The organism is Haladaptatus sp. QDMS2 (assembly GCF_029338295.1).
Lineage (GTDB): Archaea > Halobacteriota > Halobacteria > Halobacteriales > Halococcaceae > QDMS2.
Window position 1 is genome coordinate 2,087,051 of sequence record NZ_CP119791.1, and the last position, 111,117, is coordinate 2,198,167.

Sequence of the window (111,117 nt, forward strand, 5' to 3'; positions counted from 1 at the left end):
TAGCTGAGATCGAATCGGACATGAACAAGAAACACGCCTGCCCCGAGTGCGGTGCCCACAAGGTCACCCGTCAGGGAACCGGCATCTGGCAGTGTGCCCGCTGTGACTACAAGTTCGCAGGCGGCACCTACCGACCGGCGACGCCCGGTGGCAAGTCTGTCAACCGCTCCATTCGCGCCGCCCTCTCGAGCGACGACGAATAATACCACTCTCATATGAGCTACAAGTGTTCGCGCTGCAAGCGGGACGTCGAACTCGACGAGTACGGCGGCGTTCGCTGTCCGTACTGCGGCCACCGTGTGCTCTTAAAAGAGCGCAGTCGCGTGGTCAAAGAAGTCGACGTCAAGTAATCGGCGACCTCGATGCCGGCGGGCGGTGGCCACACCGCCGCCGGAGCCGGCGCCTGAATCAGCAATGAATCATTCTTTCGAGGACGCAGAACCGTTGCACACCGCGATTCTCTCGTTCGAGTACGAAACCGACGCCTACGCCCGCATAGTGGCACGGAGCGTCCGCCAGGAACTCGACGAAATCGAGGGCGACCGCACCACCGCCACGCTCACCCGCGAGGGGGCGACGGTCACCGTCGAAGTCGGGGCGGCAGACCTCGTCGCCTTGCGCGCAGGGTGCAACACGTGGCTCACCCTCGTCAAAACAGCAGAATCGCTTGCGGACGTGGGTTTCGACGCGGAGCACTAAGAGACAGGGTTTTTCAGTGAGCACCGCTACGGTGGACACATGCAGGGTAATCTTCCACCGGAAGCACAGGAAAAGCTCGAAGAACTGCAGGGTCTCCAGCAGACCGCCCAGCAGGTCGCAACCCAGAAACAGACCGCAGAGTCCTCCCTTCAGGAAGCCAAAGCGGCGCTCGAAGAACTCGAGAACGTAGACGAGGACGCGACGATGTACCGCGAAGTCGGCGAACTGTTCATCCAGACCACCTACGAAGAAGCAAAAGAGAACCTCTCTGACAAGGTCGACACGCTCGAAATCCGCGTCGAGACGCTCACGAAGCAAGAAGACCGCGTCGAGAGCCAGTTCGAAGAACTCCAGGAGGAGCTCCAGCAGATGCTCGGCGGCGGTGCAATGGGCGGCGCAGGCGGCGCGCAGTAAGATGCCAACCGACGACGAAGTCGTTCAGACGGCCGCAGAGGCTGCTGAAGGACTCGTCTTCGCACGCTACAAGAACTCCGAGGTCAAAGACCTCGACATCACCGTCCACTTCGAGGATGGCGTCCTCGAAGTCGACGTGTATCTGAACGCACCCGGCGACGCCGAAGCGGTTGCCGACGAGGCCGCCCGCGCGGCACAGGACGCGGTCGACGACCTGTTCGAAGCGGAATCGGCCTGAGTCGGCACGCACTTCTCCGTTTATTTTCGTGGTGAGCGACGGCTACGCCAGCAAGAAGATGAGGATGCTCACGCCGAAGACGACGACGATGAACGCCGCGGCGAGCGCCCCGCCCATCGACATGAGCGCGTTCGCGTGACTCGCGAGGGTTTCCGTGCGGTCGTTGCCGAACACCGTCACTTCCGCGCGCGACGTGGCCATCCCGGCCTCGACGGGTTCTAAGTCGGCGCGGGCCGCCTCCGTGAGCGAGATGATGAGGTCGACGAGTTCGTCGTGGGGAATCGCGCCACCGACCTGATTTGCCGATTTCACCGTGTTCACCACGTGGGTGTCGGTGGTCATCACTTCGGCTTGGTCTACATCCGGAATCGCCTCGACGATGCGATCGCGCAAGCCCGGCTCCATGTTGTTGCCGTCCACGAGGACGTACGCGGTGAGCTGGTCGTCGACTTCGACGAGGGCGACGCGGACGCCGAGCGGGCCGATGCCCTGCGGAGGCGACCAGGGCGTCCGGTCCCACGCCACCCCGAGTTGCGCCGGGCCGCGAGGGGCGCGAGCGAGCGCCGCGGCGACGGCCCCAGATGCCTGAATCATGTCGTACGACCGCTTACTTCCCGGCACGACGTGCCCGAGGTCCGGTCCCGTAAGGCCGTTGTTCGAGTTGTGGGCGTCGACGAGCATCACGTCCTGGAGGCCGTGGACGCGTGCCTCCGCACCCGCGGTCATCCCGATGGAGAACTCCACGTCGTCTGCGAACTTCGGCGAGAACGTCGAAACGAGCAGCGCGTCGTCACCGAACGCCTGCCCGAGGAGTGAGGCGTCGCCGACCTTCTCGCGAACGCTCCGGGTGGCGTCCTGACTGTAGGTTATGTTATCGAACGCCTCGGTGGCGGCGTCGAGAATCGAATCCACCTCGTGTTCCGTGACGAGATTGAAGTCGTGACCCGCCGTCGCGTGGGGCGGAAAGGCCAGCCCGTCAGACCAGTCTGCGACCCGCTCGGGAAGGTTCCCCCCGCCGATTTCACCCATCGGCCCGGGATGAATCATCGGCAGGGTAAATCGTGCCTTCTCACGCCCACCGGGGGTTCGAAACGAGAGCACGGTGACGGGGACGATGGCCTCCTCGCCGATATCCTCGAAGAACGTCTCCAGTTCGCGAGACCCCTCGGCGATATGGCCGATGAATCCGCGGATGAAGTCGAGGACGGAGACGTTCATGCTGCGTCGCCACGGACGGTCGATGACGGCGAGGAACGCCCAGACGGCGGCGGCATAGAGGACGCAGATGACGCCGAGAATGAGGAAGTCCTGTGGGATGATGACGAGCAGTTCGGGCGGTGCTCGGTCCGGTCGCGAGAGATACGACTGGGCGAGCGGGCCGCCGATTTCGAAGTAGCGCATCGTGCCGGAGTAGACGAACAGAAGCGCCGCGGCGGCCACTGTCTGGATACTCGCGGGAATCGACGCGATGAGTAGCGATTTGCGCGAGACGGCCATCACGACGAGCAGTCGGAGGGCGTACACGCTCGCGAGGGCGGCGAGCAACGCGTCGAAGACGAACCCCTGTCCAAGGGGGGTGAACACGGCGATGACACCCGCGACGATGAGGAAGGCGATGACGACGAGTTCGCCAGCGAGCGCGAGCAACGACGCGCGATTGCGCGTGAGTTGGCCGCCGAGTTTGCCGTCGATCCACGGGGTCAGCACGCTCGCGATGATAGTCGGGACGCCGATGAAGAAGATGCCCTGCCAGGCGTCTTCGAGGACGAACCGGAAGTCGAAAGCCGCGACTCCGGCGACGGCGGCGATGAAGAGGGCAAATGCGAGGCTGGAATACCACCGCGGTGCGCGGAAGATATAGCGAGAAAGTGCCGCAAGGTCACCTTGCGTGGCAGTCATTACTCAATACTTCTAAGGAGAGGACAAAAATCCCGTTACTCGCAGATGGCGCGGAAGTTCTCGAACACTTCCTCGCCCTCGTCGGTGTGGGCGACTTCTGGGTGCCACTGGACGCCGTAGAGGTCACGGTCTACGTTGCTCATGGATTCGATGCCACAGACGTCGCTCGTGCCGGTGTGGGTGAAGCCCTCGGGGAGTTCTTTGACCTCGTCTGCGTGGCTGGCCCAGACGCGTGTTTCGGGTGCGAGCGACCCGAGGAGCGGGTCGTTTTCGTCGAGAATCTCGACCGTCACGTCGGCATAGCCGCCGTACTCGCCGCCGCCGACGCGCCCGCCGAGTTTTTCGGCCATAATCTGCATGCCGAGACAGATGCCGAGCACCGGCACGTCCATCTCGAGATACTCTTCACAGCGCCCGATGTCGTCCATGCTGGGGCCGCCCGAGAGGACGATGCCGTCCGCGTCGATGTCTTCGGGCGGCGTGTCGTTGTCGATAAGGTCCGTGTCGATGCCGAGGTCGCGCAGCGCCCGGTGTTCTAAGTGGGTGAACTGCCCGTGATTGTTAATCACGACGATGCGGGTCATTAGCGGTGAGTAGCGAGTATCGTCGTATAAACCTCCTGAAACGGGCCGATTTTCGCGTCAGAGTGCGAGCGGGTCGAACCGGCCGTTGTACCCGTCCCACGTCCGCTGGTCGTTCGCGGCGCGCGTGTCGAGGTACACTTCGAGGCCGTTGCCGTCCGGGTCGTCGAAGTAGAGCGCTTTACTGATGCCGTGATCGAGCGCCGCCACGTCCACCTCGCGGACGACGAGTTTCCGGTAGATGTCCTGCATCACTTCGACCGACTCGACTTCGAACGCGGCGTGGAACATCCCCACCCCGTCGCCCGGTCCCGCCGCGTGCGGCCCAATCTCCTGAAGAGCGACGTCGTGGTGGCGCTCGCCCCACGAGAGGAAGACGTAGTTCTGGTGGCGCTCGGTCTCCCCGAGGGCGAGCACCTCCGTGTAGAAATTGTGGGCACGCGAGAGGTCCCGCACCTTGAGGTGGACGTGGCCGACGAGGGTTGGGTGGTTCATTGAATCGTGTCGTGGCGAGTGGGACACAAGTCCGTTGTGGCTACCCATCAACAGACCAGATAGTCACAGATATTATATTTTTTACACAACACTATATCGCCTTCCATCGAATCGTCAGGGATGGACAGACGCGAGTACATGGAACTGCTTGCGGCGGGGGGTGCACTGGGAGTGGCGGGTTGTACGTCGGCCGAGCAGGGCCCGACGACTGAGCCTCCGTCGGACGACATTCCACCGCTCACGACGGCAGACAGAGCGTCGCAGGAAGACCCGACGACTGAAACACCAACGAGCGAGGCGACGACCAAGACCCAGACCACACAGGAGCCAACCGAAAGCGAACCAGGAACTACTGCTGAGCAGCCGACTGAAACGGAAGCCGAACCCACGACTCAGGAACCAGCCGAGACGACCCAACAGCCGACCACCGAGGAACCGACGCAAACCACAGAAACGGCGACACAAGAGCAGACGACGCAAGAACAGACGACCCAACAATCTACGACGACCGAGGAGCCTACGACCACGACTCAGGAGCCGACGACCACGGAAGAATCGACGACTACGACCGAGGAACCCACAGAGACGCCCACTGAGACAGCCCAGGAACCGACCACCGAGGAACCGACAGAAACGACGACCGAGGAGCCAACCGGACAGGCCACCTTCGAACTCGTCGCCTTCGACGCACCCGAAGAGGTGGATATGGGCACGGCGTTCACCTACTCGTTTACCGTCGAGAATACGGGGGACGCAACAGGTGAATTCGAGACGGAGGTCAACACGAAAGTCGATTACTGGTTCGATTGGCCGACGAAACCGTTCCAGTGGGCTGTGACCCTCGGACCCGGCGAGCAGGCGACTTTCCAGAGCGAGGAAATCAAGGGGTGGTGGGACGCACCGTACACGATTCGGATCGAGGCACTCGACGAGGAACGGCAGATACGGTTTACACGGCCGGTGCTCGCCTTTGGTGAGTCCTTCGAACTGTGGGACGGAAAGCGAATTACCATCGACATAGACGTGGGGGACCAGACGAGCTACTTCGTCCCCGTCTTCGACTACGATGCCATCGCGCTGGACAAGAAAGACTCGGCAAACACCTTCGTCCACGCCTGGATTTCCATGGAAGATATCAGTGGTGAAATCTGGCAGTTCGTCCTTGGGTCGAACGGAGACTGGTACTCGGCAAACTACGGACGCCATCCTGGATTCTACCCGTATCTCCCGGACGACCACGACACCCGCGAGGGATGGCTCACCTTCGAGGCGTCCAGCTCATTCGACCCTGATGACGTCACCGTGGGTTGGCAGGACGAAGACGCGATTGCGATGATTGGGGCGTATTGGACGAACAATCCGGCCGGCGTACCCTGATTACTCGTTTTTCCTGCGCTCGCTCGCTGTCTGAAAGCCCAGTTCGTCAAGCTCCTGACCTCGGCGTGTTTCGCCCTCGGCGATGGCTTCGGGATCGGGACTCGCGTCGTCGTCGATTCTCGCAAAGGAGTTGTGAATCTTCGCGTGACACCACCGACAGAGAAACACCGTGATTTCGTGGGTGCCGGCCTCCCGGTCGGCGTAGGAGAGGTGGTGTTCTTCGAGGAGTGGACGGACCGTGGTGGAGTGTTTGTTCAGTCGCTCTTCTAAGCCACAGCGGGCGCACTCGCGGTTGTGCTCAGTCGAGCGAAAGTGCGGACAGTCGCGCCACTCCCAGTTGCTCTCAGGGTCAACCACCGGACACTGAAAATCGTCTGCTTTCCGCGCCGCGGCGAACTCGGGGTCGTTGCCGGCGTAGTGGAAGGCGTAGCGACACCGCCCGTCGTCGGTGAGGTGGTCGCACCGCTCGACGTGGGCGTAGGGATCGTCCACCCCGACGGAGGTTCCCTGCGGCGTCTTCGCCATACCCCACGTTGCGCGTCCGTGGATTTGAAACTGACTCCCGAATCACTTTTCCGCCCGCCCGCCGACGACAGCGTGTGCGACTCGTTCACGATTCAGCCGAGGGCCGGCACGTGCTCGCCACGCAGGTGGAGACGGCCGACAACGTCCTCCAGCAGGGCGTTGGCCTCATGTTCCGCCGGTCGATTTCCGACGACTACGGACTCGCCTTCCGGTTTTCGAAGGCGCGACGGCGCGACATCCACATGCTGTTCGTGTTCTTCCCAATCGACGTCATCTGGGCGCGAGACAGCGAGGTGGTGAAGGTCGAAACCCTGCGCCCGTGGCTCGGCTACGGAGCGGCGACGGCCGACCTCATCGTCGAGTTGCCCGAGGGTGCGGCGAGCGACGTGGCTATCGGCGACCGTCTCGCCCTTGTCGATTGAACAGCAACATCTGCCACATCAGCCTGGTTTAAGTCCCCAGGGGCGTTTCGTGAGGATGGCTATCATGACCAGTGACCGTTTTATTCGGGTCCCTTCCCGAATCACATCTCACCTCTGACTCGGTTTCCGTACAGTTCGTAGATACAACGCTTCGCGACGGTGAGCAAGCCCCAGGTGTCTCGCTCACTCCAGACCAGAAGGCCCAGATTGCCCGCGAGTTAGACCGGGCGCGGGTCTCCGTCATCGAGGCGGGCAGCGCCTGCACCGGCGCGGGCGAGCGCGAGACTATCTCGCGAGTCGCCTCGCTCGGCCTCGACGCCCGGGTGACGAGTTTCGCCCGCGGCGTGCAGGGAGACATCGACCTCGCACTCGACTGCGGCGTCGACGGCGTCCACCTCGTCGTGCCGTCGAGCGACCGCCACATCGAAACGAAAGTCGGGACGACCCGCGACGACGTCGTCGCGAACACCGTCTCGCTCGTCGAATACGCCCGCGACCACGACCTCTGGGTCGAAGTCCTCGGCGAAGACGGGTCGCGCGCCGACTTAGACTACCTCGAACGATTGATGGGCGCGGCCTTAGACGCTGGTGCAGACCGCGTCTGCTACTGCGACACCGTCGGGCACGCGACGCCCGAACACACCTACGAGGCCGTCTCCCGACTGGCCCAATTAGGACCGACGGGCACGCACACCCACGACGACCTCGGCCTCGCCGTCTCGAACGTCCTCGCCAGCGTGCGGGCGGGCGCAGACCTCATTCACGCGACGGTAAACGGCATCGGCGAGCGCGCCGGCAACGTCGCCTTAGAAGAGGTCGCCATCGCCTTAGACCACGGCTACGGCATCGAGACGGTGGATACGACCCGGCTGTTCTCCCTCGCACAGACCGTGGCCACGGCGACGGGCATCCCGCTCGCGCCGAACAAGGCCGTCTGCGGCGAGAACGCCTTCAGCCACGAGAGCGGCATCCACACCGACGGCACGCTCAAAGACGACGCGATGTACGAACCCTACCCCCCAGAAAAGGTGGGTCGGGAGCGCCGCCTCGTCCTCGGCAAGCACGCCGGGCGTGCGGGTGTCGAGGCCGCACTCGAAGAACACGGCGTCAGCGTTAGTGACGACGAACTCGCGACGGTCGTCTCCCGCGTGAAGGAACTCGGCGACCGGGGCAAGCGCGTCACCGACGCCGACCTCCTCACGATTGCAGAAGAAGTCCAGCAACGAGAGCGCGACCGGCGCGTCGAATTGCTCGGCCTCACCGCCGCCTCGGGTGGCGGTACGCCAACCGCGAGCGTTCGCCTCCTCGTCGATGGCGAAGAGCGCGTCGCTTCCGGTACGGGAAGCGGCCCCGTCGACGCGGCCGTCTCGGCCGTTCGGTCGGCGCTCGGTCCGGCGGCGGACGCCCAGCTCGACAGCTACCACGTCGACGCCATCACGGGCGGCACGGACGCCGTCGTGACCGTCGAAGTCGAGATGTCCCGCGATGGCCGCCACGTCACGGTGTCCTCCAGTGAAGCGGACATCACCCGCGCGAGCGTCAACGCGATGGTCGACGCACTCGACCGACTACTCGCCACCGAATCGACGCGCGTGGTCGCCGACGACTGACCACTCGCAACACGCTTTTCGTGTGCGCCACCCGAGAAGAGCCATGGCTGAATTCTACGACGTGTTCGAAAACCGGGTGCGCTTCGCCGAGACAGACATGCAGGGCGTCGTCTTCTACGGAAACTACGTCACCTTCCAGGACGAGACGTTCAACGCCTTCCTCCGGGAGATTGACTACGGCTACGACACGTTCGCAGACAAAGGCTGGGACGTCCACGTCGTCCACGTGGATGTAGATTACCACGCCCCCGCGAAGTTCGACGACGTAGTCGTGAACGCGATGCGCGTCGCAGAACTCGGCACGAAGAGCATCACGTTCGCCTACCGCGCCCGAAAGAAGGCCGACGACACACTGTTCGCCTCGGGCCACGTCACCCACGTCGCCGTGAGCGCGCAGACGGGCGAGGCAATTGCGATTCCAGACGACTTCCGCGAGGCGCTGCTCGCGTTTCAGGAGACGCCGCCGGAGGTCCGGTAACAATCACGACCCGAAGCAATCAACTGTTCGCCCGCCTCGCCAAGGGTCGGGATGGAGTGTCTCTGAGTCATCACTCGCCCCGGTACTCTCTGCACGGATGACGACCGACTGGTCGACGTAGTACGTCACAAAAATACGGGGAGAGTCGCCGATAACAGCTCCATCTTCCGTCTCGACGGTTTCAGAATATCGATATTGAACTCGAACGAGAGCAGTCTGTTCAGGCGCGTCGTAGGTCCGTGTCTCGTCTATCCAAATCGAGACGTTGGTGAGGCGGTCCCCGTACTGGGCCAGCAACGAGTTCACTCTGTACGCTTTTTCGTATTCAGTGACGTACTCGACGATGCCACCTCCGTTTTCGATCGACTCGGGACGTGACGGGTACGCTTTCGGTTCGACCGCATTCTCAGCGCGTGGTGGATTTGGTTCTGGTCGGTAGGCTGCCCCACAATCGTAGCTGGGCGGTGTTCGTGACGGTTCGGGCGTTTCCGTGCTGGTGTTCACGTCGGAGGGGGCCGTATCGAGACACGCCGTGAGCGCACCAGACAGCCCGACTCCGGTTAGTGTGAGCAATTGGCGGCGGCGAAACCGAGGGGCAGTCATATCGAGAAAATCACACAATACCGGTAAATGTCTTCTCTACACGTTCGCCACTTGCGGTCCATCCCGTACTACCGTCAAACTCACCTTCGACAGCTGTATCAGCAACTAAGCTTGGCTCAGGCGGCCGTCTCGTCGGCTTCCATCAACCCGAACTGGTTGCCTTCAGTGTCCTCACAGTACGCGAGCCAGCCGACGCCATCGACGGCGTGTTTTTCGGTGATGACTTTCCCGCCGAAGCGTTCGACCAGGTCCACCGTCTCGTCCACCGAGTCGACGTCCACCGTACAGGCAAACCCATTAAACGGGTCGTGGCCCGTAGGTCTTGGCCCCTCTCGTTTGGTGATTGCGCCGTCAATGCCCGGTTCGTCCGCCTCGCCAGTGACGAGCAGCCAGTAGTCCATGTCGCCCCACTGCTCTGCGGTCCAGTCGAAGACGTTCTCGTAGAATTCGAGGGCGCGCTCTGGGTTCTGTGCGTGAATCTCGAAGTGAACAATGCGTCCCATCTGAATTTCCCAGATTTCGTAGGATGCCAGCAGATTAATAGATTCGCACGGAAACGGCCGCTTCTGCTTCCAGAACCCATCTAAACTAAAAACTCGTTCTGTGATATACTGTATCCCTGATACAGTTATCTCCTTTCGAGACTAACCTCAGGTGATGATTCTCGACCTCGTTACGAACCCGGACGCGTTCTTCCGGGCAGAGGCCGAGTCACCGCGGCTTTGGGGAGCCGCTGGGGTCGTTTTGCTCGCGGGGGTGGTCGGGGCGATAACGTCGTTCCTCCTGCTCTCGCGCATCCTCACCGCGCTTCCTGCCGACGTTGGCCCGGCCGTCGCACTACTGAGCTACACGTTCGGCGTCGGCGGGGCGCTTGTCACGCAGTTCGTCGTCTGGGTGCTGTTCGCCGTCGTTTTCCACGTCATCTCCATCGTCTTCGACGGTGAGGGTGACTTCAGAAAGACGCTCGCATTGACCGGGTGGGGGTTCGTCCCCGCCATCTTCGGCGGCCTGCTCGGCCTCGGCGCGATGTACCTCGCCCTGCAAGGAATTCCGTCGCCGACCACGCCCGAAGCTATCGAGCCGTTTACGCTCGCAGTCACTCGGTCGAGCGTCCTGCAAGTCGCCGGTCTCGTCGGTATCGCGTTCACCCTGTGGAGCGCGTTCCTCTGGGCGTTCGCCGTCAAATACGCCCGCCACGTCACGCTCGGCCAGGGAATACTCATCGTCGCGCTTCCGGTCGCGGTCAGCATCGCACTCACACTCGCAAGCCAACTGTTTGTTCTATGAAATCCACACTCCTCACCATTCTCGTCGTCTGCGCGTTGCTCGCACCGACGACCGCACTCGCCCAGGAAGACACCTTCATCTCGGTCACGGGCGCGACGGTCACCCCCGAGCAACCCGGCGTCGCAGACCTCGTCACCGTCACCGCGACCATCCGCAACTCAGCGGGCAGCCAACAGGCGTTCGAAGTGACCGCCGTCTCGCTCGAAGCCCGCGAGGGCTCGACCCGCTACGACCGCGTCGAAGACCTGGGGACGCTCTCACCGGGTGAGAGTCTCGCCGTGCCGCTCACCGTGACCTTCGAGGACGCGGGCGTGAAGAAACTCGAAGTCGAAGTCCGCGGCCGCTCGACCAACGGCTCTGGCGAGACGATTCGTTACCCGGTCACCATCGACGTCCGCGAATCGGTCATCGATGGGTCGGTCCCCCGCCTGCAAATCGTGACCGGGTCACCGGTGTCGAACACCGAGAGCACCTACGCCGTGCGCGTCTCGAACGGCGGCGAGGCGACGCTGCGCGACCTCGAACTCACGCTTTCGGGCAGCGCCATCGCCGTCGAGGACGCCGTTCGCGTCGTTCCCCGACTCGAACCCGGCCAATTGCTCACGTTCAACTTCACCGTCGAAAACGAGCGAGCAGGCCAGTTCACGACTGCGGCCGAACTCTCCTATACCGTCGGCGACGACCGACGCACCGTCTCCGCGACGCGCTCCGTGACGGTCGAACCGCTGGTCGAGAACGTCGTCGTGGAGGCGAGCGTGCAGGCGACCGAAGACACCGTCGTCTCCCCGCCCGTGACCGTCTCCGTGTTGAACCTCGGGAACGCACCCATCGAGAACGTCGTCGTGACGGCCGCGACACAGGACGGCCTCGCCGTCGCACGAACGTTGATTCCCGTTGTCGCCGCGGAGTCAGCGGGCAGCGCAACGCTCGACCTGACCGGCGTGACCGACCCGACCGACCTCATCATCCAGACCGCCTACGAGACCGGAACCGTCTCCGGAACGAGCGAAACCACGCTCCGCTACACCCCGCGCGTGGGCGTCGTCGCGCTCACCGGCATCAACACCGAGTTCGAGGACGGCACACTCCACATCACGGGCAGCGCGAGCAACGTCGGGCAAGGCCCCGCAGAGAGCGTCGTCGTCCGGGTCGTCCCCGCAGACGGCGTGACGCCCGCTCAGCCGTTCCGCGAGTACTTCGTCGGGACGGTTCCCGAGAGCGACTTCGTCGTCTTCGACCTCTACGCCGAGGTAGACGAGGGAGTTACGATGGTGCCCGTGAGCGTCACCTACCTCGCGGGCGGCGAGGAGCGAACCGAAACCGTCCAGGTTCGCGTCGAAGGTAATCGCACCGCGAACGACCAGCAGACCGGCGGCGGCCTCGACCTGCCGCTCATTCTCGGTGGCGTGTTCATCGTCCTGCTCGTGGCCGGGGTCGTCGGCTACGCCTGGCGCAACTCCCGCGATGGCGCTCGTTGAACTGCGCGGCGTGGTCAAGCGCTACGAACTCGGCGGCGAGACGCTCACCGTCCTCAAGGGCGTCGATTTCGCCATCGAACCGGGCGAGTTCGTTGCGGTCATGGGACCCAGTGGCTCCGGGAAATCGACCATGCTCAACATGATCGGCCTGCTCGACGAGCCGAGCGAGGGGACCGTCCTGCTCGACGGCGAGGACGTAACCACGCTCTCTGACCGAGACCGCACCAAGGCCCGACAGGGAGCCATCGGCTTCATCTTCCAGGACTTCTACCTCATTCCCTCGCTCACGGCGACCGAAAACGTCGAACTACCGACGCTTTTCGGCGGGGCCGCCGCCGCGGAGGGGCGAGTACGGGCAGAACAGTTGCTCACCGACCTCGGCCTCGGCGATAGACTGGACCACCTGCCCTCTGAACTCTCTGGCGGCCAGCAACAGCGCGTGGCTATCGCCCGGTCGCTCGTGAACGAACCGCGCGTGCTACTCGCGGACGAACCGACGGGCAACTTAGACCAGAAGACGGGCCGAGAAATCTTAGAGCGCCTTCGAGCCATCTGCGACGAGGGCGTCGGCATCGTCGCGGTCACCCACGACCCGAACGTCGCCGCGTTCGCCGACCGCCGGGTCAACATCGTCGATGGGGTTATCACCGGCGAGGAGGTCGTGACCGATGTTTGAACCAATTTACCGGCGCTTCCCCGCGGTGATGATGGCGCGGCGCAACCTCACGCGAAACAAGATTCGCTCGGCGCTCGCCATGCTCGGCATCGTCATTGGCGTCCTCGCCATCGCCTCGCTCGGCATCTTCGGGAACACCCTGCAGGTGAGTGTCACCGAATCGCTCGGCGACATCGGCAGCGAAATCATCGTCTCGCCGGCGTTCGAGGAGGGCGTGAGTTTCCTCTCAGACCGCGACGTCCAGAACGTCGAACGGGCGGCTCCCGGCGCGACGGTCACGCCGGTCGCCCAGAAACAGGGCGTCATCGAGTTCAGCGGCGAACAACAGGTGATACAGGTGTTTGGCGTCTCCCGACCCGGCGACCTCTACGAGGCGGAGGCCGGTTCGATTCCGCCGACGCTCAGAAGCGGCGCACTCGTCGGGACGACCCTCGCTGAAGACCTCGGCGTGCGCGTCGGCAACAGCATCGTCGTAGACGGAACGACCTACCGGGTGAGCGCGATTCTCGCCGAGAGTCAGGCGTTCTCGCCCACCTCCGCGAACAACGGCGTCGTGATTCCCGTCGAGGCGTTCCCCGCACGCGAGTACGGCCAAATCGTCGTCGATGCCGGGTCAGGCTTGGAGGCGAACGCGACGGCCGAAGCCATCCGCGGCCTAAACGACCGAGACCGCCGCTACGAAGTGTTCGAACTCGCCGACATCTCCGCGCAAATCGCAGAGGCGTTCAACGCCATCGGCACCTTCCTCATCGCCATCGGGGCCATCTCACTGGTCGTCGCGGGGGTGAGCATCCTGAACGTCATGCTCATGAGCACCATTGAGCGACGCACCGAAATTGGCGTCCTCCGGGCTGTGGGCGTCCAGAAAATCGAGATTCTCGGCATCATCCTCGTCGAAGCCCTACTGCTCGGCGTCATCGGCGGCGTCGTCGGCGTCTTCCTCTCCATCGGCGCGGGCATGGCCGTGAGCCAGTTCATCCTCGAAGACCCATTTGGCGTGTTTACCCTCGCGAACTTCGCCTTCATCGGGCAGGCCTACGCCTTCGGTCTCGGGGCAAGTCTCATCTCTGGCCTCTACCCGGCGTGGCGAGCGGCGAATCTGAACCCCGTGGACGCCCTCCGCGGGTGAAAATCAGTCTGAGTTCGACTCTGTCGTTCCGGTGGTGATGCTCCCCAGTTCGGGGGTTTCGTCCACGGTGAACCGCGTCTGGAGTTTGCCAGCGACGACGGCGAGCGCGTAGAGTGCGACGGCGACGAGGACGATGACGCCCCCAGCGGTTGCCTCGCCGTAGTACGCCGCGCCGATACCCAGCAGGACGGCGAGTTGCGCGAGAATGACGGAGACGAACAACGATTCGGTGAAACTTCGCGACACCTGCGTCGCCCCGGCGACGGGAACGACGAGCATCGCGGCGACGAGAATGACGCCCATTATCTGCATCGCGCCGACGACGACGAGCGCCGTCAGCATGACCATCACGCGGTTGTACCAGCTCACGGACAGTCCCGAGACGGCCGCGGCCGTCTCGTCGAAGGTGACGTAGAGCAGTTGGTTGCGGAACACGGCGACGGTCCCGACGATGATGGTGAACAACACGAGCAAGATGGCGGCGTTCTCCGCGGACACCGTGGCGAGGTTGCCGAACAGGAACTGGTTGATGCCGACGGCGAGGCCGCCCGCGTTCAGGCTGATGAGCACCGACCCGAGGGCGAATCCCGTCGAGAGGACGATGGCCATCGACACGTCGTTGTAGGCGTCGGTGGCCTCGGCGATGAGTTCGATGAGGAGCGCGGCGATGACGGCGACGACAACGGCTGTCAGATACGGCGACACCCCGAGACTGAACACGCCGTTCAGGAACAGGCCAATCGCCACGCCCGCGAAGGCGGTGTGGGCGAGGGCGTCTCCGATGAGCGCGAGTTGTCGATGGACGAGAAACGTCCCGATGAGCGGGGCCATCACGCCGATACAGAGGCCGACGAGGATGGCGCGGTGCATGAACTTGTACTCGGGGCTGATTAGCTCCAGGCCGGTCAGGTAGTACAGTTGGGTCATGACCCAGTACCAGCCTTCGAGGAGGACGTACAGCGGCGAGAGGACGGGGTCAAGCGGACTCGACTGCAGGAGGATGCCGAGTTCGAACATCAGGCATCACCCGAGATGGCCACTGCCGTCCCGAACGCCCGGTGGAGGGCGTCGCTTTCGACGAACTCCGTGGTCGGCCCGTCGAAGTAGATGCCGCGATTCAGGCAGACGACGCGGTGTGCGTGGTCGGCCACCGCCCCGAGGTCGTGTTCGATGAGCAGGATGGTGATGCCCTGGTCGTTGAGGGCTTCGAGCAGTTCGTAGAACGCCTCGACGGATTCTGCGTCCACGCCGACGGTCGGTTCGTCGAGGACGAGCAGGTCTGCCTCCCCGGCGAGCGCCCGGGCGATGAACGCTCGCTGGCGCTGCCCGCCCGAAAGCTGCGTCACCCGACGGTTGGCGAAGGCGGTCATCCCCACCGTTTCGAGTGACTGGTCTACGATGTCCCAGTCGGCAGCCGAGAGCCGACCGGTTCCGACGTGCGGAAAGCGCCCCATCTTCACGACTTCGCGGACGGTAATCGGCATCTCCTTCGAGGCGCTCGCGTGCTGGGCGACGTAGCCGATTCGCGCACCATCGTCGAACTCGTGAGACGGTTGCGAAAAGAGGCGTGCCTCGCCGCTGTCGGGGCGGAGCAAGCCGAGCATGAGTTTCATCAGCGTCGACTTCCCCGAACCGTTCGGCCCGACGACGGCGACGTACTCGCCCGACTCGATCTCGAGGGAGATGTCTTCGACGACGGGCGTCGCAGTGTAGCCAAAGGACACGTCAGAGAGACTGATGAGCGGGGCCTCCTCAGTCATTCGAAGTTCCTCCACTCACCGCTCCAGCCGTCCGGCCCGGCTTCGGCGGGCGACGTGTTGCCCAGGACGACTTCGAAGGTTGGCATGTTGATGTTGTATGCAATCTCTTCGTAACCCCAGTCGTTTGCGACCCAGTTCTCGCGGACGCCCGCGTACGGCGTGACCGGGTAGTACGCCTCGACGTCGGTCTCTGCGAGCAGTTGCTTCGCCGGCTTTCGCGTCTCGAAGACGCCTGCGCCGATGTAGCTGATGTCGAACTCCTCGATGGTTTCCTTCGCCTTCGTGATGTCGGAGGGTTTCACGTCGCCGCTCGCCGCGAGGTTCACCACGAGCGGGCGCATCTCCACGTCGTATCGCGTCCCGATGTACTGGAAGGCGTTGTGCGCGGCCAGCTGGACGACCCTTCGCTCTGCGGCGTCGAAGATAGCCTGGTAGTCGGCGTCGATGCGGTCGAGAACCTCGGACTTGTACGCCGTCGCGTTCGCCTCGAACGTGTCTGCGTGGTCGGGGAAGTACTCGACGAAGCCCGCGGTGATGTTGTCCACCGAGGTTTTCGCCCGCTGTGGGTCGAGCCAAAAGTGCGGGTCCTGCCCTCTACCCTCGCCGACGCCCTCCTCTTCGGGGTCGAGGCTCGCGGCGAGGTCGACCAGTTCGACGCCTTCGCGGACGTTGATGAGTTCGGTGTTCGCGCCGTCGTCTTCGAGCGTCTGAATCGCGCGGTCGGCCCACGGCTGGAAGTCCTCGCCGACGTGGATGAACACGTCCGCCTCGATGATGTCGCGGGTGACGCTCGAATTCGGCTCCCAGCCGTGCCCGTGCAGGCCCGTCGGGACCAGATTCTTCACTTCGACGGGCGTGTCTGCGGCGATTTTCCGCGCAAAATCGTAGAAACTGAAGAACGATGCGACAGCAACTGGCCCGTCAGTATCGTTGTTCTTTCCGCCTGCGACCGCCTCACCGCCGCCGAGACACCCGGCGAACCCTGCAGCAAGCAGTCCAGCGCCGGCAGCGAGCGCCTTCCGCCGAGTCAATCTGCCCGATTGAGAATGCGTGTCAGTCATTGATATCTGATTTAGACGGGTGAGTTCACTTAACAGTATTGGTCTAACTCAATGTTTAGACTTATCTAAATCGTTGGTGTGGGCAACAGGCTGTCAGGTTCTCCGAGCGGAAAATGCAGTAGTGAGCGTCCAGCACGAGTCAATCCAGGAAACGAGAACGAGGTTGCTCAGCGAGCAGTCACTTCGGTGGCCGGTGGTCGTGCCACGACGCCACCTGCTCGAACGCGCGGCACGCTGCGAGCACCACGTCGTCGCGGTGGCGACGGCCGACCACCTGCATTCCGACGGGGCGACCATCGACGACGCCCGCGGGGACCGATGCCGCCGGATGGCCGGTCAGGTTGAACGGGAGCGTTAAATACCAGCCCGTGTACGGGTCTATCTCCTCGCCGTCGATTTCCTCCGGCCCGTAGATACCACGCTTGAACGGCGGCGTGCCCATCGTCGGCGTCAGGATGAGGTCGTAGTTCGCGAAGACGCGCTCGACTGCGTCCACGACTTTCGTCCGAATGGCGTTCGCCTCCGAGAGCGCCATGACCGAGTGCTTCTTTCCGAGATGCGCCATCGCACCGAAGGCCGGACTCAGGTCCTCTGCGTGGTCCGCGAGGTTGACGCCGAACGCCTCCTCGGAGTGGGCGACGACCCACGCGACTCGCGCCTGAAACAGGATGCGCCCCGCCGTCTCCACGTCCTCCCAGATGTCGCCGAAGGCGGGGTCTGCACGTTCGACGGTCATGCCCGCTTCTTCGAACTTCTCGGCGGTCTCGTGGGCGATGTCTCGCACCTCGTCTGCGACGGTGAACGCCTCCATCGTGGGGGAGAACGCGACGGTCAGGTCATCGACTGGCTGGGAAAGCGCGTCGAGGTAGCTGCCCTCGCGGGCCGGGAGCGAGAAGGGGTCAGCCGGGTCGGGACCCGAAAGCGCGTCCATGGCGAGCGCGGCGTCCTCCACAGTCCGGGTGAGCGGCCCGGAGTGGACGAACGGCCACGCGTCGAGAAAGCCGTCCGGACGCTCGCGGTGGGCCACCCGCCCGAACGACGGTTTCAGCCCGAAGATGCCACAGCACGATGCCGGAATTCGAACGGAGCCACCTGCGTCCGTCCCGAGCGCGAGGGGAGCCATGCCATCTGCGACGGCCGCCGCGCTGCCCCCCGAGGAGCCACCCGCGGTGTACTCCGGAGCGTAGGGCGTGCCCGTCGAACCGAACAGTTCGTTGTCCGTAATCGCGACGTGCCCGAACTCCGCAGTGTTGGTCTTGCCGAGGACGATGCCCCCGGCGTCTTTGACCCGCGAAACCTCGATGGCGTCCGCGTCGGGGACAACGTCGGCGAGCGGTTTCGACCCGAACGTAGTCTGCATCCCCGCGGTCTGGAGCAGGTCCTTGACCGCGATGGGGAGGCCGTGCAGTGGCCCGACCGTCGCGCCACTGGAGACGGCCTGTTCTGCTTCCCGTGCGGCCTCACGCGCCTCAGCCTCGGCGAGGTGGACGTACGCGTTCGTGCGCTCGTTTCGCGTCTCGATGCGGTCGAGATGGGCGTTGAGCACTGCAACTGGCGACAGGTCGCCTGCCCGGATGCGTCGGGCGAGCGATGCGGCAGGTTCGAAACACAGGTCGGTCATTGTGTGCGGATTGTTCGCACGCCGACAAAAGTGTAGGTTCCGCGGCAGTCGCGGACGAGAGTCGTGTGGCCGTCTCACCCGGCGCATGTAGGCACAAAACGCATTATTTCGAATTGAGTAGTGGGAAATAATGTGGGGAGGGAACGGAGAGTCGTCGATTGGAGCGTCCGCGCTGACCAGACAGTTCTTGCTCTTCCTCGTGGCGCTCGCCGTCTGGGTCACGCCGCTCGCCATCCTTCGCGTCGTGTTTTCGGCGGGCGACATCTCCGTCTCGGCTGTCGGCCTCGTCGTCGGCGTACTCATCGCCTACGCGCTCAGGCCGGCGTTCGTGGAAACCCGACAGACCGACCGAAACGAGTGACGCGACAAGTCAATCCACGCACGAGGTTTATTGTAGCTTCCAGAACAGGTTCGGGTATGCGCCGAAACTTCGGTCCGGAGGACACCGAGGACCACTCGCTCAAGTACGCCCTCCTCTTCGCGGCAGTATTTCTGTGGCTGGTGCCGACGATTATCCTCCGAGTCGTGTTTCACGCGAGCGACGCGCAGTTGCTGGTGGCGATGTTCGTCATCGGGTCCATCAGCTACTACATTTTCAAACCGCTGTTTAAACGGGTTCACGTCACTCACGGCGTAGACGACTAAGTCATCTCGGGAATCGAGACTTCGTCTTCCGGTTCGATTCTGGAGAGTCGCATCGCGTTGCCCGTCACCACCGTCGTCATGCCCACGTCGCCTGCGAGCACGGCGACGACGACGGAGACGAAGCCGAGGGGAATCCCGACGGCGAGCAGCGCCTTCACCGCGAGACTGCCCCAGATGTTCTGTCGGATGACGCCGTTTGCCTGGTGGGCGAGGTCGTAGAGGTAGGGCAGTTTCGAGAGGTCGTCGCCCATGAGCGCGATGTCCGCGGTTTCGATGGCGGTCGCAGAGCCCGCCGCGCCCATGGCGATGCCGACGGTGGCGGTGGCGAGCGCGGGCGCGTCGTTGATGCCGTCGCCGACCATCGCGACCGATTCGTACTCTGCGAGGAGAGCTTCGATTGCGTCCACCTTCTCCTCGGGGAGCAGGCTCGCGCGGAACTCGTCTACGCCCACCTCGCGGGCGACGGCCTCGGCTGTGCCCTCGTTGTCACCGGTGAGCATCACCGTTCGGACGCCGCGGTCTTTGAGTGCGGCGACCACCGCTTTCGCCTCGGGACGCACGGTGTCCGCGACGGCGATGAGACCTTCCAGGTCGTCTGCGGTTCCGATGAGCACCACCGTCTTCCCCTGGTCTTGCAGCCGGGGAATGGTGTCAGAGACGAGGTCGAGACAGCCCTCGCGCTCGCACTGGGCCTGCGTCTCGTGTGGAAGGTCGCCCGCGCCCGTGGTGAAGTGGACGTGGTCTAAATCGAACCCGAGGTCCTCGAACAGCGCGGGTTTGCCGGCGTAGTGGGTCTCGCCCCCGAGTTGGGCGCGCACGCCTTTGCCGGTCAGGCTCTCGAAGTCGTCGATATCAGCCGTGTACTCGGCGTCGATGTGCTCGGTGATGGCGGCGGCGATGGGGTGTTCGCTGCGCGATTCGACGCCATAGGCGCATTCGAGCACGTCGTCCGCCGAGTTGCCGTTGAGCGGGATGACGTCCGTGACCGAGAGTTTGCCCGTCGTCAGCGTGCCCGTCTTGTCGAAGGCGACGGTTTCGACCTCGCCCATCGCCTCCAGGTAATTACCACCCTTGATGAGCACGCCGTTTCGGGCGGCGCTCGTGACCCCCGAGACCACCGTGACGGGCGTCGAGATGACGAACGCACACGGGCAGGCGATGACCAGCAGCGCGATGCCGCGGACGAACCACTCGACCCACGGCGCGGCGAACAACAGCGGCGGAATCGCGGCGGTGAGAATCGCGGCCACGACCACGACGGGCGTGTAGTAGCCCGCAAATCGCTCGACGAACTGCTCGCGTTTGGTCTGTTTCTCCTGGGCGCTCTCGACGAGGTCGATGATGCGTGCGAGCGTGTTCTCGTCTGCTCGCGCCGTCACCTCGACTTCGAGATAGCCGGCTTCGTTCAGGGTGCCTGCGTACACCTCGTCACCCGGTTCCTTGTCGATAGGCACGCTCTCGCCTGTGATGGGAGCTTGGTTAACCGCGCTCTCACCCTCTACGACCGTGCCGTCGGTCGGAATCTTCTCACCCGGCTGGACGACGACGATGTCGCCTACGTCGAGTTCCTCCACCGACCGCTCGTGGGTGTGCCCGTCATGTTTGACCGTCGCCGTCTCGGGAGCGAGCGAAAACAGTTCTGCGAGCGAGGTGCGGGCGCGTTCGATGGACCGCCGTTCGAGCAACTCGGCGACGTTGAACAACACGGCAATCGACCCTGCTTCGACGAACAGGTTTTCTGCCGGAATGGCGAGCGTGACACCCGTTGCGGCGAGAATCGCGACGCTCATCAGGAAGTCGATGTCGAGGTTCAGGTTGCGCGCCGAGTAGTAGCCGTTTCGGAGGATGACCTGCCCGCCGACGACGATGGCCGTGAGAAACAGCAGGTCGGAGACGGTGAACTGGCGGGTGAGAACCGACGCGATAGCCACGTCGAAGCCAGCGAGCAGGAACTCGAAGACGAGTGCAAAGAGCAGGAACACCCCGCTGACGGCCGTCTTCTTCGCCCGGGTAGAGCGCCACACTGAGGTCGACGGTTCGTCTCTGGTCGCACCCACTTCGTCCAGATTCGCTACTTCGTAGCCCGCCCGGTCGAACGCAGCGAGCACCGCCTCTCGCGTCGTCTCGTCGGGGTCGAACACGACCTCCGCTTTGCCGGTCGTTGGGCGAAGGTCGTACTCGACGACGCCGACAACGTCGTCGAGCGCGTTACTAATCTTTCCGGCGCAGGAGGCACAGTCCATCTCGGGGACCGAAAGCGAGAGCTGCTCGCGATGGCCGTGTCCGTGGCCGGCAGGTGCGGAAGATTCCGCTGTCATTACCTGATTTTCGCGGTCGTTGCTTATTAATCAAGCTACCATTTCCACCACCTATATTAATAAATTTGGCGTTGGTGGGGGGGTTGAGTTAATAACTCGGGCTGCACTGGCGGGCAAACGCGCGACTTTTGGGTTTCCACGCCCAACCCCGGATATGGACCGGACGACGTCGGCCGTACTCGCGGTCATCCCCTTCCTCTTTCTGGGCATCGCAGACATCGTCTTGTTACTCGTCTGGGGGCTCGACCCACTCTGGGGATTCATGATTCTCCCGCCAATCCTCTTCATGAGCGTTCTCGCATGGATTGGCTTCAAAAGCGGCTTCATCGGCAAGACTGCCGACGAATCGCAGCGACCAAACTAAGAATGCGTGCTCAGCTTCCCTGTTCTGGAATCACGCCGACCTGCTGCATCAACGAGAGCCCGTCGGGAATCGCCCACGACTCGACGATTTTTCCGTCTTTGAATCTGAACTCGACGATGTCGTTCACTTCGATGGCCTTGTTGGACGCCGGGATGCCGTTGAGTTCGCCCGAGTGCATCCCCTTTGACGTCCCGCGCGTGACGACACGGTCGCCCTCTGCGATGACCTCGTTTATCGTGTAGTCCGTTTCCGAGAGACCTGCGTGAATGGCTCTGAAGTACTCCTTTATTCCTTCGGGGCCGATGATGTCGCCCTCTACTGTCGTATCGTGCCCAACGAATTCTGCGGCACAGAGGTCGTCTATCGTGTCGTACTCACCCCGCCAGAGGGTTTCGAGTGCGCGGCGTGCAACGTCCTTGTTCTGCTCTATCGATTGGTCTGTTGCCATGTTTGTCACCACTACTACAGACGACGACAGAGCGGATAGCCGTTGACCAACATCACGAAGCCGAGGACTGTCTCGGCGTCAGGAATCTGTCTGCTGGCGAACCCGCGCGACCACCGTTCCCACGCCCGCTCGGAGGGCCTCGCGTTTGACCAGGGCGAATCCACAGAAAATGGCGAGGAAGCCGAGAACGCTCTGGGCACTCACGAGCGACCCGAGCAGCGCGAAACTGAGCACCGTCGCCCAGACCGGTTCCAAGTAGCCGATGAGGTTGATCTGAATCGGGCCGAGGCGGTCTAACAGTTCGAAGTAGATGAAGAAGGCAACGGCTCCCGACCCAACTGCGAGGTACGCGAGCGAGAGGATACCGGTCTGCGTCCAGGCGATTTGCGCCATCGACTCGCCACGAGCGAGGGCGACGAGATGGAGTAACGCCGCGCCGAGCAGCATTCCCCACGCCTGAAGCGACTGCACAGGGAAGTCGGTGCGAATCGGTCGGGTGAGCACCGCACCGAGGGCGAAACACACCGAGGCGACGAACACGAGCGCGATGCCAAGGACGTTCGCCGTGAGCAGGTTTTGTGGGTCGGGGTTCGCGATGATGACGACACCGAGGAGGCCGAGACCGAGGCCGACGAGGCCCGGCAGACGCAGGCGCTCGCTCGGGAGCAGCGCACTCGCGAACACCGTCGTCAACACCGGCCCGAGGCTGATGATGACCGCCGCAATCGCCCCGGAGACGAACTGCTGACCGAGATACAGAAAGGCGTGGTGCCCGCCAATGAGAAAGCCACCCGAAATGCCCGCGATGAGCCACTCGGCTCGCGAGCGGGGTAGCCAGCGCGCAGTCGAACTCACCGCGTAGCCAAGCATGATGGCCCCCGCAATGTAGTACCTGAGCGCGGCGAACAACACCGGCGGGAAGAAGTCGAGACCGATTTCGATGGCCACGAACGACGCCCCCCAGAGCAGGCCGAGCAGGGCGAACAGCAGGGCGGTTAGATTGCGGCGCACACCGGCTGTTCTGCAAGCGGGACGAAAAAGGTGACTTCTGTGGCAAGAACATCGGGATTTGTGACGTAGAGTTGAAGAAACATCCAACACGAGGCGGCGGCCCGTTCTTTATATATCATGGCGGCGGAATGCAGGAATATCGGACATCCCGCATGAACACCGCCGACTATCTCACCCGTCTTGGGCTCGAACCGACTGTGGGTGACCCGCCGACACGCGACGCACTCGCCCGCCTCCAGCGTGCGCACGTCCAATCAGTTCCGTTCGAGAATCTGTCCATCACCGGCGACCCGTTCGGCGACCGACCGGGAAACGGCGTCTCGCTCGACGAGGCACACCTCTACGAGAAAATCGTCGGGCGTAATCGAGGCGGCTTCTGTTTCGAACTCAACGGTCTGTTCTGCTGGCTCCTCGCTGAACTCGGCTACGACGTGGACCGCTACGCCGCCCGCATCGCCAACGACGACGGGACGTTCGGGCCGCCTGCGGACCACCTCACCCTCGGCGTGGCGCTCGACCATCCCTACATCGTGGACGTAGGTCTCGGCATCCCAAAACTCCGCCAGCCGCTCCCCGCAGACGGCACGACAATCGCGGACGCCGCCGGCTTCGAGTGGCGGCTGGTCGAGAGCGACCGCCCCGACGCAGACTTCCTCTCTCAGTACCGAAAGCCCGGCCAGGAGGCGTGGCAAGACCGGTTCATCTTCGAGACGATTCCCCGGACGATGGGCTACTTCGAAGCCACCTGCGAACACTTCCAGAAAGCCCCCGACTCGCTGTTCAACCAATCCCCGTTCGTCATGCTTGCGACCGAGAACGGCCACGCGCGGCTGACCCCCGACACCTCCTCCGTGTCCGTGAAAGACGACGTGACTGAACGCACCATCGACCCAACGGAGTGGGAGACGCTCCTCGAACGCGAGTTCGGCATCGACACCGACGGCGTGACCGCGTGGTGACTCGCGGCAAACTCGTCAATCGGGCAGAACGCTTAACCACTTCTTCGCAGAGTCTCCACATACGAGAAAAATGGAGACCACCATCTCCGTACGAATCGACCCCCACGTCCACTCGGAGGGCTCATACGATGGCCGCGAACCGGTCGAGCTCATCCTCGAACACGCGAGCGAAATCGGGTTGGACGGCGTGGTCGTCACCGACCACGACACCATCGAAGAGTCGCGGAGAGCGGCGGAACTCGCCCCCGAGTTCGACCTCATCGGCATCCCCGGCGTCGAAGTCTCGACGAAAGCTGGCCACCTCCTCGCCATTGGCGTCGAGGAGTGCCCGCCGAAAGGCCAGTCCTTCGCCGAGACCGTCTCGCACATCCGCGACCTCGGCGGCATCGCCATCACCCCCCATCCATTCCAGCGCACCCGCCACGGCGTCAAAAAACGCAATCTCTCTGACTGCGACGGCATCGAAGTGTACAACTCCATGCTGTTCACCGGCTACCGGAATCGGCGGGCCCACAAATTCGCAGAGCGACGCGACTACCCGAAAATCGGCGCGAGCGACGCCCACTACCTCCCGAACATCGGCCGCGCCGTCACCGAGATTCACGTCGACGAATCCGAGGTGTCGTTCACCGAGGAAACCGTAGACGGCGACCGCCTCATCGACGCCATCCGCGAGGGCAACACCACGATTCACGGCAAACGAACCCCGATTCACAAAAGCGCCCGCCAGTACGCCATCGGCGCGAGCAAAAAGTCACTGTATCTGCTGACTTCGCAGTTGCCATTCCTGCCGACGATTCCGAGTGCGTTTGATCAGTGAGCAAATCCTGCGGATTTGCGAGTCTCGATTCAGCCTTGCTGAATCGTTGGTGAGCAATCACGAAGTGAAGATTTGAACCTCGGTCGCTCGCTATGCTCGCTCCCTGGTTCAAATCTCAATTGGTTGCATACAACTGTCCCAGCGTGCGAGCGACACAGCGGTAGCTCGCGGGTGTTGAAAGTTGAAAGACGCCGAGAGTGAGATTTGAACTCACGAGTCCGAGGGACAGTTGCTTTCGAGGCAACCGCCTTGGCCGGGCTAGGCTATCTCGGCTCTACCAGAGAGTTCCGGCGTGTTGCGTTTATCCGTTTCGATTTTTGCCGAGCGAAAACCATGAAAAGCGATAGACATAAACGGCCGCCGGACCCCGATGTGTGCATGGATATCACGGATGCGAGCGCGGAGTGCAACGCCGTGCTAGACGGCGTGAGCACCGCCGTCATCGCAGAGCGCGACTTTCTCGAAAGCGTCCTCATGGGTATTGTCGGGCAGGGCCACGTCCTCATCGAAGACGTGCCCGGGACGGGCAAGACCCTCACTGCCCGGAGCTTCGCGAAGGCGCTCGGCCTGTCGTTCTCGCGCATCCAGTTCACCCCGGACCTCCTCCCCTCTGACGTGACCGGGACGCACGTCTTCAACGAAGGCGACCGAACCTTCGAGTTCACGGAAGGCCCCATCTTCGCGAACGTCGTCCTCGCAGACGAAATCAACCGCGCCCCGCCCAAAACGCAGGCCGCTCTCCTCGAAGCCATGGAGGAAAAACAGGTCACCGTCGATGGGGACACCCACCAGCTTCCAGACCCCTTCTTCGTCATGGCGACGCAGAATCCAGTCGAGCAGGAGGGGACCTTCGCGCTCCCGGAAGCGCAGGTCGATCGCTTCGCGGTGAAAACGTCAATTGGCTATCCCGACGAGGACGGCGAGTTCGAGCTGCTCAAACGCCGGGCGGCCCGCCGCGTCCAGAGTCCCTCCGTCGAGCGCGTTCTCACGACCGAGCGCGTGCGTGACCTCCAGCGCGCCCCCGAGAACGTCCACGTGGACGACGACCTGCTGCGCTACATGGTCGCCATCTCACGAGAGACCCGAGCGGACCCGCGGGTCCGGATTGGCGTCTCCCCTCGCGGAACCCAGCGCCTGTTCGAAGCGGCCCGCGCCCGCGCGGTCATCGTTGGCCGCGAGTACGTCACTCCCGACGACGTGAAGCGAATCGCGCGCCCGGTGCTCGCCCACCGCGTCGTCCTCACGCCGGATGCGAAAATCAGCGACATCACGAAGGCGGAGATCATCGAAGACGTCCTCGAATCGGTGGCCGTACCGACTATCGACTGAGCCGACTACTCTCGAAGTACCGAGGTCAACATCAGCGCCCCGATGAGCAGGAGCACCAGCGCGGTCAGTGAGTTCGTCCCTGTCGCCAGTTCGAACACGCCGACTGCGAGCGTCCCGACGAGGAGTGCCACGACGAGGCTCCCACCCGCGTGAACGAGTTGCGCCCTTTTGGTTGCAGTTTCCCGACCGAGTTGCTCGCCGAGACTCACTGCGTTCTCGCCGACGTCCCAGGCCAGAATTGCCGCGCCCGCACCGAGGAGCGTAAGCGGAGTGGAGAACCCAGAAACTCCTGCCAGCAGAAGGGCGACGAACAGCACGCCCGCGCCGACGGTCACGCCGAGGCGTCGACCGCGCAGGACGCCGATACCCATGCTCACGAGTCCGGCGAGCGCGAGCAGCAGCGTCGCTGGGCCGGCGTAGGCCGCCACCAACACGGCGACGAGCGCGACCCCCATCGTGAGCACCCGTCCGAAATCAGGCGGCGTGCGGTCGATGTCGCTCATTGAGCCAGCCTCCGGGCCGCCTTCTCTAAGGTCGCCGGCAGCGACTCGTCACCCGGCCAGTCGATGACGCGAATCCCCACGGCGCGGAGGTTCGACAGTCGCGTCTGGCGTTCGATACGGGCGAGTCGCTGACCGGGCGTCTTCGTCGCCGTCGGGTCCGGACTGAGCACAGTCACGAGGTGGCCGTAGGCGTCGAATCGTCGGGCAAGCGAGGCGATATAATCGTCACACATCGGCGAGATGAGGACGAGTTGCGCGTGACCAGGCAATCGTTTTCGCAGTTGATTCACCCTGACCGAGGGATAGAACGGCTCCGTCGGCGGCGTCGGGGCGAGCGATTCGTGCGTCGAGAGTGCCTCTCGCACCCGGGCGCGGTGCTCGTCGTCGGCACGCGGCCCGAGCCACAGCGGCGTCGGCGAGAGCGTCGCCACCCCTACCTGGTCACCCGTCGCGAGCAGCGAGACGAAGGTGTGACTTGCGGCGTCGATACTCCGCTGAACTGCGGTTTCTGCCTCCGCGTTGGGCGCGAGGTAGGCCTCTTTGCGGGCGTCGATGAGGAGCACGACCGTCGCGGCGCGTTCCTCGCGGAATTCGAGCGTCGAGAGGCGACCGGTGCGCGCCTTCCGATTCCAGTCGATTCGACTGAGCGGGTCGCCCGACCGGTACTCGCGGGTGGCGAAGAACTCGATGCCCGAACCTCCAGTATCGGTTTCGACCTGCCCGGTATATTGGGAAGTCTGCGCCCGAAGCGGGAACGTCCCCACCGGCGGAAGTGGACTCACACAGCGAACCATCCTCTCGCAGGGAATCTGCACCGCGCGTTCGACCGTCCCCGGAAGGTTCCGCGCAAGAGCCAGAAGTGGGCGAAACTCGTGGCCACCGCGGACCGCCTCGACGGTGTACGAGAGCGTGACCGATTCGCCGGGCCGCAACGCGGTGGCGACCCGGGGCGACCCCGCAGTCACGTCGAGGCCCGCCGGCACGCCGTCAGTGAGTCGAAGGTCGACGAGCGGTACGGTCCCCTCGTTTCGCACAATCGTCGTGATTTCCACCTCGTCGCCGGGTTCCGGCGCGTCGGTTTCGACGGTTCTGTTCACGCTGAGTGACACCTGCGGCGCGGTTCGAAGCTGTGCGTAGGCGGCGAAGCCGACGCCGAGGACGCCAGCGAGCAACACCGCGGGTCTGTTCGACAGGACGCCGAGGGCTCCGGCGAGGAAAGCGACGACGCTCACGCCCGTCCACCGGCCCGTTTTCCGGTCGAGTATCTCACCGAGGTCAGGCAGTTCGTCCGGGTCAGGTCGAAGCTGTCTGCGCATTCACCTAGCCTCCGTGATGAGCCGGCGATTCAGCGCGTCGATGACGTGACGCGCGCGGCGCTGGAACGTCGATTCGCTGGTAATCGAGGTACTGAAAAAGCCGCCGAGGAACCCGCCGTCGTCCACGTCGGTCGCGAAAAAGGCGGCGGCGTAAACGTCGTCAGTCCACGTCCCTGCCTTCATCTGGGCTCTCGCTTGCTCCTCGGTGAGACCGCCATACCGGGTGAGGACGGCGACGGTCGCGTGTTCGAGACGGTCTCGCACTTCGTCGCGCCGACGTGCTCCGCGCATTCGGCCCATGGCACCGAGGTCGCCAAAGCCCTCGTCGAACGCCGTGCCCGGAATCGGAACGGGGTCCCTCCGCTCTACGACACGGGTCGTGGCAGCCTCTTCGGTGGATTTGAGTCGGTCCGTCGCTGCGCTCACCGCCTGAACGAGCGCCACCACGCCGAGGACGGTCACGATGATGTACGTCGGATTCGAGAAATCGATGAGGCCGGGGACGAACGCCGCCAAAATACCGAGCGACGCGGTGACCGCCCCGAGCAGAATGAACAGCGAGCGACCGACGCTCATACCGCGCCCTCGCCGTAGGTTCGTTCGATGCGCCGGAGTGCGCTCACCGCGCGAGATTCGCGCTCGTCGGTCGGCGTGTGGCCGCCGTAGCGAACCTCCTCGAACAGGCGCGTGAGTTCGGCCACGTCCGCCGATTCCATGCCCGCCGCAACCGCCGCGTCTGCGAACTCCGTCGGCGTGCTCGTCGCCGGGTTCGGCAGGTTGAGATGGTCGGTCATGGCCTTCCACGCGCGGTACACCTCGTTGTCAGGTTCACCGCCGTTTCGCTCGATGCGCCGGGCCGCTCGTCCGGCTACGGCACCGATTTCGCTCACGTCGACCTGCGGTGCGCCGGGGACCGTCTCCTCGTCCTCGTCGTCGCCCCGCACCGACTGCGTGTAGGCGAAGATGAACAACACGAGCACGATGCCGAAGATGATGGCGAACGCCGTCGGAACTGCGGGCTGGGTGGCAATCTGCGTGGCGTCTACCTCGCCCATGCTCCCGCCACCAGGAAGCTGGATGCTCCCGCCGTCTCCGAAGCCGCCGGAGCCGGAGCGAAGGTCGAACCCGCCCCCTTGCAGGAGAAAGTAGAGCAACACGGCGAGGAAGATGCCGACACCGAACACAGAGAGGGGGCCTTTGATGCCGTAATCACGGTAGAGCACGACGATGCCGACGACTGCGCCGACGATGATGAAGACGCCGACGAGCTGTGAGAGAAGTCGGTAGAACGGCGAAACGCTCGACTCTTCCTGGGGCTGGGGCGCAGGGCCGCCGAACGAGAACTCATCGTCGGAGCCGATGCCGATTTCGCTGGACCCGACACCAACTCCCGGGGAGGACTCTGCGGTTGCGTCGAGGTTCGCGGCCGCGACGGAGAGGGCGAGCACAGAGAGGAGGGCGATGGCGGCGAGCGCGACGTGCTGCCGATTCACAAAGCAAGTAGGCCGTGGGCGGAATTTAGACTTTTCCTATCTTTCTTCAAGGAGAGAATCCCGCCGTTCACGGCGGGCGTGAATCCGACATGGCACTGAGCAACCATCGACGAGTGCCCGCTGAAACCCAAACAGTTAGTACATGCCATGACGTGGGTGTTAACAAGGGTTACGTCGGCTCTCGGCACTTGCGCGGGAGTACGAGACGCGCTGAAACCAGCGTCCCGAATATTTCGGGGCGTCGGTTCCCACGGGTCGGTTCTGCAACCGACTGCGGGGTTCGCGTCGTTCGCCAGCACGGGAACCCGGCCTACGGGTCGGGGAAGTGTGACCGAACCGACCGTGCCGTGAGGCATGACCGCTTGGGAGAGAGACGCCCTGAGAAACCGGGCGTCGATGACTCGCTTGCGGATGGGAGCGCCCGTGACAGCGCCACAGGACGCTCCCGAGCGAGGGACGAAACCCGTCCCACCGACCTCGGGAGAAACGGTCCTGAAACCTGCTCGGCAACAGGCCGGGTTTCCTCCTGTGTGGGGAAGCCCCGTCGTTTACGACGGGGAGGATGCCACCACGCTAACAAGTTCGTTTTTCAGATGACATACGAGGCGGAAGCCCACGACTTTAGTCGTGGGAGGAAGCCGACATGGGGCTGAACTGCCGATACACGATTGCTTGGCCGGGTTTCGGTATGTTTAGGTATCATGGTAGCGTGTGACGTGGTAGTGCTGGCTTGCCACAAGTGCCGGTCGGTACGGGCCACGAGTAGGCTGGCCCCGAACTCGGGGACTGTGACCGCGAACGGGTTCGACTCCCGTTCCCCACGCGGGGATAGAGCGTGAGAACACCGGGAATTAAATCGGCGGGACAATCCCGGCCTCGGTCGGAGTGGGAGGCGTATGAAATCGCGCCCACGCCGAGGCAAGGACGGTAAGAGGAAGCCGAGCCTTCGACGGCGGACGAAGCGTGGGCCGAAACCCCCTCGCGGGAGGAAGCCCACGACTGAAGTCGTGGGTAGCTTACGCTTTCTCGACCCAGACGTTCACGTCGTCGCGGATGTGGTCCGGCACGTCGACGTCGTCGAACTCCTCCAGATGAATCGTGTACACCTCACCACGGGCGGTGATGTAGCCCGGTCCGAGACTCTGGAAGTGGGTTTCGAGGCCGTCGTCCCACTGCTCTGAGACGATGTGGCTGAGCATCGCGAACATCGCATCTTCCTCGGAGATGCCGTAGCGACCCTGCGATTCGACGATTTTCACGCTACACGTTGGACACTGGTGAATCTCGTAGCCGTCGGTCGTGGCGAAAATCTCTTCTTCGAAGTCGATGGCTGCGAGGCGTTCGTCCATCCGACCGTGAGCCTCACAGACCGCCTTTTCCTCGGGCTGGTCGCCGATGTAGAGTGGCGTGTAGTCGCCTTGCATGTCCGAGGCTTCGCCCGGGCAAGTAACTGCGTTGTGGTCTTGAATCGAAATCTATCGACGCTCAGTGGCAAATCGAGTCGAGGAATGCGGAATCCAGGTGCTCCGTGACCAGCCTCGCTGCCTGGTCTGCGGGGTCGTTCTGCGCCCCAGTTCCCTCAGGTGGGGACTCCCCTGCCGACGAAAACACCGCTTCAACGAACCCACGCCGGAGCGACTCGTTTTCGAACAGGCCGTGCAGGTACGTCCCGAGCACGCGGTCGGTGGCCGCGCTCTCCGAGCCGAGGGGTTGGGAGACTGACCCCACTGCCGTCGTCCGGCCCATGTGGATTTCGTAACCGGTTGCCGAACCAGACGCCCCAGCGAGGAGGCCGTTTCCTTCGACCGAAACGGTCGCCCGCGTCACACGCTTTTCGGGGCGGAATTCGGTCGTCACCGGGAGCAGGCCAACGCCGGGGAGTTCGCCCCGCTCGCTCGTGCTCTCGATTTCGACGTTCGTGAGACGTTCGCCGAGCATCTGGAAGCCCCCGCAGATGCCGACCACCGGCCCGTCGAAAGCGCGGAGTCGCTCGTCGAATCTGGCCCCACGGAGCGCGAGCAAATCGTCCACCGTGTTCTTCGTCCCCGGGAGCACGACGGCGTCGGCCTTCGAGAGCGAGGAATCGAGCGGGAGGAACGCGATACGGACGCCCGGTTCGGCCGCGAGCGGTTCGAGGTCGGTGAAATTCGAGATGCGGGGGAGTCGCGGGACGGCAATCGTGATTGCATCCGACTCGGAAACGCCGTCGTCTGCGCCCCAGGTTGCCAACTCGCCTTCAACGGGGAGCGAGACGCTGTCCTCTTCCGGGAGGCCGGGGTCGTCGTAGGGCAGCACGCCGAGACAGGGGATGTCCGTTCTGGCTTCCAGTTCTTCGAGACCGGAATCGAGGAGACTCGGGTCGCCTCGGAATTTGGTGATGGCCGTTCCGACGACGCGCTCGCGGAGGTCCGCGGGCATGAGTTCGAGCGTCCCGTAGAGGCTGGCGAACACGCCGCCGCGTTCGATGTCGCCGAGCAAGAGGATGTCCGCGTCCGCGAACTGCGCCGTCTCGCGGTTGGCGAGGTCGCGCGCTGCGAGGTTGATTTCGGCGATGCTGCCCGCGCCCTCGGCGACGATGACGTCGCGTTCTGCGGCGAGGCGAGCGAAGGACTCCTCGGCCGCGGCGCGGGCGCGTTGCCACCCGGATTCGTAGTACGCACCCGCCTCGAAATTCCCCACTGGCTCGCCCTGAATCACGAGTTGCGACTGACCGTCACCCCGCGGTTTGAGCAGGACCGGGTTCATGTCCGTCGTCGGCGGGACGCGGGCGGCGCGAGCCTGAACGTACTGGGAGACGCCAATCTCGCCCCAGTCCCCATTCGGCGAAAGGGCCACACGGGCGTTGTTGCTCATATTCTGGGCCTTGAACGGGGCGACCGAGACGCCAGCGTCGGCGAGGGCGCGACACAGACCCGCCGCGACGGTGCTCTTGCCAACGTGACTCGCCGTTCCGGCCACCAGGATGGTTCGCGTCAATACTCCGTCCCACGCCGGGCGCGCTGGCTGGCGTCGAAGGGGTGTTTGTGCTTTTTCACCTCGGTCACGAGGTCCGCCGCGTCGAAGACGTACTCGGGCGGTTCGTGGCCCCCGGTGAGGACGAGTTCGAGGTTCGGCGGTTTGTTCTCCGCGAGCGCGACCACGGCGTCCGGGTCCACGAGCCCGCGATTTGCCGCGTACAGCACCTCGTCTAAGATGAGCATGTGGACGCCCGCTTCGGGGTCGTCGTCGAATGCGAGCGGCCCCTCGAGGTTGGCGTCCGCGGTCGCCCAGCACAGTTCTCGCGCCCGGTCGAGCCCGGCCCTGGCGCGGGCGGCGTGGTCGTCGTCGTCGCTGCCGTCGAGGAAGCCGTGCCAGCCGTAACTCCCGGACGTTTCGTAACTGAACCCGGGGAAGGCGTCGATGGCGTTGTACTCCCCGCGAACGTCCTCGACGCTCGACGCCCCGCCTTTCATGAACTGCAGAAAGTGGACGCGATAGCCGTGGCCGGCGGCGCGAAAGCCCATGCCGAGGGCGGCGGTGGTCTTTCCCTTCCCGTCGCCCCACCACACCTGCACCAGGCCGAACTCCTCGGGGGCGCTCGGTTCGATGGCACGGGCAGTTGGAGTACGGCCTTTGCCGGGTGTGTTTTCTAGCTGGTCGTCTCTCGTCGGTGGGTTCGAGTCTGAATCAGTCATCGTTCTGTGGGTCGAAGGTAGTCGCTCTATCCGCTGTCACGACGCCGTATTTCGCGTCGTCGACGCTCTCTGGCATCGGTTTCTCGGGGTCGTCCGCGTACCGGGCCGTGAGGGCTGCCTGCACGGCTTCTCGAACGCAGGCTCTCGCCGCGCGTCCGACGGCCGTCGCGCTCCCCGCGAAGGTGGCTTCCTCACCGGCGGGGTCGCTGCCGACGACGACGGCGTCTGTGGTCGTCCCCGTGAAGCCAGTCTCTGCGAGGAGAGTGGCGGTCTTCGCTTCAACCACCACGGCGAGCAGGGTGGCCAGCGCGTCGTCCGCGAGCGCCCGGTCGGTGCAGAGGACGACGTTCACCGTTCCCGCCTCGGGTTCAGCGGTCGGAGCGGACGGCGCTCCCGAGGGGTCCATCGGCAGGGTCGCCGGGTTCGAAACCCCGGCGGTCGCGTAGGCGACGACGCCGTCCAGTCGCGCACCCCGGAGGTGCGCCATATCGACGCCGGTTAGTAGTGTCGGGCCGGTCTCGTGGAACTCAGCGCGCTTCCGACGGGCTTTGGTGTATTCGTCGAGGTCGGTCCGTTCCCATCCCTCCGGAACGCTCACGTTGAACGCGGCGTCTGCCGTCTCGTAGCCGCCGTTCCAGCCCGTCGAGAGCCACCGCGCACCCGGCTGGCGAACGCGAAGCACGCCCTCCCGGACGGTCGGGTCAAACATCGAGCACCTCGAGCAGTTCGTCGTTTTCGTCGGGGAGGCGAACCGCCACCCGGACGTGCGAGTCGAGGCCGCGAAACGTCGTCGCGTCGCGGATGGCGATGCCGTGCGAGAGCGCGTGTTCGAGAAGGTCAGTCACGTCCCGGTCGCCCACGTCGAGGAGCAGGTACGGCGCGTCCGAGGGATGGACGGTGAACTTCTCGCCGAGTGCCGACGCCATGCGGTCGCGTTCGCTCGCCACGCGCACTCTCGTCTCCGCGACGAACGCAGTCTGGCGCATGCAGAACGCACCCACGTCGAGAGCTGGCGTACCCATGTTCCAGGACCGCCGGGCGGCGAGCAGCGAGTCAAGCAGGTCACCCTCGGCCACCGCGAATCCGGCGCGGATGCCGGGCAGGCCGAACAGTTTGGTGAGCGACCGGGCGACGACGACGCCCGGTTCACCCGCGAGCGACGGGTGGTCGGTGAACCCGAGAAACGCCTCGTCTACGAGCAGAGGCGTCCCGGCATCCCGACACCGCACCGCGAACTCTCGCAAACAGGCCGGGTCGACCGCCTCGCCCGTCGGATTGTTCGGGGTACAGCAGACAGCGAGAGCGTGGCCCATGGGGTCGGCGGCGAGCAGTTCGTCGTGAGGAACGTGCGAGACAGTCGCTCCCTGCAATCGCACCTCGCGGGCGTATTCGCCGAAACTCGGGTACGGCACGAGTACGGAGTCGCCCGGCGAGACGGTGCACTCGATGGCCAGTCGAATCGCCGCGAGACCGCCGGGCGTCGGGACGACCTGCGACGCGTCGCACCCGACGTACGCGGCGGCCGCCTCGCGGCACTCCGCGGGCGGTTCCTGCGGATACGTTCGGGCGCGTTCGAGGGCGGCAGCGTACACCTCGCGAACGCCCGACGGGACGAGCGGGTTCGTGTTCGCGCTGAAGTCCAGCACGTCGGGGTCGTCGCTGCTCCCGTGGGGCACCCGACCCGTCGCCCGGACGGCCTCAGGGTCCATCCTCACCCACCAGTCGGTCGTAGCACGCGACGATTCGGTCGCGGACGTCGGCCATCGAAACGCCCCGTTCTGCAGCCAGCGCGAGCGCCCCGCCCATGCCAGCACCCTCCTTCGCGACGCCCGCCCGGTAGTGGTCGAAGGCGACGTGGTCGCCCGCTGGGAATCCAGGGTCGGTGACGGTGCAGTCGAGGTCGAGCGCGGCCGCCGCCCCGACCACGTCTGCGGAGGAGTCTGCGGCCACGAACGAGGTGGTCGCGAGTTCGAGCGGCGCGTCGATACCGGCGTGTCGAACCAGCGCCGCCGCCGCAATCTGCTGGGTGCCGCCGGCGAGCGTGACCCGCGCCCCCGGTCGAGCGCGCCTACGGCGAGGCCGGCGACGGCAGCGAGCATCGGGTCGCCCATGCGTTCTACGGCCCGAATCGGGTCGCCCGCGCAGTCCCCGGGTTCGAGGTCGCTGGCGCGAAGGCCCGCTTCGACCACCCGCTCTTTCAGCGATTGCGGGTTTTCTGGAAGCGACGACGAAGTCGAATGCGGTTCGCCAAGCGCGGTGAGCACCCCGAGTGCCGTCGTCGTCCCGCCCGGAATGGACTCGCCGACGACGAGGTGGTCGTCAGTCAACGACCGGCCGAGTTCCACGCCACATTCGTAGACGGCGTGGGCGTTCGAGACGGGTTCGGGGTCCCGAATATCGCCACCCGGACGGTTGCCGAGGGAGACGGTCGGCGCGCCCGTCGGCGCGGCGAGGCCCGCATCGCAGACGAGCAGCGGGAAGTCGGTCCACTCGCGCACCGCTCTGGTCACGATGGCCGGAGTCGGACAGCCGTCGGGGCTGACCGGGACGACCGGGGCGAGCGCAGGCTGGCCGTAGGCGAGCAATTCTGCGTCCGCCGCGGGCGTGTGGGCCATCAGCGTCCGGGTTGCGCCCGCCGCGCTGATACCCTCGATGCGTGCCGTCTCGGTCGCGGCACAGACGAGAAGGAACCTCACAGCCACGCCTCCGCAATCTGGGCGTCCGTCGGTCGATTCACGTTCACTGCCAGTCGATGGTCGTTGGTGAGCATCATGCGTTCATCGTCGGTCGGGGCGACCACGTTCACGCCCGTCGGCGCGACCGGGCCCCCCTCGTGGTCGAAAGTCAGGTCGGCGCTCACGCCGAGACGCGCTTTGAGCGCGGCGGGGACGCAGACGGTGAGCGACTCGCCGGTGAATTGGTCAAGGACGGTGTCTACGGCAACTCCCGAAAGGAGCGGGAGGTCGGCCGCGACGGTGAGAACGGGTTTCGACACCCGCTCCAGCGCGTAGCCGAGGTCGGAAACGTAGCCCTCGCCGGGGGCACGAATCTGCGGCAAGTCGTCGAGATGGCGTGCGGTTTCGGGCGTGTGCGGCGAGACGACGGCGACGACGCGGTCGACGCGGCTTTCGTCGAGGGCGGCGACGACGCAGTCTACCATTCTCGTCCCACAGATTTTGTAGAGTGGTTTTTCGACGTCGGCGTTGAGGCGGGTACCCCGACCGCCGCACATCACCAGTGCGTCCACGCAATCACCCCCGCGTGAAGCGCGACGACGCGCACGAGTTCGTTCGTCGCGCCGAGCACGTCGCCACTGACACCGCCGAGCGTCCGGGTCGCCCACCAGAACAGGGCGAGTGCGGCCCCGAGACCGGCGACAAGCGAGACAGCTCCCGCCAGATTCGGCCACGAGAGGGCGGCCACCGGGAGTGCGACGAGCAGTGGAATGACCGCAGACCAGGGGCCGAGCGGCGCGGTGAGCGTCGAGCCGAGACCCTCGTGGGGAGCCGTGCCGAGACACGCGACGAGAACCATCCCGAGTTTCGCCGCCACCTCGGCGACGACGACGAGCGAGAGCGCCCGGAGGGGAAGCGACGCCAGCGAGAACGCGGCGGTGGCGAGGCCGAGGAAGACGACGGCGACGGCGAGCACCGCACCCACGCCGACGGTCGTATCGCGCATGACCTCGCGGCGGCGTTCGGGGCCGCCGTGGACCGCGAGCGCGTCGCCGAGGTCGGCCACCCCGTCTGCGTGATTGACACCGGTGACGAGCAGCACCCAGCAGACGAAACAGAACGCGACCGTCGCGGGCGGGAGCGGCGCGAGGAAGGGGAGTGTGAGCAACGCGCCGAGGACGTAGCCAGCGAGCGGGAAGGCGACCGGCGTCCGGACGAACGCCTCCCACGCGGCACCCGTCTGGCCGACGGGTAGTTGCGAGAGAAAGCCGAGCGCACCACGGAGCGCGGTCAGAACCACACGGCCACCCCGGCGAGGAGAAAGGCGAGTGTGCAGGCGAGTGAGACGAGACGAATCCCACGGTTCGCCGTCTCGGCGGATGGAAGCGGCGCGTCAGGGTTCAGCGTGTACGCCTCGGGTTTGTGCAGTCGTGTGTTCGTGGCGACGGCGAGCGTGGCCATCGGCCACCCGGAATTGGGCGACGGCGGGGTTCGCGCCCACCGACGGGCCGCGGCGAGGGCGCGGAGGTTCCGGGCGGCGAGGGCGAGCAACACCGCGCTCAGGCGGGCAGGCACCCACATCACCGCGTCGTCGAGTCGCGCACTGGCCCAGCCGTGGGGTTTCGACGGGTAGCCGAGCATCGAATCGAGCGTGTTCACCGCCTTCACCCAGACAGCAGCGGCGACGCCGAGTGCGAGCGACACCTGTGCGCCGACGGCGAACGCGAGCAGTGGCGCGACGAGGCCGTCGGCGACGTTCTCGGCAGCGCTCTCGACGGCCCCACTTCTGAGTTCGGCAGCGCCGAGCGTGGTCGTGTCCCGCCCGACGAGGCCGCGAATCTGTTCGCGCGCGCGAGGCGAGTCGGTGTCTATCGCTTCGACGACGTCGCTGGCGAGACCGACGAGCATCGAACGACTCGTGACCGAGAATAGCCAGCAGCCGGCGACCGTGGCGGCGAGGAGTTCCGTTTCGAGGGCAGCGATGCTGGCGAAGGCGACCGCGGCCGCTGCCAGCGGCAGGAGCGTCGCAATCGCCGTCCCGACGAGTTTCGGGGCGGGCCAGGCGCGGTCGAGCGGGGCGACAAGCCGGCCGAACAGCGCCACGGGGTGGACGCGACTCGGCGGCTCCGCGAAGAGCGCGTCGAGCGCGAAGGCGAGTCCCACGACGAGTGCGGCCGGCCAGCCCATCAGCGTTCCACCAGCCAGTCTGGGAATTCGGTGAGGGGGACGTCGTCTAATAGAACGGCGGTCGCGCCAGCGTCCGCGGCCCCGCCGTCTGTCTCCGGGTCGTCGCCGACGTGAACCAGTTCGGTGAAGGGGGCGTCGAGCATCCGAGCGACGGATTCGAACGCTCTGGCGTCGGGTTTGCGCCAGCCACACCCGAGACTCGTCACGATGGCGTCGAATCGCTGTGAGTCGAGGTCAGAGCGGACGAGCGCCCGGCGAGCGAGTCCCGGTACGCTACAGTTAGAGAGGACGCCGACCGGGCCGTATTCGCGGGCGGCGGCGACGGCTTCGACCGCGCCCGGTCGGGTGGTCACCTCGGGGTCGAACGCGGCGACGAGCGCCCGGCGAACCACGTTCCCGTGGCCGTCCCCGCCCGCCCGGAAGTCCACACCGCGACTGCGCAGCGCGGCGTTTACGTGTGCGGGAAGCGGCACCTCCGCACCGGGCGGGGCGTCTATGTGGACCTCGTGGTAGGCGTCTTCCCAGTCGTCGGGGACGGAGACGTTTCGCGTTTCGAGTTCTGCGGCCACCGCCGCCGCGGGGTCGTTCGGGTACGTCACCGAGACGAGCGTCCCGAACAGGTCGAACGAGACGGTCATCGACCCCTCCGGCGAGGGACGGTTCGTCGTCGAGTCGGGTGCCTGCGTTGGGTCACGGTTGTCTGTTACTCACCCCGTTGTACAATAAAAATGCACCTACCGCAAGCTGAGTTGTTCTTCTGCCGTCACGTCGCGTGTCCCCACGCCACAAACCTTTCGACGCTGCTCCACCGAGACCTATGAAATGGGAGCTACGACGGGCGCGGTGGGGCGGTCGGACGCCGTCAGAATCTGCGCCGGGCCGGAGACGAGAGACCGGGCACGAGCCCTCGCCTCACGGATCCGTGAGGCGACGGACGTGCCGGTGTTCGAAGTCGGCTCGACCGGTCTCGCGGGTATCGAACCGCTCGTCCTCGTCACCCGCGAGGGGGAGACGGCGTTCTACGAAGCGCCAACTGACGAACGACTGGAGAAACTCGCGGAATCACTCGACGCCTCACACGAGGATGCGGATGCCGCCGTCGACCACGACCCGGCGCGAGAGACACTGCCCCTGCCCGAGACGGGGCCACTCGCCGTCGGAACTCGGCGCGTCCTCGCGCGGTGTGGCTGGGCGGCCCCGGGTGCGCCAGCAGACGCAGGCGAGTTCGTTTTCGAGAGAATCGACGACGAGACGGCCGACACAGTCCGCAACTGTGGCCTGCTCGGGCGGGGACGCGGCGACGGCAGCACAGACCAGCCGATTGCGACGGCGTGGGACCTCGCCCGCGAGGCCGAGGGCGACCCGGTCGTCGTCGTGAACGGCAACGAAAGCGACGCGCGAAATCACACCGACCACCTCCTGCTCGAAAGTGACCCGCTTGCCGTTCTCGACGGCGCACTCACCGTCGCAAACTTGGTCGGCGGTGACGATCCGGCCGACGTGGTCGTCTACCTGAACGAATCGGAGACGCTGGCCCAGGAGCGCGTTCGGGCAGCAGTGGAGGCGCTCGCAGACGAACGCGACCTCGATGGGATTCCAGAGGTAGTCGCCGGCCCCGATCGCTTCATCGCCGGCGAGATGACGATGGCGCTGGAGGCGATGGAAGGGAAAAACCGGTTGGAAGCACGGCTTCGACCGCCGACTCCCGCGGAGGTTGGCCTGTACGGGCGACCCACCGTCATTCACACCCCGCGGACGCTCGCGCAGGTGCGCGAGGCGGTTCGCTCGCCCGATACGTTCGACCCTGAGGCGGCCGACCCGGGGACGCGACTCGTGACCGTCTCTGGCGACGTGGACGCTCCGGCGACGGTCGAACTGCCGACGACGGCCTCGCTGTCGGCCGCCCGGGATGCAGTGACCGTCGACGGGCCGCTCAAACTCGCCTGCGTCGGCGGACAGTTCGGCGGCCTGACCGACACCCTCTCCCACGAGGTGAGCGCCCCCGCGTTGGCGCGGGCGAATCTCGGAACCGACGGCGCGGTCGAACTGTTCGGCGAGCACACCTGTCCCGTGGCACTCGCGGGGACGCGGACGCGCTTTGCCTACGAGGAGAATTGTGGGCGCTGTGTCCCGTGTCGCGAGGGTTCGACGCAACTCGTGAACCTGCTGCGCGACGTGTACGACGGCCAATATGCGAGAGCGAAGATACAGGAACTGGCCCGCGTCATGCGCGAAACGAGTACCTGCGACTTCGGGCGGATGGCCTCCCGCCCGGCGACCACCGCAATGGCCACCTTCGAGGCCGACTTCGTCGCACACGCCGAGGGCCGCTGCCCGAGTGGCGTCTGCGAGGGGATGTGAGATGAGTACCGACAAGTCAGACCCACTGCCCGGCGTTCCACGCATCGACGACCCGCGGACGAGCACCCCGCTGACCGAGACGTTCAACACGGGGACGGCGAGCGACCCCGAGGTGGGGACTCGCGGGGAAGACATGACCACGATAACGGTGGACGGCACCGCCGTGGCGCTGCCGCCCGGGTCGACGCTGATGGACGCGCTTTCGAGTGTGGATACCGCGGCGTCCGTGCCTGCCCTGTGTTACTACGACCGCCACGAGGCCGGCGAAGCGGAGCGGACCGACGCCGCCGGCGAAATCGGCCCGCGCAGCGAGTGTCGCACCTGCATGGTCGAAACCGACGACCACGGACTCGTCCCGGCGTGCAGTTTCCCGGCAGAAGACGGCCTCTCCGTGCGGACGGATGCCGCGAGCGCGACCGAGGCCCGCGACGTGAACCTCGACCTCGTTCTCTCGAATCACAACCTCCGGTGTACGACCTGCAACCAGAATGGTCGCTGTGAGCTCCAGGACGTGAGCATCGAAAACGACGTGATGCACCCGCGTTACGGCGTGTTCGACGACCGCGACGAGTACGCTCCGCTCGACGATTCTCACCCGTTCATCCAGATAGACCGCAACAAGTGCATCCTCTGTAATCGCTGCGTCGAAGCCTGCAACGACGTGCAGATGGAAGGCGTCCTCCGCATCGAGGGCTCCGGGGCTGACACCCGCATTGGCTTCCAGAACGGCGCAGAGACGATGGCCGACTCGACGTGTGTCTCGTGTGGTCACTGTGAGTCGGTGTGTCCGACTGGGTCGCTCACGAACAAGGGGATGGCCAATCTGGCGACGCTCCCGATTCCCGGCTTCAACCAGCGCAACTCGATTGGTCGCGTCATCGAACACGAGAAAGCGGAGACGGCCGATAAGACCGACGCGCCGAATCGGGGCATTGACGGCGCGAGCGAGCGCGAGGTTGCGAAGAAGTCGGGCGTCGCGCGGATGATGGCGCGGGCGAAACAGCGCGCCCGGCAAACGGCAGATGGGCTCGGCGAACGGGCCATGCAGACGGTCGAACACACCGCAGAGGACCTCGCGGCGCGGACGATTCCAGAGGGCTACCTGTTCGCCGTTGCGAGCGCGGTGAGCGACGTGCGCCTGCGGAACGTCGAAAAGACGGAGACGACGTGTGGCTACTGCTCGGTCGGGTGTCGCTTCGATGTCTACACCAAGGACGACGACTTCCTCGGCGTCCAGCCGACCGACCCGGACGTGGCTCCCGTCAACGACTTTTCGACCTGCGTGAAGGGGAAGTTCGGCTACGAGTTCGTCGACGCCGACGACCGCCTGACGAAACCGCTCGTCCGCGGCGACGACGGCGAGTTCCACGAGGCGTCGTGGGAGGAAGCCCTCTCGCGGGTGGTCGCGGGCCTCTCGGGAATTCGCGAGGAATTCGGCTCCGACGCACTGGTCTGCTTTGCCTCCTCTAAGTGCACGAACGAGGAGGACTACCTGATGCAGAAATTCGCCCGGCAGGTTCTGGGGACGAAAAACATCGACAACTGCGCTCGCCTCTGTCACTCCTCGACCGTCGCCGCGCTGAAACAGACGGTGGGTTACGGCGCGATGACCAACCGAATCAACGAGGACATCGGCGAAACGGACGCCTACCTCATCACCGGGTCGAACACCACAGAAAGCCACCCGGTGCTCGCGACGCGCATCAAGCAGAACGTGGACGCGGGCGCTGACCTCGTCGTCTTCGACCCGCGCAAGGTCGGCATCGGCGAGCACGCGAGCCAGTTCGTTCGGGTGAAACCCGGCTACGACGTGGCGTGGATTAGCGGCCTCACGCGCTACATCATCGAACACGACCTGCACGACGAGCAGTTCATCGAAGAACACACGAAACACTTCGACGAGTTGGTCGAGAAGGTCGAACCGTTCACGCCCGAAGAAGTCGAGCGCCTGACGGAGGTTCCCGCAGCCGAACTCGCACAGGCCGCAGAGACGCTCGCCGCCGCAGAGAACGTCGTCTTCGGGTGGGCGATGGGCATGACCCAACACTCCCACGGGACGCAAAACGTCCTCGCGCTCGCGAACCTCGCGCTCACGCTCGGACAGGTCGGAAAGCCAAAGGCCGGCCTCTCGCCGTTCCGCGGCCACAACAACGTCCAGGGCGGGGGCGGCGACATGGGCACGCTCCCGAACTCCCTCCCGGGCTATCAGGACGTGACCGACGACGACGTGCTCGACAAGTTCGAGAAAGCGTGGGGCGACCGCCCGCCGAACGAGGTGGGCCTGAAAGTCACCGAGGCGTTCGACGAGGCCCACGAAGGCAACGTCCGCGGGATGTACATCATGGGCGAGAATCCGGCGCTCTCTGAACCCGACATCAGCCACGCAGAGGAGGCGCTCGCGAATCTCGACTTCCTCGTCGTCCAGGACATCTTCCCGACGGAGACGACCCAGTACGCAGACGTGATTCTCCCCGCCGCCGCCTTCCCCGAAAAAGATGGGACGTTCACGAACACAGAGCGCCGCGTCCAACTCGTCGGCAAGGCGATGGACCCACCCGGCGAGGCCCGCCAGGACTATGAGATTCTGCAGAACCTCGCCAATCGGATGGGCTTCGACTGGGACTACGACCACCCGGCCGACATCATGGACGAGATTGCCGCGGTGACGCCCATCTACGGCGGCATCGACCACGACCGCCTCGCGACCGAGGGTGGCCTCCAGTGGCCGTGCTGGGACCAGGAGCACCCAGGGACGCCTTACCTCTACGAAGAAGGGTTCAACTTCGAGGACGGCAAGGCCAGATTCGTCCCCGCAGACATGGGCCAACCCGGCGAACTGCCTGGTGAGGAGTACCCCCTCACCATGACGACGGGGCGCGTCCTCTATCACTTCCACACGGGGACGCTCACCCGTCGCGTCGAGGGCATCATGTCCCACGTCGGCGAGAGTTTCGTCGAGATTCACCCCGAGACCGCAGCGACGCTCGGTATCGAAGACGGCGACTACGTGACCGTCGCGTCGAAGCGCGGCGAGATTACCGTGAAAGCGGAGGTCACCGACCGCCCCGGCAAGGGCGTTGTCTTCATCCCGATGCACTTCGCCGCGGGTGCGGTCAATCGCCTCACCAACGAGGCGTTCGACGAAATAAGCGGCATCCCCGAGTACAAGGTGGCGAGCGTCCGGGTGACCCGCGCGGACGGGCCGCCCGAGGAGCACTGAGTGCGCGCCGCTGTCATCATCGCAGGCGGTCGTTCGACCCGCTTTGGCGACGCGGACAAAGCCGTCGCCGACCTCGCGGGCACGCCCATGATTCGCCGGGTCGCAGACCGCCTCACGGGAGTCGTCGACGAACTCGTCGTCAACTGCCGCGCCGACCAGACCGCCGCCATCCGCGAGGCGCTGGCTGGCTACCCACACCCCGTCCGATTCGCCGAGGACGAGGACACAGACGAAGGCCCGATGGCCGGCATCCGAACCGGCCTGCGGGCGGTCGAAGCCGAGTACGCCGTCGTCGTCGCCTGCGACATGCCGTTCGTGGACGCCGAGTTGGTCACCTCCCTGTTCGAGCTGGCCGCGGGCCACGACGCCGCCGTCCCGAAACTCGACGACGGCTGGTACCAGACGACCCACGCCGTCTACCGAGCGCAGCCGATGGCCGACGCCTGCGACGCCGCGCTCGCCGCGGGCGACCACAAAATCATCGCGCCGTTGTTCAAATTAGAGTACGTCGTGGTCGAAGAAGACGCGATTCGCGCCCACGGAAACGTCGAGAGTTTCGAGAATTTGAACACCCGCGAAGAGTTCGAGGCCGCAGCCAGGCGGTTTTGAGAACAGTGTGGCACTCAGAGGAACTCAAATTCAACGTCGTCAGATAATGCGACCTGTATCAGCAATCGCAACGATTACGCATTCAGGCCCCATCGAACGTCATCACTGACTGCCTCGAGTTCTCGTTCTGCGCGTTTGACACGGTCTCGTCCGACGAGTTCAATTGCCGTCTCTCGGTCAATCTCCTCGCTCAGGTAGCGAGAGAGAACGAGATCTATCCAAAGGTCCTCGACACCGCGTTCCAATGCCTGTTCGAGGATCTCCGACTCAGGAATGCCTCGGGCTTTGGCGATTTCTTGGACCCGTTCGGTGAGATCCGTGACCATGGTTCACAAGAATTCCTCAATGCGGGAAAAACCCACGGGCGAACACCCCGAGTTCACGGGTTTCGAGGGCGTTTCCCGACGATTCTGAAAACCGTATTGCCGGCGAGATATACCGCTCGAAGGTGAAATATAGCTATTCCATCGGCCAGCGTCAAATCGCGCTATGGCACAATCTGACTCCGGTGGGAACCACGACGCAGCGAAGCACATCGTCCTCGAACCCGACGCCATCCACGAACAAGAGGGCGGCCTCTACATCGACTGTCCGGCCTGTGGCTCTGCGACGCCAATCCTCACCATCGTCGAGACGGGTCACTGCAGTGGCTACGTCGAAGCAGAGATGACCGAGACAGGCGGCGACACCGACCCCGTAGCTGGTGATTGCCGGGCATCGCTATCGCTCGAACTCGTCTGGGAAGACTGACTGAAAAAATCGGCTCCGGAAACCCCTCCTCCAATTTAAAGGCGACCGAGGTGGATTTCGTCGTCAGTGATTCGGTCGACGTGTCCCGTGCGAAGCGGGTAGGTCTCTTCGTCCTGGTCCTCCCAGCCGAGTTTCGCCTGCAGCTTGTCGAAGACGCCCGGTTCCGGGTTGATGTACGCGACGCCCTCGCGGACGGCGGCGACCATGCCGATTTCCTCGCCGCGGGAGTCTACAACGCGCTTTCCAACGTCACTGTCGGAGAAGGTCACTTCTTGCATGACAGGTAGATTCGTCGTGCGTTCAGGGCTTTATTATTAAGATAGAAAGGACGATTAAATTAAGCGATTTTTCCAGACCATCCGTGAAATAATACAAGCACTGAAATCTGGTGGTTCCGACACGCGGGACTATCAATCGGTCAACTACATCCCGCTGAATGGGCGGGAAGTGCCGCGAGAGGTGATTAAGATCGGCCACCCACCTCACAGGTATCGTGACCTTCTCGCTTACGTCGAGACTAACCGTCTTGGGTACCAACAGGTCCGCTCAACGCTCGACCACGGCGACGAGCGGGTCGGTCGCAGTCATCTGGGAGAGCACGACCCGCGGGACGGAGGAGCGGGCGAGCACGGCGGTTGCAATCTCGCGGCCGACCGATTCGAGGGCGGTGTCGTCGACCATGTTGACGAGCGGAATCGCCGTTGTGCCGTCGGGGAGGTCCTTCAGCCCGCCTTCCTCGCTCGCGAGGACCGTCGCAACGTCTTCGGCCGTAAGGTGATCGCCGAGTGCCCGGCCCGTCACGCTGGCGACGCGCTCGGGACGGTGGACGTGTGCTGCCGTCAGTGGTTCCCCCACGACGCGGGCGCTCGCGATGGGAATCACGGTGTCAGCGTTCTGTGGAAACTGTGGCTCTCGGTCGCCGGGCGCTTTGAGCAGGCGGGTGCGCGCCCCGTCCGCCTTCACGAGAACCGGGATGTCGGGGAGCGCGTCCGCGAGTCGAGCGACTGTCTCCGGGTCGTATCCACGATAGCGGTCTGCTCGTTCGCGTTCGGCCACGAGGCCGAGCGGCCAGGCGTGGGTGGAAGCGAGCGCGCTCTCAGGGTCGTCGGTGACCACCACCTCGCCGACCTGTTCGTCGAAGATGGGAATGCGGACGGTGGCCGTCACGACGGCCCGACCGAGTCGGTTTGCGAGGTGATAGAGCGTCGTCTTCTTGCCCCCTGCGCCGACCACGCAGGCGACGCCCGATTCCGCGGCGAGTGCGTCGACAATGTCCATTGGCACGTCGTTCGGGTCCAACGCTAAAAGCCTGAATCGTTCTCGAACATGTACTTCGAGTTACGCGAATTTTTATTTCACTACTTGAGAAAATCGTATTTGATTACCAATGTGTTCGATTGAACGACGATACCGATAGAGACGATGACGGAAAATCACTCACAACACGCATCCCGTGTGGAGTGGATACCGAGACTTATCGTTGGTCTCGGGGCGTTCCTGTTGCTCACACACCTTCTCGAGTGGGCGCTGTACCCGGGTTCGTTTCAAAGTTTCCTCGCGGGCGGCTTTCTCATCAGCCTGTTCACCACGATTCCGGCCACGAGTGGGATCATCGTCGCTGGCTACTGGCTCGATCGCAGCGACCTCGAACCGACGCGGTACGAACGTATTGCAAAGTGGACCGCAGGGGGTTTGCTCGTCTTTCTCGGGATTAATATACTCATCATCAATGCCATCTTCCTCGAGTTTTTCCCGGCTGACAGACAGGCTTCGCTGTTGGTCGGCTGGGTTCGCTTCGCGATGAGTCTCGGCGCTGCTTGCGGGCTGTTCATCGGCATCGTCGAAGCCCGCGCCATCGAACGCGCCCTCGACGCAGAGCGGGCGACGATGCGCGCGGCAGAACTCGAACACCAGACCGACCAGCTCGAATTCTTCAACAGCATCCTCCGTCACGACGTGCTGAACGGAATGACCGTCATCCGCAGCCGGGCGGAGTTCCTCGATGACGACCTGACCGACGAAACCCAGCGCAGGCACGCAGACACCATCCTCCGGTGGAGCGACGACATCGTCCTCATCATCCAGCGGGTCAGGCGCATCCTCGATACCCTCACCGAATCCGCCGAGTTCGTCCCGACCGCCACCGACCTCGCGAGCGTCGTCGGAGACGAAGTAGACCGTATCAGCGCCACCTACCCCACAGTCGAGTTCGAAACGGAGGTGCCAGAGGGGCTGTTCGTGGCTGCAGACGACCTGCTCGGCGAAGTCATCGGCAACCTCCTCACGAACGCCGTCGAACACAACGACCAGGAGGGATTGACCGTCACGACCAGCGCCACCGCCGAGGGGGACACCGTGACGATCCGCATCGCGGACACCGGTCGGGGCGTCCCCGACGACCTGAAGACGAGCATCTTCCGCCGCGGAGAGACCGGCCGCGGAATCCACGCCGGAACCGGCTTTGGCCTCTTTTTCATCGATTCGATGCTGTCGATGTACGGCGGCCAGATTCACGTCGAGGACAACGACCCTCACGGGGCCGTGTTCGTCGTCGAACTGCCACGAGCGACCCAGACCCAACCTGCCAAAGCGAGCGCTAAATCGGTGTCGCTGCGATGACTCACCCGCGACGCGCCACGCGATAAACGTCCCGGCCGGCGTTCGATTCGAAGCGGTTGTCCTCGAGCGAGACGTTGCTCGGCGCATCCATCATCACGCCGAGAACGTTCTGGACGATGTGGGAGTCACGGACGCGCACCGACTCGGTGTTGACAAACGAAATGCCGTACCCGGTATCGACGAGGCGAGCGTTTCGAACGACGCCGCCCCTGACGTTCTCGAACCGGATGCCGTAGTCCCACCCGCTGACCGTGAGATTGTGAATCGTCACGTTCTGGACGTCCGCGGCGACGATTCCCGTCGTATCGCTCACGCCCCGTCCGGCGAGCGTGAACCCGCGTCCATCGAGGACCACGTCGTCGGCTTCGATTCGAATGCACGCTTCTGAGAGATGGGTCCCGCCGCCGTTCTGGATATCCGACGCCAGCGTGTATCGTCCAGGCTTCGTTATCGTCACCTTCGCGCCGATCGTTCGCTCACTCATCGGCCCCCTCCGTCTGCGGTGGGGTCGCCCACGCTGGCAGGCGTTTTCGCTCCTCGCCCTCGAAGTCCGACGTGCCGGACATCGCCTGTATCGCTCGGGCGTCGTCGAGACTCCACACCGCGCCGTCTTCGTGAAACAAGCCGTTTACGACGCCGTTGCTCCGCTGGGGCTGAATCCACGCCGGTTTCACCATCAACGACCAGAAAAAGTTGCCAAAGCCCGTCTCGTGGACGAGCGGGGCTAAACTCGCGTAGTCAGGCGTTCTCTCGCTCGGTTTCGGTGCCGACGTGAATCCGCGACCACGGCGCGTCCGTTGCCATTCGGTAAGCCAGATTGGCGAGTCCATCGCGTCGTGGAGGACGGCGACGCGGTCGAGCATCGTCCGAAACGTCTGGCGGTCGCTCGCAAAGTTGTAGTGAAACTGGAGGATTTCGCTTCCCCACGCCGCGTACTCGGCGTTCTTGCCGAGGCTGGTCGACCCGACGGTGAGCGGGACGGTTCCCCGGTGGTCCGCGGCCGTAGCGAACATCGCTTCGGCGAAGGATTTGCGGATTGATTCCCACCCCGGTTCGTTCATCAGTTCGATGCCGAGCAACCGCTCGTCGTCGCGGTAGCGGTCCATGAACCAACGGACAAATCGCCGCGTTTCGTCCCACTTCTCTCGATTGAGCAGGACGATGCTGGATGGCGAACTGAGACCAATCGCCGTTCGTGGGTCGGTGTCTTCGAGACGACTCGGTTTCGGTTCTGCACCAATGGCGTCGAACAGGCCGAGAAGCACCGAGATGTCTCGGTCTGCCGCTGCCGCGAGGAAGTGGTCGAGGGCTTCCTCGTGCCCCTCCGGGTCGTCCTTCCACACTTCGTAACACAGCCACGTCCGAACGGCGTTCAGGTTCACCCGCTTTGCGTACGATAGGTCGCGCTCTATCACCTCTGGGTCGTATCGGTCCCACATCTGATAGAGGTTGAACGCACGCGACGGAATGTAGACCGCACCGCGCACGTCGACCGGGTCCGGGTTGCGACGGTTCCCCGGTCGTTCTCGGGACTTGTCGGTTGACAGCGGCTCCGCTTCGGTCGAATATGTGTCGCGATGGCGAACCGTTCCGTACCACGCCGTGCCCGCCACGCCTGAGACAGCCCCGGCCAGCAATACTTGTCGTCGCGAGATGTCAGGAGCCATCGCACAGACTCCAGAAACTGGCTGTCAGCCCTTCGTCGAAGGTTTTTACGGTGAGTTGAATGGGGACCATGAGTTACGTTGGGGGGTGCGCCGTCACCGTCCGCAGCTGACGCATATTCTTGTGTGAGAGTCTCTGGGACGATTTTTTCGGCCCGCTATTAGCGATTTTGGCCACGTTCTGGAAAGTGAGACAGACGGACAGGACCGCGGCGATGCGAACAGTTTTGACACCGGCCACAGCAGTGTGTTCCATGTCAACAAGCCGCCCGAACATCGTCTTCGTCATCACGGACCAACAGCGGATGGACACCATCGGGGCGCTCGGAGCCTCGCACATGGACACGCCCAATCTGGACCGCCTCGCCGAGGAGGGTGTCACGTTCACCGACTGCCACATCACCGCCCCCTCCTGTGCCCCCTCGCGTGCGAGTCTTTTTACTGGACACTACCCGCACACGACGGGCATCTACAAGAACGGCGACCGGTGGACGCGTTCGTGGGTCGAAGACTTGCGCGAGAGCGGGTATCACACCGTGAACGTCGGGAAGATGCACACCGCGCCGTACAACACTCCGCTTGGGTTCGACGAACGCTACGAGGTGGAGAACAAGGACCGCTACCTCGGCCCGGTTCCCGCGGGCGACCCACCGCTCCCCGGCGAGAAGTTCTACTTAGACGAGTGGGACCGGGCGCTCCAGGCGCGCGGCCTGCTCAAACAACAACGGGAGTTCTACCGCCAATGGGATGACTACGACGAACGCCTTGGCGCGTTCGAGTGGGAACTCCCCGAAGACGCCCACCCGGACGTGTTCGTCGGCGACTTCGCGGCGCGATGGCTGAACCACATGCCCGCGCTCGACCAACCGCTGTTCATGCAGGTTGGGTTCCCTGGGCCCCACCCGCCGTACGACCCGACGCCCGAGTACGCAGCGGCGTACATGGACCGCGACCTTCCGATGCCAACACGCTCTGACGCCGACCTCGAGGGCCAGCCACCGCCGCTCAAAAAGCTCCGAGCGCACCACGAGGCAGTGGACCACGACTCGGTGAGTCACGACGTGGACGCGAGCGAGGAGCAGCTCCACCGCCAGCGAGCGTACTACTACGCGAACGTGGCGATGCTAGACGAACAGGTCGGCAAGCTACTCGACGCCCTCGAAGCGAACGGCTACGACGACACCGTCGTCGTCTTCACCTCCGACCACGGCGAGGCCCTCGGCGACCACGGCCACATCCAGAAGTGGACGATGTACGACGTCATCACGAACGTCCCGACCATCGTGTGGTCGCCCGACCGCTTCGAATCGCGCACCGTCGAGGAGTTGGTCTCGCTGTTCGACCTCGGGCCGACCGTCCTCGACCTAGCCGGCGTCGAAGCCGACCCGTCGATCGAAGCCCAGTCGCTCGTTCCCGCACTCGAAGGCGACGACGAGTGGACCGGCCGCGACCAGGTGTTCGCCGAACACGCCCGCGACGGCATCCTCCGCGAGACACAGTTCATGACGATGGTGCGGACCGACGACTGGAAACTCGTCCACTTCGTCGACGAGGAAGAAGGCCAACTGTTCGACCTGAACGCAGACCCGGACGAACTCGTAAATCGATGGGACGACCCTAACGCACAGGACGTGAAACGCGACCTCCTCGATACACTATTGGAGTGGCGGATTCGGAGTGGGGTGCGGTCGGCTGATTGGGCGACGGAGTTCAGGTGAGGTTGGGACAGTGAACGTCACTCTGACGGAGGAAACCACGTGACTGCGGACGACCCCGTCTGCTGTAGCGCGTCGCGAAGTGGCAAATCAGGCGAGAGGCGCGAATCCGACGAAGCCGACGCCGTCGAAGCAGCGCAATCGACCGCGCCAGCCGCCTCCGACGATCCGCGGACGAAGGCGATGGTTCGTCTCGACGGCGGCTCCTTTGAGATGGGCACCGACGAGGACGTGGGCTTTCCCGAAGATGGCGAAGGCCCGGCGCGGGAGGTGACCGTCGACCCGTTCTACATCGACACATTCGCCGTGACCAACGCCCAGTTCCTCGCGTTCGTCAAGGAGACGGGCTACACCACCGAGGCAGAACGCTTTGGCTGGTCGTTCGTCTTCGCGGATTTCGTGGCCTCCGAAGACGAGGAACACGTCCTCCGGGCGGCCCCCGAAACCGAGTGGTGGGTGGCCGTCGAAGGCGCAAACTGGCTCTTTCCCGAGGGGCCGGGTTCGAACGTCATCGAGGACGACCGCCTGACCCACCCCGTGACACACGTCTCGTGGACTGACGCCGTGGCGTACGCAGATTGGGCGGGCAAGCGCCTCCCCACTGAGGCCGAGTGGGAGTACGCCGCCCGCGGCGGGTTAGCGGGGAAGCGATTCCCCTGGGGAGACCAGCTGAAACCGGAGGGTGAGCATCGCTGTAACATCTGGCAGGGCACATTCCCCGAGCGAAACACCGGCGCGGACGGCTTTCTGGGGACGGCGCCAGTAAACGAGTACGCCTCAAACGACTTTGGCCTCTACAACACCGCGGGCAACGTCTGGGAGTGGTGTGCCGACTGGTTCAGCCCCGACTTTCACACGACCCCAGCGTACGACCACGACAACCCGACCGGCCCGCTCACGGGCGACGCCCGCGTGATGCGCGGGGGGTCGTACCTCTGCCATCGTTCGTGGTGCAATCGCTACCGGGTCGCCGCGCGCAGCAAGAACACGCCCGACAGTTCGACCGGGAACATCGGGTTTCGCTGTGTCGTAGATGCAAAAACTGAGTGAGAACGGGCAAAGCCCCTCATTCAGCGTCGGCCGTCGCGCCGAACGCCACCCCCAGTCCGGCTCCGAGTGCCAGTCCCATCGCGCTTCCTAACGCGATTCCGAGCGCAACGTTTCCCAACACGACACCGACCGCCGACCCGAGGCCAGTTCCGAGTGCCATCCCGATGACGATCCAAATCGCGAGCGACCCGTCGCCATCCTCCGAAAAAGTCAGCCCACGCATTGCTACTCAGGTTCACCGACCGTGAGCACGGGCACCGGTGCCGATCGAACAGTCTTTTCGGCGACGCTTCCGAGGAGGATTCGCTCCGTCCTGCGTCTGCCCGTCGTCCCCAGGACGACAACGTGGATGTCGTTGGCGTCGATACAGTCGAGAATCGCATCCACCGGATCCCCGTGTTCGAGATGTTCTACTACATCGGAGAGACCGAAGGTCTCTGCTTCTGTGACGAGTTCTTCGATGGCTTCAGTTGCTGCTTGTTCGTGTGCTTGTTCAGGAAAAGCCGACCGAATATCGAAGCCGAGTGATGCGTCGTCCACGACCGAAAGGACGTGAGCGGTTGCGTTAAGCGACTCCGCGAGCGCCAGTCCATGTTTCGCTGCCCGGAGTGCGCCAGCACTGCCATCTGTTGGGATGAGCACATTCTCGTAGGGGAACACCAACTGCTCGTCGGGCTGCATTCTGGCGGTGAGGACAGGGACCGAAGCGAGACGGACGACCTTCTCGCTGACACTACCGTGGAGATACCGTGACAGTCCCGTTCGCCCATGGGTGGCCATCACGATCAAATCATGCCCGTACCGCTCGGCATACTCGACGATGGTGGGCGCTGGATTCCCCTGTACGACGTCAGTCTCGTACTCGACACTACGGGCCGACAAGGTCTTACTTGCATCCTCGACGATGTCTTCACCCTCCTCGACGAGCGCATCAACCACCGTGTTTTCGACGACGGTGACGCTGTCGCGCGTCGTATCTGCGACGAAGAGGAGATGGACCGTTGCGTCTGCCCAGTTCGCAAGCTCCCCGACGTGCCGGAGAATTTCACTACTGTCCTCGCTTTCGTCAACTGGGAACAGGATATTCTCGTACATACTCCCGATACAGACTGATACGGGAGGTGCTTTCTAAGGTGTTTGCACGGGAGAATGTTGTTACAAGCGGCGATAGATGACAAAATTCCACGAACGCTCTCGAGTCACAGGTCCCCTCCAGTGCGTTCACGATCTGCTACCGTACCCCTTCCCATAGCGTCCGCTCGTTGGACACGGGATCGTCGACGACCTCCGAGGTTGTATCGAAGTGCATGGTTGCCCTGCGACCGAAATTATACATTGGCCAGCCGCAATCTCCAGTAGTCGCAAAGCCGACCCACGCGGCGTGCATCGTGTCAGCGAGCGATTGCGGCGGGTTGGGTCCCCAAAGTGCCTCGGTCTCGTTTCCGAGCGTATCGAAGACAAAGGGAATCTCTAGGGCATGGCACGCGCCGATGCGGCCGTTGAACTGTGGGGAACGCCAGGCGAATTCGTACATGTAGGTTGCCTGTGCGTTCTTCGCATGAGCGTCAGCCAGGCGGATCGCAGGGATACGCCAGAACCAGTCGGTCTGAATGGCTGCGAGCAGGTCGCCAGCACCGGCGTCGGGATAGAGATTGCGATACGTGGATAACGCCTCTTCAACCGAAAGTCCGTATGCGGCGACAGCGCCGGACAGGGCCTCCTCAGTTATCTGGTCGATGATACCACTGGCCACCAAGAATAACCGATGCTCGTCGGTGTTCGTCCCCACCAGTAGGTCGATATCTGAACTGGCACCTGCCTCGATGCAATCGAGTGGGGCCGCAGGAAGGACGTCCCCGTCGACCACCGGCTGCCACGGCATGAAGGTAGCCACCACCTCACCACCCCAGCGCTCCGGGTCGGGAGTCGATTGCAGATCAACCCGTAGCTCTTCTTGCGCAGCCAGCACGCGATCGACGGGGACATCGGCGATTGCCTCTCGGGTAGCTTCCACACCAAGTTTCTCGGCGAGATGCTGGGCAATCTGCGTCCCCGTCTCAGGCGACAATACATGCTGGGCTCCTCCGCTCTGAGCGATGGCATGCTGGAACAACCCTTCGGCAGAGGGCATGGCGAGCAACGTCGCGACGCTCATCGCGCCAGCCGATTCGCCAAAGATGGTGACGTTCTTCGGGTCGCCACCGAAAGCCGCGATATTTTCCTGCACCCACTCGAGGGCGGCGACCTGGTCGAGCAAGCCCAGGTTTTCGATGCCGTCGTCAAAATAGAGGAATCCGTCAGCTCCAACCCGGTAACTGATGGTCACACAGACGACGCCGTCACGAGCGAACCGACTACCGTCGTACCAGGGCGAGGCGCTTGTCCCGTGATATTCGTACACCCCGCCGGGAATCCACACCATCACCGGCCGAGTGGCTGAGCCGGGATCTTGGGTCCAGATGTTGAGCGTGAGACAATCCTCACCAGAGTCGGTGAGCTCCGGGAGGATTAGCTTGACCTCCGGCGGGTACTCCGGTTGCGGTGACTTCGGGCCGTAGGTGAGCGCGTCCCGCACGCCACTCCAGGGCGCAGGTGGTTGCGGGGGCTGAAACCGATTCTCCTCGTACGGTGGGGCCGCGAAGGGAATTCCCTTAAACACGCATACGCCATTGACCTCACTACCACGGACCGTCCCGGACCTGGTACTGACAAGCGTATTCATTTCTAAGTCTCCCTGAAACCCCCTACACAGGGGCTGGCGTCTCGCTATCGGCCGGGACCGTCTCCTCCTCGGAGGGGAGTGCGATGAGCTGATTGAACGCCGCTGCGAGCGTCGCGAGCGTGAAGACCGTCGTCAGCGCACTGCCGACCTGGGTGATGACAACGCCGACGACGCCGCCGGCCACCCCGCCGATGCCGAAGACGGCGCTCACGACGAGCTCGATGAGGACGACTGCAACGCCAAGCAAGAAGAGTCGCAGGCGGTGCCCGCGGGTCAACGCCCAGCTCTCCTGCATACCCGCGATGAAGTTTCGGTCCTCGGTCGCGACGTAGACGGTCCAGAACGCCAGTGCGACGAGCAAGAAGATGCCGGGGATGACGAATAAGACGAAGCCAATCCCGACGATTATCGCGAAGACGATGACGCCGACGAAGAAGTTCACGCCCGGCCACACGATGTTCTGGGTGAAGTTCGCTCCCGGCAGGCGCTCGGTCTCGTCACTCACGAAGGTCCGGAGTGCACCGATGGTGAGAACGATCGTTGCCAAGCCCGCGAGGAGTGAGACGAGACCTCCCACGACCGGTGGGACAGCCAAGGGGGCAGCACCGATCTCTCCAGGGAACGGAAACTCCGGCGGGAGAACGCCGCGGTCTGCGACCCACCGCGTGACACCGAGCCCGACGATTGTGTTGACCGTCGAGACGACAAACAGGACACCCACGAGGAGCAGGCCGTTCCGGGCGACGGTCCGGTTGACGCCTCTCCGCAGGGCGGCTTCTATGTTTATCGGCATAGCGTGTATTCGTACGCTCTCGGCCGGCATATAGCGCTAGTCTGATTCCTGGCTACTGGGAATTGTCGAGTGTATCACGAACGTTCGACAGCCGATACCGAGCGTACTCCCAGTTCTTCGACTCGGCGCTACTTCGTCGTCACGTATGTCGGAGCGGGTACTCACCATCGTTGCAACTCCTGAGTCCACACACCGCTGGACGAGGTGTTTCGAGAACGTGTGGGACTGACTTCCTCCCACGACTGAAGTCGGGGCTTTCTCCTCGAACCACTGTAAGTGGATGCGGCGAGCCCCCCTCCGTCAGTGCGTGTCCAGCGGGCCGTCCGGGGGTGGGAGGCCTATATCACGTGCGGGCGTATCTTCCACCTTAGGTGGCACCATGAAGACGCAGTACTACACCGCGACGAGCATCGACGGGTATCTCGCTGACGAGGACAACTCGCTCGACTGGCTCTTCCAGTTCAGCGAACTCGACGGCATGGACGACGAGTACGCACAGTTCATCGAACAGATTGGCGCGGCGGCCATGGGGTCTACTACCTACGAATGGATTATCGAACACGAGAATCTCCTGGAGAACCCCGACCGATGGCCCTACGACATCCCGACGTGGGTGTTCAGCACCCGTGACTTGCCGGTGGTCGACGGCGCGAACGTTCACTTCGTAGAGGGGGACGTTGCATCCGTCCACGCAGAGATGGTGCAGGCCGCAGCCGGCAAGAACGTCTGGCTCGTCGGCGGTGGCGACCTCGTCGGACAGTTCCACGACCACAGCCTCCTCGACGAAATAATTCTCAGCGTCGCGCCCATCACGCTCGCGTCGGGTGCGCCACTCTTACCGCGCACAATCATCGACCCGCCGCTACGTCTGACCAGCGTGGAAAAATTCGACGACGTGTTCGCGGTTCTCACCTACGAAGTCCAACACGCAAGCGAAGAGTAGTCGGCGGAACTCCGAGATTCTCCCTACGCGTCTTTCTGGGACATCGCTGCGCCCGTGACATCCTCCCCGTCGTAAACGACGGGGCTTCCCCGACACGGGGACTCAGGCCGAGTGCCTGAAGGTTTCAGTCCTGATGCGTCGTGAGGGTCATTTGCGCTGGTGCGCTCGTCTCACGGTGGACTGTGGCGGTGTCACAACCGCTCCCGTCCTGTGGCGAGTCATCGCCTGCCTGTTTCACTGGCAGGCTCTCTCCCCACGGGTCTACGCGACGTGCGATGTTCGCACTCGCGTTAATATCCGCTTGAAACGTCGAAACGTGGCACACCGGGTTCTTGCACTTGAACTCAGCCTGTCGGGGCCGATACCCGATGTGCTTGCACGAGTGGCACGTCTTCGACGTGTACTGTGGGTGGACGTACCGAACCGGAATACCCGCGTCTCGTGCTTTGTCCTCAATACGCCCCTGCAAACGGGCGAACGCCCACGAGTGCAGACGTCGATTCATGTACTTCCCGTAGTCCAGCGACTCACGGATGTACGCCAAGTCCTCCATCACGATAACAGGGTTATCGAACTGTTGAGCGTACTCCACGGACTCACGAGACGCCTTCTCGATGATGTCCGTGAGTCGATTCTGGTAGTACGAAAAGCGTTCTTCGACGCGCCACTCGGATGCGTCTCGCTCTTGGAGGCGTTTCAGGGTGGTGAACATCTCCTTGCGGAGTCGCTTGGCTTCCTTCCCGTTGATGAGAAGTGGTTTGGTGGGGGTGTCGTGTTGGAGGGCACAGCCCGTAACCAACATCGACTCGCCAATATCGAATCCAACCCGAGTCGGATTCTCAGGGATTTCGGAGGTGTCCGTGATTTCGTATTCGACGGTAACGTGGAGTGTCCACGTCTTCCGGTGTTTCTGCAAGCGAAGTTCGCCCACTTTGGTACCCGACTCGTCATCGAGCATGTCGTCCCACAATTCTTGCTGGTCTGGGTTCAGTCGGAGTGGTATCCAGAAGTTGGTTCCGCGACCGGGTTGCGGAACGTTCCAGCAGAGTTCGTACTCACGCGAGGAGTCGCGGTCGAACTTTCCAGCCCGATTCACGAATCGGAGCGGGTGGTCTTCTTTGAGTTCCTTCGCACGGTACGTGCGTCGGAGTTTTGGGACGTAGGATTTGAGAGCGTCTTTCGCTTGGTACGGCAAATTGTACGGAGTTACCACGTCGTTCGTGGCGCTCATCGTCGTGCAACCGTTGTCGAACGCCTCGTAGAGTGCCTCTCGGTACTCGGTGAGGGTTTGCTGGAGGCGTTGCTCTTTGCACCGCGTGGGCGGTGCGAGCGTGGCTTCCAGCGTCTTGTTCGCGGTTGCAGACACAGTAACCTGTACGAATTAGACACACTTAAACGTAACTAATACGTAACACAGGACATGACGAAGTACGTAAAAATCGAGTTCGATAACGAGGAGCAGTACGAATCGTTGAAAGAGACGAAAGACCACTACGGGTTTACGTGGAAAGGGATGTTACTGAAGGCGCAACGCACGTTGGAGTCCCAACCGAGCGACGAAGAGCAGTAGTTCAGCAGGTGTCGGATTCCCTCCCGGCCTGAAGGCCGGGATTCCCTCCTTGTAGGAAGATGGCTACTACATCACGTCGACCGCGTCCGATTCGGCGAGCGCCGCCCTGAGTTCGCCGCGAGCAATCTTCGCGACGCCCTCGATTGGCTGAAGCGTGCCCCACTCGGGAACTGCCTCGCCGCAGTCCGGGCACCGCCGCACGACGCGGTCGCGCGCTGGTTCGATATTCCAATCCACGATAGCGTCGTCGTGGCCCGTCCAGCCACAGCGACAGTCGAGTTTCGCGTGCGGTTCGCTGAAGCTTCGCTCCCAGCGCGGTTCGGTCATTGGACTAGCAACCCGAGAGAGTATGTTAAGTGTTGTCTTTGGCCATAGTAGGGTGAGTCAAGTCAACTACCCCGCCCTACTTGCGCTGACGCGCTCGTTGAGGACGGGGCTTGCGTGGCTTTCAGCGGGGGTGGGTTGCACGCCCGTCTGAACTTGTTTGCTGGCAGGTCGGACCAGCAGCGGCAATTTAATTGTCGGTGTTCTCACGCTCTGACCCGTGTGGGTACGGAGAGGCGCGTAGCGTCACGTTCGCGGTCGTCGTTCCCGACGTTAGGGCCAGTTGACTGTGGCCCGTTCCACCCGAGAAACCACCGTGCTTGGACCCTCGCAAGATTGCTGTGGCCCCCTTCGCAGGGGTGCTTCTGCCCGTGTGGAACTATGCCACGATTGGTAATTCGTCGCTATAAGTGTTTACGCTCGAAACGAACGCGCTTCCTCCCCTCCCTACTCACTCGTGGTTCGAGACGCCTTCGGCGTCTCGTCATCACGAAAGACCGGAGGTCTTTCGAACGACTTCGCTCGTTCGTTGAGGAAGGGGCCTCCGCGCTACCGCCTAGGTGATGCAGCCTGAGTCTTAAATACGAATTCGCGGCCAGAGGGGCCATGGGAAGAAATCAGATGGCGACGTGTACGAGACTGGCCGTTCTCAGACGTGAGGCCGACGTCACACTCGACTACGACTGCTGTGGGAGGGCGTCCACCGATCCAGTATAGCTCGGCCGAGGCTGCTGCTGGCGCGCCGTCGACGTCAGGTGGTCGACGACGTACTCCGCATCCCTGCCGACGCCGGTAAACAATCCCGATGTCATCGCATACAGGAAGAACAGGCCAACGAAGTACAGGCCCGGCTCATCCGGGACGACACCGCGCACGTGAACGGGCTCCTTGGGCTGTTCCTTCCCGTCGAAGATTGGAAGGTCGATCCACGAAAAGTCAGGACGGAAGCCAGTGCACCAGATGACGTTCTTGACGTCAAGGACCCGGTCGTCCCCGACGACGGGGCGGCCGTCGCGGACGCCAGTCGTGCGAGGCACTCGCTCGATGCCAGCCGCGGCCAGATCACTCGGCTTCGTGCGCACCAGCTGGATGCCCTGGGACAGCATCTTCGGACGCTTCCGGCGCCCAATCGGCGTCTCCGTCGTGAGAATTCTGTGAAAGAGCACGCCCATCACGAACGGGCCCCCCAGGTGACGGCCGAACCAGGAGTCGATGTGGAATGGCACGTGACCGACGTCCCGGCCAGACAGCCACGTCTCGTGCTCGTCGACGACATCAAGGGCGATCTCTGCTCCCGAGTTACCCGCACCGACGACGAGCACGCCCCCGTCCTGCAGCTGTTCGGGGTTGCGGTAGTCGCTCGTGTGCAGCTGGACGACGTCGTCGGAGAGCTTCGACGCGAACGCCGGGACCTTCGGGGCCTGGTAGCTCGCCATCGCCACCACGACGTTGGTCGCCTCGATCCGCCGGTCGCCCGCGGTGATGAGGAAGCGATCGCCGCTCCGTTCCAGCCCATCCACGCGGACGCCGAGTTCGACGGGCAGGTCGAACCGTTGGGCATAGGTCTCCAAGTAGTCGGCGACCTCATCCTTCGTGGGGAAGGCGTGTGGTGAGCCCGGGAAGTCCATCCCTGGCAGGCTCGAGTAGCGGGCGGGCGTGAACACCCGGAGAGAGTCCCAGCGGGCCCGCCATGCGTCGCCAACGCGGTCGCTCGCGTCGAGAATGACGAAGTCCTGGTCGTGCTGGTGCAGGTAGTACCCGGTCGCCAGTCCGGCCTGGCCGCCGCCGATAACGACGGTCTCGTATCGTTCGATCATGTGTTTGGTCCTCGGTAAACGTACGCGACGGAGGGACGTGATGGTGCCGCGTGCAAGATTTCACGCCCTGAAATCTCGGGGAGGCCGGATCCCTGCTCCGTCAGAGGCTCTCGGCTGGCCGGGTTGCAAGTCCGATGACGGTGGCCGTCGCCCGTGGCGTTACGACGGCACCCGTGATTCGAAGGCGGTAGGATCTACCGGGGTCGCCTCTGCACGAACTTGCTCGAAGATCGAGATGGCCCAGTCACGCGCCTCTGGGGCATCGGTGTCGATGACCGCCACGAGTGCCCCAGTCTTGGCGTCATGACAGCAGATGCCGGCCCGGTCGTCCACGATGCCGAGACCGCAGCGATCACCGTCAGGAAGGTGGTCGTGGACGAGGACGGTCGCATTCTCGCAGGCGGCGACCTCCATGATCCGGGCAGGGTTCCAGGCAAACATCCCCTCCAGAGTCTCGGGCGTGAACACGTACTCGAAGGTCATCCCGTCGAGGACTGCGCCGCAGGCCGTCTCGAGGTTGCTCGACTTGTAGACGATGTTGTCGAACCCGCGCAACGACGAGGTCGACGCGATGAGCTGACCGAGGCGCTCGACGGGCTCGTAGGGGTACCCTGGCCCGGGGTAGGAGACGACCGCGTCGGCGAACAGGTCGACGGAAAAGCCCGGCATCTCGACCGGCAGCCACTGCCAGACGTCGCGGAGTTTCTCCTCGACCTCCATCGCGTCCCGGAGAGTCAAGAACTGGTCGGCCACGTACTCGCCGAGGGGGGTCAGCCCGTACGTGGGGCCGTCCCTGCCGAGCCACTTCCGCTCTTCGAAGTCGGCGAGCACCCGTCCGACGGTTGGCGAGGAGGCGCCGGTGGCCTCACACAGCTCTCGACGGTCAGTCGGCCCGTCGCGCAACGTTTCGAGGACGCCGACGCGGTGGGCCGACGTGGCCAGGAACTGGATGTTGTCGATTCCCGCAGTCATAGGTACTGTAGTAGGGCGAGGAGCTTAGCGTTTCTACCGTGGGGAGGGACAGGCGACTCTCTGTTCGAGGGACTCGGGAAGATCACGTGTTGCTGCGGCAAACACCAAGTCAACTGCCAATTTTCGGACAGTCAATCACGACGGGAAGCCGTCGCAACGACAACCACGGATACGCAGTGTGGGCATTCATACGTTGCGGGTTCAGTGGTTGCGAACCGTGCGGCGTGGACAAGACGCTTCGCGTCTTGTTCGCATCTCGCAGGACCACAGGTCCTGCGGACTCGTCGGAATCCAGCGGATACCGAGACACCAGAACGCATCGCGTTCTGGGGACGATTCATCCCACGACTGAAGTCGTTGGGTTTCTCGCCTAATCTCTATAAAGATTCAAGAAGAATACTGGTGGCTTTAGCTGAATTGCAGGCGGGTACGCCCCCTTCCTCAACGAACGACCGAAGGGAGTGAGTAGGGAGGGGATACACCGCCGTCTTCGTCTACGTTCACTGTGCGGTATACCTTTACTACCACGGCATTCAAACGGTGTCGTAAGGCACTCACTCTAATGCGTCCGGTGTTCAAACGTGGTTCGCGAAACGGCGAAGCCGTTTCGTCATCACGAAAGGCGCGACGCGCCTTTCGAACGACGACAAAAAGCGTGCACCGGTCGTGGCTGTTGAGTGTCCATCCGGTAGGAGTGGGACACTCCGAACCGCCTGTAAAGGGAAATCGCCTGCGGAGTCTGGAACCGCTGTGGAAACGGTTTCTGCAAGTTCCGACACAGAAACAGGAAGCTCCCACCTCAACAAGTGAGGGCCGGGTAAGCCCGAACGCGGTAGGTGGGAGTAGTTCACCCACCAGATGAATCCGACTATTTAACTCACAATCCACCGTATTACGCACTGTGCGTGGAGAGCTGGCAGTTGACCCAGAGTTTGCCACGGTTCATAGCCGAAACCAAAACGTAAGCCGACCACGTCCCCAGAAATCACAGATTTCTGGTGTGCGAACGAGACGCGTCTCGTCAACGCCGACCGTCGTTAAACAATCAGGTAACTCGAAGCCCCATGCGGGTACGAGTAACGGCTTCGTGGCAGCGCCACTGGCTGACTGTCCAGCAAACCTTAGACTCCCAACCTTCAGGATTGACCTGCCCGGCCAACACCGGGTGGGAGACCCGCGTCGTTAGACGCGGGAGGATGTCACCCTGTCTGATGACCTCAACTACACTCGCTAATCGCCCGAAATGAGCCCTCAGATGCCTCCAAACGAGACGAGAGGCAATCAGCGCGCCGAATCAACGACGATGGGGCAGACAGCTCGCCAGTTCGGGACGTCTGCCGTCCGACTGTGGCGAACAATCAGCGTGCCTCCACGAGTGTACACCACCGATAAGCCCCGACACGCGACATGGCTCGAACTCTTTTTCGATCTCGTCTACGTTGCAGCCATTGCCGAACTTGGTGGGCTACTGCATGATGACCCGAGCGTCAGTGGGTTCCTCGGGTTTGCCGGCTTGTTCTTCATCGTCCTCTACACCTGGTTGGGCTTCACGCTCTACGCTGATCAATTCGATACCGACGATTTGTTCCACCGGCTCGGGATGGCGGCGACCATGTTAGGCGTCATCATCCTCACGGCGACCATTCACGACGCCCTCCGCGGTGGCTCGGTTGCCTTTACGCTGGCGTACCTCCTGCTTAGAGTCCTCATGATCGGCATGTACCTCAGGGCTTGGTTTAGCATCCCAGATATGCGGCTGTTCACAGAAGCGGTCATACTCTCGACAGCGGCGAGTGCCGTAGTCTGGGCGTCATCGCTGCTCGTTTCCGAGCCCTGGCGGTTCGTCATCTGGGGGCTATCCTACGTGGTCGGTCTGGCGACGACCACCGTCGTCTACCTCGGGAGTGATACCATACCGAAACCTACCTCCCACTACTCCGAGCGGCTCGGCCTATTCACCATCCTTGTCCTCGGAGAAACCGTTATCGCGATAGCCGTGGAGACGTCGGGTACTGACTGGGGATTCAACTCCGGACTCGTCGCTGGAGCCGGGTTTATCGTGGTGCTGGCCTTGTGGTGGACCTACTTTCGCCACGTCGATGAGTGGTTCCTCCACCGCGCGTTCAACGAGGATAAAGGGGCGTGGTCACGTGTCCGTGAATACTCGCTAGTACACGTTCTGAGCCATTACTTGGTCTACGTCGGGATCGTCGCTGCCGGTGTCGGCATCGCATTTACCGTCGAGGCCGCAGCAGCTGGACAACCGATTGAGTGGAACCGCGCGGCGGTACTTGTGGCCGGCGTCGCCACCTACCTCCTCGGGACCATCGTCGTCCATCGAACAACGTTCGACCCAGTGAGGGATAGATCGGTGGTTCTTCGGCTGGGGGTCGTTGCGCTCGTCACCCTGTCTATTGTGCACCCCCCTATCGAGCCTATCGCGTTCCTCGGGTTCGTGGCTAGCTTGCTGGTGACGTTCAACATCGTGGAAGGTGGATGGGCGGTAGTCGCCGGCCCAACGAGAGAGAGGTGACCAGCCCTCAGGGGAGCGGCGCTTTCGTTCGACGGTGGTCAGTTTGCCCAGCCTCAAATTATTACCGACTGGTCGCGTTGAAAAACGAGTGGGATCCGGATAATCGTTTCCGGATGAATCACAACATCTCGCCAACGGTCTGAGTGACGTCCCTCGTTCGTGCACAGATAGAGGGATACTCAGTTGACCGCGCCCACTGAAGTGAATGCACATGAACAATGTTGGATGATAGTCAAGTACACGCATTCCCAGAATGCTCCAGTGGCCGCCATCCGTCGAGAGGAGCCGCGAGGACTGAATTCTAGGTACGAGCGGTGTGAGAAATCTATACGAGATTTTTACATTAGTTAAGGAACATGTTTATTATCGTTCCTTGTGTCGTGGCCGTATGGAAACTCCTGAGAAAAGACCACCCACCACCCTAAGGGATACCCTGCGGGTGTTCGAGAAGGTGGACACCAAATACGCGCCGCTCACAGCTCAGGAGGTCGCAGACGGACTGGGAACGACCCACAAAATCGCACGGGAACACCTCGCCCGACTCACAGAGCAAGGCACACTTGGCTCGAAACGCGTGGGTGACACCCGCGTCTGGTGGCTCCTCGCCGACCGGACACACCGAGAAGCAGACCTCCGGCGCGAGCGCGAACTGACCGACCAACTCCTGAAGACAGCTCCGGTCGCCATTTCGGTCAAGAATGCAGCTGGCGAGACGATAGTAGCGAACCGACGCGCCCAAGATCTCCTTGGGTTGTCAGAACGAGAAATCCTGGATAAACCCGAAGACGTAGACGAGTGGGACATTTTCGACGCCACTGGCGAACCCCTGGACCCCGAGGACACGCCAGCGGCACGCGTCTATCAAACTGGTAACCCGGTGTTTAACGAAGAAGTTGCCATCAGGCGCCCATCTGGAGAGCAAATGTGGTTCTCGGTGAATGCCGCTCCGATCTTCGACGACGACGGAACCCTCGATCGAGTCGTCTCCGCTGGTGAGGACATTACCGAACTCAAGAAACGAGAGCGACAACTCGAACAACGAAAGAGCGACCTCGAGACGGAGTTGAGCGAAATTCTCGGGCGAATTTCAGACGGCTTCTACGCACTCGACAACCAGTGGTGCTTTATCCACGTAAACAGCCGCGCAGAAGAAATCCTCCAGCACACAGCAACAGACCTCCTCGGAACGCAAATCTGGACGGCGTTTCCGGATGCAGAAGACAGTCTTTTTTGGGAGCAAGTTCACGAAGCGATGGACTCCCAAGAGCCCGTCTCGTTCGAGGTGCACGAAGCGCACGAAGACCGCTGGCTCGAAGTGAACGCCTATCCATCGAAGACCGGGCTTTCGGTGTACCTCAAAGACATCAGTCAGCGTGTACACCGCGAACACCAACTCGAGCGTTACGAGAAGATTTTTGAGACCATTCAGGATGGCGTGTATTCCGTCGATAACGACAACCGATTTACGATGGTTAACGACGCCTACCTCGAGATGGTTGAATATCCGCGAGAGGAACTCATTGGAGCGCATTCCTCGACGGTCGTCGAAACAGAAACGACCGAAACAGCCCAAGAAATCCAACAGAGCCTCGAAAGCGACGAGGTTGAATCGTCAAAGCTCGAAGCAGACCTGTATACTTCCTCCGGCAGAACGATTCGCGCAGAAGCCACGTTTGCTCTCCTTCCAGGGGACGGTGACGGCTACGAGCGAGTTGGTGTTGTTCGCGACGTCAGCGACCGCGTTGCGCGCGAACGGGCTCTCACCGCCCGTGCTCGCCAGCAGAAAGCTGTCTCAGAACTTGGGCAGCTAGCGCTTGAAAACTCCGACCTCGACGACTTGTTCAAGCAAGCGTCACAACGCGTCGCAGCAGTACTCGAAAACGACTACTGCAAAGTACTCGAGCTTGACGCCACCGCAGAGCACTTACTGTTACGCCAGGGCGTCGGCTGGCGCGACGGAATCGTCGGCACAGCAACGGTTTCGAGCGTTGAGGCAGAGTCACAAGCCTCGTACACGCTCCTCTCTGAAGGACCCGTTATCGTTACCGACCTTGAAAACGACACACGGCTCTCTGGACCAGAGCTGCTCACTTCACACGGCATTACCAGCGGTATCAGCACGATTATCGGGTCACTCGAGGCGCCGTGGGGAATCCTCGGAACGCATGCCACAGAGAAGAAGTCGTTCACTGACGAGGACATCTCATTCATCCAGAGCGTTGCCAACATCCTCGCAGAGGCCATCGAGCGCCAGCGATATGAAGACGAACTGGAGGCCCTGGTCGAGGCGCTCGGAGAGTCAAACGAGCGCCTCGAACAGTTCGCCTACATCGCCTCCCACGACTTACAAGAACCCCTCCGCATGATCTCTAATTATCTCCAGCTCATCGAAAGTCGATACAGGGATGAACTCGATGATGACGCTCGCGACTTCATCGATTTCGCGGTAGATGGGGCCGAGCGAATGCGAGAGATGGTCAACGGCCTGCTCAAATATTCGCGCGTCGATACGGAAACCGAGCCGTTCGAGCCGACAGATATCGAGGCTGTCGTAGAGCGAGTGCTCGCGAACCTGCAGTTACCGATAGAACAACACGCAATTGAGGTGGCTGTCGAGCCGCTTCCAACGGTCAGTGCAGACCGCAAGCAATTCGAGCAGTTGTTCCAGAACCTCGTCTCGAATGCCATCAAATATCGGAGCGATACGTCTCCGCAAATTGAAATCGGCGTCACAGAACGCGAGACCGACTGGCTGTTTGCCATCTCGGACAACGGGATTGGAATCGATACCGACCACCACGAACGCATCTTCGAGGTGTTCAGGCGACTCCATTCTCACGAAGAGTACGCAGGGACCGGCATTGGCCTCGCCCTGTGTCGGAAAATTGTCGAACGACACAGTGGTCGCATCTGGGTGGAGTCTGCACCCAACGAAGGCTCGACGTTCTACGTTACGATTCCACGGACAGAGGTTTCCAATGAGTAACACTCGCAACGCAACACCAATCGACATTCTGTTAGTCGAGGACAATCCAGGCGACGTACGACTCACCAAAGAGGCATTCAACGAGGGGCAGATTAACAATAAATTACACGTCGTCACCGATGGTGAAGAGGCACTCGACTTCCTGTATCGTCGTGGTGAGTACGAATCGACGATTCAACCGCAACTTATCCTCCTTGACCTGAACCTGCCAAAAGTCGACGGCCTTGAGGTCTTAGAGCAACTCAAATCGGATCCAACCCTCCGACACATTCCAGTCGTCATTCTGACGAGCTCTGCAGCAGAAGAAGATATCATCAAAAGCTACGAGTTACACACGAATGCCTATTTGACCAAGCCAATCAATCCAGCCGAATTCATCAGCCTCGTCCGGACGTTCGAGCTATTCTGGTTTGAGTTCGTACAGCTACCCCCACGGGAGCGCTGAAAATCCATGCACGGACAGAAATCCGCTCACGACGAAGCAATCTCGATACTCCTTGTCGAGGACAATCCCGGTGATGCCCGTTTTATCAGAGAGTTATTCCGCGGTGTTGAAGAACTCTCTGAGCGCGCGCCGACTCCGGATCGAAACCGACTGACAGAGCAGGCGGTCAGTGTGCCCCCCACCGAGCCGACAATCGTTCACGAGACACGACTCACAGCCGGCCTCGAACGTCTCACAGACAGCCACATTGATGTCATTCTGTTGGACCTGAATCTGCCAGATAGCGGTGGGTTAGAGACGGTCGAAACGGTTCGAACGCATGTACAATCAATCCCAATTGTCGTGCTCACTGGCCTTCGTGACCGGAACCTTGGGGTAGCGGCACTCCGCAAAGGGGCCGAAGAATATCTCGTCAAAGATGAAATCAACGCGGATATGTTGATTCGATCGGTACACCACGCGATCGAGCGGAAAGCCCACGAACGAGAGCTCGTACAGTACCAAACACTCATCGAGACCGTGAGTGATGGCGTGTACGTCGTTGATGAGGAGTCGCGGTTCGTTCTCGTGAACGAGGCACTCGAATCGATAACCGGATATTCACGTGACACACTGCTCGGCGCTTCAGCTACGCGCCTGCTGACCCAGCCTAACAACGAGACGGGCGACGAAGCCAGCAAGTCGAAACTGGCAGCCGAAAACCAGCCAGGAAAGATTGAAACAGAGCTACGAACCGCAGACGGCAGTTCGATTCCAGTCGAAACGAACGTCACGCCGCTTCCACTCGGTGACGATCGATATGGGCAGGTGGGGGTCATCCGCAACATCACCGAACGAAAGGAGCGAGAGCACAAACTTGAGCGCCAGCGAAATCAACTTGCGATGCTCAACTCGTTAAACGAGCTCGTCCACGAAATTTCACACCTCATACTCGAATCGACCACCCGCAAAGAGATCGAGCAACTGGTCTGTGAGCACCTTGCAAATTCAGATGCCTACGAGTTCGCCTGGATTGGTGATGTGACCTCCGACAACGAAACAGTCACCATGCGGGCCGAAGCCGGCGTCAATGGCTATCTCGATGCAACGACAGTTCGGGTCGGCGACGATGTTGAAGGACACGGCCCAACCGGGAAGGCAATTCGGACCGGCGAGGTTCAGGTTTCCCAGAACATCCACCGAAACCCGACCGATGAACCGTGGGCCGAACGGGCCTGCGAACACGGAATCGGTGCGTTTGCGGCCATTCCAATCGAGTACGAAAATACCCTCTATGGCGTGTTGAACATCTCTGCTGCGAAGCCAAATACGTTCAACCAGAACGAACGCACGGTCATCGCTCGACTCGGAGAGGTAATCGGCCACGCAATCAATGCCATCGAGCGAAAGCAAGCGTTGATTAGCGAAGAGGTGGTCGAACTCAGATTCCAGGTCCGAAACGTGCTCGGCGCAGAGACGCCCCACGCAGGGACAATCACGTTCGACCGGACGATTCCACTTGGCGAGAACAAGTTTCTCCAGTACGGGACGGTGACCCACGAGGCAATGGAGACACTCGCCGCCTTTGTCTCCGAATTTCCGCATTATCGAGACGTGACACTTGACGACCCGGAAGCAGACGTATCTCGATTCGAAGTGCAGCTTTCAGGGCCGCCTGCCATCTCATCGGTTGCAGCCATCGGTGGGCGTATCGAATCTGTCGCGATCGAAAAGGGAGATATCAACATTGTGGCCCAGATTCCACCGGGTGCAAACGTTCGCCGAGTCGTCGACGCCGTCAAAGCGGAATATCCCCGTGCGGAGATACTAGCTAATCGTCGGACGACTCGTACCACCGAGCGAGCACAACGACTCGACCAGATTATTCACGAGCGGCTTACCGATAAACAACGAGCTGCGCTCGAAACGGCCTATTTCGCTGGGTTCTTCGAATGGCCACGCAATAAATCAGGCGAAGATGTCGCCACGTCGATGGGGGTTGCCGCCTCAACGTTTCACGAACACATCCGCACAAGTCAGCGAAAACTCTTACGTGCGGTTTTCGATACTGACCACTCCCACGACTGACGTCGTGGGCGTTCTCCTCACGTCTTTGAGAATCGAACAGATAAGAGGCAACTAGTCGACACTGCAGGCAAGTGCCCCCACAAACGACACATTTCTAGAGTGCTAAAAATCAACATAGGCCACGGTAGATACCTCCAACAAGTTGTTTGTATGGTGTTGGATATTGAAAATAACAAACGCCGAAAATTTTGGGTGGTAGGATATTGATACTCGCGGAGAATTGAAGATGTAATGATACCCACCCTCTCGGTAGTCACTGACCGGTTGCAGCACGTCATGTCCTTGTTGGCTCAGGGCCAGCCCACTCTCACTGACGCGAACGATTTCGACTTGAAAGACGCATCTGCAGAGGGTGAGAAGACTGTTGCACGAAACAGAACGGTTGGAGAAGAAAACAAGATAGCGGTTGACCCTGCTGAGTTGCAGACACCCAGTGACGTTTTGGCTAAACTGGGACAGCTGCCAGAGGAGTTCGTCATCCACCTGCTCGAATCGAACGACGGACGACTGAAACAACAAGCGTTCACCGAGCTTACCGCGTGGTCACCCTCAACGACAAGTCGCCTCCTCCAAGAACTAGAAGAAGACGGACACATCGTCCGTGTGCAGATCGGTATCGAGAAAATCGTCTACCTCCCTGAAGAGGCACCGACGAGTACGATCGAACCTCCACGTACGACATCCACCGAATTATCAGTCACCCACAACTGAGGTCGTACGGGTGCATTCAGTGGGGCAAACCGGAAAGAGAGTTTTATAAACGGGTGAACGAATCTGACTTCGTTTTTCTACGGGCTTAGCAAGTCAGCAAGTCGATTACAATCGAACAGTTCCCACTGATCATCGAGCGATTCTCGAAGTCCCGGTGTGAATCCTGCCTTAGAGAACAGCGCGTACGTCTCCGTCCGTCCGCCCGTGTGCCAGCGAACCGATTCCGCTTTCGTCCGAAGTTCATCGGCGAGCGTCTCGCCCACAGGACTGTTCGTCCACTTGCATTCTCCGAGAAGAATTTGGTCGCTTCCCGGTGCGAGCGCGACAATGTCGATTTCGTCTTCTCCGTACCACCACGAACCAACCTGGGAATACGGTTCAAGTTCTCCGCGCCGCACTGTCTCCCAGACTGCCTCTCGACAGATGCGTTCGAACGTCACACTCACGTGCCGTGGGAGGTCTGGTTGGATCGTTTTTTCGTATACCACCTGTGGCACTTCCTCGATACCAGAGCGGTTCGGTTCGATATACCGGAACCAGAAGCGGAGAAATTCATCGTCGATTTCGTATATCGAGCGCTTGGATTTCTTCGCTGACTCCGTCACTGGAATGCGCCGTTTGATGAATCGCAGTCGACGGAGTGTCTGGAGGTACCGCGACAGTGGCCCGACGTCGATACCCGTTGCCCCAGCGATTTCGTTCGGAGTCGAGTGACCGGTTGCAATTGCTTCGAGAATACTCATATACCGTCCTGGATTTCGAACTTCAGACCGAAGCAAGAACTCAGGTTCGTTGTAGAGAATCGATCGCTGAGAGAGAACGTGATTGTAAACGTTCGATGAGAGGTCAGTTGTATAATCGAATAACGTCACATAGAGTGGGGTTCCACCGGTGATTGCGTAGGATCGAACTGCATCCTCGAACGAATACTCGATAACGTTGCGAGCCGCCCTAAACGAAAACGGATCAAGGTCGAGTTGTGAGGTTCGACGACCAAAAAGTGGACTCTCATGACTGAGTACCGCAGACTCCATCACGCTAATACTCGACCCACAGAGGATGAGTGTTGAATTCGTCTCAGAAAGTACCTCATCGACGAATCCCTGGACGTAGGACGGAAGCGAATCGTTCGAATCAACCAAATATGGAAACTCGTCGATGACGAGCGTCAAATCCTCCTGGGCAAGGTTTTCGCCCACATAGTCGAACGCGTCTGGCCAGTCTGTAATTTGAGGAAGACGATCATCGTACCGTGTTGCAACCTGCTCGACGAATTTCTCCAGTTGGCGAGATTCCGACTCTTGTGCTGCGAGATAGTAGACGTGTGGCCGGTCAGCGCAGAATTCTTTCAACAGTGCAGTCTTTCCAACCCGGCGACGACCGTACAGTACGATAAACGAGTGACCTGGAGAGTCGTGTTCCTCGACCAATGTCGCAAGCTCGGTTTTCCGGTCGTAGAAGGTCATTATCTAGATAATGATTATCGCGATAATGACTTAACGGTTTTTGTTGGACCACGAGACAGACGGGCGTGACAGCAGTCTTGCACAACACAGTAGTAGCTAGCAAGAAGTTGCGGTACCTCGGAAACGTGTCTGTCGAACCCGTCTTGCCACGTCCGGTAGCCAGTCACCTTCGTCGCGGTCGGCCACTGCTGTTTGATGAGCAGCGTGTTGTTCACTGAATACTCGTGGAACTTGCTCTGAATGGTGAGCCAGGCTTTGAACTCCGCGCTGGCTTGTGCTTCGTCAGTGAGGTCCTGGAGGGCAGCAAGCCACGATTCGATGGTGCGGTGCATCTCGTCTGTGCGGGTGTCGTGTTCGTCGAACGACACCGCTGTGTGCTCGGTTGCCATGCGTAGTTCGCGGGCACGCTCGTGCGTGGTCCCACGCCCCTCGGGGACCGATAAACTGGGTTGGAGGGGTCTACAGGAATCAAGGCAGAGTGCCTCGGGGTCTACGAGAGAACGTGCTCTCTCGTGATGACGAGAGGGCTTGCCGGCTCGAACCACTTGACCCTGAGGGTGAATGCCGACACAACTATTACGCATGTCACCGTCTCTCACGCTACAGTTGGGCGAGTTACATTCCTTGACATCCTCCCCGCGCTGAAGCACGGGGCTTTCTCCTTGACTTTCCGTAATTCGTCGCAACTGCATGCAGTTGCGGAGGAATGTGGTGCCTCTCAAAACCCGCGTCTTCGACGTGGTGAGACGGGTACTATCGGGTGGGGTGGAGCCACCGACCCTCACGGACGTATCGGACGTTCGGGTGTTACTTCCAGACGACCTAACGGAAGTCCGAGGGGGATTAAATTCGCCTGCGACCCCACGGCCCGTTTTTGGGCGTGCGGTCAAAACGGTGAAGCCTCGGGGCTAGTCCCCGAGGTACTTCACGCAACTTCCTCCTGTTCAGCCAGGTAACACTCCCAGCAGGTGAACCCGGGAAAGCATTCCTCGCACGCAGGCTCGTCCGTTTCCGTTGGCTCCGCGGGCGCGACGCCACCATCGGTCGCGACCCGCTCGACCTTCTGTGCTGCCTGTAAGATGGGTGCCCGAATCGCCACGGCGAGTCGATGCTTGCACGCACCTTCGAAGCGCGCATTCGCTGGGCATTCACAGTGTGTGGGAACGCCATGTCTCACCGCCACGAGATACTCGTGATTTTCGGGGTCGGCGTAACTCCCGTTTCTGACGAGCACGCCTCGTTCGGTGAGCGAGAACTCGAAGGCTTCGTATTGGGCGCGTTTCAGTGAGCGATTCGTGTACGCCAGTCGATTGAGAATGTGTGTTGACATGGGGATACAGCGGAGCCGGTGACAGGCCCCGCACCCCTTGGGGGGCAGATAAACTCCCAGAGAAGCGACTGAGAACGACCGTCGTCTCAGAATCGAGACCCGGCCACTCTAGCCAAGCCACAAGCACCGAAGCAGTACGATACTGAAACCCACCTCAATGGCGCACACCAAATATTTATTATCTATTGGGTGATAGCCAATAGTAGAACACAGGAGATGGCAGATGGCGACGTGGTACTCGACCGGAATTTCGAATTCGACGCCGAAGCTGGGACCCGCGTCGAGCTATTCGCCGTCGAGAGTTCGTCGTATCCCGGTGGGTTCTACTACCGATTCCAGTACTACAATCCCGAAGAAACCGAGCAACTCCTTCGATACGACACTGCTCACGATTCCGCTGTCGGCCACCATCACCGCCACAAAGATGGGACGATCGAAGGTATCGCGTTCGAGGGGTTGCAAGCACACGTTGCTCGCTTCCGCCAGGAGGTACTCACAATCCATGACCACAGATAACCACGAACCCGCACCCGAGGAGATGAACTTCCCTGAGACACTTCGCATCACCATCGAGAGTCCTGAAGATGCGTTCGATGGGGCAATCGACGCCGCTGGCATCGCCGAAGGTGGCTCACAGACGCCCGCAGTCATCTCATTTGCGAACACGAAAGGATTCCGTCGCTTGCTCACCGACCGGCGATTGGAACTGTTGCGCTCGCTGATGACCGAACCCGCCAGTAGCATCACCGCGCTAGCAACCCGACTCGACAGAAATTACTCAACAGTCCACCAGGACGTCGAAATCCTTGCGGAGTACGGAATCGTTCACTTCCGAGCGGAAGGCCAATCGAAGCAACCGTTCGTCCCGTACGAGACCGTCGAGTTCGATGTCACGATACAGGCACACCACGCCGGGAAAGATTCCGAAGCACCCCCGTGAACTCGGAAGATTTGCCAAGATTAACTCCTCAGTAGTGCGATAGTCAGTATGCCAGTAGAACGAGAGAACTGAAGAGATCTATATTCAGCGTGCGCTTCCTCATCAGGCTACAATCTGGTCTTGACGTTGAGAAAGGGGCCTTAGCGCCTTATTTCAGGTAAACGGTTTCAACAGAGCCAATTCGGTCCGAGAGCTGGACGAAGCACACCTCAGAATTCGAACGTGACCACCTCCGTCGGGCCACAGTACGGACACCGTGAATCGCCGTGATCGAGGGTCATCCCGCAGTGGCGACACTCGTAAACGGTATTGTCTGTGACCTCGCTAAACCACCACTCTGTCAGCCATCCCATCTCAGACCGCCTCGGCGAGGGTATCACGGTGTTTTCGGAGTGTGCACGTCGAGACGTCTGCCGCCGCTGCCAAGTTCACTTGAAGGACTCGCTCCTCGGCATCTCTACTCGCCAATTCGAGACAGGCTGCAGCTACGCCAGCGGGGTTACAGCCGTTGCCGATGCCCTGTTTGCGTGCTTGTTCGATGTAGTCGAGGGCCCGGTGTCGAACAGTCGGAGAGAGGTTAAGCGACGAAGCGAGTTGCGGGATGAATAGCTGTGGCGTGGGAGGGGGCGTAGGTAAGCCCAGTTCCGTGTTCAGCACACCAAATGCGTTGCGGACAGAAGCCTCGTCACACTGAGCGAATCGAGCGATTTCTGCGATGGACCGCGGAAGAGAATTACACCGACACACCGCGTACACACACCCAGCCGCGATTGCTTCGAGTGAGCGACCTCGGAGCAAATCATTGTCTTGAGTTGTCCGAAAGAGCGCACACGTCTGGTCGCGGATGCTCCGCCCGAGGTCGAGACCACTGACGATTCGGCGAATCTCGTAGAATCCACGGACTTGGTTACGTTCACGCGTCGTCGCGCGCTGTGCGCGCCCCTGTTCTCGACGCAGTCGTCTGAGTTGACGTTGCTTTTCGGGTGAAAGGCTGCGTCCCTTGCCGTCCTGGTGCTTGCCGATACTCGTCGACAGTCCCTGGTCGTGAAAGGAGGGAGTGAGTGGTGCCCCTGTCCGTTCGGGGTTAGATTGGTCTTCGGGGAACGACCGCCACTCCGGACCAGGGTCAATAGCTTGGTCAGACAGGATGAGGCCGCAATCGTCGCAGACTGTTTCGTGCGTATTTGTGGTTACTCTGCCGTCGCACTCGGGGCAGGAATGTTGGGAAGTCTGTACGTCTTTGTCGAACGCCGTTTCGTAGATGTCTCTCGTCGCCATTCGAAGTCACGAGGAGCAAGGAAAGCCCCTCGCCCCTCAGGGGCGCATAAACTGGCGTGACGGACGGATCTCCGCATCCTGTGCGAAAACTGGGTTAAACTCGTCTACAATACTGCTATAGCGGGATTTCCATCGGAAACAAAGGGGCCACGACCAGCTTCAACCCGTCTTCGGTCCTTCTGTAACCGTGTTCATCGACGAGGCCGTGGAACGGGAAGATGCCGCTTCAACCCGTCTTCGGTCCTTCTGTAACCGTGGCTGATTCAGATGCCACAGATCTCCTTCTCCGTGAATTCACTCAAGTGTTTCCGTCGACCGTCAATTTTGGGTTTCCCCGAGGGGATCGACGGAGATAAGGTAAATCTGCTGCCAGGCTCGTCGCCAGAACCGTATGGGTTGAAGCGCACCGTCCGAACAGGTGCTGCCAGTCTCCGAATACACACCCGCCAAAAACTTACATATCTGATATTAGTAGAATGGACAATGAAGCTGAATATTCTCATTGTCCTCTTATTGGTGCTGGCCGGTTGTAGCACCGCTCCGACAGACCCGACGTCACAACCCTCAGTTGAAACTGATTCGCCTACGACGGCTACCCCTCAACCAACGACGCAACCACCGCCTCCATCGACAACAGCGGTTCGTTCGACGACCACGTCACAGCCCACGACCGCGACCCAAACCACAGCGGCGCTCGCGAACAACCCCTGGCAACAAGAGACGATCGCTGTCGCGATAGCACAACCAAACAGTGACGGCCGAGACTACCGACCACTCGTTCGGGACGCGCTCGACTACTGGGAACTCAACAGTTCGACCTACACCGAGTTCGATGTCGAGTTCGAACTCGTCGAATACCCCAAACAAGCAGACGTGATTATCGAATTCCATCTGACAGTGTCCTCCTGTGGCTACCAGACCACCGAAAAATTGCTCGGATGCGCCCCGGTATATTCACCAGAACGGACCTTCCCAATTCCAACCAGAGTGAGCATCGAAGCGGGATACGTCAACAGTACCACCATCGAAATCATCAAACATGAACTCGGACACACCCTCGGATTACGACACCAGTCCTCACCTCCGTTCATGGAAGCCTCCGGATACGCGACTCGACTGACAATGCCGAACGCAACCGAACGCCGAATCCCATACAAGGAAGAGACAGTCACTGTCTATATCGACTACTCGGATGTGCGCGATGGCATTCAATATTCGTATGAAAACGCCATACAGCACGCTCTCGATTACTATAACGATGGGGCAGGAGGTACAGAGCCTGAGAGCCTTGAGCTAAAAGTGGTCGACAATCCCGAAGACGCGAATATCGTCATTCGCATTGCAGACGACCGTCGTGACCGGTTCGAAGATATACGTGTGTTCGGGTATGACGAGGACAGCGACCCTGAATTGGAATATTACAATAACGCAACGATCGTCGTGAACGGGTACAGCTCACCAGACACGGGCTGGATTGTTGGATACTATCTTGGGTATGCTCTTGGGGCAACGTCAGCTGATGAGCTGGCACCACCCTTCCGCGATGGTGAAATCGATGATGGGAACTGGTGGAAGTAAGCGTGAAACGATTTCTCTGAACCTTTTCAATAGACGGTCGTCATGCAGCGCCATCAGCGAATGCTTCGGCGACTGGTTCGAGTGCCTGCAGGATGATTTCGGCCTCAAGCGGAGAGAGATCGAGTTCACGGGCCGCGATTCGGCTGTTGACTGTCCCCTCGACGTACTCGGAGGCGTACGTGAGGGCCACCGCGAGGCCGTCGAGGCCGTGGCGCTCGATGTAGACGTCGATATCCCCGTTTTCGCTCCGACGTGCAGCGGCCGCGATGAGCGCTGGCGTAATCGTCTGTGTTTCACCGTTTGTCGAGAGCGTGAGCGAGACCGCCTCCGCGTCGTATTCAAAGGGGCGTTGGTCACGGGTTTTCTTGATGAAGCCAGCAGCGTCGAGCTTCTGGACGTAGTCGTAGGCGGTGCCCTGGGGGATAGCGAGTTCGGCGACGAGTTCGGCGACCGTCACGGGGCCGTGCTGGTACGCGTAGAGGTAAATCCGAGCGAGTGCAGGCGTCTCGAGGAGGTCGACGACTGTCTGGAGCTGCCCGATGGGTGGCCGACCTGGCTGTGGTGGTGAGTGTGCCATCTCAATTATGAATTATGGATAAATCATAATAAGAATTCCGCCGAACCCTTTTGAGAGGTAAATGGGGGGAAATACCGTTCTCAGAGCATAGACGAACTCCAGCAGGTGTTGACTCACCACTTATTGTTGCGCTCTCGGTCATCAGACATATGAGCGAGAGCAATGGGACTGCCGATGCAGGGCCGTTCGCAGAGCAACAGCGGCTTTTCAAACTCCTCTCGCAGGACACGCGCCACCTCATCATTCAAGAGTTGCTGGGACATCCCGCCCATCTCATGTCCCTTGCCGAACTCGAGTACATGGTCGGCAAGAGCCAGGCAGCGATCAAAGACCAAGTAGAGACACTCATCGAGGCAGGGATTCTCGCCCAGTACACGTACGAACCTAGCAAAGGGAAACGAGACCTTCCCTCGCAGTTCTACGGGTTTACCACACGCGGGGTTGAGATTCTCTACGACTACAAATATCTCCGTGGAGTCCCGATTGCCCGCGCGCTGTACGAGAATACGCGGAAGACAGAGAAAGTCGAGCGACACGAAGCAGCACCACGTCCAACGCTTCCCACGGCTGTCGTCGAAGCACTCACCTTCGACGAACCAGACCTCGAGTGAATAGTCAGCTTATCGATAGCAAACGCATGTCCACCACCGCACCACGGTTGTGGCTGCGCGCACAGCGAGGCAACGAGCGAGCACGGAGCGGAGGGTGGGGAGGAGGGCTGGAGGGTGGACGGCGACAAAAAAAGAGGCTTTGTGGTTAACCTATTTCCACCACTCGCCTCGCTCTGGGAATTCGATATTCGACCACCGTGTCAGTGCAATCGAACACCGTCCTTCGTACCAGTTCTTCGCCGCCGCCCTGAATCGCACACGCTCGCCTTCCCGAACCAATGGTTGTTTTGATTTCTTCCACACCGTGAATCGGATTCTCCCACTCTCATCTTCGAGGAGTCCAACTGATTGAATCGCTGGATGGGATGGCTCCCACAACTGTTTGACCTGTCCTTCGACCGTGACTTCGCCTCTGTCCACGTCCTCGACTTTCGCGATGGGAACGATTCCTCCCGGTCGCATCCACTGGACTTCGATGACTGCGACGGCTGCACTCACTAACTCCGCACCTCCGACCACCCGCTCTGCAATCTGTTTCGAAAGCACCGCTCGGGACACACTGCTTTTCACCATCCGGTGGATGCGCGTCGCCTGCTGATTCACCGCCGCCAACTCCTCGCGACTCAGACCCTCACGAGGGTCTTCTCGGCCTGGCTCTAATCGGGCATCCACGCTGGCCGCCCTCCTTTCGAACTCAACGTTCCGTTCTTTGCTTTGTTCGCTCACCCTTCGCCGTGTCCGCGCCTCCCGGTCAGATTCTTGCCTATCGTCCCATCGTTTCCGCGTTTTCGCAATCTCCCACTCGCGTGCTCGCATGCGCTCCTCTGCCGCAAGGGTCAGTCCAGTCATTCCCACATCCGGGTGGTTCGTATCCACCTTCGCCTGAATCTCCATCTCGACCGTGGGCCGCAGCTCAGGGCGTTCTTCAACCGCCGCAAACTCATATTCACTTCTCTGTTCGACCGAAGCTTCTTGTCCGATAGTGCGTTTAGTACTCATTGGTTGCTCCAATTGCTCTGGGGTAACCGCTCGAAGGCGCTCACTCGGCGTCTTCTTTTGAACCACAAACTCTCCAGCCGTGGCTCTCAACACAACTCGTCACATTCCTGCGCGCTCGCTTCGCGCCTTCGCAAGCGACCCCGGGAGCGAAGCGAGCGCGCCTGTGAACCAACACAAACGAGGCCGCGCGAAACGCGACCCGCCGACGAAAGCGTCCAGCACGCAAGCCGGTTTCGTGTCCGTCGACCGAAGGGAGACGCAACCGAAAGCGCGCTTGGTGCTGGCGTCGAAACCAGACGCCCGGAACGGTGAGCGAAGCGAACCGCACGCCCGGAATGGTCGGTCGCGAGCGAACGAGGCCCGACCGAAGGGAGGGGCTCGGTGCGGAGGCGCGGTCGCTCGAGCGAGGCGAGAAGTGACACAAACACTTTTCATTTCGGTTTTTAAGCAAAACCAATCAACTGATTGCCAGGCGGACGCAAATAAAACGAGACGGTAATGCAGATTACCGATCTAAATATAGGTCTCACGCATATCTGGAAAGTCCACCAACGCAAATAGCGATGACTAAATGATATAAAAGTGTAATTTATATCTTTTTGACTCGTATGTTTCTCTTGGGTGTTAAATGATACCTGTAATTATTGGTGCCCTTGCGGTTGGTGGAATAATCGCAATAGGTGCTGTAGCAACCGGATCGAATAGTAGCCCGCCAAAACCTCCAACACAAATTCCGATTCGTGATGACAGAGAGGTAGTCTGGAATTCGTCGATAGACAAAATAACCGACGATAACAAAGCAAAAAAGATTGCGGCCAGTGCTGCAATTACTGGTACATCTGGATCAATTCTCGAAACTGCCAGGAGAGCGGGCATTGATCGCCACGCGGAAGCCGGGCTGGTGGAGGAAATACACCTCAAAGAAATTGCACGTCAGATGGGAGGTAAAGTTGTGGAGAATCGTTCACCCGTGTTCGCACCTGACGGTGGAGTCGATGGCGTGGTGGAAATTGGAGAAGGTGTACTTAAAAGAGTACAAGTGAAACACACCGCTGAGAAGGTTGGTGAGAGCTTAATTAAGCAGTACCCTGATGTCGACGTGTTCGCATCCTCTAGTGGTTTCAAACCCAATGTGGACTTATCGGCCACGGGAAAAAGCGGCATTACAATCAACGATTGGTCAGTTCGTAGCAAAGCGACCCTAGAGAGTAGTCGAATAATTAGAGGGGTAAACCGACTAGGTGCGGGATTCATCGCCCGTGCGAAGTCAGTGATGAGTGTAGCGATTGGCGCTGTAAGTCATGGAGTGCACTGGTACCTTGCCCTTCCAGTCTTCCAACAAATCGCTCTTGGGATAATTGTCGTCATTGCGGTTGTTGGAACGGGTTATCTGATCTGGAGATGGTACAAAGGATCAGAAACTCCGCGCCACTCACATGGCGTTTCAGCCGCAATTTAGCTGAATTTCCGGGTTATTTTTTGTACAACATAGGGAACAAAGGATTTGTGGCTCTGTTGAAATCCTCAAGACCTGTCAGAAGTGCCGTGCAAGATATAGAGGGTGTATGCAGCAAACTGTGGTCGTTCCTCTCACGCCTTCCGTGACAAAACGGAGGGGAGTTCCCTGTGCGTCTTGCCGATCCAGAGTAGTACGCTGATATAACCAATACCCAACCGGTTTAGGTGTAGAAACATCTCTATGAAGAGAGGTCGCTTACTAAATGGGATTCCTTGATTCGTTCGGTGCGTTAGCGAGTAGTATCGTCGCGGCAATTGTTATGTTAGCGCTTGCCATCCTCAGCTTCTTCGTGACGGTTTTCATCGTGCAAGTAGGGGCTGGTTTGGCTGGCTACTCACCGAGCGGGGACTTCGTTGTTCTGTCTGCCGCACTTCTCGCAACAGGTGCGATCGTCGCTGGAGCGACGCCGATGACCAGTCTCAGCGGGATCTCCGGGTAAATTCGACCGAAGAGTCGGTCGTTCTCCAGGACGTTGTGATTCACCCGCTGCACTTGGGGGTGAGATGCATGTCCGAGTCGCGCTCTGTATGCAGCACGGCCACTGGAAGCTACCCAGTCGCTGTCAGGAGAGGTATGCGAGATACAGAGCATGAAGTCAGCACAGTACCCTGCTCCTTTCAGGTATTCCCTACTGAATCAGGTGGGCAGTTGAGCGGGACCCAATCACGGGTTTCATACACCTTCTGGCGTATGAGTGATGTATGAATACATACTCGATTTTGGTACCGTCACTTATCGCAGTCGTAATTCTGTTGACATTGAGTGCGTTCTTCTCTAGTAGTGAGTCAGCGATCTTTTCGCTCCCGGATGAATGGGTGCAGACCGCGACGGACAACAGTTCGAACGAAAGCCACAGGCTCGAACAACTCCGCGCGAACCCGCACCGACTCCTTGTCACGCTGTTGGTCGGAAACAACCTCGTCAATATCGCCATCACCAGCATCGTCACACTCCTGGTCGCGCGGTTTCTCCCTCCCGGTTTTACCGTCGTGATTGCGACACTCAGCGTGAGCGTTCTCATCCTCGTCTTCGGAGAAATCGTACCGAAATCCTACGGACTCGCTCATGCAAGGTCCTGGAGTCTCCGCGTCGCGCGCCCGGTTTCGTACGTTGAACGGGCACTGGGGCCACTCGTCGCGGTGTTCGATATCGTCACCCGGTGGCTGACGACACTTGTTGGGGGCGACCAACATATCGAGAAGTCATATCTCGAAGACTGAGCGACCGTCCTCTCCTCAGACTGTATTGACCTGATCGACACCCATATGTTGGAGCAGGTGCCGTGCAAGACTCGCGCTATTAGTTCAGCAGACACACCAGAAACTATCAGACAACGTTTGGGTGGCTTAAACCGTGGACGTCACTCGTTTTCGAGGGCGTCGTAGATGTCCCGGTTCGCGTCCCGGTCGCCCGCCGCGACCCGTCGGACGAGTTCTCGCCGGATGTCTTCCATCACCTTATCGAGCGGAGAACCGGACTCTGCACCTTCCTCAATCGCCATGCGCGAACTTTCGTCCCGAGCGGGATTAATCGTTCGGGTCCGTCGAGCTACCAGTCAGTTCGTCCAGTCCATATCTGATGAGATCGGCACGCCACTCCTCGATCTCACCGGCGAGGTCGATCTCCTTGGTATGAGATCGAAGGTAGTCGACGACCTCCGCTTCATCGACGGTTGCTTCGTCAGTACCGAACTGCTTGAGGATATTCCTGATTTCGTCGTTGTACTCGAGGCGGTATCCGTTGAGGAAGTAGAACACGACCACCGTGTTGAGCGCGGTCCGCTTGTTGGCGTCCACGAATGGGTGATTCGCGACCAGCAGTCGGAGGAGGTGGAATGCTTTCTTGTGAATCGTCTCCGGTGCCGTCTCGAAATGTCCTTCTTTGATGTAGTTCAGGGCGAACTCGATGTCGCCACGGTTCTTGATACCGGAATGCGTGTCCGGATACTCCGACACGATGTCGTTGTGGATGGTGAGAACATCCTCGACAGAGGGATACCAGAACGAGTCGGCCATTCGATTCGATGTTGCGTCTGAGTTGGTGTAATCCTTGCTATCGACTAGTTCAGGACGCGAAGAAAGGCGGTCACGTGACCGACTTTCGCTCTGTATTCAGCACGGTCTCAGCGAACTGTCCACGACTGAGGGTTTCAACAAAGCCGGAACGGTAGGATGTTGCCAAATCGAAATACATCGGCAGGATGACCGGTTAGTAGACCGCATAGTGCCATATGGAAGTGTGGCACATCTGGTCCGAATTTGTCCAGATTCATGCAGTAGTCTATTCCCTGCTCCTCACAAGAAGTCAGTCAAGAGCGAGAGTCGTCCCCTCTCATCGAGTCGTCCCACCTCGAATGACTCAGGGGAGGGCTGCAGGATTGTTCGTCCAGTACGCACCCGTTGATCCGATAGCGTCCTCGTCCTCCCACGAGACGGTGACATCGTTTTCAGAGAATGTCTCGCTCACTTCGAACGTCAGCCACCCAGTCTTCGTGGATGATTCGGGGACGCCATACAGGTAGTATCCCGGGTGGCGACCCATTTTCGCGTAAGCCCATTCCCCGCCCGATAGGAGAAAGAGTTGGTAGTAATCTGGCCACCCCACTCCGTCGGGAACCTCGACCTCGACCCAGACGTACGCGTGGGACTGGTCTGGGCAGAACGCAACGGTTTCGTGGTCGAAGTGAACCTCGTCTACATCGTACTGCATGGTCATCCGTAATCCGTTGCCAAGCTCGAACCACTCACCGAATTCAAGACGCGGTCGAGAGAACCACACGGATTGTTCTGCGTCGAACGCGGATAGCTGAATGTACCACGGACTACTATCCCACCAGCTAGTGAGGGGCTCGCTCTCGAAGGTCACCGTTTCGCCTGGTTCGATGGTTGCTGTCCACTCGAATGGTTTGTAGGGATGCGAAATCCCTTCATCGTTTACGATGGTGATGAGCGTGGAGAATTCGCCTGTGGATGTGCCCGTGTTCTGGACCGTGAACGAATAGGTGAACGCCTCGCCGATAATGACTTTCTCGTCGGGTACCTCAAACGAGAGCAATTCAAAGGAAGCTTGTGCAGGCTCGTCGGCTCGTCTGTTGTGGGTTCTTCCGTTGTGGGCTGTTCAGTGGACGTTTCGTTCGGGGTTTCTGTCGTGGGTGAATCTGTTGGCTGTTCAGTCTGTGTCTCTGTTTCAGACGGTGGGTCAGCCGTGGTCGTGGTCTCAGTGTTGGTCGTGGTCTCGGTTGATGGGGCTTCACTCGTCGGCTGAGGCGTCGGGGTACTCTCAGTTGTTGGCACGTCGTCGGCTGGAGGTTCATCGGTGGTCTCTTGGTTTTGTTCGGCGCAGCCTGCAACCCCCGCTGCTCCCCCCGCCGCAAGGAGTTCGAGATACTCGCGTCTGTCCATACCTAGACCTACGACAATCTTGTAGAGAAACTATTGCAAGAAATCCAAACAACTGAGACAGTTTGAATCACCATAGTGTTCTGGAAATAGGCATATGGTGCGGCTCTACTAACTAAAAAATTCCTCGAACACGTCAGCGACAGCGATACATATAGCGACCATCTTGATGAATTGGACAAGACCACATATATTGTTGCGCAGGGAACGAAACTTGCAGAGCCGTTCCCACAGACTGAACTCATCAAGGTACGCAACAACGAACCAATTGACGAGGGTTATTCGCGTCAACCTTCGTTCGTATTTCAACGAGAGGGAGACTTTCCACTGGAGAAATAGCGATAATTAGGCAACTACTCGAATTAGGCGGCCTCCCAAAATGGCTAACAAATCTGACGGCTGAGGACCGAAAGAGTCCAAGGGACATAGATGACTGCTGTCTAGCATCTTCGAACTTCTTGAACACAGATACCAACTGGGCTCTGAGAAAGCACAGTGTCGCAACTAACCGGCTCCGCCACGGAAGAGACAGTTTTTTCTAAGCAGTTCCTCCCACAGCACCCGCTTTCGCAAAGTCAATTCTCGCAATGAGCGTCGAAGACCACCACACAAGCCACGGGGTGGGAGGACGGGGCCGGGCGCTCGCGCGTGTCTGGTCGCCTCAGCGACCCCTATCGGCGAAGCCGATATGTCGCCTGAGCGACCGCGAGCGCCCGGGGGCGTTCAACAGTCTTCAATCCGGTGCCAACGGTCTCGCTACCGTCGTTCTCCGTGTTGAACCCCATTCGTCCAGTGTCCCACTCGACTGCACGAGAAATTGAGTGCCAAATCTCGAGGGAGCTACCAAATCAGGGGCAGATTTGATAGTGCTCCGGGCCACTCACTCGAGCGTTCAGAAGTAACCAGTAGAAACTAAAGATATTTGATATTATATGGTAATCAACTTCTTCGATGAATGATTCAGAAAACATCACTATATCGGATATACTCCAACTAATCAAGTTCCTAACGCAGGCAAGAACGCCAGAACACGCGAGATACGCGGCTGGTGTGCTCTTGTGCTTGTTAGTCATCTACCTCAAGAAAGACAATTCTACGAAAGACGACACCCAGAAGAAGGCACGTTCAGTCACTCATATCTGACGAACGCATTCAATAGCAGTTGTCGTGTAATTCTGTAGTTGGCGTTACACTTCCGAGATAGTCTCCACAAGGACACGTTCTACAGCAGAGAGTCGGAGTATCTACACACAAGATACCACTTACCGGTCCCCAAGCACCCGCGTAACCCGCTCACGAAGCGCAACCAACAGCTGGTCGTAGTCGGTAAGCAGAAATGGCGCGTCGTTGTTTCGACTGTATTTCGAGGTGAGCCCCTCGTCGTGAAGGGAGGTGACGACTGCTTCGAGGTCATCCTCATTCGCTGCGTGCAACTGCTCCAGGAGTTCCCCTCGAGTGGTGAGGTCTCCGGTGGCGTAGCGTTTGATGAGGCGATACAGTTCGATTTCACCGAGCGTGTCCGTCTGCCTAGCACTCGTCGTCTGCAGATACTCGTTGAACTCCGGAGGCAACACGGTGAACGAGCCCTCCGAGTGGGTGACTGCCAGACCCATCTCCGACAATTGCTCGATGAAGGTTTCATAGTGGTGTTGTATCGTCTCGTCGCTGATGAGCGAATCATCCCGTGGCCATTTTAACTCGGCTCCCCGTGTTGAGAGGTGACCGGTATCGGTCTGTTCGAATCCGAACCGAACGAGTACGGCGAGGACAGGTGCACTGTACCCGTTGAACAGCTCGCGCAGGTCTGCATCGTGTTCGTCGAGAGTCCGTCGAACCTGTTCTGAACCGACTCGCGCCCCGACAGCCGTCGTCCGATACCCATACTCGTATTTCCCCGTGTAGTGACGGGCTTCGATGAGCCCCAACCGCTCGAGGGCGTCGACCTCGTTGCCGTACTCCGGTTCGATATCTTCGTGGGGAACGCCAATCGACCGTTCGTTCTCCTGGCCGATGTAAATACGCTGGAGGGCACGTATCACGCGAGTGACCGCCGCAGAATCGTAGCCATACACCTCCTCGAGTTTTCGCGTGAGCGCATCGACGTCTTTGATAGTCGTCGGAAACAGCCCCGCCCGTCTCGCCAACTCCTCGATGACGGCCTGGAACGTCTGGTCTTTTCGCCGGTAGTCGTCTAACACCCTGTAGAGTTCATCCGAGATGCGGACTGTTTTCGACATCACTCAATCACTAGAGTGGTGATTCAGTGATTTATAGCTGCGTAGAGACGTGACTAAAACACCCAGAAAGTACAGTAATTCAACGTTTCTACCCCGATGCTCGCAGGATGAATTCTGTGTCATGCGCGTCGACCAACAGTCTGAGCACATCGTCTGCCACCCACAATCTGGGCAACCTCGTGTCCGTGTTTGTCGTGACACGCAGTCAGACCCGTATCTCTCGTCGCATTTCCACAAACACTGTCTGAGTATACAAAACAAGGGAACAGAGACGGACAGGCGAGGCTGGGCGGTTCAGTAGTGCCGACCACGACAGTATATATCATACACATAACATGTACGGAACGTATTTATTCTGTTCTGACAGTCAGGAACAAATGACATTCGACGAGCGACTGCGGGAGTTACATCAGCAGGGAGATCATGACCAAGCCCGCACGCTCGCGAAAGCAGTGCTCAGAAACGAAGCAGTCACTCGTGTCGAAGTGAGCCCCGAACTCGTGCGGGTCGAAACGCCCCACTTTCGAGGCACGCATCGAATTGCAGTCGACCAAGTTGGCGTGATGAGCATCCAACACCACGGCACATACCAGTACAAAAGCCAGGAAATCGACCTGTCGTTCGCCACGAAAACGATGAATCAGGCAGCCTACGACCAGGCAGTTGCCCACCTCACAGACCAGACCAAGCCCGCACACGACGAGCGCAAACCCAACGCTGAGACCACAGCAAGACCGGACGCTTCCCCGCCGAATGATGAAAACCGCTCTGTGGACGACCCAGACGACACGAGCCCCAATCCAGTTGCATTTCTCAAACAACTATTCTGACTGGATTCCGGTACCGCGTATCTGTCGTCTCTGAACGGTCACCCCGTCTACGGTGGTGCTGTAACCATCGGGGAAACGGTAGAATTAGGCGTATCGGACTGCGTTGTGTTATCTCCCTGCACAATAGTTATATATTTGATATTAACGTCTACTATCGTATGGTATCGAAGAGGCAACGTGTGATTCTCGTTGTCGCGGTTGTTGTGGTTCTGATGCCGTTGGCTGCCCTCGGTATGTTACTGTTCCCGCCCGACTTCATGTATAGTCACTACTCTTCGTACGCCTACACAACATCGATCAGTACGAACACGACCATTGAGAACGTGACCGTGTTCTTGCCATTCCCTGCCGGAACAGACGGTGGGTCAGATCCGGTTTCAGAGCTATGGATCTACGACGACACCGGAACCCAAGTCACAGACTGGGAGGCAGCCGTCGTCCAGACTCCCCACGGGCCGATGCTGCGCCTGCACGCAGACCAGTTGGTCGGAGAAGATCGCTACGTGCTCTGGACATACGCCCCCAATGGCTCAGTGATCGATCGCCAAGAGATTGGCCCAGACGAGATTCCAGCCAATATGACGAATCGGGAACTCGTTCGCGACCCGACCAGGTACTCGATTGCCTGGCAGACCACGGTCGAGCACGATATCGAGACACGCTACCCGGTTGGCAATGCGTCGTTCATCGTCCCAGCCAACGACGTGGCAGCCACCTCGTGCCAGGATCCATGGTCGGAGACGGACACCTGTTTCACGTTCACGAGCGTGATCGGGACGACCTACGAGGCAGATCAGACGGCAACGGTTACCGTCGGGGAGATTCGGTTCGAAGGCTGGAATGAGTGGGGGTTCTGGCTAGCAAACAGTTTCAACACGTTCGAGGCGACCACCTCGCCAGCAGTCTTCACCGATGACCAGCAAGGCTGGGTTTCCGTCGATGGCCAACTCCACGGAGGAATGGGCCGCTATGACGGACCAGCAAGGTAACACTCGCGGTCACAGCGCCCAGCCCATCGCGTCAGGGCGCCAGAGCTGTTCATCAGCGCAGTGATGAAGACCACCAGAAGTGACGGCACTATGTTCTGAGGTTCAGGAGTCACCTTCGGTATGGGAGACCCCGAACAACAGCGACGTCGTCTACGACCTCGATTACCGAAGCCCACTGAATGAGGCGTCCCTACGTGGGTTAGAGAAATACGAAACCACACGACTGCACCCGATTGTGGAGTGTGAGAATCGCATATGAGGGATACCGTTCTCGGCCTGAGTGGTCTCCCCAGAGAAACTGCGTTTCATAATCGACGTGAAGACGTCCACCCGACGAAACAAGCGTCTCGGCAACGCTCAGTGTCTAGTTGTGGTCTCAGAATCGGATTCAATCCCCGGAAGAGCGTAACCAAGAACAGAGCAAGTGGGAACTAGGTTGAATTACGTATGCGGGAACACAGGCGAGAGAGACAGTGGAAGCGTAGAGGATACCAAATCCGGGTGCGTGACGGGCGTGTGGAGATTCCATATCGAAAAATGCCGAGAAGTTCTTATTCTACGAAACCACCAGACGCAAACCGATTATGAACGTTTGAGCGGGGATTTCAGTGGGTTCGAAGCAGCATCTCGATTCGACGAACCTCCAGAATACGCACCCCACGGGCGCTGAAACTCCAATAATGGCTCTGCAAAAATCCCAACCTAGTTCGAATCCAGTCGCGTTACTCTCCACTCCTCCGGGCGCTAAGCCCGAGTATGACGTCACAAGCAAGCGCACACACAGTCCAATGCACCTGAAGCCCGTCACTCGACCCGTAAAGCCGAGAATGAACACCCGAGACCAGGCCAGAGTAGTGGTGAAAATGCCCAGAAACGAGCTGTCCGAGCCAAGTAGAGCGACGACAGAGACACGTTCTGATTCAGATTCACTGTGAAACCACCAGACGTAAGCCGAGTATGAAAACTTGAGTGCGAAGGTCGTCGCTGCATCCGCAACCGTGGATAGTGACCTCGAACTGGCGAGGCCGAACTCAACCGCACGGCTGCTTCCGAGACAGTGCATCCAACTCCGAATGAACACCACAAATCGTTCCACACGCGGAATCCGGGCCTGAGAATGGCCGAACACAAAAACGAGGGTCGCTCAGCGAGTAACGTAGTTTCCACAATCGGCTTGAACCTCCGGAAGAAGGCGTGAGAACAGCATGTAGCGCTGCGTGTGAACGATAGAAGCCGAGGGCTGAAAGAGGAACAGTGAAAACGGAATTCAGAGGAGAGAGCCCACAGGAGTGGGTTTTTCGAGAGTTTCAGAATTCGTGTTGTCGCGTGAAACAGGCCGTTCAATCTCGAATCAGACCGCCAAAATCCAAAACCGCACGACGGAAACCGATTGTGGAACTCATAGCGCCCATATTTCCCTCAAAACACCCGAATCAGCCCGGGTTTCACACGCACATGCATACTCGAATTCCCGGGTTTCAACCCCCTCAAACCCACGGTTTGGCAATAATACTATCTCGGCGCACAGCACGTCACCTTCCTCCACACTCGCCTTGGAATCTACACAGGAACATCTCTTCCGGAGAATCAGCCCGATGGTGTAGGTTCCAGACAAAGATTACTTCGAAAACCGTGATGCGAACATAGAGGCTTCGAAACGCCCGAAGACACGGTTTCACTGACGTAGGGTTGATTCACTTTCAAAGCTACTGTCACGGGTAGGTTCGTCGAATTCGGAAATCCAATATCTGCAGAATCCAGCCTGTAGAAGCCCAGAAAACCCGGAATAGGAATCCGAGCCGTGGGAGAACTATCCTATTGTGAATACTCGTCAGTAACAGTTGGTTCAGAGATACTTTTCGACCCAATCCGTCGATTCGCGCCAAAATTCGATGTAAAACGGGACTGAATCTGCACCCAAAAACCCTGAAGGGAAACCGATTGTGGAAATTAGAGTTGACGGTCGTTGACCGGGATTCCAACTCACGAAAGCCATCGAAATTTCGGCGAAACAAGTTTGTGGTTGTACATACGTTGTGCATACAACGATGAGCACCAAGCGAGTCAATTTCCGTCTTCCAGAGGAGTTGGTGACGCACGCCGATATTGCGGCGAAAGTGTCACACAAGAATCGCACCGAGGTACTCATCGAGGCGCTGCGACGGTATCTAGCAGAGATAGAGGCAGAAGAGAGCTTTCGGGAGGCAGTGGTCGAACTCTATCTCGACGGCCAAATCGAACTGGAAAACCTCGCAGAGATAATCGGACGCCAGGACGCCGAGGCGGTGGCTGCCTCGAAACGAGTCCTCGACCGTGGCGAAGAACTCTCGGACAAACTCGCAGACCTCTGAATGTTGGTCGTAGATACGAGTGCGTTCGTTTCACTCGCAGTCGGTGATGTCATCGACATCGTTCTCGATGAATTCGACGTGATGACCACCGAGACGGTCTTCGACGAGCTCGGGCAAACGGCCGATTACGACGACCGACATGGAGCGGGGGCAGCCACCGTCATTGACGCTCGGGCGAGAATCGATATCGTCGAGAAGACCGGGGAAGCCTTCGAAACGAGTCGTATCGATGCAGGGGAGGCAAGTTGTCTCGCGGTGGTACGTGAGGAGGACGCACCGTTTCTCGTCACGGACGATTTCAGAGCGCTTCCAGAACTCCAACAGCTCGTCGACGCCGACGTGGTGCTTTCACCAATCGTCCTTCGAGCACTGGTAAAGCGAAGCGTGCTCACAGGGGACGAGGCGAAGGAAGCATTCGAATCGATTGCGACGGGACGAGACTGGCTCGGGACACCGATATACCGGTATGCACGCACGCTCTTGGAGTGAATCCAGCACGATTACCGAGTTTCGAGAGCCACAATCGGGTCCGACCGCTCGTGTTCTTGAGCTCGAAGCCGGATTGACTGTAGGTGAAACTTCGGTACTCGCCCGGTGATTTCCACTTGAGTTGGCCGACGCGGTAGCCATTCTTCGTTCGTCCACGGAGCATCGAGAGGTTGTCGTACAGGCGTTGCACGACTTTAGAACTTGTGAGTGAACGCCTTTCAGGTCGTTCTACCACGTCTTGAGACTCGGTAGGAGCCTCTGCTCCGAGTACGCAGATGTGTCGTCGATGCGGTTGAGCCGGTGGAGGAAGTGGTTGTAGACCTGTTTACAGATAAACAAGGCGAGTGCCTCGGGGCTTACCCCGAGGCGGTTCACAGGTATCGACAGTCCACGCTAACTGTTCTGTGAGAGCGTCTGACGGTCGGAGCCGATACCTGTAGTTGTAGTTCAGGGTGGTGCTACTCGTATGCGCCATATTTCTCGCGGGCGTTTCGGGCGTGGTTCGGGTTCTCGTCTTGGCACGAGGAACACACGTCAAGATAACTTTCAGGTTCTCGTCCGTGTTTCTCCTCGAACCGTTCGCTTGCAGCGTCTTGGTCTTTGAAGCACCCGATGAGGTCCACGGTGGCGCGGTCGCTCGTCTCCCCGCAGATATAGCAAGTGAGTGGTGAATCAACCGTCATGTTCGCCCTCTGGGTCTGACGTGCGGACGACTTTCACGTCTGCGCCACGCCACCGTTTCGGGACGAGGACGTGAGCCCCGTTGCCGGTGACTTTGGCCGTTCCGTCGATGACTTCGTGGCCTTCGATTTCGTGTCTGTCCATCACCTGTGTTTACACTATGTTTCAACATGAAGATGGCGGTGGGCCGAGCGTTGAACGTGTTTGAGAACCGTGCAGCGTTGACGAGACGCGTCGCACACCAGAACGCTCCGCGGTCTGGGGACGCTGTATCCCCTCCCTACTCACTCGCTTCGCTCGTTCGTTGAGGAAGGGGGCTTAGCGCCTCAATTCAGCTAAAAAGGCGAACCAAAGCCGTTAGGGGAGAGTGGCGGTAGCACACATCATAGTTCGTCGAACAGCACTTCGAACACCTTTCGCTCGGCGATGCGCAGGTGCTGGGAGAACGTCGGGTGGGAGATGCCGAGCAACGAGGCCATCTCGGAGCCGGATTTGGCCCGCGGCCAGTCGAAAAAGCCGGCGAGATAGGCCATCTGGAGGACGTCGTGCTGGCGGTCGGTGAGTTTCGTCTCGACGCCGGCGAGGAAATCGACGGACGAGCGGCGCTCGCGCTGGGTCTTGCGCTGGGCGACCAGCGACAGTTCCGCGAAGTTCGATTCGATGGCCGCAACGACGGCTGCGACGTCGGTTCCGGTGGGCAGTTCGACGATGACGCGAACCTCGCCGTCGGCTGAGATGACCTGCTTGACCGTGCCGCCGTAGTCGCCGACGAGGTCTACGACGGACTCGCCGTCGTATTCGAGCTGGACGACGTGCGACGACTCGCTTTCGGAGACGATGGAGACGGCGAACTCGTCGGGACTTCGCGACGCGAGGTCGGCGAGGGTCTCTGCGTCGATACCGTGGACCGTGATGAACTCGACGAGCGTGCCGTCGTCGCGGCGGACGAACCCGTCGAGGGAGAATTGGGCTTCGATGTGCTGGGCGGCGCGCACGAGGAAGTCCTCCTGGTCGGTCAGGACGAATTCGAGTTCCGTGACGGTATCCGTCATGAGCGCCGTTCGGGCTTCGGCGGCGTTCATGGCCGCGGCGACGGTCTGGCCGAGTTCCGCGAACACCGTCTTCTCGACGCGGTCGAAGGCGTTTGGTTCGTCGGCGTACAGCGCGAGGACGCCGTAAATCTGGTCGTTATACACCAGCGGTGTGGCGAGCGCAGACCGAAAGCCCTGGTCTAAGGCCGCCTCGCGCCAGAGCGAGGCGACGCTGTCCGCGGTGATGTCCATCGCCACCTGCGATTCGCGTTCGAGAATGGCGGTTTTCGCCGTGACGCCGCCGTCGAACTTGCCCGCAGTCGGTCGGGCTTCGAGATACGACTGTCCCTCTCCGGCCCACGCCGTGGGTTCGACGCGGTCTGCGGCGACGTGGTACTCGCCGATCCACGCGAACTGATATCGGTCGTCCTCGATGAGGCGTTCGCAGACGGTCTGGGCGATTTCGAGTCGCGTGGTCGCTTGCACGAGCCCTGCGTTCACGTCTCTGATGACCCGGTTGATGTGGTTCAACCGCCGGAGGCGTCTGGCCTGCTCTTTGCGGGCGTCTTCGCGCCGCCGTCGCACCGAAACGTCCCGGCCGATGCCACATACTCCCCAGGGGTTGCCGTCGTCGTCGGTGAGCAACGCGCCCGTGAACTCGATAGGAATGGTCCTGCCGTGTTTGGTCACGAGGTCGGCTTCGACCTTCGCCTGCCCGTCGTCGACGATTTGGTGGATGGTTCGCCTGACCAGCGCGACGTCTTCGCCGAAAAAGTCGGTCGGTCCCATGTGTCTGACCTCCTCGTCGGTGTAGCCGGTCACGGCCGTCACGTTCGCGTTCCAGCGCCGGAAGGTCCCGTCCATGTCGAACAGGAAGAAGATGTCAGGGAGCGATTCGATTGCCGCCTCGAGTTCGAGTGTGTCGCGCATCGACCGCTGGTGGCCGACCGCCCGGGCGAGGTGTTCGATGCTATCTCGCGTTGGCTCACTCGCCGGGAGACACTGGGTCGCCCCCGCGGCGAGTGCGTCAGCCGCATCGCGTTCTGCCTCGTAGCGGTAGAGAATCGGCAACGCAGGGTTACTCGCTCGGGCTCGCTCGACGAACGCGTGGTCGTCGCCGCCGGGAACTGAATCGACGACGAGGACGCCGCGAAATGTGGTGAGTGCCGAGCGTGCCGGGGCCTCGTCTGTGACCACGCGAACCGAGAGGTCGTGGTGGTCTGTGAGTCCCTCCGCGAGGACCGACGCCCGCTCCGAACGGCCAACGAGTAAGACGGCGGGGGCTGTCTGCGCCATCACCGTCTAGCCAGGGGACACAACCGTTTAACACATCGGCCTTCGACCTGCATGTCACCTGAGTGAACAGACGCCGGTGTAAATGACAACTGTTGTGGGTATACGCCCGACGTGCCGGAGGTTCCACGGACCGCCCGACGGCACCCGTCTATTCGATTGTTAACATGACGAACCCCCTGGTTTTTTAGTTCAGTTCGGAGAGAGTGTACTAAACAACAACGTGTCGTGATGTTACAAAATTCACATATTCTATACGTCACCGATGCACAAGCGGGGGCCGACGCTGACGCGGTGCGGACGCACCTCGCCGAGCGACGAGCGGACGCCCACGTAGCGGTCGCCACCGTAGCGGAGGGGAAACACATGATCGAAGCAGGGGCCACGGACGCAGTCGTGACCGATTTCGACGGGTTCGCCAACCTGTCGTCGGCGTGCGCTGACCTACCTGTCGTCGTGTACGCGAGCGACCCCGTACCCGATGCCGTCGAAGCGGCGTACGACGCGGGCGTCACGGCCGTCGTCGAACGAACCGAAGCGAGCGGCGCGATTCTCGCCGCAACGCTCCACCAGGCGTTGTCTGCGGACGGGGGCGAGGGGTCGCTCGACCCGGCGAACGAATCGCACCTCGACGCCATCGTCGAATCAGCCTCCGATTGCATCGTCACCATCGACGCGAACAGCACCATCCAGTTCATCAATTCGGTCGTCGAAACCGTGTTTGGCTACGACCCGGAGGCACTCGTCGGGGAACCGCTGACGAAACTGATGAGCGACTCGCTCGCCGAACGCCACCTCGGAGCCATCGACCGCTATCTCGACACCGGGGAACGCCACTTCGACTGGGGGTACGTCGAACTGCTCGGCCAGCACCGCGACGGCCACCAGATTCCCCTCGGCGTCTCGTTCTCCGAGTTCGAGCGCGACGGCGAGCGCTACTTCACGGGCGTACTTCGCGACATCACCGACCGAAAGCGTGCAGAGCGGCTCAGACGGCGGCGAAAACGCCAGTTCGACGCCGTGTTCAACGACCCATTCACGTTCTTCGCGCTGCTCGACCGCGACGGAACGGTCCGAAACGTGAATCGACCGGCGCTCGACTTCGCCGACGTGGACGTGGCCGACGTTGCCGGAAAACCGTTCTGGGAGTGCCCGTGGTGGAGCCACTCGCCCGAGTTGCAGTCGGAACTCGAAGCCGAACTCGAACGGGTCAAAGCGGGTGAGTACAGCAAGTTCGAAGCCACCCACGTCAGCCCTGCGGGCGAGACCATAACTGTCGATTTCCAGGCCAGGCCCGTGGTCGACGGCGACGAAGTGACCGGTATCGTCGCGGAAGGCCTCGACATCACCGAGCAAAAGCGGCTTCAGGAGAAGCTGCGCCACCAGCACATCCTCAACCAGCGGGTCATCGACACCGCGCCCGTCGGCATCGTCGTCATCGACGAGTCGGGCAACATCGAGCACATCAACGACCGGGCGGTGGACATCGCCGGCGTCTCGCGCGACCGATTGGAAGGCGGGGCGAGCGAGTTCAGTTTCACCGACGGCGAAGGAAACCCGATTCCCGAGGCCGACCTCCCGTTCAGAACCGTCCTCGAAACGGGAACCACGGTGTACGACGTCGAGCTGGGCGTCATCCGGCCGGACGGCAGTCGAATCTGGCTCTCCCTGAACGGGTCGCGTCTCCTCGCAAACGACGGCGAAACCGTCCGAGGCATCTTCACCTTCGAAGACATCACCGACACGAAGCGACGAGCCACCCGACTGGAAGCGCTCACCGAAAAGGCCCAGCAGTTGCCCGAGGCAAAGACGGCGACCGCGGTCTGTGAGACCATCGTGGACGCCGCCGCGGACGTGCTCGACCTGCCCTACTCCTACATCCTTCGCTACGAGGAAGCCGAGGGCACCCTCGAACCCGCCGCCCAGACCGAGGGCGTCGCAGCCCTCGTCGAGTCACCCATGCTCGGCGACCTCGGCGAGAGTCCCGTCTGGGAGGTGTTCATCCGCGACGAAGCGACCGTCCTGTCCGGGGAGGACCAGCGACACCCAACAGCGTCTGCGATACAGAGCATCGGCATCTTCCCGCTCGGGGAGTTCGGCGTGTTCGTGACCTGCTCGCCCGACGCAGACGGTTTGCGAGAGACGGACCTCCTGCTCGCAGACATGCTCTGTGCGAACGCGCGCTCGTCGCTCGCACGCGCGGCGCGAGAGGGTGACCTCAGACGCCAGCGCGACACGCTCGAACGCAAGAACAAGCACCTGGCGCGGGTAAACCGCATCAATCGAGCCATCCGCGACATCACGAAGGTGCTCATTCAGGCGGAAACCAAAGAAGAAATCGAGTCGCTCGTCTGCGAGAAGTTGGCCGCCATCGACCCCTTCGCGTTCGCCTGGGTCGGCCACCAGGACCTCGCGACTGATACGATCACGCCAGTCGCCTCGGCGGGCGACGGTGACGGCTACCTCGACCGCGTCCAGATTGCGACGGACGGTTCGACCACGGGCGGGTGTCCGGCCGGGCGTGCCCTGCGGTCGAAACAACCCCAGGTGCTGAACAACATCCTGACCGACGTCGACGCCGAACTGTGGCGCGAAGAGGCGCTGTCTCGGGGGTTCAGGGCGAGCATCGCCGTCCCGCTCGTCTACCGCGACACGGTGTACGGCGTGTTGAACCTGTATTCGAGAAAGCCACTCGTGTTCGAGCAGATGGAGCTGTCCGTTCTCACGGAACTCGGCCAGTCCATCGGCTACGCGATGAACGCTCTCGAACGAAAGCGGGCGCTCGTGAGCGAACGGTCGGTCGAACTCGACTTCGTCTGTGGTCCCCTCGACTCGCCCCTCTTCGGGTTCGCGGACGGATCGCTGGGAACGTTCGAACTGGAGAACGCCGTCAGACGACTCGACGGGAACGTCCACCTGTTTTTCGACGTGCGGGGCATCGACCCGGACGACCTGCGAGCGCACGTGACGGCGTCGCCCGCCGTCGAACAGTTCGCGCTCATCGCCGCGGACGACGACGGCTTTCGCTGTGAGTGTACCGTCCGCGACGACACGCTCGTCTCCTCGCTCGCAGACCGTGGGGCGAGTCTCGACCACCTGTGCGTAACCGCCGACACCGCGACGCTGACCGTACGAATCCCACAGAGCGCAGACGTTCGGGACATCGCCGCCCACCTCGAATCGACCGTCGGCGGGGTGGAACTGCGAGCGAAGCGGGAGTTCGACACACCGGTCATGACGACACAGGAGTTCGAAAGCGAAGTACGAAATCGGTTGACACAGCGCCAGGAAGAGGTCATCAAAACCGCCTACTTCAGCGGTTTTTTCGAGTGGCCACGAGAGAGCAACGGCCAGGACGTCGCGGAGATCCTCGGCGTGACCCAGCCAACAATCAACCGACACATTCGAGCAGGCGAACGGGCGCTGTTCGGCCTCCTGTTCTCGGGAGACGACCCGTGGAAGGCGGAGTGACGGCCCGAGATTGCTGATTTACTATCGTAAATTCGCCGCGTCCCGAGACTTACATATCAACAGTCAAGTGATTTGATGGTTGTCCACCGATAGTAAAGCGGAGATGAACGACACGGTGCGGGTAACAGGGCAACGGGCGCGGCGACCGGTCAGCGAACTTCTCGTACACGCACTCGCGAAGTGGGGTCGGGTAGCCCCACACGAACTCGACGTGTGCATTTACGATTACGTCGACCCGGAGGCGCTCGACCAGTTGTTTACGCCACCGCGTGTTGGCCTCCCTCGACGAGGAACGGTGACGGTTCCACTGGAAACCGTCGTCGCCACCATCGACGTTGGGCGCGACGATGCCGTCGAGATAACTATCGAGCCGCAGGTGTCGGAGACGGGCGCGTACACGCACTCGACAGTAGCGGGCAACAGTGACTGAACAGGGCGTGACGACACACCGTGGTCGCGTCGATGACAGCCGTGGGAGTACTATGGAATACGACAACATACAGAAACGAGAGACACACGAACTGATTTACACCGAATACGAGGACGAGTTTCGCTCGGTCGCCGTCATCGAGGACCCGGAGTTGCTCGATGCCTGGCTCCTCTCGACACACTACGTCCCGATAGAGCAGTGAACTGACGCTCCATTTTCGCGAATCCTGCGTCAGTAGTAGCTCCCGCCATCGGTCGTCGTCGTCCCGTTCGTCTGCCGGACTGGCGTTCCGTCGGGACGGAGAACCCACCAAACGTCGTTTACCCCCTGCCCGTTCGCATCACCGGGGTTCTCGTCGGGGGCAAAGTAGTAGAGTGGCCATCCGGCGGCGGCGACCTGCGTCGATCCCTCCCCCCGGTCGAACGTGGTGAGGGCCGCGCTGACGGCTGGCGCTTTCGTCGGTGATTCGCTCACGGTAAGCGGCGGCCACGTCTCTGCACACGACCCGCTGCAAGTGCTTGAGGGGTCACCCTCGGTATCGCTGTCGAACATGTAGAGCGTCATTCCCTCCGGACCGACGAGAATGTCGCCGAGGTCCGGATGGGAAGCGACCTGCACGGTTTCTTCGGCGGTGCCGTCAGCGGTCGTCGTCGTGTCGGCCATCGTGGTGGGTTCGGCTGTCGTCGACTGAGTCGTCGTCTCGCCACCACCTGACCCGCCGACACAGCCGGCGAGCGCGCTCGATGCGGCGACAGTGAGAAACAGGCGTCGTGAGAGTACCATGTCTAGAACGGCGACGATTCGTGCAAAGAACGTTGTCCGAATTTCGTCCAAAATTCGTCCAATCTTCACGCCCAGGTGATACGTGCGAGGTAGGCGAGGGCCACCAGTTCGAGGCCACACAGCAGCGTCATGCCCACCTGCACGTCGGTTCCCGCGTTGGTGAACCAACCGATGAAATCGGGGTGGACGAGGTAGAAGGAGAGCCAGAGGAGGTTCTCGACGAAGAGGAAGGCCGCAAACACGAGCAACCCACGGGTGTGGTCTGCGCCGTGACGCCGGAAGTTTCGGAGCCAGACCGAGCCGAGGACTACCAACAGGAGAATGTTCACGGCGGCGGCGACGCGGGCCGCCTCAAGCCAGATGCTCATCGCTTCCTCGTAGGGGTGTCGTAACCATAGGTGCTGTCCAAAATTCGTCCGAACTCATGGGTCCTCCGTGTCCACCACGGCGAGTACCTCCTCTACGACCGTCCAGTTCGATTTGAGCTGGTCGGTAAACAGGTAGACGGCGGCATAGTCGTCGTCGGTTCGTCTGACGACGTTGTTCTTCAACAATACGTCCAGATGGTGGCGAATCGTCGTGTAGTCGAGGTCGAGGGCCGTCGCGAGTTGGTTCGCGTTTCGAGGGCGCTCTGCAATCGCTTTGACGATACGCACGCGCGTCGGGCCGCCCCGAGAACTCGCGAGTACGTACCAGAGAACGCCCTCCATTGATACTGCTGTTTTTCCGATTACTCCTTAAATCCGCGTGCGAGCATCGACGACCCCGCCCGGACGCGGTCACCCTGCTCGACGGTGAGCATCTCTTCTATAACGTCTGGCGGCAAGAGCACGTCCGCCCGACTGCCGAAGGAGATGTGCCCGATGCGGTCGCCTTTCTCGACGGTGTCGCCTACCTCCACGTAGGGGTGGATGCGCCGGGCGAACCAGCCGGCGATGAGGACGACGGTGTAGTCCTCGAACTCGATGTGGAGCTGTTCGTTGTTGTCCGATTCCTTCGAGAAGGCGAGTTTGTAGCCACCTGGCTTGTGCGTGACCGACTGGACGGTTCCGGCGAGCGGAGCGCGATTGACGTGGACGTCACGGGCGCTCATGTACGTGCCAACGCGGACCTGGTCGCCCTCGCGGCGGATGACCGACACCTTGCCGTCGGCGGGGGCGGCCACGCCCGTCTCGACGATGTCGCGCTCTGGGTCGCGGTAGAACAGCAGGACGGAACCGGAGAGCAGGAGGCCAAAGAGCGCCCCGATGGGAGAGAAGATGGTGGCCGCGAGGCCCGCGAGGAACGCGACGACGGCGAACTTGAGTCCGTCGGGGGCGAGTCCAGGAGTCATACGAGCGAATTGCGTCGCGGTCGGTATCAAAGCCGTGTTTCGGCCCGGGAATCACGCCGGGAAGAAGTCCGGGACTTGTTTGCGGATGGCAGTGTAGACCACCGAGAGCGCGATATTGACGATGAGCAGGTAGAACAGCGCCCCCGTCGCGACGACAAAGGCGGGTATCGAGAACAGGATGCAGAGTGCAAGGTCCTCGGGTGAGCCGTCGTACCTGACTCCGCGGGTAGGGGGAATCCAGCGGTCTGCGGGATGGAGAAACACGGCTCGCGTCGAGGGGCCTTCCCACGGGTGGGCCTCCGCGCCGCCGCCGAAGATGTCCGAAATCGAGTGTACCCACGCAAACGCGAGGAAGGTGAACAGGCCAACGACGAGTTGCGAGGGGGCGAGGATGACCAGCACCGCGAGCGGGAGCGCGGCGACGCCGAAGTAGACTGGGTAGTGGAGCGTCTTTCGGTGTTCGAACACGACGTCGAAGTCCGGGAAAATGCTCGCCACGACGGCGACGCCGAGGACGAGCGTGGTGTAATCGGGGAGGAGGGCGGCGAGGCCGTACGCGAGCGACAGGCCGAGCGCGATGTGGGTCGTCGTCATCATCGAAGCGTCTACCGGGTGTAGGGCAGCGAGCGACAAAGCAGTTCGTTCGGTCAGTCGTCAGACTGCGACCGGTTAGTCTGTGAGATGGTCCGGGCGACTTCAGAGCGGTGGACTTCGACGGTGCGGGTCTCGCCCTCCGTCGTTATTTCGACGGTCACCATGTCGCCGGGCCTGTTGCGCGTCTTGAACGTCGCGACGGCGACGAACACGTAGGCGAACGCGATGATGGTCCCGAGGAAGTAGAGGCCGACGACGGCCAGTGTGAGGTCGGGATTGCCCGTCGTCGCGCCGTTCCACCAGTAGGGATAGGCGAACTGGAACAGGGCGACGCCGACGAACGCGAGCATACTCCCGCCAAGGACGCCACGCAGCGCCCCCTTCTCGGTCGGGAGGGCGATAACGACGCCGAGCAACAGCGCGGGAATCGCCACGCCCGCGAGGACGCCCGCGAGTTTTCGGGCCTCAAACACGCTCCAGCCGAACGACTCGAAGACCGACGTCGTCGCCATCGCGATGGCCGAGAGGAGGCCGACGGTTCCGGCCACGAGAAAGAGGACGCCGAGGAGCAGTCGGCGCGTGTTCCCCTCCGACTGCTCGCGCTTGCTGTAGGCGTCTGCGATGCTCTCCATACGGCTTCGTACACGCGAGAGAACAATAATGACACGTCAGACGCACGTCAGACAGCTGGCGAGGCGCGGGCTGTGACCACCTATTTTCGACAATCGTTGAATGGTAGTTTTATTATCGTCGAAATGCGAGTGGCTGCAATGAGTTCGAATCACGCTGCCGTCGCACCGAATCGTCGCCCACTGCCCGCGCAGTTGGCCTCACCGCGAGCGAAACTCGTCTATCTTTACCTCCGAACCGAGCAGGAAGCGACGATAGACGACCTCCACGAGGCGCTCGGCATGGCGCACATCTCGCTGTATCCGATTCTCAGAAAGCTCGCCAGTCGGGGCTTCGTCGAGGCGGAGGGCGACCGATATCGACTGTGCGAGTAACTACCGGCGCGTCACCCGAACCCGAATCCCGCCCTTCGGGCGCAGCGTAATCGCCGGGTCGAGTTCGAGCGGTTTTGTCGAGACGGCTTCGACGTCGAACTGTTGGAGAATCGTCCCGAGGACGAACTTCGCTTCGAGCATGGCAAACCGGTCGCCGATGCACCGCCGCGGCCCGCCGCCGAACGGGAAGTAGGCGAACGCGGGCAGTTCGCGCTCGAAGGCGGGCGTCCAGCGGTCGGGGCGAAAACTGCGCGGATCGGAGAAGAATCGCGGGTCGCGGTGGATGACCCACTGGTGCATTCCGACCGTCGCGCCGACCGGGATGTGGTAGCCGCCGATTTCGTCGTCCGTGAGCGGTTCGCGAAGCAGGCCGTACACTGGCGGGTAGAGGCGCATCGACTCCTTGAGCACCTGGTCTGTGCGCGTCATCGCCTTCACGTCGGCCATCGTCGGCGGGTGGCCAGCGAGCGAGTCGAGTTCCGCCTGCACCTCCGCGAGCACCGGTGGGTGGCGCGTGAGCAGGTCGAACGTGTACGAGAGGGCGAGCGCCGTCGTCTCGTGGCCGGCGAGGACGAGCGTCAGCACCTCGTCACGGAGATTCTCCTCGGGGACGCCTGCGTCGAGCAAGCGCGAAACCACGTCGTCTGCGCCCTCGCGGGTCCCGGCGTTTCGCTCGCGGATGATGTTCGCGACGACGGCGTCGAGGGCCTTCGCCGCCCGGTGGAATTCGAGGTTCGTCCGGGTGGGCAGCCAGTCGGGCACTTCGAGTGGCAGGCGCGAGGAGCGCCGGAACTGCTCCATGACCGTCTCCAGCGCCTCGCCGATTTCCGTCGATTCGCGGCGAATGTCCACCGAGAACAGGGCGTCGGCGACGATTTCGAGCGTGAGGCGCATCATGTCCTCGTGAACATCTCTGACTTCCTCGTCGGCCCACTCTTCGAGAAAGCGTTCAGTGTAGCCCGTCATCATCTCCGCAAACGCGGCGATTCGCTGGGGGTGGAAGGCGGGTTCGAGTCGGTGGCGTTGCTCGCGCCACGCCGCGCCCTCGCTGTTCAACAGGCCCTGGCCGAGTAGGCGCAGTTCGTACTGGAACAGGTCGCCCTTGCGGTAGTTCTGGTTGTTCTCGACGAGGACGTACTTCACTAGGTCCGGGTGGTTGAGCTGGTAGAAGGGCATCCCCGCGAACTCGAGGTACACCACGTCGCCGTAGGCCCGGGCCGCGTGGGTCATGTACGAGAGGGGGTCGCGACCGAACTGGAGGCTGTTGCCGACCACCGGCAGTCCGGTCGGACCGGGTGGTCTGGCGTCACGATTCTCCACGAGAGACATGCGCCCCAATAGGGCTCGTTCGCGCATGACTCTTTCTCAGAACGTTTTGATGGCGTTGTCAGAGGGCCTTTTGTGCGACACCGAGACTCGCAAACGAATATGACTCGAGATGCAGGCGACCGGAGGCTCTCACGACGACGAGTGCTCCAGACATCGGGCGCGCTGGCTGGCGTATCGCTACTCGGTCTCTCCGCGACACCAGCCGCTGGGGCCGCCTACGAGACGACGACGGGGAAAAGCGAACCACAGTACGAGAAACTCCCAGCAGAGGACCACTACGTCGAGACGGAGTTCGTCGTAGACGGCGAGACGGAGACACCCACCCTCTACGGGTCTATCATCTGCCCGGACACGGACGAATCCGTGCCGGTTATTGCCACCTACTCGCCGTACAACGACATCCGCAGTCCGCAAGGCGAGGCTGGCAGCACCGCAGCGGACGGCGTCGCAGACTACTTCGTCCCGCGAGGCTACGCCCGGGCGATGTTCGACGTGGTGGGCACGCGCAATTCCGATGGCTGTTACGACTACGGGGGTATCCGCGAGCGAAAGACGGCCGCGCAGGTCGTCGAGTATCTCGGCACCCGCGAGTGGTCCTCGGGCAAAGTGGGCATGATTGGCGGGTCCTACGACGGTACGACCCAGCTTGCAGCAGCCGTAGAAGACCCGGACCATCTAACGACCATCATCCCGCAGGTGGCCATCGACCGCTGGTACGACTACGCCTTCGGCGGGGGGATTCGCTACTTCCTGAACAACGAGTACCCGACAGACGAGGGATTCGACACGCCGCTGGCCTTCGACTTCGGCTTCGGCCTGATTCCCCCGATGAACGGCGGTGACACCGACCAGTTCACGACCACGTTCGGCGACCGCATCACGCCGTGTGACGAAATCGAGCACACGAATCGCGCCTACGAATTCGACCCGGTCTACGACGCGTTCTGGGACGAACGCGACTACCGGGCGAAGGCCGAGAACGTCTCGTGTCCGGTGTTCATCGAAGGCGGGTGGCTCGACCACAACGTCAAACACTGGGACTCGACGCGATTCTTCATGGCGCTCCCCGCCGATGTGCCCAAAAAGCTCGTCATGGGCCAGTGGAACCACGCGGCGAGCCAGTTCGAAGATGCACAGGACATCCGCCACGCGTGGTTCGACTACTGGCTCAAGGGTCTCGACACCGGTGTGATGGACCTGCCGCGAGTGGACACGCAACTCAACACCGGCGAGCGCATCCAGCAGGCAGACTGGCCGCCCGAGGGCACCCGCGACGTCGAAGTCTCGCTCACCCGCACTGCGAGTGCGGAACCGCTCGAACTCGGCCTCGAGGGGACGAACATCCCGGTGTACGACGACGTAACGCCGCCGGTCACCGAAGAAGAAATGTTCTCGGGGTCGAATCGCGGGTATCTCACGTTCAAGACCGGACAACTTGCCGAGTCAGTGCGCATCTCGGGCAGTCCGTTGCTCGACCTACTCGTCGCCTCGTCTGACGATTCGACGCACTTCACGCCCGTCCTGTTCGACGAAGCGCCCGACGGCAGCACGGAAGTCATCACCCGAGGCTTCCTGAACGCGCGAAACCGCGGCGGTCTCGACCAGTCAGAACCCGTCACCACAGACGACACCTACCGCGCCCCGGTCGAACTGTGGGACGTCGATTGGGAACTGCCCGCGGGCCACCGTCTCGGACTGGTCGTGGCCTCTGACAACGCAGACTGGGCGCTCGACGACCCCGATGGCGAGAGCACGAACGAACTCCTCCTCGACGCCGGCGGCGCAGACGGGTCGCATCTTTGCTTGCCCGTCAGCGAAGGCGACGCCCGCGCAACCACGCTTTCCGTCTCGGGAACGCGCGAAGACGACGGCTCCGTATTCACGGGCGGGCAGACGAATCAGATAGACCTTACCGTCAAGGCGTCAGCGCCGGCCGTCGTCCGCGACTACGTTCCCGGCGGCTGGACCGTCCTCGACGCGGGCGACGTCTCCCACACCGAACCCGCCAGCGACGGGCAGGGCAAGTACGTCTACTTCGACACCGACCCGGCCGAGACGGTTGCTGTCACCTACTTCGTCGAAACGCCCGCGGGGGCGACGGCGACCGGGTCGTACGACTTCGGGCCCGTCGAGGCGCGGGCGGCGGCTGGACAGGTCTGGCTCGGCGTGAATGGGACGACGGACGAAAATACGGTCGTCGGCCAGCATACCTAGACGCGACGGGTCAGCATGTCGACGACGTTGTGTCGGATGGCCTGAATCCGGTCTACCGTCTTCGCGCCGTCTGCGAGGACGGGATACGACACGTCGAGGGGTCTGTACAGGTAGTCGTGGAACGACCCGCTGTCGGTGCGACGGATGCCGAATCTGATACCCTCCTGCATCGCGTGCTGGCGCTCGGTGAGCACGGTCGTCACCCGGTCTTCGATGTCGTCGAGCCGTTCCCATGCGGCGTGGAGGTCGGCGTACGACCGCCGGTAGAACGGTTCACTTGACACGTCGTCGAGTTCTTCCTCGGCCGACTCCAGCAGCGCGGTCGCGTCTTCGAGTTCCTCCAGTTCCCGGTCCAGCGTCCCGAGCATCGCGTCGCGCTGGTCGCGGGCCAGTTCGGCCTGCTGGACGAGCGCCTGCTTCAGCGGCGGGGTGAGTTGTGTGCCGTGCCTCACCGCGCGCGCGAGTTCGTCGCCGAACTCCATCGCCATGTGGACTTCGAGCGATTCGTCGTACTCTTCTGTGAAGTGGGGGACGGTCATCACCGTCTCCTCGAACGCCTCGCGCACCTCGCGGATGGACTGGTCTGCCGACTGGACGTTGGCGACGGTCATGCCACTCGTCTGGACCTGCGTCGTCACCTGTGAGACACTGATTCCGGACAATCGCCGGAGGAACCGTATGTACGCATCGCGCTCTGTCCGCGTCCGCGACGATTCGGTCTCACAGACCCGTCTCGCCTGACCGAGATAGAGCGCGGCGGCAACGAGCGCGAGGGTGAGAATCCCCGCGCCGAGATAGAATAAAAGGTCGCCCAGCTGCTCCGCCCCTGCACACTCGAATGCCCGACACCACGCAGCATTGCCCATTTGTGGGCTGCGCGTGTACACCGCACTCGCCGTGACCCCCGTTGAAACCATGTTGGACTATAACATGGTCTACTGGCGCATAATCGTTGTGTCAGCGGTGGCTATTGTCAGGCACTCACGAGAGTAGTTTGTAGATGCCAGCGACCACGGCCATCTCTTGGCTTGCCTGCTCGATGTTGAAGTACGGTCGTAACACCGGGTTGAACTTCGATTTGTACTGGTTTATGTGCTGGACGTTCGCTCCCGCGAAGTCGTACACGTCAGGCCGTTTTCCGAGAGAATTATTTGTTGAAGAAGAGAGGGCCTGGAACCACCAAATCGGCGAGTGCGGGCCGTCCGCCCCGACTCGCTCGCCGGAACCGTCGCGAGGGTCGGGCCGTCGAAGTACCGTTCGGCCTGGTCTGCGATGCGGTCGATGCCAACCTCGTCTCGTACCTTGTTGAACAGGACGCCCGCGGTGCCCGTCCCGTACAAGCGGGCGTACTCCTGGACCTTGAGCGCCTCAGAGAGTGCCGGAATCGTCAGTTCCAGGACGTCGATGATGGGGTTTGCGAGCACGATGGGCAACACCGCACTCTTGCTGTCGAGGGCCGTCGGAGAGTCCAGAAGAAGCACGTCGGTGTCTGCGGCCAGTTGGGCGACGACGTGTTTGGGTCGGTTGGGGTCTGCGGCCTCGAAATCCGCGAAGTTCATCCCGCAGGGAACGACCTTCATCCCGAACCGCTCGTAGACCGTCGCCTCGACCGGCGCTGGGTCGTCGCTCAACAGCACGTCGTGCAGCGTCGTTTCGACGTCAGCGAGTCCGGCGTGAAACAGCAGGTTCGCCACGCCCGTATCCGCGTCCACGACGGTCACGTCGTACTCGGCGGCGAGCGCCATCCCCAGCGCCAGCGTACTCGTCGTCTTGCCCGTGCCGCCTTTTCTGCTCGCAACCGCGAACGCCTCGACCATTGTATTCATCCAGATTGACATGAAGGGCGAACGTTCGCACATTCCGACCATTGTGAGCACACGACCATGTTCCACTCACACGAGGGCCTGCTGTGGGTTACGATCCCTCGCCCGATAGATACAAACCGGCGTTTTGGCTGGGACGTGGCGGACATTCGAAAGGAGTCTACTGGGTATCGAAACCGGGCCGTGCTCACCGGAGCAGCTGTTTGAGCGGTGGCGTCCCGGTCCGGTTGACCGCTTGCAGGCGTTCGCGTGCTGAGTAGCGTGCTTCTCGCAGGTCGCGGGGGGAAACGTCCTCGCCACGAGCGCGATTCCGGCAGAGTGCGTAGAGTTCGTCGACCGCCTGCTGGTACTCCATGACGTGCTGAACGCACTCGAGGGCGGACCGCAGCGCAGCTGGGTCAGGGGGTTCTTCGAGAAGCTGATAGAAGTCGGCCGTCGAACCGTCCGCCGACCCGATGCCGATGAGCGGCACGGACGCGTAGGTGCTGAACGCGTCTGCGCCGGGAACCGACAAAGAGAGGACGACCACATCTGTGTCCGTGTCTGGTCCGACGGACACGTCCGTAATCGACTCGACGGTTGTCACGTCGTGGTCTGCGAGGGCCTCGGCTACCACGACACTCGTGGCGCTTTCAGCGACGACGACCACGTTCACAGGTCTAGGTCTCCACCGGATGGCATAGATGTTTGGGAGTGCGCACTCGGTTATCCCAACCGTGGACGCACCTTGAGAGAAACTGGATAGCGGCCTGCACCCACATATGTGGCCCGTGATAAATCGTATTCCACGATAGCAAATTCAGTCATCCGGTCTCGAAGAGCCGCCTCCGCACCGTTACAGGAACTCGTGACGGTGCGAATGCGGGTCAGAACACATGTCAATGAGACACGTATTCGGCCATTAGGGATAAGAAGGGGTACACGATAATGTGATGTAATGTACGACCTGACTGGTTTCCAGCGTGACCTGTTGTACGTGATTGCAGGGAAAGAAGAACCGCATGGCCTCGCCATCAAAGAAGAACTCGAAACGTACTACGAGAAGGAGATTCACCACGGGCGACTCTACCCGAACCTCGACACGCTCGTCGACAAGGGCCTCGTCGAGAAGGGCGAACTCGACCGCCGGACGAACTTCTACACGCTCACGCGTCGCGGGCGGCGTGAGATCGAAGCCCGCAAAGATTGGGAAAAGAAGTACCTCGACAACGTGCTGAACGCGGCCACGGCGTAAGCCACGCGACACCCACCTCCACTTTTGTAACAATTGCACGAACGAGCGACAGCTTCGTCCAAATGTTATCCGGTTTTAATTAGACGAGTTTAATTATAGAATAATATATATTCGTGTGAACGAAAGTTAGCTCGCATGGTAGATACTTCACGCCGTCGCTTCCTCAAAGCGAGCGGCCTTCTCGTGGGTGGGATTGCCGCCAGTCCAACAGCCTCCGCCACCGAATCGACCGACCGTTTCATCGTCGAATCGAAGAATCTGCGGGACGCAGACTTCGAAGACGCCGCCCTCACCGTCGTCCATCCCCTTGACGCCCTGGACTACACCGTCGTCTCCGGGACAGAGTCGGCCGTCGCTGACCTCGGTGTCAAATACGAACCAGACCTCGTTTACGAACTCGACCTCCCTGTGACCGCGACGGAAGCCGCGGACGAGCCAGGCTATCCCCTTCAGTGGGACAAACAGGTACAGGACATTCCCGCCGTCCACGACGTGACGCGCGGCGAGGGCACCCGCGTGGCAGTCATCGACTCCGGCGTCTCAGCGAGTCACCCGGACCTCCAGCACGCCGTGAACGTAGACCTCTCTCGGAATTTTACAGGTGACGGCTACGGCGCGGGCCGCGCCGTCGGCGGCGGGCACGGGACCCACGTCGCGGGCATCATCGCCGCGAACGACCAGAACGACGTGGGCGTCACCGGCAGCGCACCGGCGACCGAAATCGTCGATTGTCGCGTGTTCTCGACTGGCCCCTCCGCGAGCTTCGCCGACATTCTCGCCGCCCTCGTGTACGCGGGCGAAATCGGCTGTGATGCCGCGAACATGAGCCTCGGCGCGTACCCCGTCTCGCGACAGGCGAACGGGGAGTTCTACGGAAAGGTACTCAACAACACGACCTCCTACGTGAGCAACCAACTCGGGACACTCATCGTCGCCTCCGCCGGGAACGACGCCGCGGACCTCCAGCACGACGGGAGCGTAATCAGCCTCCCGAACGAGGCAGCGAACATCATGAGCATCAGCGCAACTGGCCCCATCGGCTACATGTGGGGCGAAGAAGGGCTCCGCGAGGAGTTCGTCTCGCCTGCGTTCTACACGAACTACGGCACGAACGCGGTGGACCTCGGCGCGCCCGGCGGCGACGCGGATACCGACGCCATCGATACGGGGGTACCGTGGTTCTACGACCTCGTGTACAACACGTACACCGTCCCGACCTACGACGAAGCGTCGAACTCGTTTACGTTCGAGAACACCTACTCGTGGCTCGCTGGGACGAGCATGGCCGCCCCGCAGGTCGCGGCCGCTGCGGCGCTCGTAAAGAGCGTGAATCAGGACTATTCGGCCACGCAAGTTAGGGACACCCTCGAGGACACCGCAAGCGTGCCGGAAGGCCAGGACAAGGCGTACTACGGGGCGGGCTTCCTCGACCCGCTCGCCGCCGTACTGAACTGAACCACGGAATCGGGACCGTTTCAGTTTTTCCGATTCTGCGACAACCATTCAACTCTATCGAGAGAACGAACTATTTGAGGAGATCGTTCAGACTTGCGCTGGTTAGGTTCATCAAGAGAACAGTGACGTCCTCCCCACCCTGCTCGCTCCCTAAGGTCTATCGCTGAAGGTGAGGTCTTAGCGCCTACACCGATAAAGATAACTCCACGTTCGGTTCGCCGCTTGATGGAGGAAACTTTGATAAGTTCATACAATTAACTCTAAAATTACGAGTTCGATGTCTGATTCAAATCAGAGAACAGCTCGGAGAACATCTCTCGCAGACGAACTTCCTGACTGGTTCGTCTTTGGAGGCGTGTTTGTACTCGCGATGCTCTTTTCAACGTGGCGCGTTGCGTATCTGGAACTGGGCCAGGCGAATACGCTCTTTTACGATGCACAAATAGTCTGGAAACCACTCACAGAGCAGGTGATGGGAGGCGTACCACTGTATACGGGACCTGCAGTCGATAACAAGCCACCACTCTTCCAGTACGTGAATCTCATCGCTGGATACACGGGCGAATACAATATCTCGATGACCCTCCTCGTCGGGATTGCAAACGCACTCACTGCAGGGCTAGTGTACCGCTGGCGAGCCAACCACGGCGAACCACGCGAAGGAATTGCCATTGCGATACTATATCTCGCGACACTGCCGCTTGTGAACGGACTTGTCATCAACGCCCGATCGTTCGCCATGGTCGGATTAATGATTGCTGTGATATACACCCAGCCCGGAATTCGCGGTGGTGCGGTCGCGGTTGCAGGGCTGTTTTCACAGTATAGCTTTTTTGCCGTGCCAGTTCTTGTCGTCCATTCCTCCCAGCGCACGCAGAAACCCCTCCGGTGGCTCATGGTTTTCACGGCCACAGCCCTCTGTATCGTGGGTATGGCGTTTGCTTCTGTAGGAGTCATTTGGGGCACCGAGTCGATGACGAACGCGATGTACTACAGTATGAGTGGAGCTGGCGAGTACGTTACGAGTGGGAACACTCACTCACCGTTCCACTCTGTGACCACCTGGTTTGGTATTCTCAGTCACACGATGGTGAACCTCGCATGGCTGCTCATTCCAACCACTTTGGGTGGACTTCTGGTGGTAATCGAAAGTTTTCGTGTTCCGTGGTCAGAGCGCACGTTCGCTTTAGCGCTCGGCGTTTCGCTCTCACTTCCATTATTCATTCGTTCACTGCTCTATTACTGGATTCCTGCGCTCCCCTTCTTCGGACTTCTCGCGGTACACGCGCTCTCCCGATTTCTAGCAGGCAGTAGCCATGAGGAACGGTAACTAGCACAGCGGACGACGAAGTAGGAAGTCCAATCTTTGCGACCACACTCCCCGATTCGAACTCGTCGTAGGAAAAGTCCGCTCTCCCCGATTTGAACGAAGTGAGACGGTCTCGTTCGCTCCGCTCACGAGCTGCGACTCACAGGTTCAAACCGTCCGGATAGACGTTTCACTGCTCACATGGTTCGCAGGAAAAGTCCGCTCTCCCCGATTTGAACGGGGGACCAGCCGATCTACAGTCGGCTGCTCTACCAGGCTGAGCTAAGAGCGGATACAATACAACGTAGGTCGATTGTCCGACTTAAGAATTATTATTCGAAACCGCCAGCGGGACGCCGGACGGCTGACGGGCGTCAGACTGGTAGGAAAATTAATATGGTTGGGAGACAAGCCGTAAGACGACAGCTGAGATGAGTAAAATTACGTTTCGGGCCGACGATGATCTCGTGAGACGCCTCGAGGAGTTCGACTCCTCGAAGAGCGAGGTCATGCGCGAGGCACTGCGCCAGTACCTCGACGCCGCGGACCCGACGCCAACCAAAAAGCCGGCAGCC

Annotated in this window: 116 protein-coding genes, 2 tRNA genes and 3 pseudogenes (2 of these 121 only partly in view); 54 read left to right on the forward strand and 67 right to left on the reverse strand. The window is 61.2% G+C overall.

The window, feature by feature from the left end; translation table 11 throughout:
• From P1M51_RS11345 to P1M51_RS11365, 5 genes are all read left to right on the forward strand, one after another.
• Positions 1-203, forward strand: the 3' portion of a protein-coding gene (locus P1M51_RS11345) for a 50S ribosomal protein L37ae (protein WP_276248320.1). 82 nt of this gene lie to the left of the window's left edge; 203 of the gene's 285 nt are visible here — the last part of the coding sequence; its start codon lies off the left edge, out of view; its stop codon occupies positions 201-203.
• 12 nt (positions 204-215) lie between these two features.
• Positions 216-350, forward strand: coding sequence for a DNA-directed RNA polymerase subunit P (locus tag P1M51_RS11350; protein ID WP_276248321.1), 135 nt, complete (start codon positions 216-218; stop codon positions 348-350).
• A 64-nt stretch (positions 351-414) separates the two neighbouring features.
• Positions 415-699, forward strand: coding sequence for a KEOPS complex subunit Pcc1 (locus P1M51_RS11355; RefSeq protein ID WP_276248322.1), 285 nt, complete (start codon positions 415-417; stop codon positions 697-699).
• A gap of 39 nt (positions 700-738) precedes the next feature.
• Positions 739-1,113: a prefoldin subunit beta gene (locus P1M51_RS11360; RefSeq protein ID WP_276248323.1), complete on the forward strand. Its 375-nt coding sequence runs from the start codon at positions 739-741 to the stop codon at positions 1,111-1,113.
• A gap of 1 nt (position 1,114) precedes the next feature.
• Positions 1,115-1,351 carry a DUF3194 domain-containing protein gene (locus tag P1M51_RS11365; protein WP_276248324.1) on the forward strand — a complete coding sequence of 79 codons (237 nt, stop codon included), beginning with the start codon at positions 1,115-1,117 and terminating at the stop codon, positions 1,349-1,351.
• 42 nt (positions 1,352-1,393) lie between these two features.
• On the opposite strand, the gene P1M51_RS11370 is transcribed toward P1M51_RS11365, so the two are convergent.
• From P1M51_RS11370 to P1M51_RS11380, 3 genes are read right to left on the reverse strand one after another with little or no spacing between them, the layout of a single operon-like run.
• Positions 1,394-3,250, reverse strand: coding sequence for a DUF2070 family protein (locus P1M51_RS11370; RefSeq protein WP_276248325.1), 1,857 nt, complete (start codon positions 3,248-3,250; stop codon positions 1,394-1,396).
• Between the two features lie 35 nt (positions 3,251-3,285).
• Entirely contained in the window at positions 3,286-3,834 is a 549-nt protein-coding gene (locus P1M51_RS11375) for a GMP synthase subunit A (protein ID WP_276248326.1), read from the reverse strand.
• A gap of 57 nt (positions 3,835-3,891) precedes the next feature.
• A complete protein-coding gene (locus P1M51_RS11380) occupies positions 3,892-4,326 on the reverse strand; it encodes a VOC family protein (protein WP_276274458.1) in 435 nt (144 codons plus the stop codon).
• Positions 4,327-4,446: 120 nt separating this feature from the next.
• Here P1M51_RS11380 and P1M51_RS11385 point away from each other — a divergent pair, with 120 nt between their 5' ends.
• A complete protein-coding gene (locus P1M51_RS11385) occupies positions 4,447-5,703 on the forward strand; it encodes a hypothetical protein (RefSeq protein WP_276274459.1) in 1,257 nt (418 codons plus the stop codon).
• Here the strand turns inward: P1M51_RS11385 and P1M51_RS11390 are convergent, their stop codons facing one another.
• A complete protein-coding gene (locus P1M51_RS11390; RefSeq protein WP_276274460.1) occupies positions 5,704-6,228 on the reverse strand; it encodes a hypothetical protein in 525 nt (174 codons plus the stop codon). It lies immediately after the preceding gene.
• A gap of 74 nt (positions 6,229-6,302) precedes the next feature.
• Here P1M51_RS11390 and P1M51_RS11395 point away from each other — a divergent pair, with 74 nt between their 5' ends.
• The 3 genes from P1M51_RS11395 to P1M51_RS11405 all read left to right on the forward strand — a co-directional run bounded on the left by P1M51_RS11395 (position 6,303) and on the right by P1M51_RS11405 (position 8,738).
• Complete coding sequence (locus tag P1M51_RS11395) at positions 6,303-6,650, forward strand: DUF192 domain-containing protein (protein WP_276274461.1); 348 nt, start codon at positions 6,303-6,305, stop codon at positions 6,648-6,650.
• Between the two features lie 71 nt (positions 6,651-6,721).
• Positions 6,722-8,260, forward strand: coding sequence for a (R)-citramalate synthase (locus P1M51_RS11400; protein ID WP_276274462.1), 1,539 nt, complete (start codon positions 6,722-6,724; stop codon positions 8,258-8,260).
• A gap of 43 nt (positions 8,261-8,303) precedes the next feature.
• On the forward strand, positions 8,304-8,738 hold the full coding sequence (locus P1M51_RS11405) for a thioesterase family protein (RefSeq protein ID WP_276274463.1): 435 nt from the start codon (positions 8,304-8,306) through the stop codon (positions 8,736-8,738).
• A gap of 3 nt (positions 8,739-8,741) precedes the next feature.
• Here the strand turns inward: P1M51_RS11405 and P1M51_RS11410 are convergent, their stop codons facing one another.
• Together P1M51_RS11410 and P1M51_RS11415 are read right to left on the reverse strand one after the other, a co-directional pair.
• Complete coding sequence (locus tag P1M51_RS11410; RefSeq protein WP_276274464.1) at positions 8,742-9,341, reverse strand: hypothetical protein; 600 nt, start codon at positions 9,339-9,341, stop codon at positions 8,742-8,744.
• A 116-nt stretch (positions 9,342-9,457) separates the two neighbouring features.
• Entirely contained in the window at positions 9,458-9,844 is a 387-nt protein-coding gene (locus tag P1M51_RS11415; RefSeq protein ID WP_276248334.1) for a VOC family protein, read from the reverse strand.
• A 154-nt stretch (positions 9,845-9,998) separates the two neighbouring features.
• Here P1M51_RS11415 and P1M51_RS11420 point away from each other — a divergent pair, with 154 nt between their 5' ends.
• Genes P1M51_RS11420 through P1M51_RS11435 form a run of 4 tightly spaced genes read left to right on the forward strand, consistent with a single transcriptional unit; the run spans position 9,999 to position 13,911 of the window.
• On the forward strand, positions 9,999-10,628 hold the full coding sequence (locus tag P1M51_RS11420; RefSeq protein WP_276274465.1) for a Yip1 family protein: 630 nt from the start codon (positions 9,999-10,001) through the stop codon (positions 10,626-10,628).
• Positions 10,625-12,106 carry a hypothetical protein gene (locus P1M51_RS11425; protein ID WP_276274466.1) on the forward strand — a complete coding sequence of 494 codons (1,482 nt, stop codon included), beginning with the start codon at positions 10,625-10,627 and terminating at the stop codon, positions 12,104-12,106. The genes P1M51_RS11420 and P1M51_RS11425 overlap by 4 nt, the downstream gene beginning before the upstream one ends.
• Positions 12,093-12,782 carry an ABC transporter ATP-binding protein gene (locus P1M51_RS11430; protein WP_276248337.1) on the forward strand — a complete coding sequence of 230 codons (690 nt, stop codon included), beginning with the start codon at positions 12,093-12,095 and terminating at the stop codon, positions 12,780-12,782. Before P1M51_RS11425 ends, P1M51_RS11430 begins: the two co-directional genes overlap by 14 nt.
• On the forward strand, positions 12,775-13,911 hold the full coding sequence (locus P1M51_RS11435; RefSeq protein WP_276248338.1) for an ABC transporter permease: 1,137 nt from the start codon (positions 12,775-12,777) through the stop codon (positions 13,909-13,911). Before P1M51_RS11430 ends, P1M51_RS11435 begins: the two co-directional genes overlap by 8 nt.
• A gap of 3 nt (positions 13,912-13,914) precedes the next feature.
• Here P1M51_RS11435 and P1M51_RS11440 read toward each other — a convergent pair whose 3' ends face one another.
• The 4 genes from P1M51_RS11440 to P1M51_RS11455 all read right to left on the reverse strand — a co-directional run bounded on the left by P1M51_RS11440 (position 13,915) and on the right by P1M51_RS11455 (position 18,353).
• Entirely contained in the window at positions 13,915-14,928 is a 1,014-nt protein-coding gene (locus tag P1M51_RS11440) for a metal ABC transporter permease (RefSeq protein WP_276248339.1), read from the reverse strand.
• Positions 14,928-15,671: a metal ABC transporter ATP-binding protein gene (locus tag P1M51_RS11445; protein ID WP_276248340.1), complete on the reverse strand. Its 744-nt coding sequence runs from the start codon at positions 15,669-15,671 to the stop codon at positions 14,928-14,930. Before P1M51_RS11445 ends, P1M51_RS11440 begins: the two co-directional genes overlap by 1 nt.
• Positions 15,668-16,732: a metal ABC transporter substrate-binding protein gene (locus P1M51_RS11450; RefSeq protein ID WP_276248341.1), complete on the reverse strand. Its 1,065-nt coding sequence runs from the start codon at positions 16,730-16,732 to the stop codon at positions 15,668-15,670. Before P1M51_RS11450 ends, P1M51_RS11445 begins: the two co-directional genes overlap by 4 nt.
• A 178-nt stretch (positions 16,733-16,910) precedes the next feature.
• Positions 16,911-18,353 (reverse strand): amidase, encoded by a 1,443-nt coding sequence (locus tag P1M51_RS11455; protein WP_276248342.1) that lies wholly within the window; start codon positions 18,351-18,353, stop codon positions 16,911-16,913.
• A 130-nt stretch (positions 18,354-18,483) separates the two neighbouring features.
• Here P1M51_RS11455 and P1M51_RS11460 point away from each other — a divergent pair, with 130 nt between their 5' ends.
• Both P1M51_RS11460 and P1M51_RS11465 read left to right on the forward strand, forming a co-directional pair.
• Entirely contained in the window at positions 18,484-18,714 is a 231-nt protein-coding gene (locus tag P1M51_RS11460) for a hypothetical protein (protein ID WP_276248343.1), read from the forward strand.
• Positions 18,715-18,770: 56 nt separating this feature from the next.
• Positions 18,771-18,998, forward strand: a complete 228-nt coding sequence (locus tag P1M51_RS11465) for a hypothetical protein (protein WP_276248344.1) — start codon at positions 18,771-18,773, stop codon at positions 18,996-18,998.
• Here the strand turns inward: P1M51_RS11465 and P1M51_RS11470 are convergent.
• The gene (locus P1M51_RS11470) at positions 18,995-21,316 is read right to left on the reverse strand and encodes a cation-translocating P-type ATPase (RefSeq protein WP_276248345.1); all 2,322 of its coding nucleotides are present in this window, start codon (positions 21,314-21,316) and stop codon (positions 18,995-18,997) included. The two genes, P1M51_RS11465 and P1M51_RS11470, sit on opposite strands and share 4 nt — an antisense overlap.
• A 154-nt stretch (positions 21,317-21,470) precedes the next feature.
• Here P1M51_RS11470 and P1M51_RS11475 point away from each other — a divergent pair, with 154 nt between their 5' ends.
• On the forward strand, positions 21,471-21,680 hold the full coding sequence (locus P1M51_RS11475) for a hypothetical protein (protein ID WP_276248346.1): 210 nt from the start codon (positions 21,471-21,473) through the stop codon (positions 21,678-21,680).
• A gap of 10 nt (positions 21,681-21,690) precedes the next feature.
• Here P1M51_RS11475 and P1M51_RS11480 read toward each other — a convergent pair whose 3' ends face one another.
• On the reverse strand, positions 21,691-22,128 hold the full coding sequence (locus P1M51_RS11480) for an ester cyclase (RefSeq protein WP_276248347.1): 438 nt from the start codon (positions 22,126-22,128) through the stop codon (positions 21,691-21,693).
• 78 nt (positions 22,129-22,206) lie between these two features.
• Positions 22,207-23,139, reverse strand: a complete 933-nt coding sequence (locus P1M51_RS11485) for a DMT family transporter (protein ID WP_276274467.1) — start codon at positions 23,137-23,139, stop codon at positions 22,207-22,209.
• Positions 23,140-23,291: 152 nt separating this feature from the next.
• On the opposite strand from P1M51_RS11485, the gene P1M51_RS11490 reads away from it, so the two are divergent.
• Complete coding sequence (locus P1M51_RS11490) at positions 23,292-24,098, forward strand: arylamine N-acetyltransferase (protein ID WP_276274468.1); 807 nt, start codon at positions 23,292-23,294, stop codon at positions 24,096-24,098.
• Between the two features lie 70 nt (positions 24,099-24,168).
• A complete protein-coding gene (locus P1M51_RS11495; protein ID WP_276274469.1) occupies positions 24,169-24,918 on the forward strand; it encodes a PHP domain-containing protein in 750 nt (249 codons plus the stop codon).
• A 189-nt stretch (positions 24,919-25,107) separates the two neighbouring features.
• On the opposite strand, the gene P1M51_RS11500 is transcribed toward P1M51_RS11495, so the two are convergent.
• Positions 25,108-25,191: transfer RNA gene (locus tag P1M51_RS11500), tRNA-Ser, on the reverse strand.
• Between the two features lie 105 nt (positions 25,192-25,296).
• Between P1M51_RS11500 and P1M51_RS11505 the strand changes: the two genes are divergently transcribed.
• Positions 25,297-26,247 (forward strand): MoxR family ATPase, encoded by a 951-nt coding sequence (locus P1M51_RS11505; protein ID WP_276274470.1) that lies wholly within the window; start codon positions 25,297-25,299, stop codon positions 26,245-26,247.
• Between the two features lie 5 nt (positions 26,248-26,252).
• On the opposite strand, the gene P1M51_RS11510 is transcribed toward P1M51_RS11505, so the two are convergent.
• The 14 genes and pseudogenes from P1M51_RS11510 to P1M51_RS11575 all read right to left on the reverse strand — a co-directional run bounded on the left by P1M51_RS11510 (position 26,253) and on the right by P1M51_RS11575 (position 38,733).
• Positions 26,253-26,750 carry a hypothetical protein gene (locus P1M51_RS11510; RefSeq protein ID WP_276274471.1) on the reverse strand — a complete coding sequence of 166 codons (498 nt, stop codon included), beginning with the start codon at positions 26,748-26,750 and terminating at the stop codon, positions 26,253-26,255.
• A complete protein-coding gene (locus P1M51_RS11515; RefSeq protein WP_276274472.1) occupies positions 26,747-28,066 on the reverse strand; it encodes a DUF58 domain-containing protein in 1,320 nt (439 codons plus the stop codon). Before P1M51_RS11515 ends, P1M51_RS11510 begins: the two co-directional genes overlap by 4 nt.
• Entirely contained in the window at positions 28,067-28,642 is a 576-nt protein-coding gene (locus P1M51_RS11520) for a hypothetical protein (protein WP_276274473.1), read from the reverse strand.
• On the reverse strand, positions 28,639-29,559 hold the full coding sequence (locus P1M51_RS11525; RefSeq protein ID WP_276274474.1) for a DUF4129 domain-containing protein: 921 nt from the start codon (positions 29,557-29,559) through the stop codon (positions 28,639-28,641). The genes P1M51_RS11520 and P1M51_RS11525 overlap by 4 nt, the downstream gene beginning before the upstream one ends.
• Before the next feature lie 1,016 nt (positions 29,560-30,575).
• Positions 30,576-30,983: a hypothetical protein gene (locus P1M51_RS11530; RefSeq protein WP_276274475.1), complete on the reverse strand. Its 408-nt coding sequence runs from the start codon at positions 30,981-30,983 to the stop codon at positions 30,576-30,578.
• A 61-nt stretch (positions 30,984-31,044) separates the two neighbouring features.
• On the reverse strand, positions 31,045-32,535 hold the full coding sequence (locus tag P1M51_RS11535) for a cobyric acid synthase (RefSeq protein ID WP_276274476.1): 1,491 nt from the start codon (positions 32,533-32,535) through the stop codon (positions 31,045-31,047).
• Complete coding sequence (locus P1M51_RS11540; protein ID WP_276274477.1) at positions 32,532-33,233, reverse strand: cob(I)yrinic acid a,c-diamide adenosyltransferase; 702 nt, start codon at positions 33,231-33,233, stop codon at positions 32,532-32,534. The genes P1M51_RS11535 and P1M51_RS11540 overlap by 4 nt, the downstream gene beginning before the upstream one ends.
• Positions 33,226-33,942: an adenosylcobinamide amidohydrolase gene (locus P1M51_RS11545; protein WP_276274478.1), complete on the reverse strand. Its 717-nt coding sequence runs from the start codon at positions 33,940-33,942 to the stop codon at positions 33,226-33,228. Before P1M51_RS11545 ends, P1M51_RS11540 begins: the two co-directional genes overlap by 8 nt.
• Positions 33,935-34,942 carry a threonine-phosphate decarboxylase gene (locus P1M51_RS11550; protein ID WP_276274479.1) on the reverse strand — a complete coding sequence of 336 codons (1,008 nt, stop codon included), beginning with the start codon at positions 34,940-34,942 and terminating at the stop codon, positions 33,935-33,937. The genes P1M51_RS11545 and P1M51_RS11550 overlap by 8 nt, the downstream gene beginning before the upstream one ends.
• Positions 34,932-35,929: pseudogene (gene cobT / locus P1M51_RS11555) on the reverse strand (nicotinate mononucleotide-dependent phosphoribosyltransferase CobT). The gene P1M51_RS11550 and the pseudogene cobT overlap by 11 nt, the downstream one beginning before the upstream one ends.
• Complete coding sequence (locus tag P1M51_RS11560; protein WP_276274978.1) at positions 35,926-36,465, reverse strand: NTP transferase domain-containing protein; 540 nt, start codon at positions 36,463-36,465, stop codon at positions 35,926-35,928. Before P1M51_RS11560 ends, cobT begins: the two are co-directional and overlap by 4 nt.
• Positions 36,465-37,208, reverse strand: coding sequence for an adenosylcobinamide-GDP ribazoletransferase (gene cobS / locus P1M51_RS11565; protein WP_276274480.1), 744 nt, complete (start codon positions 37,206-37,208; stop codon positions 36,465-36,467). Before cobS ends, P1M51_RS11560 begins: the two co-directional genes overlap by 1 nt.
• Positions 37,199-38,095 carry an adenosylcobinamide-phosphate synthase CbiB gene (cbiB, locus tag P1M51_RS11570; protein ID WP_276274481.1) on the reverse strand — a complete coding sequence of 299 codons (897 nt, stop codon included), beginning with the start codon at positions 38,093-38,095 and terminating at the stop codon, positions 37,199-37,201. Before cbiB ends, cobS begins: the two co-directional genes overlap by 10 nt.
• Positions 38,095-38,733: an HAD family hydrolase gene (locus P1M51_RS11575; protein WP_276274482.1), complete on the reverse strand. Its 639-nt coding sequence runs from the start codon at positions 38,731-38,733 to the stop codon at positions 38,095-38,097. Before P1M51_RS11575 ends, cbiB begins: the two co-directional genes overlap by 1 nt.
• 184 nt (positions 38,734-38,917) lie before the next feature.
• Here P1M51_RS11575 and P1M51_RS11580 point away from each other — a divergent pair, with 184 nt between their 5' ends.
• The 3 genes from P1M51_RS11580 to P1M51_RS11590 are packed head-to-tail and all read left to right on the forward strand — an operon-like array spanning position 38,918 to position 44,285.
• A complete protein-coding gene (locus P1M51_RS11580) occupies positions 38,918-40,456 on the forward strand; it encodes an NADH-ubiquinone oxidoreductase-F iron-sulfur binding region domain-containing protein (protein WP_276274483.1) in 1,539 nt (512 codons plus the stop codon).
• Position 40,457: 1 nt separating this feature from the next.
• Positions 40,458-43,676, forward strand: a complete 3,219-nt coding sequence (fdhF, locus tag P1M51_RS11585; protein ID WP_276274484.1) for a formate dehydrogenase subunit alpha — start codon at positions 40,458-40,460, stop codon at positions 43,674-43,676.
• Positions 43,677-44,285 carry a molybdenum cofactor guanylyltransferase gene (locus P1M51_RS11590; RefSeq protein ID WP_276274485.1) on the forward strand — a complete coding sequence of 203 codons (609 nt, stop codon included), beginning with the start codon at positions 43,677-43,679 and terminating at the stop codon, positions 44,283-44,285.
• Between the two features lie 74 nt (positions 44,286-44,359).
• Here P1M51_RS11590 and P1M51_RS11595 read toward each other — a convergent pair whose 3' ends face one another.
• Positions 44,360-44,611: a ribbon-helix-helix protein, CopG family gene (locus P1M51_RS11595; protein WP_276248368.1), complete on the reverse strand. Its 252-nt coding sequence runs from the start codon at positions 44,609-44,611 to the stop codon at positions 44,360-44,362.
• A gap of 163 nt (positions 44,612-44,774) precedes the next feature.
• Between P1M51_RS11595 and P1M51_RS11600 the strand changes: the two genes are divergently transcribed.
• Positions 44,775-45,035 carry a hypothetical protein gene (locus P1M51_RS11600; RefSeq protein WP_276248369.1) on the forward strand — a complete coding sequence of 87 codons (261 nt, stop codon included), beginning with the start codon at positions 44,775-44,777 and terminating at the stop codon, positions 45,033-45,035.
• Between the two features lie 35 nt (positions 45,036-45,070).
• Here the strand turns inward: P1M51_RS11600 and P1M51_RS11605 are convergent, their stop codons facing one another.
• Positions 45,071-45,313, reverse strand: a complete 243-nt coding sequence (locus P1M51_RS11605) for a PRC-barrel domain containing protein (protein WP_276274486.1) — start codon at positions 45,311-45,313, stop codon at positions 45,071-45,073.
• A gap of 268 nt (positions 45,314-45,581) precedes the next feature.
• Entirely contained in the window at positions 45,582-46,313 is a 732-nt protein-coding gene (gene yqeC / locus P1M51_RS11610) for a selenium cofactor biosynthesis protein YqeC (RefSeq protein ID WP_276274487.1), read from the reverse strand.
• A 177-nt stretch (positions 46,314-46,490) separates the two neighbouring features.
• Here yqeC and P1M51_RS11615 point away from each other — a divergent pair, with 177 nt between their 5' ends.
• Positions 46,491-47,654, forward strand: coding sequence for a HAMP domain-containing sensor histidine kinase (locus P1M51_RS11615; protein ID WP_276274488.1), 1,164 nt, complete (start codon positions 46,491-46,493; stop codon positions 47,652-47,654).
• A 1-nt stretch (position 47,655) separates the two neighbouring features.
• Here the strand turns inward: P1M51_RS11615 and P1M51_RS11620 are convergent, their stop codons facing one another.
• Together P1M51_RS11620 and P1M51_RS11625 are read right to left on the reverse strand one after the other, a co-directional pair.
• On the reverse strand, positions 47,656-48,138 hold the full coding sequence (locus tag P1M51_RS11620) for a right-handed parallel beta-helix repeat-containing protein (protein WP_276248373.1): 483 nt from the start codon (positions 48,136-48,138) through the stop codon (positions 47,656-47,658).
• Positions 48,131-49,321, reverse strand: coding sequence for a glycoside hydrolase (locus tag P1M51_RS11625; protein ID WP_276274489.1), 1,191 nt, complete (start codon positions 49,319-49,321; stop codon positions 48,131-48,133). Before P1M51_RS11625 ends, P1M51_RS11620 begins: the two co-directional genes overlap by 8 nt.
• Before the next feature lie 251 nt (positions 49,322-49,572).
• Between P1M51_RS11625 and P1M51_RS11630 the strand changes: the two genes are divergently transcribed.
• Positions 49,573-51,036, forward strand: coding sequence for a sulfatase (locus P1M51_RS11630; protein WP_276274490.1), 1,464 nt, complete (start codon positions 49,573-49,575; stop codon positions 51,034-51,036).
• 39 nt (positions 51,037-51,075) lie between these two features.
• Positions 51,076-52,083, forward strand: coding sequence for a formylglycine-generating enzyme family protein (locus tag P1M51_RS11635; protein WP_276274491.1), 1,008 nt, complete (start codon positions 51,076-51,078; stop codon positions 52,081-52,083).
• Between the two features lie 16 nt (positions 52,084-52,099).
• Here the strand turns inward: P1M51_RS11635 and P1M51_RS11640 are convergent, their stop codons facing one another.
• From P1M51_RS11640 to P1M51_RS11655, 4 genes are all read right to left on the reverse strand, one after another.
• Positions 52,100-52,306 carry a hypothetical protein gene (locus P1M51_RS11640; protein ID WP_276274492.1) on the reverse strand — a complete coding sequence of 69 codons (207 nt, stop codon included), beginning with the start codon at positions 52,304-52,306 and terminating at the stop codon, positions 52,100-52,102.
• 2 nt (positions 52,307-52,308) lie between these two features.
• Positions 52,309-53,178 (reverse strand): universal stress protein, encoded by an 870-nt coding sequence (locus P1M51_RS11645; RefSeq protein ID WP_276274493.1) that lies wholly within the window; start codon positions 53,176-53,178, stop codon positions 52,309-52,311.
• A 136-nt stretch (positions 53,179-53,314) separates the two neighbouring features.
• A complete protein-coding gene (locus P1M51_RS11650) occupies positions 53,315-54,805 on the reverse strand; it encodes a carboxylesterase/lipase family protein (RefSeq protein ID WP_276274494.1) in 1,491 nt (496 codons plus the stop codon).
• A gap of 22 nt (positions 54,806-54,827) precedes the next feature.
• Positions 54,828-55,598 (reverse strand): hypothetical protein, encoded by a 771-nt coding sequence (locus tag P1M51_RS11655; protein ID WP_276248380.1) that lies wholly within the window; start codon positions 55,596-55,598, stop codon positions 54,828-54,830.
• A gap of 379 nt (positions 55,599-55,977) precedes the next feature.
• On the opposite strand from P1M51_RS11655, the gene P1M51_RS11660 reads away from it, so the two are divergent.
• Positions 55,978-56,541, forward strand: a complete 564-nt coding sequence (locus P1M51_RS11660) for a dihydrofolate reductase family protein (protein WP_276274495.1) — start codon at positions 55,978-55,980, stop codon at positions 56,539-56,541.
• 124 nt (positions 56,542-56,665) lie between these two features.
• On the opposite strand, the gene P1M51_RS11665 is transcribed toward P1M51_RS11660, so the two are convergent.
• Complete coding sequence (locus P1M51_RS11665; protein WP_276274496.1) at positions 56,666-57,907, reverse strand: transposase; 1,242 nt, start codon at positions 57,905-57,907, stop codon at positions 56,666-56,668.
• Positions 57,908-57,961: 54 nt separating this feature from the next.
• On the opposite strand from P1M51_RS11665, the gene P1M51_RS11670 reads away from it, so the two are divergent.
• Positions 57,962-58,111: a hypothetical protein gene (locus P1M51_RS11670; protein ID WP_276248383.1), complete on the forward strand. Its 150-nt coding sequence runs from the start codon at positions 57,962-57,964 to the stop codon at positions 58,109-58,111.
• Between the two features lie 66 nt (positions 58,112-58,177).
• Here P1M51_RS11670 and P1M51_RS11675 read toward each other — a convergent pair whose 3' ends face one another.
• From P1M51_RS11675 to P1M51_RS11685, 3 genes are all read right to left on the reverse strand, one after another.
• Positions 58,178-58,438 carry a hypothetical protein gene (locus tag P1M51_RS11675; protein WP_276248384.1) on the reverse strand — a complete coding sequence of 87 codons (261 nt, stop codon included), beginning with the start codon at positions 58,436-58,438 and terminating at the stop codon, positions 58,178-58,180.
• A gap of 674 nt (positions 58,439-59,112) precedes the next feature.
• Positions 59,113-60,252, reverse strand: a complete 1,140-nt coding sequence (locus P1M51_RS11680; protein ID WP_276274497.1) for an NAD(P)/FAD-dependent oxidoreductase — start codon at positions 60,250-60,252, stop codon at positions 59,113-59,115.
• A 159-nt stretch (positions 60,253-60,411) separates the two neighbouring features.
• A complete protein-coding gene (locus P1M51_RS11685; RefSeq protein WP_276248386.1) occupies positions 60,412-61,224 on the reverse strand; it encodes a winged helix-turn-helix domain-containing protein in 813 nt (270 codons plus the stop codon).
• A gap of 1,255 nt (positions 61,225-62,479) precedes the next feature.
• Here P1M51_RS11685 and P1M51_RS11690 point away from each other — a divergent pair.
• The 6 genes from P1M51_RS11690 to P1M51_RS11710 all read left to right on the forward strand — a co-directional run bounded on the left by P1M51_RS11690 (position 62,480) and on the right by P1M51_RS11710 (position 69,966).
• Positions 62,480-63,757 carry a low temperature requirement protein A gene (locus P1M51_RS11690; RefSeq protein WP_276274498.1) on the forward strand — a complete coding sequence of 426 codons (1,278 nt, stop codon included), beginning with the start codon at positions 62,480-62,482 and terminating at the stop codon, positions 63,755-63,757.
• Complete coding sequence (locus tag P1M51_RS20125) at positions 63,721-63,900, forward strand: BBE domain-containing protein (RefSeq protein ID WP_369685304.1); 180 nt, start codon at positions 63,721-63,723, stop codon at positions 63,898-63,900. The genes P1M51_RS11690 and P1M51_RS20125 overlap by 37 nt, the downstream gene beginning before the upstream one ends.
• 308 nt (positions 63,901-64,208) lie before the next feature.
• A complete protein-coding gene (locus tag P1M51_RS11695; RefSeq protein WP_276274499.1) occupies positions 64,209-66,743 on the forward strand; it encodes a PAS domain S-box protein in 2,535 nt (844 codons plus the stop codon).
• A complete protein-coding gene (locus P1M51_RS11700; RefSeq protein WP_276248389.1) occupies positions 66,736-67,188 on the forward strand; it encodes a response regulator in 453 nt (150 codons plus the stop codon). The genes P1M51_RS11695 and P1M51_RS11700 overlap by 8 nt, the downstream gene beginning before the upstream one ends.
• 171 nt (positions 67,189-67,359) lie before the next feature.
• Positions 67,360-69,255 (forward strand): bacterio-opsin activator domain-containing protein, encoded by a 1,896-nt coding sequence (locus P1M51_RS11705; RefSeq protein WP_276274500.1) that lies wholly within the window; start codon positions 67,360-67,362, stop codon positions 69,253-69,255.
• Positions 69,256-69,486: 231 nt separating this feature from the next.
• Positions 69,487-69,966, forward strand: a complete 480-nt coding sequence (locus P1M51_RS11710) for a helix-turn-helix domain-containing protein (RefSeq protein ID WP_276274501.1) — start codon at positions 69,487-69,489, stop codon at positions 69,964-69,966.
• 77 nt (positions 69,967-70,043) lie between these two features.
• On the opposite strand, the gene P1M51_RS11715 is transcribed toward P1M51_RS11710, so the two are convergent.
• The 3 genes and pseudogenes from P1M51_RS11715 to P1M51_RS11725 form a co-directional block, all read right to left on the reverse strand.
• Positions 70,044-71,432 (reverse strand): ATP-binding protein, encoded by a 1,389-nt coding sequence (locus tag P1M51_RS11715; RefSeq protein WP_276274502.1) that lies wholly within the window; start codon positions 71,430-71,432, stop codon positions 70,044-70,046.
• 116 nt (positions 71,433-71,548) lie between these two features.
• A pseudogene (locus P1M51_RS11720) lies at positions 71,549-71,821 on the reverse strand (DUF955 domain-containing protein); the annotation flags it as partial.
• A 536-nt stretch (positions 71,822-72,357) separates the two neighbouring features.
• Entirely contained in the window at positions 72,358-72,762 is a 405-nt protein-coding gene (locus tag P1M51_RS11725) for an SWIM zinc finger family protein (protein ID WP_276274503.1), read from the reverse strand.
• 216 nt (positions 72,763-72,978) lie between these two features.
• Here P1M51_RS11725 and P1M51_RS11730 point away from each other — a divergent pair, with 216 nt between their 5' ends.
• Both P1M51_RS11730 and P1M51_RS11735 read left to right on the forward strand, forming a co-directional pair.
• Positions 72,979-73,278 carry a DUF6516 family protein gene (locus P1M51_RS11730; RefSeq protein WP_276274504.1) on the forward strand — a complete coding sequence of 100 codons (300 nt, stop codon included), beginning with the start codon at positions 72,979-72,981 and terminating at the stop codon, positions 73,276-73,278.
• A complete protein-coding gene (locus tag P1M51_RS11735) occupies positions 73,265-73,702 on the forward strand; it encodes a transcriptional regulator (protein WP_276274505.1) in 438 nt (145 codons plus the stop codon). The genes P1M51_RS11730 and P1M51_RS11735 overlap by 14 nt, the downstream gene beginning before the upstream one ends.
• A gap of 354 nt (positions 73,703-74,056) precedes the next feature.
• Here P1M51_RS11735 and P1M51_RS11740 read toward each other — a convergent pair whose 3' ends face one another.
• Complete coding sequence (locus tag P1M51_RS11740) at positions 74,057-74,980, reverse strand: transcription initiation factor IIB family protein (RefSeq protein ID WP_276274506.1); 924 nt, start codon at positions 74,978-74,980, stop codon at positions 74,057-74,059.
• 483 nt (positions 74,981-75,463) lie between these two features.
• Here P1M51_RS11740 and P1M51_RS11745 point away from each other — a divergent pair, with 483 nt between their 5' ends.
• On the forward strand, positions 75,464-76,558 hold the full coding sequence (locus P1M51_RS11745) for a hypothetical protein (protein ID WP_276274507.1): 1,095 nt from the start codon (positions 75,464-75,466) through the stop codon (positions 76,556-76,558).
• Positions 76,559-76,598: 40 nt separating this feature from the next.
• Here the strand turns inward: P1M51_RS11745 and P1M51_RS11750 are convergent, their stop codons facing one another.
• Positions 76,599-77,135: a helix-turn-helix domain-containing protein gene (locus P1M51_RS11750; RefSeq protein WP_276274508.1), complete on the reverse strand. Its 537-nt coding sequence runs from the start codon at positions 77,133-77,135 to the stop codon at positions 76,599-76,601.
• Between the two features lie 149 nt (positions 77,136-77,284).
• On the opposite strand from P1M51_RS11750, the gene P1M51_RS11755 reads away from it, so the two are divergent.
• Positions 77,285-77,746: an ArsR family transcriptional regulator gene (locus tag P1M51_RS11755; RefSeq protein WP_276274509.1), complete on the forward strand. Its 462-nt coding sequence runs from the start codon at positions 77,285-77,287 to the stop codon at positions 77,744-77,746.
• 150 nt (positions 77,747-77,896) lie between these two features.
• On the opposite strand, the gene P1M51_RS11760 is transcribed toward P1M51_RS11755, so the two are convergent.
• On the reverse strand, positions 77,897-78,745 hold the full coding sequence (locus P1M51_RS11760; protein ID WP_276274510.1) for a DNA-binding protein: 849 nt from the start codon (positions 78,743-78,745) through the stop codon (positions 77,897-77,899).
• Between the two features lie 628 nt (positions 78,746-79,373).
• On the opposite strand from P1M51_RS11760, the gene P1M51_RS11765 reads away from it, so the two are divergent.
• The 3 genes from P1M51_RS11765 (at position 79,374) to P1M51_RS11770 (ending at position 81,484) form a co-directional block, all read left to right on the forward strand.
• A complete protein-coding gene (locus tag P1M51_RS11765; protein WP_276274511.1) occupies positions 79,374-80,204 on the forward strand; it encodes a hypothetical protein in 831 nt (276 codons plus the stop codon).
• Positions 80,205-80,466: 262 nt separating this feature from the next.
• On the forward strand, positions 80,467-80,703 hold the full coding sequence (locus P1M51_RS20130) for a hypothetical protein (protein WP_369685099.1): 237 nt from the start codon (positions 80,467-80,469) through the stop codon (positions 80,701-80,703).
• A 262-nt stretch (positions 80,704-80,965) separates the two neighbouring features.
• Positions 80,966-81,484: a DUF21 domain-containing protein gene (locus P1M51_RS11770; protein ID WP_276248407.1), complete on the forward strand. Its 519-nt coding sequence runs from the start codon at positions 80,966-80,968 to the stop codon at positions 81,482-81,484.
• A 140-nt stretch (positions 81,485-81,624) separates the two neighbouring features.
• Here P1M51_RS11770 and P1M51_RS11775 read toward each other — a convergent pair whose 3' ends face one another.
• The 4 genes from P1M51_RS11775 to P1M51_RS11790 all read right to left on the reverse strand — a co-directional run bounded on the left by P1M51_RS11775 (position 81,625) and on the right by P1M51_RS11790 (position 85,899).
• Positions 81,625-81,765 (reverse strand): hypothetical protein, encoded by a 141-nt coding sequence (locus tag P1M51_RS11775; protein WP_276248408.1) that lies wholly within the window; start codon positions 81,763-81,765, stop codon positions 81,625-81,627.
• 25 nt (positions 81,766-81,790) lie between these two features.
• Positions 81,791-82,279, reverse strand: a complete 489-nt coding sequence (locus tag P1M51_RS11780; RefSeq protein ID WP_276248409.1) for a type II toxin-antitoxin system death-on-curing family toxin — start codon at positions 82,277-82,279, stop codon at positions 81,791-81,793.
• Between the two features lie 343 nt (positions 82,280-82,622).
• Positions 82,623-83,318, reverse strand: coding sequence for a hypothetical protein (locus tag P1M51_RS11785; protein WP_276274512.1), 696 nt, complete (start codon positions 83,316-83,318; stop codon positions 82,623-82,625).
• A gap of 1,606 nt (positions 83,319-84,924) precedes the next feature.
• Positions 84,925-85,899, reverse strand: a complete 975-nt coding sequence (locus P1M51_RS11790; RefSeq protein ID WP_276274513.1) for a hypothetical protein — start codon at positions 85,897-85,899, stop codon at positions 84,925-84,927.
• 377 nt (positions 85,900-86,276) lie between these two features.
• Here P1M51_RS11790 and P1M51_RS11795 point away from each other — a divergent pair, with 377 nt between their 5' ends.
• The 4 genes from P1M51_RS11795 to P1M51_RS11810 all read left to right on the forward strand — a co-directional run bounded on the left by P1M51_RS11795 (position 86,277) and on the right by P1M51_RS11810 (position 90,558).
• Positions 86,277-86,729: a hypothetical protein gene (locus P1M51_RS11795; protein ID WP_276274514.1), complete on the forward strand. Its 453-nt coding sequence runs from the start codon at positions 86,277-86,279 to the stop codon at positions 86,727-86,729.
• 323 nt (positions 86,730-87,052) lie between these two features.
• A complete protein-coding gene (locus tag P1M51_RS11800) occupies positions 87,053-87,718 on the forward strand; it encodes a hypothetical protein (RefSeq protein WP_276274515.1) in 666 nt (221 codons plus the stop codon).
• 2,048 nt (positions 87,719-89,766) lie between these two features.
• Positions 89,767-90,069, forward strand: coding sequence for a CopG family transcriptional regulator (locus tag P1M51_RS11805; protein WP_276274516.1), 303 nt, complete (start codon positions 89,767-89,769; stop codon positions 90,067-90,069).
• On the forward strand, positions 90,070-90,558 hold the full coding sequence (locus P1M51_RS11810; RefSeq protein ID WP_276274517.1) for a hypothetical protein: 489 nt from the start codon (positions 90,070-90,072) through the stop codon (positions 90,556-90,558).
• 13 nt (positions 90,559-90,571) lie between these two features.
• Here P1M51_RS11810 and P1M51_RS11815 read toward each other — a convergent pair.
• The 4 genes and pseudogenes from P1M51_RS11815 to P1M51_RS11830 form a co-directional block, all read right to left on the reverse strand.
• A pseudogene (locus tag P1M51_RS11815) lies at positions 90,572-91,009 on the reverse strand (hypothetical protein); the annotation flags it as partial.
• 7 nt (positions 91,010-91,016) lie between these two features.
• Positions 91,017-91,241, reverse strand: a complete 225-nt coding sequence (locus P1M51_RS11820; protein WP_276274518.1) for a hypothetical protein — start codon at positions 91,239-91,241, stop codon at positions 91,017-91,019.
• A complete protein-coding gene (locus tag P1M51_RS11825) occupies positions 91,231-91,383 on the reverse strand; it encodes a DUF2080 family transposase-associated protein (RefSeq protein ID WP_369685305.1) in 153 nt (50 codons plus the stop codon). Before P1M51_RS11825 ends, P1M51_RS11820 begins: the two co-directional genes overlap by 11 nt.
• A 239-nt stretch (positions 91,384-91,622) precedes the next feature.
• Positions 91,623-93,566: a bacterio-opsin activator domain-containing protein gene (locus tag P1M51_RS11830; protein ID WP_276274520.1), complete on the reverse strand. Its 1,944-nt coding sequence runs from the start codon at positions 93,564-93,566 to the stop codon at positions 91,623-91,625.
• 228 nt (positions 93,567-93,794) lie between these two features.
• Between P1M51_RS11830 and P1M51_RS11835 the strand changes: the two genes are divergently transcribed.
• The 3 genes from P1M51_RS11835 (at position 93,795) to P1M51_RS11845 (ending at position 97,666) form a co-directional block, all read left to right on the forward strand.
• Complete coding sequence (locus P1M51_RS11835) at positions 93,795-97,034, forward strand: PAS domain S-box protein (protein WP_276274521.1); 3,240 nt, start codon at positions 93,795-93,797, stop codon at positions 97,032-97,034.
• A 103-nt stretch (positions 97,035-97,137) separates the two neighbouring features.
• Positions 97,138-97,464 (forward strand): HalOD1 output domain-containing protein, encoded by a 327-nt coding sequence (locus P1M51_RS11840; RefSeq protein ID WP_276248419.1) that lies wholly within the window; start codon positions 97,138-97,140, stop codon positions 97,462-97,464.
• Positions 97,465-97,516: 52 nt separating this feature from the next.
• Positions 97,517-97,666: a hypothetical protein gene (locus tag P1M51_RS11845; RefSeq protein WP_276248420.1), complete on the forward strand. Its 150-nt coding sequence runs from the start codon at positions 97,517-97,519 to the stop codon at positions 97,664-97,666.
• A gap of 29 nt (positions 97,667-97,695) precedes the next feature.
• Here the strand turns inward: P1M51_RS11845 and P1M51_RS11850 are convergent, their stop codons facing one another.
• From P1M51_RS11850 to P1M51_RS11875, 6 genes are all read right to left on the reverse strand, one after another.
• Positions 97,696-98,247 carry a hypothetical protein gene (locus tag P1M51_RS11850; protein WP_276248421.1) on the reverse strand — a complete coding sequence of 184 codons (552 nt, stop codon included), beginning with the start codon at positions 98,245-98,247 and terminating at the stop codon, positions 97,696-97,698.
• 65 nt (positions 98,248-98,312) lie between these two features.
• Positions 98,313-98,615, reverse strand: coding sequence for a hypothetical protein (locus P1M51_RS11855; RefSeq protein WP_276248422.1), 303 nt, complete (start codon positions 98,613-98,615; stop codon positions 98,313-98,315).
• 54 nt (positions 98,616-98,669) lie between these two features.
• A complete protein-coding gene (locus P1M51_RS11860; protein WP_276248423.1) occupies positions 98,670-98,957 on the reverse strand; it encodes a winged helix-turn-helix domain-containing protein in 288 nt (95 codons plus the stop codon).
• Between the two features lie 20 nt (positions 98,958-98,977).
• Positions 98,978-99,580, reverse strand: a complete 603-nt coding sequence (locus P1M51_RS11865; protein ID WP_276274522.1) for a protein sorting system archaetidylserine decarboxylase — start codon at positions 99,578-99,580, stop codon at positions 98,978-98,980.
• A 51-nt stretch (positions 99,581-99,631) separates the two neighbouring features.
• Positions 99,632-100,177 carry a metal-dependent hydrolase gene (locus P1M51_RS11870; protein WP_276274523.1) on the reverse strand — a complete coding sequence of 182 codons (546 nt, stop codon included), beginning with the start codon at positions 100,175-100,177 and terminating at the stop codon, positions 99,632-99,634.
• 50 nt (positions 100,178-100,227) lie between these two features.
• On the reverse strand, positions 100,228-100,806 hold the full coding sequence (locus tag P1M51_RS11875) for a hypothetical protein (protein ID WP_276274524.1): 579 nt from the start codon (positions 100,804-100,806) through the stop codon (positions 100,228-100,230).
• Positions 100,807-100,944: 138 nt separating this feature from the next.
• Between P1M51_RS11875 and P1M51_RS11880 the strand changes: the two genes are divergently transcribed.
• Positions 100,945-101,178: a helix-turn-helix domain-containing protein gene (locus tag P1M51_RS11880; RefSeq protein WP_276274525.1), complete on the forward strand. Its 234-nt coding sequence runs from the start codon at positions 100,945-100,947 to the stop codon at positions 101,176-101,178.
• Here the strand turns inward: P1M51_RS11880 and P1M51_RS11885 are convergent, their stop codons facing one another.
• On the reverse strand, positions 101,179-102,507 hold the full coding sequence (locus P1M51_RS11885) for a cytochrome P450 (RefSeq protein ID WP_276274526.1): 1,329 nt from the start codon (positions 102,505-102,507) through the stop codon (positions 101,179-101,181).
• Positions 102,508-102,606: 99 nt separating this feature from the next.
• Here P1M51_RS11885 and P1M51_RS11890 point away from each other — a divergent pair, with 99 nt between their 5' ends.
• The gene (locus tag P1M51_RS11890; protein WP_276274527.1) at positions 102,607-104,721 is read left to right on the forward strand and encodes a CocE/NonD family hydrolase; all 2,115 of its coding nucleotides are present in this window, start codon (positions 102,607-102,609) and stop codon (positions 104,719-104,721) included.
• On the opposite strand, the gene P1M51_RS11895 is transcribed toward P1M51_RS11890, so the two are convergent.
• The 4 genes from P1M51_RS11895 to P1M51_RS11910 form a co-directional block, all read right to left on the reverse strand.
• Positions 104,718-105,638 (reverse strand): hypothetical protein, encoded by a 921-nt coding sequence (locus P1M51_RS11895; RefSeq protein ID WP_276245396.1) that lies wholly within the window; start codon positions 105,636-105,638, stop codon positions 104,718-104,720. The genes P1M51_RS11890 and P1M51_RS11895 overlap by 4 nt on opposite strands.
• A 64-nt stretch (positions 105,639-105,702) precedes the next feature.
• Entirely contained in the window at positions 105,703-105,846 is a 144-nt protein-coding gene (locus P1M51_RS11900) for a hypothetical protein (protein ID WP_276245397.1), read from the reverse strand.
• Positions 105,810-106,538, reverse strand: coding sequence for an AAA family ATPase (locus P1M51_RS11905; protein WP_276245398.1), 729 nt, complete (start codon positions 106,536-106,538; stop codon positions 105,810-105,812). Before P1M51_RS11905 ends, P1M51_RS11900 begins: the two co-directional genes overlap by 37 nt.
• A gap of 193 nt (positions 106,539-106,731) precedes the next feature.
• Positions 106,732-107,199 carry a hypothetical protein gene (locus P1M51_RS11910; protein ID WP_276245399.1) on the reverse strand — a complete coding sequence of 156 codons (468 nt, stop codon included), beginning with the start codon at positions 107,197-107,199 and terminating at the stop codon, positions 106,732-106,734.
• A gap of 282 nt (positions 107,200-107,481) precedes the next feature.
• Here P1M51_RS11910 and P1M51_RS11915 point away from each other — a divergent pair, with 282 nt between their 5' ends.
• From P1M51_RS11915 to P1M51_RS11925, 3 genes are all read left to right on the forward strand, one after another.
• The gene (locus P1M51_RS11915; RefSeq protein WP_276245400.1) at positions 107,482-107,778 is read left to right on the forward strand and encodes a PadR family transcriptional regulator; all 297 of its coding nucleotides are present in this window, start codon (positions 107,482-107,484) and stop codon (positions 107,776-107,778) included.
• Positions 107,779-107,913: 135 nt separating this feature from the next.
• Complete coding sequence (locus P1M51_RS11920) at positions 107,914-109,233, forward strand: S8 family serine peptidase (RefSeq protein ID WP_276245401.1); 1,320 nt, start codon at positions 107,914-107,916, stop codon at positions 109,231-109,233.
• A gap of 277 nt (positions 109,234-109,510) precedes the next feature.
• Positions 109,511-110,563: a hypothetical protein gene (locus tag P1M51_RS11925; protein ID WP_276245402.1), complete on the forward strand. Its 1,053-nt coding sequence runs from the start codon at positions 109,511-109,513 to the stop codon at positions 110,561-110,563.
• Between the two features lie 197 nt (positions 110,564-110,760).
• Here P1M51_RS11925 and P1M51_RS11930 read toward each other — a convergent pair.
• A tRNA-Tyr gene (locus P1M51_RS11930) sits at positions 110,761-110,834 on the reverse strand.
• A gap of 139 nt (positions 110,835-110,973) precedes the next feature.
• Here P1M51_RS11930 and P1M51_RS11935 point away from each other — a divergent pair.
• A protein-coding gene (locus P1M51_RS11935) for a zinc ribbon domain-containing protein (protein ID WP_276245403.1) crosses the window boundary here: on the forward strand, positions 110,974-111,117 show its 5' portion. Its footprint extends 384 nt past the window's final position; the window shows 144 of its 528 coding nt (coding positions 1-144); the start codon lies at positions 110,974-110,976; its stop codon lies beyond the right edge, outside the window.

Bases quoted from the DNA above. Each gene is read 5' to 3' on its own strand.
- P1M51_RS11595 (WP_276248368.1), bottom strand. From the start codon at position 44,611: ATGGTCACGGATCTCACCGAACGGGTCCAAGAAATCGCCAAAGCCCGA.
- P1M51_RS11600 (WP_276248369.1), top strand. From the start codon at position 44,775: ATGGCACAATCTGACTCCGGTGGGAACCACGACGCAGCGAAGCACATC.
- P1M51_RS11850 (WP_276248421.1), bottom strand. From the start codon at position 98,247: ATGGTACTCTCACGACGCCTGTTTCTCACTGTCGCCGCATCGAGCGCG.
- P1M51_RS11385 (WP_276274459.1), top strand. From the start codon at position 4,447: ATGGACAGACGCGAGTACATGGAACTGCTTGCGGCGGGGGGTGCACTG.
- P1M51_RS11780 (WP_276248409.1), bottom strand. From the start codon at position 82,279: ATGGCCGACTCGTTCTGGTATCCCTCTGTCGAGGATGTTCTCACCATC.
- P1M51_RS11740 (WP_276274506.1), bottom strand. From the start codon at position 74,980: ATGGCGACGAGAGACATCTACGAAACGGCGTTCGACAAAGACGTACAG.
- P1M51_RS11670 (WP_276248383.1), top strand. From the start codon at position 57,962: ATGACGAAGTACGTAAAAATCGAGTTCGATAACGAGGAGCAGTACGAA.
- P1M51_RS11605 (WP_276274486.1), bottom strand. From the start codon at position 45,313: ATGCAAGAAGTGACCTTCTCCGACAGTGACGTTGGAAAGCGCGTTGTA.
- P1M51_RS11710 (WP_276274501.1), top strand. From the start codon at position 69,487: ATGATACCCACCCTCTCGGTAGTCACTGACCGGTTGCAGCACGTCATG.
- P1M51_RS11725 (WP_276274503.1), bottom strand. From the start codon at position 72,762: ATGTCAACACACATTCTCAATCGACTGGCGTACACGAATCGCTCACTG.
- P1M51_RS11845 (WP_276248420.1), top strand. From the start codon at position 97,517: ATGGAATACGACAACATACAGAAACGAGAGACACACGAACTGATTTAC.
- P1M51_RS11760 (WP_276274510.1), bottom strand. From the start codon at position 78,745: ATGAGTACTAAACGCACTATCGGACAAGAAGCTTCGGTCGAACAGAGA.
- P1M51_RS11730 (WP_276274504.1), top strand. From the start codon at position 72,979: ATGGCAGATGGCGACGTGGTACTCGACCGGAATTTCGAATTCGACGCC.
- P1M51_RS11655 (WP_276248380.1), bottom strand. From the start codon at position 55,598: ATGCCGATAAACATAGAAGCCGCCCTGCGGAGAGGCGTCAACCGGACC.
- P1M51_RS11390 (WP_276274460.1), bottom strand. From the start codon at position 6,228: ATGGCGAAGACGCCGCAGGGAACCTCCGTCGGGGTGGACGATCCCTAC.
- P1M51_RS11810 (WP_276274517.1), top strand. From the start codon at position 90,070: ATGTTGGTCGTAGATACGAGTGCGTTCGTTTCACTCGCAGTCGGTGAT.
- P1M51_RS11375 (WP_276248326.1), bottom strand. From the start codon at position 3,834: ATGACCCGCATCGTCGTGATTAACAATCACGGGCAGTTCACCCACTTA.
- P1M51_RS11445 (WP_276248340.1), bottom strand. From the start codon at position 15,671: ATGACTGAGGAGGCCCCGCTCATCAGTCTCTCTGACGTGTCCTTTGGC.
- P1M51_RS11680 (WP_276274497.1), bottom strand. From the start codon at position 60,252: ATGATCGAACGATACGAGACCGTCGTTATCGGCGGCGGCCAGGCCGGA.
- P1M51_RS11925 (WP_276245402.1), top strand. From the start codon at position 109,511: ATGTCTGATTCAAATCAGAGAACAGCTCGGAGAACATCTCTCGCAGAC.
- P1M51_RS11520 (WP_276274473.1), bottom strand. From the start codon at position 28,642: ATGAGCGTCGGTCGCTCGCTGTTCATTCTGCTCGGGGCGGTCACCGCG.
- P1M51_RS11455 (WP_276248342.1), bottom strand. From the start codon at position 18,353: ATGACCGACCTGTGTTTCGAACCTGCCGCATCGCTCGCCCGACGCATC.
- P1M51_RS11530 (WP_276274475.1), bottom strand. From the start codon at position 30,983: ATGCAAGGCGACTACACGCCACTCTACATCGGCGACCAGCCCGAGGAA.
- P1M51_RS11430 (WP_276248337.1), top strand. From the start codon at position 12,093: ATGGCGCTCGTTGAACTGCGCGGCGTGGTCAAGCGCTACGAACTCGGC.
- P1M51_RS11805 (WP_276274516.1), top strand. From the start codon at position 89,767: ATGAGCACCAAGCGAGTCAATTTCCGTCTTCCAGAGGAGTTGGTGACG.
- P1M51_RS11575 (WP_276274482.1), bottom strand. From the start codon at position 38,733: ATGACCGTCTCGTTCGACCTGTTCGGGACGCTCGTCTCGGTGACGTAC.
- P1M51_RS11380 (WP_276274458.1), bottom strand. From the start codon at position 4,326: ATGAACCACCCAACCCTCGTCGGCCACGTCCACCTCAAGGTGCGGGAC.
- P1M51_RS11510 (WP_276274471.1), bottom strand. From the start codon at position 26,750: ATGAGCGACATCGACCGCACGCCGCCTGATTTCGGACGGGTGCTCACG.
- P1M51_RS11700 (WP_276248389.1), top strand. From the start codon at position 66,736: ATGAGTAACACTCGCAACGCAACACCAATCGACATTCTGTTAGTCGAG.
- P1M51_RS11905 (WP_276245398.1), bottom strand. From the start codon at position 106,538: ATGGTCGAGGCGTTCGCGGTTGCGAGCAGAAAAGGCGGCACGGGCAAG.
- P1M51_RS11625 (WP_276274489.1), bottom strand. From the start codon at position 49,321: ATGGCTCCTGACATCTCGCGACGACAAGTATTGCTGGCCGGGGCTGTC.
- P1M51_RS11735 (WP_276274505.1), top strand. From the start codon at position 73,265: ATGACCACAGATAACCACGAACCCGCACCCGAGGAGATGAACTTCCCT.
- P1M51_RS11755 (WP_276274509.1), top strand. From the start codon at position 77,285: ATGAGCGAGAGCAATGGGACTGCCGATGCAGGGCCGTTCGCAGAGCAA.
- P1M51_RS11790 (WP_276274513.1), bottom strand. From the start codon at position 85,899: ATGTCGAAAACAGTCCGCATCTCGGATGAACTCTACAGGGTGTTAGAC.
- P1M51_RS11890 (WP_276274527.1), top strand. From the start codon at position 102,607: ATGACTCGAGATGCAGGCGACCGGAGGCTCTCACGACGACGAGTGCTC.
- cbiB (WP_276274481.1), bottom strand. From the start codon at position 38,095: ATGGGCTGGCCGGCCGCACTCGTCGTGGGACTCGCCTTCGCGCTCGAC.
- P1M51_RS11920 (WP_276245401.1), top strand. From the start codon at position 107,914: ATGGTAGATACTTCACGCCGTCGCTTCCTCAAAGCGAGCGGCCTTCTC.
- P1M51_RS11630 (WP_276274490.1), top strand. From the start codon at position 49,573: ATGTCAACAAGCCGCCCGAACATCGTCTTCGTCATCACGGACCAACAG.
- P1M51_RS11650 (WP_276274494.1), bottom strand. From the start codon at position 54,805: ATGAATACGCTTGTCAGTACCAGGTCCGGGACGGTCCGTGGTAGTGAG.
- P1M51_RS11835 (WP_276274521.1), top strand. From the start codon at position 93,795: ATGTTACAAAATTCACATATTCTATACGTCACCGATGCACAAGCGGGG.
- P1M51_RS11360 (WP_276248323.1), top strand. From the start codon at position 739: ATGCAGGGTAATCTTCCACCGGAAGCACAGGAAAAGCTCGAAGAACTG.
- P1M51_RS11795 (WP_276274514.1), top strand. From the start codon at position 86,277: ATGACATTCGACGAGCGACTGCGGGAGTTACATCAGCAGGGAGATCAT.
- P1M51_RS11545 (WP_276274478.1), bottom strand. From the start codon at position 33,942: ATGTTTGACCCGACCGTCCGGGAGGGCGTGCTTCGCGTTCGCCAGCCG.
- fdhF (WP_276274484.1), top strand. From the start codon at position 40,458: ATGAGTACCGACAAGTCAGACCCACTGCCCGGCGTTCCACGCATCGAC.
- P1M51_RS11420 (WP_276274465.1), top strand. From the start codon at position 9,999: ATGATTCTCGACCTCGTTACGAACCCGGACGCGTTCTTCCGGGCAGAG.
- P1M51_RS11865 (WP_276274522.1), bottom strand. From the start codon at position 99,580: ATGACTCCTGGACTCGCCCCCGACGGACTCAAGTTCGCCGTCGTCGCG.
- P1M51_RS11765 (WP_276274511.1), top strand. From the start codon at position 79,374: ATGATACCTGTAATTATTGGTGCCCTTGCGGTTGGTGGAATAATCGCA.
- P1M51_RS11365 (WP_276248324.1), top strand. From the start codon at position 1,115: ATGCCAACCGACGACGAAGTCGTTCAGACGGCCGCAGAGGCTGCTGAA.
- P1M51_RS11745 (WP_276274507.1), top strand. From the start codon at position 75,464: ATGAAGCTGAATATTCTCATTGTCCTCTTATTGGTGCTGGCCGGTTGT.
- P1M51_RS11645 (WP_276274493.1), bottom strand. From the start codon at position 53,178: ATGTACGAGAATATCCTGTTCCCAGTTGACGAAAGCGAGGACAGTAGT.
- P1M51_RS11885 (WP_276274526.1), bottom strand. From the start codon at position 102,507: ATGTCTCTCGTGGAGAATCGTGACGCCAGACCACCCGGTCCGACCGGA.
- P1M51_RS11830 (WP_276274520.1), bottom strand. From the start codon at position 93,566: ATGGCGCAGACAGCCCCCGCCGTCTTACTCGTTGGCCGTTCGGAGCGG.
- P1M51_RS20130 (WP_369685099.1), top strand. From the start codon at position 80,467: ATGGGATTCCTTGATTCGTTCGGTGCGTTAGCGAGTAGTATCGTCGCG.
- P1M51_RS11355 (WP_276248322.1), top strand. From the start codon at position 415: ATGAATCATTCTTTCGAGGACGCAGAACCGTTGCACACCGCGATTCTC.
- P1M51_RS11675 (WP_276248384.1), bottom strand. From the start codon at position 58,438: ATGACCGAACCGCGCTGGGAGCGAAGCTTCAGCGAACCGCACGCGAAA.
- P1M51_RS11620 (WP_276248373.1), bottom strand. From the start codon at position 48,138: ATGAGTGAGCGAACGATCGGCGCGAAGGTGACGATAACGAAGCCTGGA.
- P1M51_RS11350 (WP_276248321.1), top strand. From the start codon at position 216: ATGAGCTACAAGTGTTCGCGCTGCAAGCGGGACGTCGAACTCGACGAG.
- P1M51_RS11490 (WP_276274468.1), top strand. From the start codon at position 23,292: ATGAACACCGCCGACTATCTCACCCGTCTTGGGCTCGAACCGACTGTG.
- P1M51_RS11895 (WP_276245396.1), bottom strand. From the start codon at position 105,638: ATGGTTTCAACGGGGGTCACGGCGAGTGCGGTGTACACGCGCAGCCCA.
- P1M51_RS11870 (WP_276274523.1), bottom strand. From the start codon at position 100,177: ATGATGACGACGACCCACATCGCGCTCGGCCTGTCGCTCGCGTACGGC.
- P1M51_RS11450 (WP_276248341.1), bottom strand. From the start codon at position 16,732: ATGACTGACACGCATTCTCAATCGGGCAGATTGACTCGGCGGAAGGCG.
- P1M51_RS11690 (WP_276274498.1), top strand. From the start codon at position 62,480: ATGCCTCCAAACGAGACGAGAGGCAATCAGCGCGCCGAATCAACGACG.
- P1M51_RS11480 (WP_276248347.1), bottom strand. From the start codon at position 22,128: ATGGCAACAGACCAATCGATAGAGCAGAACAAGGACGTTGCACGCCGC.
- P1M51_RS11370 (WP_276248325.1), bottom strand. From the start codon at position 3,250: ATGACTGCCACGCAAGGTGACCTTGCGGCACTTTCTCGCTATATCTTC.
- P1M51_RS11840 (WP_276248419.1), top strand. From the start codon at position 97,138: ATGAACGACACGGTGCGGGTAACAGGGCAACGGGCGCGGCGACCGGTC.
- P1M51_RS11460 (WP_276248343.1), top strand. From the start codon at position 18,484: ATGTGGGGAGGGAACGGAGAGTCGTCGATTGGAGCGTCCGCGCTGACC.
- P1M51_RS11860 (WP_276248423.1), bottom strand. From the start codon at position 98,957: ATGGAGGGCGTTCTCTGGTACGTACTCGCGAGTTCTCGGGGCGGCCCG.
- P1M51_RS11435 (WP_276248338.1), top strand. From the start codon at position 12,775: ATGTTTGAACCAATTTACCGGCGCTTCCCCGCGGTGATGATGGCGCGG.
- P1M51_RS11685 (WP_276248386.1), bottom strand. From the start codon at position 61,224: ATGACTGCGGGAATCGACAACATCCAGTTCCTGGCCACGTCGGCCCAC.
- P1M51_RS11775 (WP_276248408.1), bottom strand. From the start codon at position 81,765: ATGGCGATTGAGGAAGGTGCAGAGTCCGGTTCTCCGCTCGATAAGGTG.
- P1M51_RS11470 (WP_276248345.1), bottom strand. From the start codon at position 21,316: ATGACAGCGGAATCTTCCGCACCTGCCGGCCACGGACACGGCCATCGC.
- P1M51_RS11495 (WP_276274469.1), top strand. From the start codon at position 24,169: ATGGAGACCACCATCTCCGTACGAATCGACCCCCACGTCCACTCGGAG.
- P1M51_RS11880 (WP_276274525.1), top strand. From the start codon at position 100,945: ATGAGTTCGAATCACGCTGCCGTCGCACCGAATCGTCGCCCACTGCCC.
- P1M51_RS11715 (WP_276274502.1), bottom strand. From the start codon at position 71,432: ATGACCTTCTACGACCGGAAAACCGAGCTTGCGACATTGGTCGAGGAA.
- P1M51_RS11560 (WP_276274978.1), bottom strand. From the start codon at position 36,465: ATGTGCGGCGGTCGGGGTACCCGCCTCAACGCCGACGTCGAAAAACCA.
- P1M51_RS11915 (WP_276245400.1), top strand. From the start codon at position 107,482: ATGTACGACCTGACTGGTTTCCAGCGTGACCTGTTGTACGTGATTGCA.
- P1M51_RS11750 (WP_276274508.1), bottom strand. From the start codon at position 77,135: ATGGCACACTCACCACCACAGCCAGGTCGGCCACCCATCGGGCAGCTC.
- P1M51_RS11440 (WP_276248339.1), bottom strand. From the start codon at position 14,928: ATGTTCGAACTCGGCATCCTCCTGCAGTCGAGTCCGCTTGACCCCGTC.
- P1M51_RS20125 (WP_369685304.1), top strand. From the start codon at position 63,721: ATGGGCGGTAGTCGCCGGCCCAACGAGAGAGAGGTGACCAGCCCTCAG.
- P1M51_RS11875 (WP_276274524.1), bottom strand. From the start codon at position 100,806: ATGGAGAGCATCGCAGACGCCTACAGCAAGCGCGAGCAGTCGGAGGGG.
- P1M51_RS11825 (WP_369685305.1), bottom strand. From the start codon at position 91,383: ATGGACAGACACGAAATCGAAGGCCACGAAGTCATCGACGGAACGGCC.
- P1M51_RS11640 (WP_276274492.1), bottom strand. From the start codon at position 52,306: ATGCGTGGGCTGACTTTTTCGGAGGATGGCGACGGGTCGCTCGCGATT.
- P1M51_RS11580 (WP_276274483.1), top strand. From the start codon at position 38,918: ATGGGAGCTACGACGGGCGCGGTGGGGCGGTCGGACGCCGTCAGAATC.
- P1M51_RS11475 (WP_276248346.1), top strand. From the start codon at position 21,471: ATGGACCGGACGACGTCGGCCGTACTCGCGGTCATCCCCTTCCTCTTT.
- P1M51_RS11410 (WP_276274464.1), bottom strand. From the start codon at position 9,341: ATGACTGCCCCTCGGTTTCGCCGCCGCCAATTGCTCACACTAACCGGA.
- P1M51_RS11405 (WP_276274463.1), top strand. From the start codon at position 8,304: ATGGCTGAATTCTACGACGTGTTCGAAAACCGGGTGCGCTTCGCCGAG.
- P1M51_RS11660 (WP_276274495.1), top strand. From the start codon at position 55,978: ATGAAGACGCAGTACTACACCGCGACGAGCATCGACGGGTATCTCGCT.
- P1M51_RS11540 (WP_276274477.1), bottom strand. From the start codon at position 33,233: ATGACTGATTCAGACTCGAACCCACCGACGAGAGACGACCAGCTAGAA.
- P1M51_RS11770 (WP_276248407.1), top strand. From the start codon at position 80,966: ATGAATACATACTCGATTTTGGTACCGTCACTTATCGCAGTCGTAATT.
- P1M51_RS11465 (WP_276248344.1), top strand. From the start codon at position 18,771: ATGCGCCGAAACTTCGGTCCGGAGGACACCGAGGACCACTCGCTCAAG.
- P1M51_RS11415 (WP_276248334.1), bottom strand. From the start codon at position 9,844: ATGGGACGCATTGTTCACTTCGAGATTCACGCACAGAACCCAGAGCGC.
- P1M51_RS11820 (WP_276274518.1), bottom strand. From the start codon at position 91,241: ATGACGGTTGATTCACCACTCACTTGCTATATCTGCGGGGAGACGAGC.
- P1M51_RS11505 (WP_276274470.1), top strand. From the start codon at position 25,297: ATGGATATCACGGATGCGAGCGCGGAGTGCAACGCCGTGCTAGACGGC.
- P1M51_RS11425 (WP_276274466.1), top strand. From the start codon at position 10,625: ATGAAATCCACACTCCTCACCATTCTCGTCGTCTGCGCGTTGCTCGCA.
- P1M51_RS11855 (WP_276248422.1), bottom strand. From the start codon at position 98,615: ATGAGCATCTGGCTTGAGGCGGCCCGCGTCGCCGCCGCCGTGAACATT.
- P1M51_RS11515 (WP_276274472.1), bottom strand. From the start codon at position 28,066: ATGCGCAGACAGCTTCGACCTGACCCGGACGAACTGCCTGACCTCGGT.
- yqeC (WP_276274487.1), bottom strand. From the start codon at position 46,313: ATGGACATTGTCGACGCACTCGCCGCGGAATCGGGCGTCGCCTGCGTG.
- P1M51_RS11550 (WP_276274479.1), bottom strand. From the start codon at position 34,942: ATGGACCCTGAGGCCGTCCGGGCGACGGGTCGGGTGCCCCACGGGAGC.